Origin of the sequence: Micromonospora radicis (assembly GCF_003583405.1) — a bacterium.
GTDB lineage: Bacteria > Actinomycetota > Actinomycetes > Mycobacteriales > Micromonosporaceae > Micromonospora > Micromonospora radicis.
The window spans coordinates 57672-172144 of record NZ_QXEC01000011.1 but is presented as its reverse complement, the minus strand read 5'-3'; the positions used below and the strand labels follow the sequence as shown (position 1 = coordinate 172144).

Annotated in this window: 97 protein-coding genes, 1 tRNA gene, 1 other RNA gene and 1 riboswitch; of the genes, 47 read left to right on the top strand and 52 right to left on the bottom strand. The window is 72.0% G+C overall.

Features of this window, described 5'->3' with window-relative positions; all coding sequences use genetic code 11:
- Window positions 1-106: 106 nt before the first annotated feature.
- Window positions 107-1012: a hypothetical protein gene (locus D2L64_RS13995; protein WP_233558942.1), complete on the top strand. Its 906-nt coding sequence runs from the start codon at window positions 107-109 to the stop codon at window positions 1010-1012.
- Between the two features lie 400 nt (window positions 1013-1412).
- Here the strand turns inward: D2L64_RS13995 and D2L64_RS13990 are convergent, their stop codons facing one another.
- Together D2L64_RS13990 and D2L64_RS13985 are read right to left on the bottom strand one after the other, a co-directional pair.
- Window positions 1413-2261, bottom strand: coding sequence for an oxidoreductase (locus D2L64_RS13990; protein ID WP_199714525.1), 849 nt, complete (start codon window positions 2259-2261; stop codon window positions 1413-1415).
- A 46-nt stretch (window positions 2262-2307) separates the two neighbouring features.
- Complete coding sequence (locus D2L64_RS13985; RefSeq protein ID WP_119576261.1) at window positions 2308-2676, bottom strand: nuclear transport factor 2 family protein; 369 nt, start codon at window positions 2674-2676, stop codon at window positions 2308-2310.
- A 55-nt stretch (window positions 2677-2731) separates the two neighbouring features.
- Between D2L64_RS13985 and D2L64_RS13980 the strand changes: the two genes are divergently transcribed.
- Together D2L64_RS13980 and D2L64_RS13975 are read left to right on the top strand one after the other, a co-directional pair.
- Window positions 2732-3550, top strand: coding sequence for a MerR family transcriptional regulator (locus D2L64_RS13980; RefSeq protein ID WP_119576258.1), 819 nt, complete (start codon window positions 2732-2734; stop codon window positions 3548-3550).
- 282 nt (window positions 3551-3832) lie between these two features.
- Window positions 3833-5308: a hypothetical protein gene (locus D2L64_RS13975; RefSeq protein WP_147376241.1), complete on the top strand. Its 1476-nt coding sequence runs from the start codon at window positions 3833-3835 to the stop codon at window positions 5306-5308.
- Between the two features lie 105 nt (window positions 5309-5413).
- On the opposite strand, the gene D2L64_RS28270 is transcribed toward D2L64_RS13975, so the two are convergent.
- From D2L64_RS28270 to D2L64_RS27285, 5 genes are all read right to left on the bottom strand, one after another.
- Entirely contained in the window at window positions 5414-7987 is a 2574-nt protein-coding gene (locus D2L64_RS28270; protein WP_147376240.1) for a helix-turn-helix transcriptional regulator, read from the bottom strand.
- Complete coding sequence (locus D2L64_RS13965; RefSeq protein WP_119576249.1) at window positions 7984-8352, bottom strand: hypothetical protein; 369 nt, start codon at window positions 8350-8352, stop codon at window positions 7984-7986. Before D2L64_RS13965 ends, D2L64_RS28270 begins: the two co-directional genes overlap by 4 nt.
- A 156-nt stretch (window positions 8353-8508) precedes the next feature.
- Entirely contained in the window at window positions 8509-9174 is a 666-nt protein-coding gene (locus D2L64_RS13960; RefSeq protein WP_233558941.1) for a response regulator, read from the bottom strand.
- A 16-nt stretch (window positions 9175-9190) separates the two neighbouring features.
- Entirely contained in the window at window positions 9191-10795 is a 1605-nt protein-coding gene (locus tag D2L64_RS13955; RefSeq protein ID WP_119576246.1) for a sensor histidine kinase, read from the bottom strand.
- A gap of 365 nt (window positions 10796-11160) precedes the next feature.
- Window positions 11161-11529: a hypothetical protein gene (locus D2L64_RS27285; RefSeq protein ID WP_158603502.1), complete on the bottom strand. Its 369-nt coding sequence runs from the start codon at window positions 11527-11529 to the stop codon at window positions 11161-11163.
- 168 nt (window positions 11530-11697) lie between these two features.
- Between D2L64_RS27285 and D2L64_RS27280 the strand changes: the two genes are divergently transcribed.
- Window positions 11698-12606 carry a CPBP family intramembrane glutamic endopeptidase gene (locus D2L64_RS27280; RefSeq protein WP_158603501.1) on the top strand — a complete coding sequence of 303 codons (909 nt, stop codon included), beginning with the start codon at window positions 11698-11700 and terminating at the stop codon, window positions 12604-12606.
- A 200-nt stretch (window positions 12607-12806) separates the two neighbouring features.
- Here the strand turns inward: D2L64_RS27280 and D2L64_RS13945 are convergent, their stop codons facing one another.
- Both D2L64_RS13945 and D2L64_RS13940 read right to left on the bottom strand, forming a co-directional pair.
- Window positions 12807-13709 carry an LLM class flavin-dependent oxidoreductase gene (locus D2L64_RS13945; protein WP_119576240.1) on the bottom strand — a complete coding sequence of 301 codons (903 nt, stop codon included), beginning with the start codon at window positions 13707-13709 and terminating at the stop codon, window positions 12807-12809.
- Window positions 13706-15556 (bottom strand): FAD-binding protein, encoded by a 1851-nt coding sequence (locus D2L64_RS13940; protein ID WP_119576237.1) that lies wholly within the window; start codon window positions 15554-15556, stop codon window positions 13706-13708. Before D2L64_RS13940 ends, D2L64_RS13945 begins: the two co-directional genes overlap by 4 nt.
- A gap of 85 nt (window positions 15557-15641) precedes the next feature.
- Here D2L64_RS13940 and D2L64_RS13935 point away from each other — a divergent pair, with 85 nt between their 5' ends.
- Window positions 15642-16121 (top strand): MarR family winged helix-turn-helix transcriptional regulator, encoded by a 480-nt coding sequence (locus tag D2L64_RS13935; RefSeq protein WP_119576235.1) that lies wholly within the window; start codon window positions 15642-15644, stop codon window positions 16119-16121.
- A gap of 119 nt (window positions 16122-16240) precedes the next feature.
- Window positions 16241-17047 carry a hypothetical protein gene (locus D2L64_RS13930; RefSeq protein ID WP_147376239.1) on the top strand — a complete coding sequence of 269 codons (807 nt, stop codon included), beginning with the start codon at window positions 16241-16243 and terminating at the stop codon, window positions 17045-17047.
- A gap of 9 nt (window positions 17048-17056) precedes the next feature.
- On the opposite strand, the gene D2L64_RS13925 is transcribed toward D2L64_RS13930, so the two are convergent.
- From D2L64_RS13925 to D2L64_RS13910, 4 genes are all read right to left on the bottom strand, one after another.
- On the bottom strand, window positions 17057-17638 hold the full coding sequence (locus D2L64_RS13925) for a hypothetical protein (RefSeq protein WP_147376238.1): 582 nt from the start codon (window positions 17636-17638) through the stop codon (window positions 17057-17059).
- Between the two features lie 125 nt (window positions 17639-17763).
- A complete protein-coding gene (locus D2L64_RS28265; RefSeq protein WP_119576226.1) occupies window positions 17764-19938 on the bottom strand; it encodes a DUF4153 domain-containing protein in 2175 nt (724 codons plus the stop codon).
- A 103-nt stretch (window positions 19939-20041) separates the two neighbouring features.
- Entirely contained in the window at window positions 20042-20599 is a 558-nt protein-coding gene (locus D2L64_RS13915; protein ID WP_119576223.1) for an ester cyclase, read from the bottom strand.
- Window positions 20600-20718: 119 nt separating this feature from the next.
- The gene (locus tag D2L64_RS13910) at window positions 20719-21132 is read right to left on the bottom strand and encodes a YciI family protein (RefSeq protein WP_147376237.1); all 414 of its coding nucleotides are present in this window, start codon (window positions 21130-21132) and stop codon (window positions 20719-20721) included.
- 270 nt (window positions 21133-21402) lie between these two features.
- Here D2L64_RS13910 and D2L64_RS13905 point away from each other — a divergent pair, with 270 nt between their 5' ends.
- From D2L64_RS13905 to D2L64_RS13885, 5 genes are all read left to right on the top strand, one after another.
- Entirely contained in the window at window positions 21403-21672 is a 270-nt protein-coding gene (locus D2L64_RS13905) for a hypothetical protein (RefSeq protein ID WP_119576218.1), read from the top strand.
- Window positions 21672-22709 (top strand): hypothetical protein, encoded by a 1038-nt coding sequence (locus D2L64_RS13900; RefSeq protein WP_119576215.1) that lies wholly within the window; start codon window positions 21672-21674, stop codon window positions 22707-22709. The genes D2L64_RS13905 and D2L64_RS13900 overlap by 1 nt, the downstream gene beginning before the upstream one ends.
- Window positions 22710-22836: 127 nt before the next feature.
- The gene (locus D2L64_RS13895; protein ID WP_233558940.1) at window positions 22837-23208 is read left to right on the top strand and encodes a GntR family transcriptional regulator; all 372 of its coding nucleotides are present in this window, start codon (window positions 22837-22839) and stop codon (window positions 23206-23208) included.
- Complete coding sequence (locus D2L64_RS13890) at window positions 23205-24122, top strand: ABC transporter ATP-binding protein (RefSeq protein ID WP_119576212.1); 918 nt, start codon at window positions 23205-23207, stop codon at window positions 24120-24122. Before D2L64_RS13895 ends, D2L64_RS13890 begins: the two co-directional genes overlap by 4 nt.
- Window positions 24119-24811: a hypothetical protein gene (locus tag D2L64_RS13885; protein ID WP_119576209.1), complete on the top strand. Its 693-nt coding sequence runs from the start codon at window positions 24119-24121 to the stop codon at window positions 24809-24811. Before D2L64_RS13890 ends, D2L64_RS13885 begins: the two co-directional genes overlap by 4 nt.
- 53 nt (window positions 24812-24864) lie before the next feature.
- Here the strand turns inward: D2L64_RS13885 and D2L64_RS13880 are convergent, their stop codons facing one another.
- Complete coding sequence (locus D2L64_RS13880) at window positions 24865-27033, bottom strand: carbohydrate-binding module family 20 domain-containing protein (protein ID WP_119576206.1); 2169 nt, start codon at window positions 27031-27033, stop codon at window positions 24865-24867.
- Between the two features lie 339 nt (window positions 27034-27372).
- Between D2L64_RS13880 and D2L64_RS13875 the strand changes: the two genes are divergently transcribed.
- Window positions 27373-28302 (top strand): LLM class F420-dependent oxidoreductase, encoded by a 930-nt coding sequence (locus D2L64_RS13875; protein ID WP_119576203.1) that lies wholly within the window; start codon window positions 27373-27375, stop codon window positions 28300-28302.
- A 45-nt stretch (window positions 28303-28347) separates the two neighbouring features.
- Here D2L64_RS13875 and D2L64_RS13870 read toward each other — a convergent pair whose 3' ends face one another.
- Window positions 28348-28827, bottom strand: coding sequence for a thrombospondin type 3 repeat-containing protein (locus D2L64_RS13870; RefSeq protein ID WP_119576200.1), 480 nt, complete (start codon window positions 28825-28827; stop codon window positions 28348-28350).
- A gap of 60 nt (window positions 28828-28887) precedes the next feature.
- On the opposite strand from D2L64_RS13870, the gene D2L64_RS13865 reads away from it, so the two are divergent.
- Window positions 28888-30123, top strand: coding sequence for an FAD-binding protein (locus tag D2L64_RS13865; protein ID WP_119576197.1), 1236 nt, complete (start codon window positions 28888-28890; stop codon window positions 30121-30123).
- 88 nt (window positions 30124-30211) lie between these two features.
- On the opposite strand, the gene D2L64_RS13860 is transcribed toward D2L64_RS13865, so the two are convergent.
- A complete protein-coding gene (locus D2L64_RS13860; protein WP_119576194.1) occupies window positions 30212-31351 on the bottom strand; it encodes a site-2 protease family protein in 1140 nt (379 codons plus the stop codon).
- A gap of 46 nt (window positions 31352-31397) precedes the next feature.
- Entirely contained in the window at window positions 31398-32420 is a 1023-nt protein-coding gene (locus D2L64_RS13855) for a 7-cyano-7-deazaguanine synthase (RefSeq protein WP_119576191.1), read from the bottom strand.
- Window positions 32421-32739: 319 nt separating this feature from the next.
- Here D2L64_RS13855 and D2L64_RS13850 point away from each other — a divergent pair, with 319 nt between their 5' ends.
- On the top strand, window positions 32740-36009 hold the full coding sequence (locus D2L64_RS13850) for a DEAD/DEAH box helicase (RefSeq protein ID WP_119576188.1): 3270 nt from the start codon (window positions 32740-32742) through the stop codon (window positions 36007-36009).
- 125 nt (window positions 36010-36134) lie between these two features.
- Here D2L64_RS13850 and D2L64_RS13840 read toward each other — a convergent pair whose 3' ends face one another.
- Window positions 36135-37058 (bottom strand): L,D-transpeptidase family protein, encoded by a 924-nt coding sequence (locus D2L64_RS13840; RefSeq protein WP_233558939.1) that lies wholly within the window; start codon window positions 37056-37058, stop codon window positions 36135-36137.
- A 131-nt stretch (window positions 37059-37189) separates the two neighbouring features.
- The gene (locus tag D2L64_RS13835; RefSeq protein ID WP_119576185.1) at window positions 37190-38656 is read right to left on the bottom strand and encodes an alpha-amylase; all 1467 of its coding nucleotides are present in this window, start codon (window positions 38654-38656) and stop codon (window positions 37190-37192) included.
- Window positions 38657-38917: 261 nt separating this feature from the next.
- Between D2L64_RS13835 and D2L64_RS13830 the strand changes: the two genes are divergently transcribed.
- From D2L64_RS13830 to D2L64_RS13815, 4 genes are read left to right on the top strand one after another with little or no spacing between them, the layout of a single operon-like run.
- Window positions 38918-40726 (top strand): hypothetical protein, encoded by a 1809-nt coding sequence (locus D2L64_RS13830; protein WP_233558938.1) that lies wholly within the window; start codon window positions 38918-38920, stop codon window positions 40724-40726.
- A 2-nt stretch (window positions 40727-40728) separates the two neighbouring features.
- Window positions 40729-42189 carry an NADH-quinone oxidoreductase subunit NuoF family protein gene (locus D2L64_RS13825; protein ID WP_119576361.1) on the top strand — a complete coding sequence of 487 codons (1461 nt, stop codon included), beginning with the start codon at window positions 40729-40731 and terminating at the stop codon, window positions 42187-42189.
- Between the two features lie 21 nt (window positions 42190-42210).
- The gene (locus D2L64_RS13820; RefSeq protein WP_119576182.1) at window positions 42211-42807 is read left to right on the top strand and encodes a redoxin domain-containing protein; all 597 of its coding nucleotides are present in this window, start codon (window positions 42211-42213) and stop codon (window positions 42805-42807) included.
- On the top strand, window positions 42807-43841 hold the full coding sequence (locus D2L64_RS13815; protein WP_119576179.1) for a cytochrome c biogenesis CcdA family protein: 1035 nt from the start codon (window positions 42807-42809) through the stop codon (window positions 43839-43841). Before D2L64_RS13820 ends, D2L64_RS13815 begins: the two co-directional genes overlap by 1 nt.
- Here D2L64_RS13815 and serS read toward each other — a convergent pair.
- The 4 genes from serS to D2L64_RS13795 all read right to left on the bottom strand — a co-directional run bounded on the left by serS (window position 43812) and on the right by D2L64_RS13795 (window position 48146).
- Window positions 43812-45092 carry a serine--tRNA ligase gene (gene serS / locus D2L64_RS13810; protein ID WP_119576176.1) on the bottom strand — a complete coding sequence of 427 codons (1281 nt, stop codon included), beginning with the start codon at window positions 45090-45092 and terminating at the stop codon, window positions 43812-43814. The two genes, D2L64_RS13815 and serS, sit on opposite strands and share 30 nt — an antisense overlap.
- Before the next feature lie 79 nt (window positions 45093-45171).
- On the bottom strand, window positions 45172-46344 hold the full coding sequence (locus D2L64_RS13805; RefSeq protein ID WP_407663099.1) for a DNA polymerase III subunit beta family protein: 1173 nt from the start codon (window positions 46342-46344) through the stop codon (window positions 45172-45174).
- 61 nt (window positions 46345-46405) lie between these two features.
- Window positions 46406-47611 carry a saccharopine dehydrogenase family protein gene (locus D2L64_RS13800; RefSeq protein ID WP_119576173.1) on the bottom strand — a complete coding sequence of 402 codons (1206 nt, stop codon included), beginning with the start codon at window positions 47609-47611 and terminating at the stop codon, window positions 46406-46408.
- A 64-nt stretch (window positions 47612-47675) separates the two neighbouring features.
- Window positions 47676-48146 (bottom strand): hypothetical protein, encoded by a 471-nt coding sequence (locus D2L64_RS13795; protein ID WP_199714524.1) that lies wholly within the window; start codon window positions 48144-48146, stop codon window positions 47676-47678.
- Window positions 48147-48290: 144 nt separating this feature from the next.
- Here D2L64_RS13795 and D2L64_RS13790 point away from each other — a divergent pair, with 144 nt between their 5' ends.
- A complete protein-coding gene (locus D2L64_RS13790; RefSeq protein WP_407663098.1) occupies window positions 48291-51359 on the top strand; it encodes a helix-turn-helix transcriptional regulator in 3069 nt (1022 codons plus the stop codon).
- 234 nt (window positions 51360-51593) lie between these two features.
- Here D2L64_RS13790 and D2L64_RS13785 read toward each other — a convergent pair whose 3' ends face one another.
- From D2L64_RS13785 to D2L64_RS27275, 4 genes are all read right to left on the bottom strand, one after another.
- Window positions 51594-52142, bottom strand: a complete 549-nt coding sequence (locus D2L64_RS13785) for a DsbA family protein (protein WP_119576352.1) — start codon at window positions 52140-52142, stop codon at window positions 51594-51596.
- Between the two features lie 343 nt (window positions 52143-52485).
- On the bottom strand, window positions 52486-53175 hold the full coding sequence (locus D2L64_RS13780) for a BON domain-containing protein (protein ID WP_119576170.1): 690 nt from the start codon (window positions 53173-53175) through the stop codon (window positions 52486-52488).
- A 266-nt stretch (window positions 53176-53441) separates the two neighbouring features.
- On the bottom strand, window positions 53442-53846 hold the full coding sequence (locus D2L64_RS13775) for a hypothetical protein (RefSeq protein ID WP_119576167.1): 405 nt from the start codon (window positions 53844-53846) through the stop codon (window positions 53442-53444).
- A 162-nt stretch (window positions 53847-54008) separates the two neighbouring features.
- Complete coding sequence (locus tag D2L64_RS27275) at window positions 54009-54152, bottom strand: hypothetical protein (protein WP_158603500.1); 144 nt, start codon at window positions 54150-54152, stop codon at window positions 54009-54011.
- Window positions 54153-54496: 344 nt separating this feature from the next.
- On the opposite strand from D2L64_RS27275, the gene D2L64_RS13770 reads away from it, so the two are divergent.
- Window positions 54497-54862, top strand: a complete 366-nt coding sequence (locus D2L64_RS13770; RefSeq protein WP_119576164.1) for an STAS domain-containing protein — start codon at window positions 54497-54499, stop codon at window positions 54860-54862.
- A gap of 4 nt (window positions 54863-54866) precedes the next feature.
- On the opposite strand, the gene surE is transcribed toward D2L64_RS13770, so the two are convergent.
- From surE to D2L64_RS13740, 6 genes are all read right to left on the bottom strand, one after another.
- Window positions 54867-55691, bottom strand: a complete 825-nt coding sequence (gene surE, locus D2L64_RS13765) for a 5'/3'-nucleotidase SurE (RefSeq protein ID WP_119576161.1) — start codon at window positions 55689-55691, stop codon at window positions 54867-54869.
- Complete coding sequence (locus D2L64_RS13760) at window positions 55688-56668, bottom strand: 1-phosphofructokinase family hexose kinase (protein WP_199714523.1); 981 nt, start codon at window positions 56666-56668, stop codon at window positions 55688-55690. The genes surE and D2L64_RS13760 overlap by 4 nt, the downstream gene beginning before the upstream one ends.
- A 209-nt stretch (window positions 56669-56877) precedes the next feature.
- Window positions 56878-57987, bottom strand: a complete 1110-nt coding sequence (locus D2L64_RS13755; RefSeq protein WP_119576158.1) for a coiled-coil domain-containing protein — start codon at window positions 57985-57987, stop codon at window positions 56878-56880.
- A 5-nt stretch (window positions 57988-57992) separates the two neighbouring features.
- Window positions 57993-58126: riboswitch (cyclic di-AMP (ydaO/yuaA leader) on the bottom strand.
- 154 nt (window positions 58127-58280) lie between these two features.
- On the bottom strand, window positions 58281-59198 hold the full coding sequence (locus tag D2L64_RS13750; RefSeq protein ID WP_119576155.1) for a cation diffusion facilitator family transporter: 918 nt from the start codon (window positions 59196-59198) through the stop codon (window positions 58281-58283).
- A gap of 91 nt (window positions 59199-59289) precedes the next feature.
- Window positions 59290-61404, bottom strand: coding sequence for a HelD family protein (locus tag D2L64_RS13745; protein ID WP_119576153.1), 2115 nt, complete (start codon window positions 61402-61404; stop codon window positions 59290-59292).
- Window positions 61405-61497: 93 nt separating this feature from the next.
- Window positions 61498-62415 carry an alpha/beta fold hydrolase gene (locus D2L64_RS13740; RefSeq protein WP_119576150.1) on the bottom strand — a complete coding sequence of 306 codons (918 nt, stop codon included), beginning with the start codon at window positions 62413-62415 and terminating at the stop codon, window positions 61498-61500.
- 147 nt (window positions 62416-62562) lie between these two features.
- Between D2L64_RS13740 and D2L64_RS13735 the strand changes: the two genes are divergently transcribed.
- Window positions 62563-63210: a carbonic anhydrase gene (locus D2L64_RS13735; protein WP_119576147.1), complete on the top strand. Its 648-nt coding sequence runs from the start codon at window positions 62563-62565 to the stop codon at window positions 63208-63210.
- Between the two features lie 344 nt (window positions 63211-63554).
- On the opposite strand, the gene D2L64_RS13730 is transcribed toward D2L64_RS13735, so the two are convergent.
- Window positions 63555-63884 (bottom strand): hypothetical protein, encoded by a 330-nt coding sequence (locus D2L64_RS13730; protein WP_119576144.1) that lies wholly within the window; start codon window positions 63882-63884, stop codon window positions 63555-63557.
- 314 nt (window positions 63885-64198) lie between these two features.
- Here D2L64_RS13730 and D2L64_RS13725 point away from each other — a divergent pair, with 314 nt between their 5' ends.
- The gene (locus tag D2L64_RS13725; RefSeq protein ID WP_119576141.1) at window positions 64199-64690 is read left to right on the top strand and encodes a DUF3145 domain-containing protein; all 492 of its coding nucleotides are present in this window, start codon (window positions 64199-64201) and stop codon (window positions 64688-64690) included.
- Window positions 64691-64891: 201 nt separating this feature from the next.
- Window positions 64892-66622: a glycoside hydrolase family 3 N-terminal domain-containing protein gene (locus D2L64_RS13720; RefSeq protein WP_119576138.1), complete on the top strand. Its 1731-nt coding sequence runs from the start codon at window positions 64892-64894 to the stop codon at window positions 66620-66622.
- Between the two features lie 7 nt (window positions 66623-66629).
- Here D2L64_RS13720 and D2L64_RS13715 read toward each other — a convergent pair whose 3' ends face one another.
- From D2L64_RS13715 to D2L64_RS13690, 6 genes are all read right to left on the bottom strand, one after another.
- Complete coding sequence (locus D2L64_RS13715) at window positions 66630-67304, bottom strand: lipoprotein (RefSeq protein WP_233558937.1); 675 nt, start codon at window positions 67302-67304, stop codon at window positions 66630-66632.
- A 167-nt stretch (window positions 67305-67471) separates the two neighbouring features.
- Window positions 67472-68698: a beta-ketoacyl-ACP synthase II gene (gene fabF, locus D2L64_RS13710; protein WP_119576135.1), complete on the bottom strand. Its 1227-nt coding sequence runs from the start codon at window positions 68696-68698 to the stop codon at window positions 67472-67474.
- 2 nt (window positions 68699-68700) lie between these two features.
- Window positions 68701-68940 carry an acyl carrier protein gene (locus D2L64_RS13705; protein ID WP_007072348.1) on the bottom strand — a complete coding sequence of 80 codons (240 nt, stop codon included), beginning with the start codon at window positions 68938-68940 and terminating at the stop codon, window positions 68701-68703.
- An 82-nt stretch (window positions 68941-69022) separates the two neighbouring features.
- Window positions 69023-69967 (bottom strand): beta-ketoacyl-ACP synthase III, encoded by a 945-nt coding sequence (locus tag D2L64_RS13700; RefSeq protein WP_119576132.1) that lies wholly within the window; start codon window positions 69965-69967, stop codon window positions 69023-69025.
- Window positions 69964-70953 (bottom strand): ACP S-malonyltransferase, encoded by a 990-nt coding sequence (locus D2L64_RS13695; RefSeq protein WP_119576129.1) that lies wholly within the window; start codon window positions 70951-70953, stop codon window positions 69964-69966. Before D2L64_RS13695 ends, D2L64_RS13700 begins: the two co-directional genes overlap by 4 nt.
- Before the next feature lie 78 nt (window positions 70954-71031).
- Window positions 71032-72354 (bottom strand): PucR family transcriptional regulator, encoded by a 1323-nt coding sequence (locus tag D2L64_RS13690; protein ID WP_325049906.1) that lies wholly within the window; start codon window positions 72352-72354, stop codon window positions 71032-71034.
- Window positions 72355-72446: 92 nt separating this feature from the next.
- Here D2L64_RS13690 and D2L64_RS13685 point away from each other — a divergent pair, with 92 nt between their 5' ends.
- Complete coding sequence (locus D2L64_RS13685) at window positions 72447-72836, top strand: hypothetical protein (protein WP_119576123.1); 390 nt, start codon at window positions 72447-72449, stop codon at window positions 72834-72836.
- Between the two features lie 87 nt (window positions 72837-72923).
- On the opposite strand, the gene D2L64_RS13680 is transcribed toward D2L64_RS13685, so the two are convergent.
- From D2L64_RS13680 to D2L64_RS13665, 4 genes are all read right to left on the bottom strand, one after another.
- Window positions 72924-73571 (bottom strand): hypothetical protein, encoded by a 648-nt coding sequence (locus tag D2L64_RS13680; RefSeq protein ID WP_119576119.1) that lies wholly within the window; start codon window positions 73569-73571, stop codon window positions 72924-72926.
- 306 nt (window positions 73572-73877) lie between these two features.
- Window positions 73878-75287, bottom strand: a complete 1410-nt coding sequence (gene gltX, locus D2L64_RS13675; protein WP_119576116.1) for a glutamate--tRNA ligase — start codon at window positions 75285-75287, stop codon at window positions 73878-73880.
- 81 nt (window positions 75288-75368) lie between these two features.
- Entirely contained in the window at window positions 75369-76640 is a 1272-nt protein-coding gene (locus D2L64_RS13670; RefSeq protein WP_119576114.1) for an MFS transporter, read from the bottom strand.
- Complete coding sequence (locus D2L64_RS13665; RefSeq protein ID WP_119576111.1) at window positions 76637-77986, bottom strand: GH1 family beta-glucosidase; 1350 nt, start codon at window positions 77984-77986, stop codon at window positions 76637-76639. The genes D2L64_RS13670 and D2L64_RS13665 overlap by 4 nt, the downstream gene beginning before the upstream one ends.
- A 185-nt stretch (window positions 77987-78171) precedes the next feature.
- Between D2L64_RS13665 and D2L64_RS13660 the strand changes: the two genes are divergently transcribed.
- On the top strand, window positions 78172-78618 hold the full coding sequence (locus D2L64_RS13660) for an SRPBCC family protein (protein ID WP_119576108.1): 447 nt from the start codon (window positions 78172-78174) through the stop codon (window positions 78616-78618).
- Between the two features lie 269 nt (window positions 78619-78887).
- Here D2L64_RS13660 and aceE read toward each other — a convergent pair whose 3' ends face one another.
- Entirely contained in the window at window positions 78888-81632 is a 2745-nt protein-coding gene (aceE, locus tag D2L64_RS13655) for a pyruvate dehydrogenase (acetyl-transferring), homodimeric type (RefSeq protein WP_119576105.1), read from the bottom strand.
- A 223-nt stretch (window positions 81633-81855) separates the two neighbouring features.
- Between aceE and D2L64_RS13650 the strand changes: the two genes are divergently transcribed.
- From D2L64_RS13650 to D2L64_RS13630, 5 genes are all read left to right on the top strand, one after another.
- Complete coding sequence (locus D2L64_RS13650) at window positions 81856-82260, top strand: YjbQ family protein (protein WP_199714522.1); 405 nt, start codon at window positions 81856-81858, stop codon at window positions 82258-82260.
- A 61-nt stretch (window positions 82261-82321) separates the two neighbouring features.
- A complete protein-coding gene (locus D2L64_RS28500) occupies window positions 82322-85039 on the top strand; it encodes a thiamine pyrophosphate-dependent enzyme (protein ID WP_119576099.1) in 2718 nt (905 codons plus the stop codon).
- Between the two features lie 113 nt (window positions 85040-85152).
- Window positions 85153-85590 carry a DUF3052 domain-containing protein gene (locus tag D2L64_RS13640; RefSeq protein ID WP_119576096.1) on the top strand — a complete coding sequence of 146 codons (438 nt, stop codon included), beginning with the start codon at window positions 85153-85155 and terminating at the stop codon, window positions 85588-85590.
- A 56-nt stretch (window positions 85591-85646) separates the two neighbouring features.
- The gene (locus D2L64_RS13635; protein WP_119576093.1) at window positions 85647-86111 is read left to right on the top strand and encodes a peroxiredoxin; all 465 of its coding nucleotides are present in this window, start codon (window positions 85647-85649) and stop codon (window positions 86109-86111) included.
- Between the two features lie 87 nt (window positions 86112-86198).
- Window positions 86199-86273: transfer RNA gene (locus tag D2L64_RS13630), tRNA-Val, on the top strand.
- Between the two features lie 59 nt (window positions 86274-86332).
- Here the strand turns inward: D2L64_RS13630 and D2L64_RS13625 are convergent.
- On the bottom strand, window positions 86333-87157 hold the full coding sequence (locus tag D2L64_RS13625) for a pectate lyase (protein ID WP_119576090.1): 825 nt from the start codon (window positions 87155-87157) through the stop codon (window positions 86333-86335).
- A 180-nt stretch (window positions 87158-87337) separates the two neighbouring features.
- Here D2L64_RS13625 and D2L64_RS13620 point away from each other — a divergent pair, with 180 nt between their 5' ends.
- On the top strand, window positions 87338-88135 hold the full coding sequence (locus D2L64_RS13620) for an alpha/beta fold hydrolase (protein WP_119576087.1): 798 nt from the start codon (window positions 87338-87340) through the stop codon (window positions 88133-88135).
- 12 nt (window positions 88136-88147) lie between these two features.
- Here the strand turns inward: D2L64_RS13620 and D2L64_RS13615 are convergent, their stop codons facing one another.
- The gene (locus tag D2L64_RS13615; RefSeq protein ID WP_119576085.1) at window positions 88148-89086 is read right to left on the bottom strand and encodes a phosphotransferase; all 939 of its coding nucleotides are present in this window, start codon (window positions 89084-89086) and stop codon (window positions 88148-88150) included.
- Window positions 89087-89235: 149 nt separating this feature from the next.
- On the opposite strand from D2L64_RS13615, the gene D2L64_RS13610 reads away from it, so the two are divergent.
- Entirely contained in the window at window positions 89236-90381 is a 1146-nt protein-coding gene (locus tag D2L64_RS13610; protein ID WP_119576081.1) for a polysaccharide pyruvyl transferase family protein, read from the top strand.
- A 70-nt stretch (window positions 90382-90451) separates the two neighbouring features.
- Here the strand turns inward: D2L64_RS13610 and D2L64_RS13605 are convergent, their stop codons facing one another.
- Together D2L64_RS13605 and D2L64_RS13600 are read right to left on the bottom strand one after the other, a co-directional pair.
- A complete protein-coding gene (locus tag D2L64_RS13605; protein ID WP_119576078.1) occupies window positions 90452-90658 on the bottom strand; it encodes a hypothetical protein in 207 nt (68 codons plus the stop codon).
- Window positions 90659-90733: 75 nt separating this feature from the next.
- The gene (locus D2L64_RS13600) at window positions 90734-91603 is read right to left on the bottom strand and encodes a carbohydrate kinase family protein (RefSeq protein WP_119576075.1); all 870 of its coding nucleotides are present in this window, start codon (window positions 91601-91603) and stop codon (window positions 90734-90736) included.
- A 92-nt stretch (window positions 91604-91695) separates the two neighbouring features.
- Between D2L64_RS13600 and D2L64_RS13595 the strand changes: the two genes are divergently transcribed.
- Both D2L64_RS13595 and D2L64_RS13590 read left to right on the top strand, forming a co-directional pair.
- On the top strand, window positions 91696-94776 hold the full coding sequence (locus D2L64_RS13595; RefSeq protein ID WP_119576072.1) for a DEAD/DEAH box helicase: 3081 nt from the start codon (window positions 91696-91698) through the stop codon (window positions 94774-94776).
- Window positions 94773-95708, top strand: coding sequence for an SWIM zinc finger family protein (locus D2L64_RS13590; RefSeq protein ID WP_119576069.1), 936 nt, complete (start codon window positions 94773-94775; stop codon window positions 95706-95708). The genes D2L64_RS13595 and D2L64_RS13590 overlap by 4 nt, the downstream gene beginning before the upstream one ends.
- A 26-nt stretch (window positions 95709-95734) precedes the next feature.
- Here D2L64_RS13590 and D2L64_RS13585 read toward each other — a convergent pair whose 3' ends face one another.
- Window positions 95735-95992 (bottom strand): DUF3040 domain-containing protein, encoded by a 258-nt coding sequence (locus tag D2L64_RS13585; protein ID WP_119576066.1) that lies wholly within the window; start codon window positions 95990-95992, stop codon window positions 95735-95737.
- A 456-nt stretch (window positions 95993-96448) separates the two neighbouring features.
- Between D2L64_RS13585 and D2L64_RS13580 the strand changes: the two genes are divergently transcribed.
- From D2L64_RS13580 to D2L64_RS13560, 5 genes are read left to right on the top strand one after another with little or no spacing between them, the layout of a single operon-like run.
- Window positions 96449-98491, top strand: coding sequence for a DUF1800 domain-containing protein (locus tag D2L64_RS13580; RefSeq protein WP_119576063.1), 2043 nt, complete (start codon window positions 96449-96451; stop codon window positions 98489-98491).
- An 8-nt stretch (window positions 98492-98499) separates the two neighbouring features.
- The gene (locus tag D2L64_RS13575; RefSeq protein WP_119576060.1) at window positions 98500-99879 is read left to right on the top strand and encodes a DUF1501 domain-containing protein; all 1380 of its coding nucleotides are present in this window, start codon (window positions 98500-98502) and stop codon (window positions 99877-99879) included.
- Window positions 99876-101294 (top strand): ferredoxin reductase family protein, encoded by a 1419-nt coding sequence (locus tag D2L64_RS13570; RefSeq protein ID WP_119576057.1) that lies wholly within the window; start codon window positions 99876-99878, stop codon window positions 101292-101294. Before D2L64_RS13575 ends, D2L64_RS13570 begins: the two co-directional genes overlap by 4 nt.
- Window positions 101295-101307: 13 nt before the next feature.
- A complete protein-coding gene (locus D2L64_RS13565) occupies window positions 101308-101907 on the top strand; it encodes an FMN-binding protein (protein WP_119576054.1) in 600 nt (199 codons plus the stop codon).
- 47 nt (window positions 101908-101954) lie between these two features.
- Window positions 101955-102677 carry an FAD:protein FMN transferase gene (locus tag D2L64_RS13560; RefSeq protein ID WP_119576343.1) on the top strand — a complete coding sequence of 241 codons (723 nt, stop codon included), beginning with the start codon at window positions 101955-101957 and terminating at the stop codon, window positions 102675-102677.
- A gap of 323 nt (window positions 102678-103000) precedes the next feature.
- On the opposite strand, the gene D2L64_RS13555 is transcribed toward D2L64_RS13560, so the two are convergent.
- Window positions 103001-103672: a bifunctional DNA primase/polymerase gene (locus tag D2L64_RS13555; RefSeq protein WP_119576051.1), complete on the bottom strand. Its 672-nt coding sequence runs from the start codon at window positions 103670-103672 to the stop codon at window positions 103001-103003.
- Between the two features lie 246 nt (window positions 103673-103918).
- On the opposite strand from D2L64_RS13555, the gene D2L64_RS13550 reads away from it, so the two are divergent.
- From D2L64_RS13550 to D2L64_RS13515, 8 genes are all read left to right on the top strand, one after another.
- Window positions 103919-105148 carry a helix-turn-helix domain-containing protein gene (locus D2L64_RS13550; RefSeq protein WP_119576048.1) on the top strand — a complete coding sequence of 410 codons (1230 nt, stop codon included), beginning with the start codon at window positions 103919-103921 and terminating at the stop codon, window positions 105146-105148.
- Window positions 105149-105164: 16 nt separating this feature from the next.
- Window positions 105165-105737 (top strand): flavoprotein, encoded by a 573-nt coding sequence (locus D2L64_RS13545; RefSeq protein WP_119576045.1) that lies wholly within the window; start codon window positions 105165-105167, stop codon window positions 105735-105737.
- A gap of 202 nt (window positions 105738-105939) precedes the next feature.
- Window positions 105940-106800, top strand: a complete 861-nt coding sequence (locus D2L64_RS13540) for a Nif3-like dinuclear metal center hexameric protein (RefSeq protein WP_199714527.1) — start codon at window positions 105940-105942, stop codon at window positions 106798-106800.
- A complete protein-coding gene (locus tag D2L64_RS13535) occupies window positions 106797-107534 on the top strand; it encodes a zinc ribbon domain-containing protein (RefSeq protein ID WP_119576039.1) in 738 nt (245 codons plus the stop codon). The genes D2L64_RS13540 and D2L64_RS13535 overlap by 4 nt, the downstream gene beginning before the upstream one ends.
- 2 nt (window positions 107535-107536) lie before the next feature.
- On the top strand, window positions 107537-108745 hold the full coding sequence (locus D2L64_RS13530) for a bifunctional RNase H/acid phosphatase (protein WP_119576036.1): 1209 nt from the start codon (window positions 107537-107539) through the stop codon (window positions 108743-108745).
- 183 nt (window positions 108746-108928) lie between these two features.
- Window positions 108929-109342, top strand: an RNA gene (gene rnpB / locus D2L64_RS13525) — RNase P RNA component class A.
- Window positions 109343-109979: 637 nt separating this feature from the next.
- Entirely contained in the window at window positions 109980-112991 is a 3012-nt protein-coding gene (locus D2L64_RS13520; protein ID WP_119576033.1) for an N-6 DNA methylase, read from the top strand.
- 226 nt (window positions 112992-113217) lie between these two features.
- Window positions 113218-113745, top strand: coding sequence for a glycosyltransferase family protein (locus D2L64_RS13515; protein ID WP_233558936.1), 528 nt, complete (start codon window positions 113218-113220; stop codon window positions 113743-113745).
- A 39-nt stretch (window positions 113746-113784) separates the two neighbouring features.
- Here the strand turns inward: D2L64_RS13515 and D2L64_RS27270 are convergent, their stop codons facing one another.
- On the bottom strand, window positions 113785-113961 hold the full coding sequence (locus D2L64_RS27270; protein ID WP_158603499.1) for a hypothetical protein: 177 nt from the start codon (window positions 113959-113961) through the stop codon (window positions 113785-113787).
- Between the last annotated feature and the right edge of the window lie 512 nt (window positions 113962-114473).

Sequence of the window (114473 nt, the reverse complement as noted above, 5' to 3'; positions counted from 1 at the left end):
ACGAGTTGACATTAGCCGATAGGCCTGATTTAACGATCTGCGAAGAAGGTCTAATAAGAGCTGTTTGCGGTTTATAGCCGTTGCTGACTTGTTCTATCGTCTCAACGTGGCACTGGACATGGCGTGGAACATTCAGATCGGCGAAGTAGTCGTTCGGCGACAGCTTCATCAGCGCGTGGGCGGCGGTTCCGGGCAGGGCGGCATAACGCGGCCCGCGAAGCGGGCGGACGTACTCCTATTCTCGTCCCCGGCTGGTGCTCGCTACGGGTACGACTTTGATGGCTGGAAGCCTGACGGGGCGTTCCACTACACAGGTGAGGGTCAGGTCGGCGATCAGACCTTTGTGCGTGGCAACGCGGCAGTGAGAGATCATCTGGATCGCGGACTACGGCTTCGATTCTTCGACCAGGTCAAGCGCTCGGTGGTGCGCTATCTCGGCGAGTTCCGGGTTGATCCGGAGCTTCCCTGGTACGCGGAAGAGGCAAGGGACCGACTGGGAGACCTGCGGAAGGTCATCGTGTTCCGGCTCCTACCCGTCGATTTCAAGGCACCCGAAGCCGGTGAGGCGAGCCCAGGCAAGCCGAGGGTGCGGGATGTTCCGATGGAGGCCCACGTTGCCGAGACCTTCCAGATGGAGCCCAAGCGTGAGCCGACAACCGCTGAACGGCGTGAGGCTGACCTCGTGGACCGTTACGTAGCCGCCCTGGTAGCAGAAGGCGGTGCCACGACCCGCAAGGAGATCAAGCTCCCCGACCTTGGCAGGGCTCTCTACACCGACTTGTTCGACAAGGGCCGAGCCGAGTTGGTCGAGGCGAAGAGTTCCGCGGCTCGCCACCACGTACGCCTGGCTCTCGGCCAGTTGCTGGACTACGCGCGCTATGTCGATCACAGGTCCAGGGCGGTTCTGCTTCCGTCCTACCCGGGCCCGGACCTCGTTGAACTGTTACATAGGGTGGATGTCGCGTGCATCTACGAACAGGAGGGTGGCGGCTTCGTCCGCCTGGATCCGTAGCGCATTCGTGGTGCGGGCTGTGGTGCGAAGCCGTGCATCGCCGAGTGGCTGGAGTGACCTGTAGCGGGCGGAACTGACAGTCAGGTGAACCCGTGAGTGCCTGGTCACAGCGTTGAAAGCCACTCATAATCCCTCGGCCGCGGGTTCGAGCCCCGCCCGCCCCACCGCATAACGTGATCTCGCTGTTGACCTGCACTTCCGTGGTTCGGGTGGGCGGAAGGCGCGTCCAGCAGGTGACGGTGCGCGAACCGCAGGGGTGGCGCTGTGCAGGTTGGCCTGTTGCTGGACGTCAGCGGCTGGAAGACGTGGCGTGTCGGGCAATGAAGTGGTTGGACGAGGGCACCGAGCTGCGACCGTCTTGAGCTTGACGACGTTTGTGCCGGACCGGGTCCCCTGTCGGCTACGAGGCAGTGGGGAAGTCGGCTCCCCGGGAGAGCGGTTCGGACGCGCGGATCTCGGCCAGGGTGTTTTCAAGCGTGGCGACGACCACGTCAAACCCGTCGCTGCCGAGGACCAGTCGTTGCGGAGGCACGTCCTGGGCCATGGCGGCGATCACCGTGCGGACTCCTCGTTGCGGGTCGCCGGGCTGCTTGCCGTCCTGGTCGACCATCGCGGCGCGGACCTCCTCCAGCATCGGCCGGTACTCCGCGATGGTCTCATCGATGGGTTCGTCCGCGAAGCCGGCGTAGGCCCGTGTGCGGAAGGCCCCCGGTTCGACCGCCATCACCCGGATGCCCAGCGGCGCCACCTCCTCGCGGAGCACCTCGGTGACGGCCTCGATCGCGCATTTGGTGGCGCTGTAGTAGCCGAATCCGTTCACCCCGCGCAGCCCCGCCACGGAGGACATGTTGATGATCCACCCGCTGCGCCTGGCGCGCATGCCGGGTAGTGCAGCCCGGATGACCGAGAGCGCGGCGAAGAAGTTCAACTCGAACATCCGGCGTACGTCGTCCTCAGTCGTGCCCTCAATCGACCCGTACCAGCCACGGCCCGCGTTGTTGACCAGCACGTCGATGCTGCCGAAGTGTTCCTCGGCCGCGCGTACCGCACTCTGCACCTGCCCCGTGTCGGTGACGTCCAGTGGCAGGACCAGTACGCGGTCGCCGTGCGCCTGCGCCCACGCGTGCAACTCTTCGGGGCGTCGTGCGGTGAGCACCACGCGGTCGCCGATCTCCAACGCGGCCTCGGCGTAGGCCATGCCGAACCCTCCAGGCGTGCCGCCGGTGATGAGCCACGTTCTCGTCAGCATTCTTGCATTCTCCATAGCAAACCAAGCGCAACGTAACAAAACGACGCTACGGTTCGATCGTCAGTCGATTGATCAATGCGCCGTTCAGAGTGAACCGGTAGTGCAGGTCGACCACCCCGCCAGGGAAGTCGCCGACGAGATGCTGGACCACGTCGAAGTGCGCGTCGTCGACCCTGGCGGCGCCGATGAACTCGGTCGTGTACGTGTACTCGCTGCCCGAACGGTCCAGCCAGGTCCGGATCTCGTCCCACCCTCGGTGGGTGCGGCCCTCGTCGGTCACGACGGCGTCGGCGGAGTAGGCCGTGATCGCGGTTTCCACATCACGGGCCTGGTGCGCGGCGAGGTACGCCGTGATCACGGCCGGCAGATCCTCCAGCGAGATCCCGGTGCCCCCACTCCAGTCAACGATGCACATAAGCCCACTGTCGGGTCTCCCCCAGGGAGAGAGTCAAGGGCGCAGACTTGGCCTTATGCGTACGGGCCTGACCATCGGCGAATTCGCCACGCTGACCCATCTGAGCGTGCGGACACTGCGCCGCTACCACGAGGCCGGACTGCTGGAGCCCGCCACGGTCGACCCGCACACGGGCTACCGCTACTACGTGCCCGAGCAGATCCCGACCGCGCAGGTCATCTACCGGCTCCGGCAACTCGACGTGCCCCTGGCCGAGGTCAAGTCCATCCTCGCCACCGACGATCCGCGACAGCGAGCCGACGTGATCATGGGCCACCTGCGGCGGCTCGAAGATGAGCTGGACCGCACCCGGGCCGCCGTCGTGTCGCTGCGCCGACTGGTCCGCCCCGATTCGACCGACCTCCACGTCGAGCTACGATCCGTTCCCGCCCGCACCGTCGCCGCCATCAGCGGCCATGTGAGTCTCGACGGCGTGCTCGCCTGGTACGACTCCGCGATGGCGGAGCTGGACACGGCCTTTCCGGTCGCAGGACGCACGGGACCGCCCGGCGGGCGCTACGCCAATGAGCTGTTCACCGACGGCGCCGGTGCCATGACCGTCTTCCGGCCGGTCCGCGCCCCGCGCGCATCCGGCCGGATCGAGGTCGTCGAACTTCCGGCAGCCGACTTCGCCGTAGCCATCCACGCCGGGCCGCATGACGACATCGACGTCACCTATGGCCGTCTTGGCGCCTGGGTCGTCGCGCACGCCCTGGGCGTCGACGGTCCGATCCACGAGACCTACCAGGTCGGCCCTCGCGACACCGGGGACTCCGATAGGTGGCGTACCGAGATCGGCTGGCCGGTCTTCCGCCTGGCCCCAGCTGACAGATAGACGCCACGGCGGGCGTTGCGAATGTTTCTCGAATCTGCGAGGCGGATATCCTTCCCGCGAATCATGACCGCCGAGTCCGGGTCAGGACACCCGCCGACGTACCGGAGATGCCGCCACGGCTGGCCCTTGAGCTGCTGGAACGCGGTTCGGGTTGTGCCACATCCGGTCCACCACCGTCCGACGACGAGGCGGCTTGAGGCGGTTGACGCGGCTGCGTGGCGCGGGTTTGAGTACGCACCACTCAGGACGTGCAAGCGACGCTTGCCTAGGTTCGCCCTCATGATGTCCTCTCGATCCGTCCCTTCCTCCGGAACCTGGTTCCGGCGCGCACTGACGAGCCTGAGCCTCGGTGCCCTTCTGCTCCCCACGGTCCTCGCCTCGCCGGTCGGCGCCGACGACGGTCGACGCAGCGGTAACCTCGCCGACCTGCGGGTATGCGACCTGTCCGCCTGTTATCTCGCGCTCGGGGTGGTGGACTCCGACGGCGACGGGGTGGCCGACGCCGACGAGATCGCCCTCGGCTACGACCCGCGCGACCCGGCCAGCACCCCGCCGCTGCGCCTGGTCCTGGACGCGACCCTCGACGGGAAGCTGCCGACCTACGAGCTCGGGTACGGCACGTGGGCCGTGTTCCCGGAGGAGTTCGTCATCGGCCTGGAGAAGAAGTGGTACGGCCTCCAGCTCGGGGGTGTCGGGTCGAGTCTTCCGTCGCAGGTCTTCGGGATCCCCACGCGCAGGGAGAGCATCGCGCTCGCCGGGATCGACGACGGGCTGCTCAAGGGCCTCGGCATCGAAGCGCCCTGGAAGTCCGGTCTGACCTTCGGCCTGACCCTCGGCAGCTCCGGCAAGAAGATGGACATCGACCTCGGCCGGTTCAACGGCAGTTGGTACGGCGCGTACGACGGCGCGACCTCGTGGTGGGCAGCCAGCCACGGCGGCGTGACGAGCATGGCGCCCGACAACGGGACGTGGGTGCAGGGGTACGGCGACGGGTCCTCGTCGAGAACCTTTCCCGGCACGCCGGGGTGCGAGGACCTGTGTGCGTCGAGCAGCCGGACCGAGTACTACGACAAGGATCTGGGCACGGAGGGGACGTCGACCGACGAGTCGTACTACGACCTGAGCGGGCGCTACCACACCGAGCGGACGCAGCGCGACCAGAACGGGAACGTCGTCAAGGAGACGCACACCGTCCACGAGAAGAACAAGGACGGCAGTACGACGATCACGAAGGACACCACCGAGTACGAGCGCGACGAGAACGGTAAGACCACCGGGACGAAGAAGACCCACACCGAGCGCACGGTCGACGAGGACGGTAACGAGACCTCCTCGACCACCACGACCCAGAAGTGCGACGCCAAGGGTGAGAACTGCACCGACGGAATGACCACCGGCGAGGATGTCACCGGGCTGGCCCTGCCCGGCACGGCCTGGCTCTCGAACCAGGAGGCGACCGCCGCGCTCGACAAGCTGCTCACGATGAGGGGCGCGACTGTCACCCCGGTGCAGGACGCCCCGTCCGTGATCGGCGTGCTGACCGACGACGACGTCAACGCGGCCCTGAATCGCCGGGATCTGATCTCGTTGTTCTCGGGTGACGACATCGCCACCCACGTCGGGGCGACGGTCCTCGGTACCGGCTGGAACAAGGCCCAGCCCGAGACCCGTCCCGACCTGCCCAGCCCGCTCGACGGGGCGACCGGCATCGGGGGCGGCCCCGGCGGAGGCTGCCAGTCCGGCCCCGGTACCTGCTGAGGCCACTGTCCCACGGCGGTACGGCGGTACGGCGGCCTGGCGCGGCCTGGCGGTACGGCGGTCGTCGCAGCCGTCCGCCGGGGCGCCGTCGGAGAACGAGCGTGACTACCGGTTCGGGATCCCGTACCGGGCGAGGTCGGCCCGCGAGGTGATGCCGAGCTTGGCGTAGGCGCGGGACAGGTGGTTCTCCACCGTCCGCACCGACAGGACCAGCCGTTCGGCGATCTCGGCGTTCGTCGCCCCACCGGCGGCGAGTTCGGCGACGAGGCGCTCGCGGGAGGTCAGCGGGTCGGCGGGCGCGGGGGAGCGGCCCAGCAGGGGGGTGGGCGGGTCGGCGACCTCGTACGCGAGTTCGTCGGCCCGCCGTCGGGCCGCGGCGGCGGCCCGACCGGAAGCACACCGGGAGGCCGCCGCCGCGGCCTCGGCCGCGTACAGGGGTGAACCGACGGCCTCGAAGGCCGTCGCGGCCGCCAGCAGGGTCTCGGGGTGGGCGCGTTCCAGCCCGGTGGCCAGGGCCAGCCGCGCCGCGCCGACCGGGGATCCGACGGCGAGCGCGGTCAGCCGGGCGCGTACCCCGGTGCCGTCGTGCATCCGGAGGCGCTCGTGCAGGATCCAGGACTCGGCGGCCACCGCCCGTTCCTGCGCGGCTCTGGTCTGGCCCTGCCGCAGCAGGTCGTGGGCCTGGGCGTGGTGACCCTCGGCGTACGCGGCCCAGCCCAGTGCGATCGGGACGGTGTGGCGCAGGAACCCCAGGCCTGCCTCCGGCGAGCGCAGGTGCGTCAGCCACGCCGGATCCGGCGTCAGGCCGCGTGAGCCGTAGGCCACGGCCAGCACGGAGAGGCAGACCCGGGTGCAGTCGGTCATTCCGGCGGCTACCGAGGTCACCAGGCTGCGCCGGGCCCAGCGCGCCGCGTCGTCCAGGTGCCCCGCCTGCAGTCGGGCCGCGCCGACGCAGAGGGCGGCCCAGGCACGTTCGAAGACCACGCCGTCGGCCAACGCGCTGTGGTAGGCACGTTCGGCGGTGCGTGCGGCGTCGGCCAGCCGCCCGTGCTCACGCAGCGCGTGGCTCGCGTACACGAGCAGCTTGTCTCGGGTTCCGGTGGCCGTCTCCGGCCCGGCCGCCGGGACCTGGTCGAGCAGTTCCTCGATGACGGCGACGGCCTCGCCGGTCCGTCCGATGTGGGCCAGGGCGTTGCTGCGGCTCGTCGCCAGCATGGTCCGGACCGGCAGCGGCAGCCTGGCGCTGTCGGAGATGACGGACGCGATTGCCAGCGCCTCGTCCGGGAACCCGGCGTACGCCAGGGCGTCGGCTTCGGCGACCGCGAACAGGGCTGCGACCGGCGCCCCGGTGGGATATCGGGCGGACTGCTCCCGCAGCACGTCCCGGGCGCCGGGTAGGTCGTATCGACCCCAGAGGATCACCTTGTGCAGCGTCACGGCGAGCAGCGCGGCGTCCTGGCCGGGCGGGGTGCGGTCCAGCGCGTCACGCAGGACGGTCACCGCCTCGTCGGCACGCCCGGTCTCCCAGCGGGTGACCGCGAAGACGAGGGCGGCACCGACGGCGACCTCCGGGTGGTCGGTCCAGAGGTCGGCCCGGTCGAGGCACGCCCGGGCCAGCCGCGCCGCGACGTCGGTGGCGCCGCCCGCCGCCGCGACCCGCGCCGCGGTCAGCAGGTGTCCCGGCGCCACGGCTTCGCCGGCGTCCAGGCTCAGCACGGTGCACCGTACGTGGTCCTGCGGCGCGAGGGCCCGGGCGACCGCCAGGTGCTCGCGGAGCACCGCGCGCCGCCGGGCGGGCGACAGCCCGTCCCACAGCACCTCGGCGAACAACGGGTGGACGAACCGCAGCGTCTCGGCCGTCCAGACCGCGACCCCGTGGGTGACCAGGTGCTCGGTTCCGACGTGGTGTCCGGCGTGCGCGACCTCCGCGTCGTCGGCCCGGCCGGTGGCGGCGAGGAAGCGGGCGGCGGCGACGGCATCGTCGGGCAGGCCCGCCAGGCGGGTCGGCAGGAGGCTGCGCAGCCCGGTCGGGACCGGCAGCGGTCCGACGGCGTGCCAGCCGACCGCCGAGCGGCGCAACGCGCCGCAGCGGCGTGCGCCGTCGAGCAGTTGGGTGACGAACAGGGCATTCCCGCCGGTACGGCGCCACACGCCGTCGACCACCCCGGCGTCCACCGGGCCGTCGAGCAGCGTGTCGACGAGTTCCTCGGTCGAGGTCCGGTCGAACGGCGCGACCGGCAGGACGACGGTGTTCGACGAGGCCGCCAGCTCGGCCACGGTGGGTGGCACGCGACCGTCGACCGTTCGTACGGTGCCGACCAGCGTGCGTCCGGCGTCGCGGGCGACCCGCACCGCGACGGCCAGGGAGACCTCGTCGCACCCGTCCAGGTCGTCGACCGCGAGCACGGCTCCGGCGGGGACCGCCCGGAGCACCTGGGCGACCATCTCCGCGAGTGACGTCGTCGCCGGGTCGACCAGGTGCGCCAACGCCGCCAACGGGACGTGCGACAACCCTCGCGTGCCCCACGCGCGGACGGCAGGAACAGCCGTGGACACGGCGTCGAGCAGCCGGGTCTTGCCCACCCCGGCCTCGCCGGTGACCAGGACCACGTCCGTTCGTGGATCGCGCACCGCGGCGAGGACGTCGCTGAACTCCCGGGCCCGGCCGACCATCGTCATGCCGGGATCACCTCCCGCCCCCCGGCCGCTTGCCCCCGTGGCCCCGGCAGGTGCCACAACCCGGCCTGTTGCCCCTCGCGCAGCCAGCGGGCCCGAGGTGCCTCGTCGGGTCGAGGCGGCCAGTCACGGTAGGGCAGGAGGGCTACCCGCCAAACGATCACCACGAAGACGTAGCGGCCGAACCCGCCGGCGAGCCACCACGACGCGTCGCGGCGACGGTAGGAGGCGCGCGGCGCGAGCCAGGCCGTGGCCGCCATCGGAACCGCGATCCACCCGAGATCCGCGAGCGGGTCACTGCCCGTCGTACCCTCGATCAGTTCACGGACCAGGATGGAGGGCACCATCACGCCGAACACCAGCAGCACAGTGATCAAGGTACGGGGCGCTCGCCCGGGTGGTGGGCGCGAGCTGAGCGGGTCGTCGGGCACGGTCCGCAGGCTACGAGCCGTCGGCAACACGCGACCCAGGCCGGACGGGACGCGCCCTCGCTGCCGCCTGCCTGGCGGCGGTGTCCCGTCGGGCTACAGCAGGCCGGAGCGTTGGGCGAGCATGGCGGCCTGGACCCGGTTCTCGCAGCCGATCTTGGCGAACACGCGGTACACGTGGGTCTTGACGGTTCCCTCGGAGATGAACAGCTGCTGGCTGATCTCGGCGTTGGACAGTCCCTGGGCCAGCAGGACCAGGACTTCGCGTTCCCGGCTGCTGAGCGTGTCGACCTTGGCCACGTCCTGCTCGGGTCGCGCGGTCGCGGCGGGCAGCCGGTTGAGGACCTGACGGGTCACCTTCGGTGAGAGGTAGGCGTTGCCGGCCGCGGCGGCGCGGATGGCGTACGCGAGTTCGTCGACCGCCGACTCCTTGAGTAGGAAGCCCGCCGCCCCGGTGGCGAGGGCCCGCGTGACGTACTCGTCCTGGCCGAAGGTGGTCAGCATCAGCACGTGGACCGCCGGGGCCAGGTGTCGGATCTCCCGCAGCGCGGCCAGGCCGTCCAGCGCCGGCATCTGGATGTCCAGCAGTACCACGTCCGGTTGGTGTCGCACCGTCAGGTTGACCGCGGCCCGGCCGTCGGTGGCCTGCGCGATCAGGTCGATGTCGGTGACGGGGCGCAGGATCGCGTCGATCGCTGTGCGGATCAGCGAGTCGTCGTCGGCCAGCAGCACCCGCAGGGGCTCGATCATCGGCTCGTCCATCGCTGGCATCGTAGGGTCACGGCCGCTGTTCCTGGAATGCCTGCTTGTCGACGAGCACCCCGTCGCGGAAGCAGAACCGGTAGATGGTCCGCCCGGTGCCGGGGCCGCCCTCGTCCAGCAGCGACGCCTCGTAGTCGACGCAGGTGGCGCCGGGCACCGCCCGGCCGCCGCCGACACCGACGGTCGCGGCATCGGCGTCCGGTAGCAGCGCGCGGACCTCGGGCTCCGGTTGGCCGACCCGGATCGCGTCGTAGGTGTCCCGGTCGACGACGACGAAGGCCATCGCCAACCAGGCCCCGGCCAGGCACAGCACCAGCAGGGCGGCGAGGGAGAGCGTGGTGGCCACGAGGATGAGCCGGCCACGGCGGCGGTCACGATCGACAAGGGCCGTGAAGTCGGCCTCGGGCGCGGTACCCGGCGGTGCACGATGCTCGGCGGCGGGTGCGGCGGGCTGACCGCCCGAGTAGGGCAGCGTGGCCGCCAGCCGGAAGCCACCGTCGGGAGTCGGGCCGTGGTACAGCACGCCGTTGGCCACCCGGACACGTTCGGCCAGCCCCAGCAGCCCCTGCTGGGACGTCGACCGCGAGAACCGTCGCCCGGCGGTGTTGGTCACCCCGGCGACCAGTGCGTCTGGTTCGTAGCGCAGCAGCAGTACGACCCCGCCGCCCTGCGCGTGCCGCAACGCGTTCGTCAGTCCCTCCTGGATCACCCGGTACGCCGCGTGCTCGGTCAGCGGGGTCAGCGGTCGGGGCTCTCCCTCACGTCGGATCTGCACGTCGGCGCCGGCGGCACGCGCCTGCGTGGCCAGTTCGTCCAGTCCGGTCAGCGGCTGCACCAACGGCTGGGTGTCGCCCTGGTCGAGGATGCCGAGGATCTGACGTAGCTCGGTCATCGCCGCCGAGGAGGTCTGTCGTACCAGGTCGGTGGCCTCGTCCCGCCGCTCCCCGTCGGCGGTGCGCAGCATCCCGGCGTACAGGGAGATCAGCGTCAACTTGTGACCCAGCGAGTCGTGCAGGTCCCGCGCGATCCGGGCCCGCTCGCGGGCCTGCGCCTGCCGGGCGACCTCACTCTGCTGGCGGTGCAACTGCACGTTGCGCTGGTGCATCGCCGCCAGGAGCGTCCGCCGCCGCCGGACCAGTCGCGCCACACCGGCCGGTGGGACCGCCAGCAACACGAACATCGCCGAGAACGCGACGGCCAACCTGGCGTCCAGCTCTCCTTCCCACAACCCGATCGAGGCCAGGTAGCAGGCCCACGCCGCGGCCAGGGCGACGGCGACCCGCCACCATCGGGCGACGCGGTAACCGACCGACGCGCTGAGCACCGCCAGCACCAGACTGCTCTGCCCGCCGGTGCCCAGCCCGACGAGCGCCGCGCTGACGTACGCGGCCAGCGGGAACCTCAACCGCAGCAGCATCAGGGTCGGCGTGGAGAACCCGACCAGCCACGGCGCCAGTGGATACCAGTCGGCGGCCACCGCCGCCCACGTCGCCGCGGTCGACACCAGCACCACCAGGCAGGTCTCGTAGACCAGGCGCCATGCCCCGGCTCGGCGTACCCGCTCGCGCCATCGGGCCGCCCACGGCCCGGCCAGCGTCCGGGCCGCCCACGATCCGTTCACCGCCGGGCCGTCCGGCCGCCAGGGCGTGCCGCCGTACCGATGACCGGGCCGGGACTCCGACCGTCGACATCCGTGATCACGGTGTCTCCGCACCTCTCAGTAGCCGTTGCCGGCGGTCCGAGCGACCGCGTCGCGTGCCTGTTGGTAACCCGCCCGGGGTCCGTACCGGCAGGTCGACCCGGTCGGGGTCGGTCGGTGCCGGGCACGTTCGCCGGGCCCGGTCCGTACCGGGCAGGGCCGGTACGGACCGATGTAGACGGCGATTCTCGCTGGCGTGCCCGATGCCGCTTCGCCCGGCCCGCGACCGTCGGGCGCCGGGTCCGCCGGCATGCTCGACGGCCCGGTCGTACGCCCGGACGGCGTCGTCACTGCGGGATGGTGATGGCGCTCTTCTCGGCGAGCTTGCCGTCGACGAAGCAGAGCCGCCACAGGTCCGGCCCGTCAGCCTCGATCGGCTTGATCGTGTAGTAGACACACGAGGCACCGGCCGGCATGCCCTGCCGGCCCGGGTCGTTGCGATAGAGGTCCTTGTCGCTGATGTCGGTCAGCGGATCGGGCAACGCGGCCCGTACGGCCGCCTCCGCGGTGCCTTCCTGCTGCGCGTCGAACTGGTCCCGCGTGACGCCGGCACCGAGCAGCTCCCTGCCGAGGTCGTACATCTGGTAGACCGTCCAGCCGAGACCGCCGCACAGGACGACGAGCACGATGGTGATGATGATTCCGGTCTTACGCATGGCTGTTCCTCCGTCGTGATCGGGATGCGAACAGACTTCCGGAACGCGGCCGGGCGGTCGTCAGTGCTTCGTCGGATCTCGATCTGCTCCCGGTACGACGAAAGTAAGAGCCGGCATTCAACCGGCCGCCAGATGATCCGTCGGCCGCCGGCCGAGAAGCTGTCTCACATGTCGATCACGTCTTCCGCGACGCCGAACACGACGGCGCCGGCCACCCGGATTCCCTACCACCGGCTCGCCCGGACCGGCCGGCACCGCTGGTGGCGGCCCGTCCTCGGCACCTTGCTGATCGTGACCGGTCTGCCGGTACTCCTGGCGGGCGGATTCGGTGCGGTGAGCGCGGTCCGCTGGGCCGTGGGCTGGTCACCCGACCTGACGGGCGTCTCGGCGACCGAGGTCGAGTTGGTGTTGACCCTTGTCGCACTGGGCCTGCTGATTCCGCTCACCCTGCTGGCGGCACGGTGGACGCAGCGCCGTCCCGCCGGCACGGTGTCGTCGGTGACCGGTCGGCTGCGCTGGCGTTGGCTGGCGGACTGCCTGCTGCTCGCCGTGCCGGTACTGGCGCTGAGTGGCACCTTGCTGACCCTGTTGGGCGAGGCGGTCGAGAGTACCTGGGTGGGCTGGGAACGCATCCTGATCGGTCTGGCCGCGGTGCTGGTGCTGGTGCCGTTGCAGGCCGCCGGCGAGGAGTACCTGTTCCGCGGCTGGCTGATGCAGACCTTCGGGGCCTGGATCCGGTCGCCGTGGCCGGGGGTCGTGCTGTCGTCGCTGTTGTTCGGGCTCGCTCACGGTCACGGCAGCGTCGCAGCGATGGTCAGCACGGTCTTCTTCGGCGCGGTGACGGCGGTGGTGACGATCCGGACCGGCGGACTGGAGGCCGCGATCGGACTCCACGTGGTCAACAACGTGGTCGCGTTCGGGCTGGCGGTCGTCACCGGCACGCTGGAGACCCGCCTGGCCTCCGATGACATGTCCACGGTGAGCCTGGCCGTGGACATGGGCGTGGTGCTGCTGTACGGCGAGGCCGTCGTGTGGCTGGCCCGCCGCCGCCGCGTACAGACCCACGCCCGCGGCTAGCCGCCCGAGCGCCGCGTGCGGTGCTGCCGGACCTCCCCGCCGAGCGCACCGAGCATGAGCAGGGTGAGCAGGCACGACAGCACCAGGCATAGACCGAACGACTGCTCGCTCAGGTGGGTGGCGACCCGGTGGCACCCCAGAGCGCGCCCGCCGGGTACACCGGTGTCCGGAGCCAGTGGCGGCGTCCGGCCGAGACAGCCTCACCGGCGGCGTTCACGCGCGACGAGTTCCCGGACGGCCGGCGCGACCTCGGCGGCGTACCGTTCGGCGAGCGTGCGGTCGTCGCCGCCGATGAGGAACGCGGTGACACCGTGGGTGAGGGCGAGGTCGGCGAGCTGCTCGACCCACTGTCCGGGCGGGCCGTCGAGCAGACCTCGGGAGGTGGGGGAGAACCGTACGTTCATGACGTTCAGCAGACGCCGGACCGCGGCGGGCGGCCGTCCCGCCGCGACGGCGGCCTCGTCGATGCGGGCGTTGTGCCCGGGCAGCGACGCCACCCCGTCGGGCAGGTACTCCACGGTGGGCAGCCAGCCGTCGCCGACCGCACCGGTGAGCGCCAGCATCCTGGGTTTGTACGAACCGACCCAGACCTCGATGTCGTGGGCGGGCTTCGGCCCCCGCTTCGCGCCGGTCATCGGGTAGAAGGGGCCCTCGTGGCGTACGGCTCCGTGGGCGTCGACGTCCCAGAGGTCCCGGATGACGGCGATCGCCTCGCGCAGGGCGTCGACGCCCTGGCTCGGGGTGAGTCGTCGGCCGCCCATCGCGGCGATGCCGTCCCAGAAGGCGCCCGCGCCGATGCCGAGTTCGAACCGGCCGCCGCTGAGGACGTCGAGGGACGCCGCCGCGCGGGCGAGTACGCCCGGGGGGCGCAGCGGGAGGCTGAGCACGTTGCCGCTCAACCGCACCCGCTCGGTACGCGCGGCGGCGTACGACAGCAGCGTCCAGGTGTCCAGGAACGTCGGCTGGTACGGGTGGTCCTGGAAGGTGACCAGGTCCAGTCCGGCCCGGTCGGCGGTCGCCGTCAGGTCCAGCGCGTGCCGCGCCTGCGCCACGCCGGGGGTGACGAACAGGCCGAACAGGAGGTCGTGTCCGTAGTCGGTCATCGGGTCTGCTCCTCGGTCGTCTGCGGGTCGATGTTGAAGTTGTCCCGGAACAGGTTGCCCGGGTCGTAGCGCCGTTTGAGCGTGCGCAACCGGGCGAGCACCCGTGGCGGGAACGCGTCGTGCAGTCGCTGCGGGCGTAGGTCGGTGTCGAAGCTGAGGTAGAGGCCGTCGAAGTGACCGGCGAGGCCGTCCCAGGCCGCGTCGAGCCGGCCCTGGTCCGTACCCATGGCGGTGACCTGGAAGGCGGGTGCGCGGTGGGCGAACGCGGTCTCGTCGGCCGGCGTGTCGGTGATCGCCCCGCCCATCGCCCGTAGTTCGAAGAAGTGGACCAGGCCACTGCGCAGCAGCCGGGTGGTGTCGCGGGCGAAGTCGTCGGTGAGGGCCGGGAGGAAGGCGGACCGGGAGACCGGCTCGCCCATGCCGTGGTGGCCGTCCGGCCCGACGTCCGCGGCCAGCGCCATGACCTCCTTGTACGGGGTGAGCACCACCTGTTGCTGCACCAGCGAACCGAGTTCGGTGAACGGGGTGAGCCGTTCGACGATCACGTCGGGGTCCTGCTGGTCGACGATCGCGTACAGCTGGAGCACCGACTGGCCCTGCCGGGGCCGCCCGGTGACCAGGAACACGGTGGTGTCCCGGGGTGCCCCGCTCGCCAGTTCGCCGTAGCGGCGCAGGCTCTTCTCCAGGTCGGTGCTGACCAGGACGAGTTGCGCCCAACCGACCTGGCCGACCTCGCTGACCTCGAACTCGAAGGCGGTGGCCACGCCGAAGTTCGCACCGGCTCCGCGTACCGCCCAGAACAGGTCGGGGTTGTCCGCCTTGGACGCTCGTACCTGGCTGCCGTCGGCCAGCACCAGTTCCACCGCGCGGAGCCGGTCGATCGTCAGGCCGTGTCGGCGGGACAGCAGTCCGATCCCGCCCGCGGTGGCCAGCCCGCCGACGCCGACGCCGCCGTAGTCGCCCGAGCCCAGCGCCCAGCCGTACCGGTCGAGTTCCGCCGCCACCTGCTTCCAGGTGGCGCCGGGACCGATCCGGACCAGCCGCCGTTCGGTGTCGAGAACCTCGATGCCGTTGAGCGCGCCGACGTCGATGACGAGTCCGCCGTCGTTGGTGGAGCGACCGCTGACGCCGTGGCCTCCGCTGCGGATCCCGAGTGGCAGCTGGCGGTGTCGCCGGGCGAACGCCAGCGCGTCGGCCACCTCGGCCGGCGTGCGCGGTCGCAGGACCAGACCGGGTGCGCCACCCCGCAGGTACGTCGAGGTGACCCCGCGGTACGCCGGGTCGCCGGGCTCGACCGCGACGTCGGCCAGCGACGTCGGTACGCCGTCGTAGTCGATGCCCGCTCGACGTCGTGCCCGCACCGCGGCGGAGCGGCCCGTGCCGCGCCCGTCCCCGGCCACCAGCGCGGCGAGCCGGGCGATCTCCGCCGCGGACCGCACGGGCACCACCACCGGCGCGCCCGCCTCCGCGAGGCGGCGGATCTGGTCGATTCCGGCATCCGGTGACGCGAGCGTCCAACCCGCCTGCGCGGCGACCAGCCGGCTACCGGCCAGCACGTCGAGGCTCTGGTGTGCCTTCGCCACGACCGACGGGTACGGCTGTCCGGTCTCGGGCGGGTCGGTGGCGTTCGTCGCCGGAGCCACCGCGATCGGGATGTGCGTGGTCCGGCCGGCCAGCCAGACGGCCGTCGTCCACGGGTCGAGCCCCGGTTGGGGCTGCCGGCCGGAGTCGTCGATCACGACGAGGTCCAGGCCCGCCGACTCCGCCCGCCGGGCCAGGTCGGCCAGCACCGCCGGATCGCCGTCGGCGCCGGACAGGTCCAGCGCGATGCCCAGTTCGATGGTCATACCACCCTCCACTAACCGTCTTCTTGGAAGACCGTATGTCGTACAGACGATCTGCACAACAGCGGATGAGGGTTATGCTGTTCCCATGAGCGAGAGCACATCGGCCATCCCCTCCCCGGACCAGGACCTCGGCTGGGCGCTGGGCGTGCTCCTGCGGGCGTACCGCGACACGCTGCCGCCGACGCTGGGCGACTTCCCACACGGTGCCCGGGGATACCAGACCCTCTGCGAGGTCGTCCGCGCCGACCAACCCAGCCAGCTCGCGCTGGCCAACCGGCTCGGCATCGACCGCACCGTGATGACCTACCTGATCGACGACCTCGTCGCCGCGAACCTGGTCGAACGCCAACCCAACCCGGCCGACCGGCGCCAACGCCGCATCGTGGCCACCCCCGGCGGACGGGCGGCGATAGCCACCCTCTGCGGGCAGGTGGCCGCCGCCGAGGCCACCGTGCTCGGCGCGCTGGACGAGCGGGAACGGGTGGCCTTCCGGCGGCTGCTGATCAAGGCGGCGGGGGGCCTGGCCGACAGCTGCCCGGAGGCCGACGAGACCGCCCCCTCCTGAGCGCCGCCGCCGGCACTGTCCGGCTGGGGACAGAGTCGTTCGGTTCGCCGTACGGCCCGTCATCATCGTCAATGAACGAGTCCACCGCCCGTGAGGCACGCACGCAAGACGGAGGAGCGATGAGGACGCCTGCCCGACCGCGTTCGATCGGCGTGCTGGCCGCCGCGCTGGTCGTCACGATCGCCGCTGCCCTGCTGCCCGCCGCGCCAGCGTCGGCGCTGCCCTCCGGCACCGGCTGGTCGGCCTCGTGGAACTACTACCACCCCGCCGCCTACCAGTACTCCGGCACGCTTCCCGGGGTGCGGCTGACCGGCTACGCCACCGACGAGGCCGGCACCTCGGCCACGCTCGGCACCATCGAGGACACCGCCGCCGACGGGCGCTGCGCCCGGGTGCTGCTCTACGCCAACGGCGTCGGCTACATCGCCGACCGCACCACCTGTGGCAACGGCACCTCCCTGTCGTACACCACGACCAGCTACAGCCAGGGACTACTGGTGATCGTCTACCGGATGATCGACGGCACCAACACCCACGACAAGGGCTTCCACCTGTTCATCCCCGGCTCGGCGACCGACGCCGGACTGCGGACCGTCGGCACCGGAGCGAGCTGGTCGTACTACACCTCCACGGCGTTCCAGTACGCGATCACCCGCTCCGGGGTCAGCCAGATCGGCTACGGCGCCCACCAGTCCGGGGATCTGCGCTCCTCGCTGAACACTGTGCAGAAGACCGCCGCCACGGTCGGGTGCGCCACCGGCAAGGTCACCGGCGGGACCACCGTCACCGGCAGCACCTGCGTCAACGGCGGCACGGCCTCCTTCCACCGACCCGACCACAGCAACAACCTGGAGGCCACCGCCTGCTACCAGCCGGTCCCCGGCACCCAGCGCTGCCTGGCGCTGAACATCCCGGAGCCGTGGTGACCCGACCGGTCACCGGGGCGGAGACGGCTGCGGGCACATGCCCAACCCGTCGCGTTCCCAGTAGCTGGTCGGCAACGCGACGGGATAACTGAACTCCCGAACCTGCCCGTCGCGGGTCTGCACCGACAACCGGACCGGCAGCGGCCCCAGCGGGCCCCACACCGTGCAGTCCAAACCCACCTCGACCAGGAGATGAGCCGTCTCTCCCGGCGACAACAGCCGAGGCTGTTGCCGGGGACTGCGTACCGTGACGTCCGGCCGCTGCGCCTGCACCTCGTGGATGGTGACCGGCGCGGGGCCGGCGTTGACCACGGTCAGCCGTCCGGACAGCTGCACCCGCCTGCCGTCGGACGAACCGCCGTAGTTGGCCGAGTCGGGCAGCGCCACGAGGGCGACCACGGCGTCCTGCGCCCGTTGCGCACGGTAGTCGTGCAGCGCATCGACACCGATACCGCCGAGCAGCGCTCCGACCACGAAGACGGCGGCGAACCGCCACACCGCCTTCCGTGCGCCCCCGGGACCGGTGCCCGCAGGGGACTCCGGCGGGCGACCGGGTTCGTCCAGGTCGATCACTGCGGGCTCGTGCGACATGGGGACAGCGTACGGCCGGCCCCGAGGCGTACGGCACGTCGATGCGGATGCGCCGGAGGTCGTACCGGTGTGCCGACGGCCCTCGTGCGAGTGCTGCCGGTTACCGCGCTCGCCGGGGTGCCGGGTCAGCGTGCCGGGCGGCGCGTCTTCGGCAGGTCGAACTGGTCGGCGCGGCGGCAGTCGCGCTGGTTGCCGATCGCCTCGGGGCCCAACCGGTCAAGCACCGCACGGGCCCGGTCCCGGCCCAGGTTCCAGGCGTACCACGGGTCCGGTTCGGCCAGGTCGTCGGCGATCCAACTGAGCGTGCACCGGCGTACCGGGTCGGGCAACGCGGCCAGGGCGGGGGTGGCGTCGGCGGAGAGCGCCCGCAGATACCAGGCGTCGATCCGGCCGGTCTCCTGGTAGCGGGCCACGTTGCGCTGGGCCGCGTAGTCCTCGGGGTTGAGCGCGGCCAGGCCGAGCAGCAACACCACCGCCAGCGCCGTGGTCAGCCGGGGGATCCAAGCACCGCGCCAACGGACCCCGGCCACCAGGATCATCAGGAAGACCACGCCGAGCAGCAACTCGAAGGCCATCACGAAGATCCGCTCGCCGGTGAAGCTGTACACCTGCTGGTAGGTGTACATCCGCGACAGCGCCGACACCACGATGACCACGCTCAGCGCGCTGAGCAGGCCGAGCAGGACCCGCAGCAGCACCCGGTCGAGGCGTCGGTCCCGGCGGGCCCAGCGGGACACGCCGCCGAGCAGCGCCAGCGTCAGTACGGTCACCACCACCAACTGCCAGAAGCCGCTGCGGGCGTACTCGGCGTAGCTGAGTCCGGTGGTCCGCAGGACGTGCCGCTGCCCACCGAACAGGACGGTGAACTGCACCGCGACGAAGCCGGCGAACAGGGCCGTCAGCACGGCGATCGGCGGTGCCCACTCCACCAGGCCGATCCGCCGGTTGCTCGACCGGTCGATGCCGGACAGCTCCGGTGGCGCGGCGATGGTGTACACGGCGGCCACCGCGATCAGGCCACCCAGGACGGCCAGGAACAGCCAGCGGAACACGCCACCGATGCTGATCTCCGGCACCAGGGCGCCGAGCACCTGGGAGAAGGCGGCGTCGGCGGCGGAGAGCAGGGGACCGAACACCAGCAGGACGGCCACGGTGGCGGCGACCGAGCCGACGACCCGGCGTACCGTGCCCGGGCTGCCGGGTGCCCGCAGGTGGGCGCGTACCCACGGCAGCCCGCGCAGTCCGGCGATGGGCGCGGCCACCAGGCTGAACAGGATCGAGCGCACCCGCATCCCGCCGACGATCGCCAGGGCGGCGCAGCCCAGCGCCGCCAGCACACAGAAGGTCACCAGCCACCAGGCGTTGCGGAAGGCGAGCACCGCGAGCAGCGCCAGGGCGGCGACGGCCCAGCCGGCCCGGATCCGGCGCTCGGCCGGGGCGAGCGCGGCGGTGTGCCGCCACGTCGCCACGATCACCCCGGCGGTGAGCACCAGCCAGCCGAGGAACCAGCCGACGCCGGTGCGGCCCAGCGGCACGAACGCCGCCACCCCCAACGCACCGGCCAGCACGGCCAGCGGGGTGGCCCGGCCACGGGCCGGCGCTGGTCCGGGCCAGACCCGATCGAAGAAGGTCGGCGGCGGTGGCGTCCGGGTGAACGCGTACTGGGGGCCGGGCGGCGGGTACGCGGGAACCCGGTCGGCCGGTCGCGGTGCGGGGCGACCGGGCGGCGTCGGTGGCGTGCTCGCGGCCGGCTCGTCGGCCGGCGGCGTCGGTGGCCCTCCCGGCGGCGGGGTGCCGACCGCTGCCGGTGCGCCGCCCGGTGGCGTCGGGGTGCCGGTCGGTGGCTCGTCGGTGGCGGGGGAGGGCGCGGTGCCCGCCGACGCCGTACCGGAGCCCGCGGTCGTCTGCTCGGCGGTGGAGCTGACCGGTGCGCTCGTCGTCGGACCGCGCTGGGCCGGCGCCGCCGACGTGGCCGGCGCGGCGGTGGACGGCGGACCGGTCGCGGCGGGTGCGGCCGGTGTCGTCTCGGCCGGCGGGGCACCGACGGCCGGCGGACCGGCCTCCGGCAGCATCGGCAGGAAGATCGCGTAGCCCCGGGTGCCGGCCGGCACCGAGACCGGGATGGCCCAGGCGGGTTGCCCGGCCGGGCCCGGCCACACGATCGACGGCAGCCCCTCGGTCTGCGGCGCGACCAGCAGCTGCGGCGCCGCCCCGGGCTCCGCCGGGACGGCGGGCGGGACGGGGGCCGGGCTGGATTCCCCGTTGCCCGGGGACGGCTCGGCCGGTGGCGGCTCGGACACCGCGCCTCCTCGATCGACAAGTGTGTCGCCACACTCTAGGCGCGGGTGTCCGCCCGCGTTGTCCCGCTTCCCCGCCGGCCCCGGGTCGGCCGCGCTCGCGGGTCTACCGCGGCACCCCCGGTGGCGGAGTGAGCAGGCGGGGGTCCGGTTCGCCGCCGGCCATCGCGAGCATGCCGCGTACGACGCGCAGCAGCGTGAGCAGGTCACGTGGCTTCTTCTTGTCGAGGTGGCCGATCACCTGCTTGAGCACGGAGAGCTGGTCGAAGTACACCCGCTCGACGACCAGGTGCTCCTGCTCGTCGAAGATGAAGTAGGCGGTCATCCGGGTGCGGTGACGGCCACCGGTCGGCGGGATCTTGCCCAGCGGGCCGAGATGCGTGCCGATCAGCCAGAACTCGACGATCACGGCGTCCTGGCTGTGCCGCATCGCGATGATCTCGTGGTGCTGGTCGGGGAATGCGGTCCGGGTGTCGTGGTAGTAGCCGCGCACCGCGGCGTCGCCGTCGTGCACCGTCATCGAGGCGATCAGTTCGTAGTGCGGGTGCGGGAAGGTGGTGAGCACGCTGTCCCAGTCCTGGCGGACCTCGTCCTCGAAGTGGTCGAGGACCAGCTTCTCCCGGGCGCGCAGCACGTCCTCGGGCGGAAGGGTGAATGCCGACAAGTGACTCTCCGAAGTGTCGGGTCGGGCAACTGGGTACCGGCCGGTGTCGGCCGGTACCCAGTGATCGACGGTCGCCGGCCCCGCTCCGTTCAGTAGGTCGGTGCTGGTCTGGTCGAGGTTCAGTGGTCGGCCCCGTCGCGGGTCATCAGCGGCCAGACCTCGATGCCGCCACCGGTGCCGGGGCCGAACCGCAGGCCCGGGTAGGAGCGGGCGATCTCCAGCGCCCGCTGCTCGCTGTCGACGTCGACCACGAGGTACGAGCCGACGTACTCCTTCGCCTCCAGGTACGGCCCGTCGGTGACCACCGGGGTGTCGCCGGCCATCCGCACCGCCCGTGCCCGGGTCACCAACCCCTGTACGTCCACCAGCTCGCCGCTGGCGCGCAGCCGCTCGTTGAAGGCGTCGACCGCGCCGATCAGCGTGGCCAGGTCGGCGTCGGGCAGGCTGCCCCAGATCTCCTCGTTGCCGTAGACGAGCATCAGGTACTTCACGTAGAACGCTCCGTTGGGATAGATGTGTCCGGAATGAGACAAGACGCCAGGGTCGGTCCTGATGCACTGTTGTAGCAGGTAGAGAGGCTGCGGATGGCGGGCCACATCCGACTCTCCGGCCGGGCGGGGACAACAGCGTCCCCACCGGTCACCGCGGTGGCCACGGGCTCGACAGCGACGTCGCCGCCGTCACCACGCCGGAGCGCGCTGCAAGCGCCTCACCGCGTCCAGCTCCGGTCGCCGTCGCAGACCTCGCCGCCTTCACCGGTGTAGATCCGCCGGTCGCGGCGAACGAGTCAGGAAGGAGCCGGCATGGCCGCTCCCACCGTTACCGCCTCACTCAACGCGACCACCTACGCCCCCGGTGCCCAGATGCTGCTCACCGTCAACTACGGCGATCCCGACAACAAGGTGCTCACCGTCACCGTGGTGGTCACCGACGCCCAGGGCAACAGCAGCGCACCGGCCAAGGTCAGTGCCGTCATCGACCCGCTCACCATCACCGTGACCGACGACTCGGGCCGCACCTGGTCCCGGGTGTCGGACAACGGGGCGGTGGCCGTGTACCGGGCGGTGGCGTGATGCCCAGGGTCACCGTCAGCGTGCGCGACTCCAGTGGACAGAGCGCCACCGCCCGCGCCGACTACACGGTCGCGGCGCCGGTGCTGGGCGGTTACTACCTCGGCGGCAACGCCGACCCGACGGCCGACATGGCCGGCGGTGCGTTCCGGTCGCTGACCCAGTACCGCAGCTTCGCCGACGGCCACATCTTCCCCGGCTACAACCGACCTTGGCTGACCACTCTCGGCCGGTCCGGTGTGCGGCTCAACATGGTGTTGGAACTCAAGCACTACGGCGTGCCCGACACCGGGCCGCAGACCTTCACCGTGGACGGCGTCAGCTACACCGTGCCGGCCCCGGCGATGACCATCCAGCAGCGCCCGGGCACGGTCTGGCCGAAGGCGTACGGCTACGGCCAGGTGCTCGCCGGGCAGTGCGACGGGCTGTTCGCCCGGGCACTGTCGCAGTACCGGACGATGGGCTTCGGGGTGAACGTCCAACTCGCCTCGGAGTTGGACACCGACCACGAGTTCGGCACCACCGAGGCCGGCAAGAGCTACACCTGGGCCGAGTCGGACGCCCGGGCGGTGCAGGCGGTGACGTACATCGTGAACTGGTTCCGGGCCAAGGCGCTGCCCCAGGGCGCCACCTTCTCGGTCGGCCTCGGCGGCTTCGACCGGCCCGCGTTCCAGCGCACCCATCCGGAGTCGCTGATGTCGCGGCTGGATTTCCTGCAGTGGAACGTGTACGCCACCAGCCCCGGCCACACCGCGCTGGACCGGTTCCGGCGCACCAAGGACTGGGCGGTGGCCGACCTCGGTCCGGTGGCGCTGTCCCGCCCGGTGATCATCGCCGAGTGGGGGGTCCGGGTCGCCGAGATCCCGGACCAGGCGGCCTGGATCGCCACGGTGCCGCCCGCGATCGCCCGGATCAACGCCGAGCGCGGGCCGCTCATCGCCCGGATGAACTACTTCAACTCGGGCTGGGGCACGCTGAGCCCCAAGGCCGCCGGGCTGGCGGCGTTGCGGGCCGCGTACGCCCGGCCGCCGTTCGGCTGACCCGAGCCCGCCCAGGTGGCCGGCCCTCGACGAGGGCCGGCCACGCCGCGTCTTGACAGCGACGCCTTCCTGGTTGCATGGTTAGTTACATGAGTAATGAACCAGCCAACCAGTGTGGTGGGGGAGGGTGGCGGCAGTGATGGAGGACGGCCGGCCGATCTTCCTCCAGATCGCGGAGCTGCTGGAGAACTCGATCCTGGACGGAACCCTCGCCGAGGAGGAACAGGTGCCGTCGACCAACGAGCTGGCGGCCTTCCACCGGATCAATCCCGCGACCGCCGCCAAGGGCGTACACAAGCTGGTCGACGACGGAACCCTGTACAAGAAACGAGGCATCGGGATGTTCGTCTCCTCCGGCGCCCGCGCCAAGCTGCGCGGCCGGCGTCGTGACGAGTTCGCCCGGCAGTACGTCCAACCGCTGCTCACCGAGGCACGCAAGCTCGGCATCGACCCGGCCGAACTGAAGCACATGATCGACACCTGGGAGGAGATCCGATGAGCCCGGTCGTCACCGTCACCGACCTCACCAAGCGGTACCGCGGCGTCACCGCCCTGGACCGGGTGAGCTTCTCGCTCACCGAGAACCGGATCTACGGCCTGCTTGGGCGCAACGGTGCCGGCAAGACCACCCTGATGCAGATCCTCACCGCACAGAACTTCGCCACCTCCGGCGAGGTCACGGTCTTCGGAGAACAGCCGTACGAGAACGAGCGGGTGCTCTCCCGGACCAGCTTCATCAAGGAGAGCCAGACCTACCCGTCCATGGGCGTGCACCACGTGCTGCGCGCCGCCAGCCTGGTCCACCCGGGCTGGGACGACGAGTTCGCGCAGCAACTGACCGACGACTTCCGGCTGCCGCTGCGACGCAACGTGCGCAAGCTGTCCCGGGGCATGCTCTCCTCGCTCGGCATCATCATCGGCCTCGCCTCGCGGGCTCCGCTCACCTTCTTCGACGAGCCGTACCTCGGCCTGGACGCGGTGGCCCGGCAGATCTTCTACGACCGGCTGCTGGCCGACTACACCGAGCACCCCCGCACCGTCGTGCTCTCCACCCACCTCATCGACGAGGTGAGCGAACTGATCGAACACGTCCTGCTCATCGACGCGGGTCGCCTGCTGTTGGACGCCGAGGCGGAGACCCTCCGCGGTCAGGTGCTCACCGTCTCCGGCCCGACCGCGGCGGTCGACGAGTTCACCCGCACCGGCGCGGAGCTGCACCGGACCCGGCTCGGCGGGACGGCGCGGGCCACCGTACGCGGTGACTTCGGCCCGGCCGACCACGACCGGGCCCGGACCCTCGGCCTGATGCTGGAAGCGTCCTCACTCCAGGACACCGTCGTCCGCCTGACCACCGCGAGAACCGGATCCGCGCCGGCCGGCGCGGAAGCGACCAGCAAGGAGAAGTTCCGATGAACCGCGTCCTGACGGTCGCCCGGCTCCAGTTCGTCGCCTGGCCCCTGGTGTTCGGCTGGCCCTGGGGAATCCTCGCCCTCAGCTTCCTCGTCAACCTGGCGCTCTTCGGCTCGATCGGTGACGTCGACCCGGCCCCCGTCACCGGTGGCCTCTCCAGCATCTACATCGTGATGCTCGTCGCCTGCGTCACCACGATCACCCAGGACTTCCCGTTCATCATCGGACTGGGCGTCTCCCGCCGCAGCTTCTACCTGGGCAACCTGCTCCAGTTCGGCGCACAGGCGGTCGCCTACGCGGCGGTGCTCTACCTGCTGGCCGTGGTCGAGGAGGCCACCGGCGGCTGGGGGATCGAGCTGACCTTCTTCGGCCTGCCGTTGCTGCTGGTCGACAACCCGGTGCTGCGGTACCTCGCCTTCGCCATCCCGTTCCTGCTGCTCGGGCTCCTCGGTATCGCCATCGCGCTGGTCTTCAAGCGCTGGGGCGTCAACGGCATGCTCACCCTCAGCGCCGCGGCGATCGTCGGGTTCGGTGGGCTGGGTGTCCTCGCCACCTGGCGGGGCTGGTGGCCGGCGATCGGCGGCTGGTTCGCCGACCAGTCCGGCGGGGCACTGCTGGTCGGCTATCCGGCGCTGCTCGCCGTCCCGCTCGCCGCCGTCAGCTACCTCATCATCCGCCGCGCGGCCCCATGAGAGGGGCGGCCCCTCCCGATCGGGTATCGGGAGGGGCCGCGCCAGCGAGGGGGTCAGCGCCAGGTGTCGGTCAGCGTCAGCGATCCGCCGACGGTGGCCGTACGGTTCGCGCCGGACTCCCAGACCACCTGGCCGGAGTCGGTGCGCTTGACGTACTTGTAGGCGAAGGTGGTGCCGGCCGGCACGCTCAGCTCGCCGGTCCAGACCGGGTACGCCGTCGGCGACAGCCGTACGCCCCGGGCCGGATCCCAGCCGCCCAGGGCGGGCAGGTCACCGACGACGTAGACGTGTTGGCCGGGGACCGTGCTGGCGGTGGCCCGGAAGGAGACGGTGGTCGCGCCGGACGGGTCACCGGCCGGCTGGTTCCAGGCCACGGTGAACGCGGTGCCGCCGGTGCCGGAGCGGTTGGGGTCGTTCTCCCACTGCGTCGCGCCGTTGCCGACCTTGACCAGCTTCCACTCGAACGCGGTGCCGGCCGGGACGTCGACCGACCCGGTCCAGGTCGGGTAGCTGCCCGACGTGGTGGACAGCTTCACCCCGTTCGCCGGGTTCCACGAGCCGAGCTGCGGGATCGAGCCGACCACGTACACCTCCTGACCGGGGTTGGTGGTCACGGTCGCGGTGAACCGGGTCGACCCGGCCGGGTGCGACGGGCTCGCGGTCGGCGACGGTGACCCGGTGGGGCTCGCCGTCGGGGTGGGGGCCGGACCGTCCAGCCGGGCCCCGACGTGCAGGGCGAGCGCCTGGTCCGGTGCGATGGCGGCGGCGAAGCCACCACCGGAGACGGTCACCACGCCGCCTGGGCAGGCCTCGGTGTCCGGGTCGTAGGCGCCCCGGCCCACGTTGCAGTACCGGCCGTCCGGCAGCGAGGTGCTGAAGCTGCGGCTCCACGTGCTGCCGGTGGCGTTGAAGGCGGCGTAGCCCCGGTCACCGCGGGCGAAGGCCAACCGGCCGTTGCCGTCGGTGACGACCGAGCCGACGCCGGTGCCGGCGACCGCGTTGCGGAAGCCGGGCATACCGGCCACCCCCGCGTCCCGGTGCTCGCAGATCCATGCGCTGCTCGCGCAGTCGGTGGCCAGGGTGGTGCCGTCGGCGGTGCTCGGCGGGCCCTGCCCGTGCGTCGAGCCGAACGCGTAGCTCGACATCAGCTGGGGCCGACCGTACGGGTGGGCCATCATGAACGTGTCCGCCAGGTAGTAGCGGGCGCCGTTCTTGTAGGTCAGCGTCGGGTTCTCCCGCTGGGTGTCGTGGTTGTCGACGAAGACCACCGCCTGCTGCCCGGTCAGGCCGCCGTAGTTGGGCAGGTTGCCCAGCTGGGCGATGTTGCCGTCGCGGAACGCCGACGAGACGGCCCGCTGGTAGTCGAAGTTGGTCACCCCGCCGTAGGGGGCGTACGCGGTGTAGGGGATGGTGCCGTCGCCGTACACCTCGTGGAACAGGTCCGGCCGGCCCCCGAAGCCCGGCACGTCCCGCAACCGGCTGATGATGTCGGCCAGGTGTGCCTCCTGTACGTGCTTGGCCGCGTCCACCCGGAAGCCGGCCACGCCCAGGTCGATCACCGCGTTCATGTACTTGGCGATCTTCCGGCGTACCTCGGGGTCGGCGGTGTTGAGGTCGGCCAGGTCGAGCAGCTCGCAGTCCTGCACCTCCTGTTTGTTGCCCCAGTTGCTGATCCGCCGGTAGCAGGGCGCGAAGTCGCCGTGGCCGTAGCTGTCGCCCGAGCCGTCGTCGAACAGGTTCGGGTAGCTGTACTTGCTGTAGACGGTGCCGGCGCTGCCCGGGCCGCTGCCGGCCGAGCCGGTGCCGCTCATGTGGTTGAGCACCATGTCCACGTAGATCTTCACGCCCTGCGCCCGGCAGCGCTCGACCATGTCGACGAACTCGGTCTTGGTGCCCCGCCGAGTCTGGTCGAGCCGGTACGACACCGGCTGGTAGTCCTGCCACCACGGGTAGGTGGCACCCTCGGCGTTGGGCAGCACCACGTGTTCCTGCGGCGGGGAGACCTGCACCCCGCCCCAGCCGTTCGGGCCGAGGTTGGACTCGCACTCGTCGGCGACGGAGTCCCACCGCCACTGGAACAGGTGGACGATGGCGTCGCCGTTGGCGCGTACCTCGGCCGCGCTGGCGGGGGTGGTACCGGTGGCGACGGCGGTGAGGGTGGCCGCGACCAGCGTCGCGGCCAGGGCCGCGGGGATCGCGGCACGGGGACGGGGGATGCGCACGGAAGCCCTCCTCAGGGGACGGTCAGGTGCAGTAACGGTGATGGCAAGGTTTCCTGCAAGTTGTGCAAGAACTTGCGGTGATTGCGCGACCGTAACAGCGCCGTCGATGCCTGTGAACCTCTGTTTCACAAGTCGGTACGATGGCGAACAAGCCCTTGCGGATGACTGAAAACACTGCAAGGATTTGCGTCCACTTCGGCCGAAACGGTCGACGGCTCCACCCGAGGGCGGGCTGTGGCCGGCGCGGTCGGCGCATCCCGACCGCCCGGCACACCGGCGGTGCGCATCGCGCGGCCGAGTCGCCGGGCGCCCGGGCGGTGAGCTTTCTATGCTCGACCCATGGAACTGCGGATCTTCACCGAACCCCAGCAGGGCGCGACCTACGACGACCTGCTCGCCGTGGCCCGGCGCGCCGAGGAGACCGGCTTCGGGGCCTTCTTCCGCTCCGACCACTACCTCAAGATGGGGGCGGTCAGCGGCGAACCCGGCCCCACCGACGCCTGGACCACCCTCGCCGGACTGGCCCGGGACACCCGCTCGATCCGGCTCGGCACGCTGATGACCGCCGCGACGTTCCGGCTGCCCGGCCCGCTGGCCATCACCGTCGCGCAGGTCGACCAGATGAGCGGCGGACGGGTCGAACTCGGCATCGGCACCGCCTGGTACGACACCGAGCACAGCGCGTACGGGATCCCGTTCCCGGCGTTGAAGGAGCGCTTCGACCGGCTCGACGAGCAGCTCGCCGTGATCACCGGCCTGTGGCGTACCCCGGCGGGGGAGACGTTCGACTTCACCGGCCGCCACTACCAGGTCAGCGACTCACCGGCGCTGCCCAAGCCGGTGCAGCGGCCGCACCCGCCGATCCTGCTCGGCGGCATGGGTGCGAAGCGGACCCCGCAGCTCGCCGCCCGGTACGCCGACGAGTTCAACCTGCCGTTCGTCTCGATCGACGACACGGTCACCCAGTTCGCCCGGGTCCGGACCGCCTGCCAGGAGATCGGCCGGAACCCGGACGAGCTGACCTGGTCCAACGCGCTGGTGCTCTGCTGCGGCAAGGACGACGCCGAGGTGGCCCGGCGGGCCGCCGCGATCGGCTGGGACGCGGACGAACTGCGCGAGAACGGGCTCGCCGGCACTCCCGCCGAGGTGGTCGACAAGATCGGCCGGTACCGCGCGGTGGGCAGCCAGCGGGCCTACCTCCAGGTGCTCGACCTCGCCGACCTGGACCACCTGGACCTGGTCGCCGGCGAGGTACTGCCGCAGCTCTGAACCGGCAGCCGCGCGGAACCCCGTGGCGGCGTCGACCCGGCCCGGTCAGTGGGCCGGGGTGCGCAGCACGGTGTCCAGCTGGCCGTCCCGATCACTGTCGATGTAGGTCACGTCCGGGATCCCGTCACCGTCCAGGTCGAACTGGACCACGTCGGCCACCCCGTCGCCGTCGAAGTCGGTGACCACCTGCACCGAACCGTCCAGGTGCCGGCTGACGATCGACCGGGCGCCGCCCGTCACCCGTGGCGGCGGCCCGGGGGTCGGCACCGGCGTCGGCGCCGGTCCGGGCGTCGGGTTCGGCTGCGGTCCGGGCTGGCCCGCCGGCATCCCGGCGTACGCCCGACCCGCCGGCATCCCGGCGTACGCCCGACCCGCCGGCATCCCGGCGTACGCCCGACCCGCCGGCATCCCGGCGTACGCCCCGGCCAGGCCGCTGGCCGGCTCCACGCCGCTGCCGCCCGGATCGATCTCCTCCTCGGAGGGGTACACGTCGCCCCGTGGGGCGGGATCACGGTAGCTGCTCATCGGCGTAGGGTTCCCCGACGGAGCCGACGGTAACCGTCGGCGCGGAAGAGGGAGGGTCGCGTGTCGACGCAGCGCAACTGGGCGGGCAACATCCGGTACTCCGCCCGGGCGTACCACCGACCGTCATCCGTCGACGAGCTGCGGGCCCTGGTCGCCGGCAGCGACCGGATCCGGGCGGTGGGCAGCGGCCACTCCTTCAACCGGCTCGGCGACACCACCGGCGACCTGGTCACCCTGGCCGGGCTGCCGGCCACCGCGCACCTCGACGAGCAACGCCGCACCGTCGACGTGCCGGCCGCGACGCGCTACGGCGACCTCGCCGCCTGGCTGCACGAACGCGGGTACGCCCTGGCCAACCTCGCCTCGCTGCCGCACATCTCGGTGGCCGGCGCGGTCGCCACCGGCACCCACGGCTCCGGCGTCACCGTCGGCAACCTGGCCACCGCCGTCGCCGGCCTGGAACTGGTCACCGGCACCGGGGATCTGCGCACCGTGGACCGGAGCAGCCCCGACTTTCCCGGCCTGGTGGTCTCGCTCGGCGCGCTCGGCATCGTCACCCGGCTCACCCTCGACGTGCTGCCCACCTTCGACATCCGCCAGTACGTCCGCCTCGACCTGCCCCGCGCTGCCCTGGACGAGGCGCTCGGTTCCGCGTACAGCGTCAGTGTCTTCACCGACTGGCGCTCCACCCGCGGCACCCAGGTCTGGCGCAAGCAGCTCGCGGACCAGCCGCCACCCCCGGCGGACTGGCTCGGTACGACGGCCGCCGACCGGCCCTGGCATCCGGTGCCCGGCATGCCGACGGCCAACTGCACCGAACAGCTCGGCGTGGCCGGCCCCTGGCACGAGCGGCTGCCGCACTTCCGGCTCGGCTTCACCCCGAGCAGCGGCGACGAACTCCAGTCCGAGTACCACCTGCCCCGCGCCGTCGCCGCCGACGCGCTGGCCGCCCTCGACGAGGTGGCACACCTGATCGCCCCGGTGTCGCAGACCAGCGAGCTGCGCACCATCGCCGCCGACCAGCTCTGGCTCAGTCCGCAGTACGACCGGGACACCCTGGCAGTGCACTTCACCTGGATCGCCGACCCGGACCGGGTGCTGCCGGTGGTGGCCGAGGTGGAACGGGCGCTGGCCCCGTTCGCCCCCCGCCCGCACTGGGGCAAGGTCTTCACCCTCGCGCCGGACCGGATCGCCGCCACCTACCCCCGCTGGACCGACTTCGCGGCCCTCCTGCACCACCACGACCCCACCGGCAAGTTCCACACCAACGACCTCACCAACCTCTTCCCCCGCTGACACCCCCCTTCCCCTTCCCCCGCCGCGCCCCGCGTTCCCCGTCCGCGCGGGGGGCGGGGTGGGGTGTGGGGCGCGGTGGGGGGTGGGTTTAGCGGGCTGCGGTGACCTGGTCGCGGAGGTGGCCGCGCTGGACGGCGCGGCTGATGTCGCTGGGGGAGACGATGCCGACCAGGCGGCCCTCGACGACCACCAGCGCCCTCCCGTCGGCGCACTCGTTGAGCCGGGGCAGCAGGTCGGTGAGTTGCTCGTCGGGGGAGGCGAGGACCAGGTCGTCGGCCCGGCAGGCCACCGCCTCCAGCGTGGTGCTGCCGCGTTGGTCGCTCGGTACGCCACGGACCCGGTCGAGGGTGACCAGGCCGACCGGCCGCCCGTCCTCGGTCAACGGCAGCGCCGTGTGCCGGTACGCGAAGAGGTAGTTGTCCACGAAGTCGGCGACGGTCAGCTCACCCGAGGCGGTCTGCGGCTGCGGGGTCATCACGTCGGCCACCCGTACCCCGCGCAGCGCGCTGCCCACCCGGGCCTGCCGCTCCTCCATCGTCGCCGCGCCGATCAGGAACCAGCCGATCAGCGCCAGCCAGAGCCCACCCACGCCGGCGCCGGTGAGGAACCGCCACAGGCCCAACCCGATCAGCACCACGCCGAGGATCCAGCCGGCACGGGCGGCGACCACCGAGGCGCGGGTCCGGTCGCCGGTGGCCTTCCACACCGCCGCGCGCAGCAGTCGCCCGCCGTCCAGCGGTGCCGCCGGCAGGATGTTGAAGAGCGCCAGCAGCAGGTTGATGCCGCCGAGCCAGGCCATCGCACCCAGCCACAGCCCGTGCACCCCGGCCAGGCTGAGCACCATCGCGACCACCCCGAAGAACGCCCCGATGATCAGGCTGACCAGCGGCCCGACCCCGGCGATGCGCAGCTCCGCGCCGGGCGTACGGGCCTCCCCGCGCAGCTCGGCGACGCCGCCGAAGAGCCACAGGGTGATGCCCTCCACGCCCAACCCGTTGCGTTTGGCCACCACCGCGTGTGACACCTCGTGGGCGAGCAGGCCCAGGAAGAAGACCACGGCCGCCGCCAGACCCGCGAGGAAGTACGCGACCACCGACCGGCCGGGGTACGACGCCGGGAACAGGTTCGCCGACAGCCCCCACCAGATCAGCGCGAAGATGACCAGGACGCTCCAGTTGACCCCGACGGGTACGCCCACGATCCGGCCGAGCCGGAAACTCGCCCTCATGTGTCGCTCATACCCCCGCAGGCCGTTTCCATGCCAGGCCAGCGTGTCACCCCCGCTCCCTGCCAGTTTCCCGGTGACTGTCGAACATGGCGGACAGCTCCGCCCGCCCCCGATTCACCACGGCGACGAGCGGGGCCAGGTCGATGCCGGCCGGCACCGGCATGTCGGTGACGAGGTCGCGAACCTGGAACCGGCGCTCCAACCAGCGATGCAACGCGCGGCGGTCTTCGGTCTTCCGGTCGTGGTCCGGCAGGTCCCACACCCGCTGTGAGTACGGCGTGTCGTCGTCGCCGAGCGCCGCGAGGAGCCCGGAATGGCGCATCAGGCACGGATAGCAGTGGCCGCAGTGCAGCTTCGGGCGGCTGCTGGAGGCGTGACCACAACTCACCGTTTGCTGGGTCAACGTCGTCGGCGTCAGACCCGCGCCCAGGGCGCGACGGCACACCTCACCCTTCGTGAGGTACAGGTACGGATTGACCACCTCGACCGCGCCACCGACCTCCCGGATCACCTCGTTGAGAAGTCCCAGCGTGAAGGGGTGCACCGATCGGGTGGAACAGGCCGCGACCCGGGCCGGCGTCAGTGCCGGATTCAGCGCCAACTGGCCGTTCTCCGGCACGGCGACCCGTGCCACGCGGTGCACGGCGGCGAAGAAGACGGCGGTCGCCGCGTAGAGAAGTCCTCGGGTGCGCGCGGACTTCTCCAGCCCGGGACGCCCGGCGCGTACCTGCTGGGTCGCCGTGAACCGCGGCAGCCCTCGGCGCCGTGAACGATCGATCGCGCCGAACACGTCATCCTGCGGTGCCTTCCACTTGGGCTCGAAGTAGGAGACGAGGAGCAGGTCACCTGCGGGCACCAGGGACCGCTCCGCCACGTACGCGGTGGAGTCGAGACCACCGGAGAAGAGCGCGACCTCCCCGATCGGGATGTCGTAGTGGCTTCTGCTCTGATGTGGCAGCGGTTGGGCACCGGACCGGACGCTGATCTCCCAGCGGTCCGCAGTCAGTGTCTCGACCAGCGACGCGAGCAACTCGATCGCCCGTCCGCTCCAGGTTCCCGCGCTCGTCACCTGGACCTGGAGATCGATCTGTCGTCTATGAGAACTGAAAGTGCTTGTTCAAGTGCTGAGCGTGTTGACGGGGTGGTTCGGCACGGCTCTGCATCGGCCGGGCCGCCGACGGGTAGGGTCCTCCTCACGCCCAGCGGCATCGACGTGCTGGACTTCAAGCTGCCGCTGACTTCCTGTCCCGCCAGACGCTCTATCTGGCCGAGGACTGGATCGACACGTCCCCGGCCGGCGGTGGCCGGCGCTCTGACTGAGGACAGACCGGACGCGGCGGTTTACTGTGGGCGGCGCAGTCGGCGTCGGCCCGTCGAGAGGAACGGACGTGGCGAAACTCGAACTGACCGTGGCCGAGGCGGCGCTGTACGACCTGGTCGGTTCCCGGACCTTCGTCCGGGCTCGGCAGCACCTCGATCGCGGCGACCTGGTGGACGTGCGGTGGGATCCGACGATCGGCCGGGCGTCCGGTCAGCTCACCGGCGCACGCTCCGGTCCGGTGACAGCCCACGTGGCGACTGTCGATGACCGCATCACCGCGTTCCAGGGCGAATGCGCGTGCGGGCAGGACGATTGTGCCCATCTCGCGGCGTTGACTCTCGCCACGCTACCCACAGCCGGGCCGCCGCGGAGCCGCCCGGCGCAGAAGAAGGGGAGCTGGGAGTCGGCCGTCGCCACGTTGGTCCGCGACATCGCACCACCTGAGGTCGTCAGCGAACCCGAGCAGGCCGGCATCGGGCTGCAGTTCGAGATCGTGTCGCTCGCACCGGACACCGGCGGCTTCCGGGTCGGACTCCGCCCGGTTCTGCCCGGTCGTACCGGCTGGGTCCGGGCCGGGATCAGCTGGTCGTCGTTGAGTTACGCCCACACCGGCAGGTCCAGGCAGGCCGAGCGGCATCGCCGGCTGCTCGGTGAGATCGTGCGGCTGGCCGCTTCCGGCCGCGACCCGTACGGCTACTACTACGGCGGTCACCGGCAGACCGTCTTCCTCGACGAGTTCGAGACCCGACGGATCTGGGACCTGCTGGCCGAAGCCGACGACGCCGGTGTGCCCCTCGTACAGGTCGGTAAGCAGGCGGGGCCGGTGGTGGTCGACCGCCGACCGGCGCGACTGTCGGTGCGGGTCGACCGGGCCGAGGGTGAACTCGTGCTCGGCGCCGCGTTGTCGGCCGACAACGCGCCGATCCACGCCACCGAGCTGGTCCTGCTCGGTAACCCGGCGCACGGCATCGCCTGGCGGGGCGAGCCGGACCCGGGACAGCGCCGCCCCGGAAAGCCGACGCTGCGGCTGGCGCCGCTGGCCACGGCGATGTCACCGCGCACGCTCCGGGCGCTCTCCGGACCCCCGATCCGGATTCCGGCCGCCGAGGAAGCGCAGTTCTTCGATCGCTTCTATCCGGATCTGCTCCGTCAGGTGGAGGTGATCGCCGCTGGTCCGACGGTCCGTCTTCCGGCGGTCGGGCCGGACCGGCTGGTGATGACCCTGACGCCGGAGCCCGGCCATCGTCTCCGCGTCACCTGGGAATGGCACCGCATGGTGGGTGCCCGGCGTTATCCGGAGCCACTGCGGGCCGGTGTGCCCGGCACGGCCGACGCCCACCGCGAGCGGGTGTTCGGTCAGGTCGTCGAGATGGTTGGCAAGCCGGTGCCCGAGCTCGTCGAACCGTCCCCTGCCGGGCCACAGCTCACTGCCTCGACCGTCATCGCCGGTGACGCCCTGATTCGTCTCCTGAACGACGTCGTGCCCCAGCTCGCCGACCTGGACCACGTCGAGGTGATCGCGGCGCCCGAGGGGACACTGCCCGACTACCACGAGACCTTCGACGCGCCGTCGATCACCTTCGCCGACGGCGGCGATGCCGGCGACCACGACTGGTTCGACCTGTCGGTACGGGTCAGCGTCGGCGGTGAACCGGTGGGTTTCGCCGAACTGTTCGCCGCGCTCGCCCAGGACCACCAGTACCTCATCCTGCCCAGCGGGACGTACTTCGCCCTGGACCGGGTGGAGTTCCGCCAGTTGCGGGACCTGATCGTCGAGTCGCGGGCCCTGTCCGACGCCCCGCCCGGGACGGTACGGGTCGGGCGGTTCCAGGCCGGGCTCTGGGACGAGCTGGCCGAGCTCGGTGAGGTCACCGGCCAGGCCGCGGCCTGGCAACAGTCGGTGCGGGCGCTGAGCGAAGCAGACCTGGCCGTCCCACATCCGGTTCCAACGGAGGTACGAGCCGAGCTGCGGCCGTACCAGCAGGAGGGGTTCCGGTGGCTCGCCACTCTGCATGACCACGGGCTCGGCGGGGTTCTCGCTGACGACATGGGGCTCGGCAAGACCCTCCAGGCGTTGGCGCTGATCTGTCACGCCCGGCGGGAGCGGCCGTTCCTGGTGGTCTGCCCGGCCAGCGTGGTCGACAACTGGGCCCGCGAGGCGGCCCGGTTCACGCCGGATCTCACCGTCCGGGCGATCACGCAGACCGTGGCGCGACGCGGCGTGGAACTCGCCGAGGCGGTGGACGGTGCGCAGGTCGTCGTCACCTCGTACACCCTGTTCCGGCTGGAGTACGACGACTACCGGACGCTCGACTGGGCGGGCCTGATCCTCGACGAGGCGCAGTTCGTCAAGAACTCCCAGTCCCAGGCGCACCGCTGCGCGAAACTGCTGCCGGCGCCGTTCAAACTGGCGATCACTGGCACGCCGATGGAGAACAACCTCGGCGAGCTGTGGGCGCTGTGTTCGATCGCCGCCCCCGGGCTGTTGCCGCGCGCCGACCGGTTCACCGAGTACTACCGCCATCCGATCGAGAAGGAGCGCGACGCGGACCGGCTCGCCCAACTCCGCCGCCGGATCAGGCCACTGATGCTGCGTCGGCGCAAGGGGGACGTGGCCGCCGACCTGCCACCCAAGCAGGAACAGGTGCTGGAGATCGAATTGGACCGCAAGCACCGCCGCGTCTATCAGGCATACCTGCAACGGGAACGACAGAAGGTCCTCGGCCTGCTCGGCGACCTGGAGAAGAACCGGTTCGAGATCTTCCGGTCGCTGACCCTGCTGCGGCAGGCCAGCCTCGATGTCGGGCTCGTCGACCCGACGCAGCGCGCGCCGGCGACGAAGCTCGACGTCCTCACCGAGCGGGTCGCAGACCTGGTCGCCGAGGGGCACCGCACCCTGGTGTTCAGCCAGTTCACCCGTTTCCTCGACCGGGCCCGGCAGCGGCTCGAACAGGATGGCATCGCGTGCAGCTATCTGGACGGCAGCACCCGGGACCGGGCGGCGGTGATCGACGAGTTCAAGACCGGCACCAATCCGGTCTTCCTGATCAGCCTCAAGGCCGGCGGGTTCGGCCTCAACCTCACCGAGGCCGACTACTGCCTGCTGCTCGACCCGTGGTGGAACCCGGCCGCCGAGAACCAGGCGGTGGATCGGGTGCACCGCATCGGACAGTCACGCAACGTGATGGTGTATCGGCTGGTCGCCAAGGACACCATTGAGGAGAAGGTGATGGCGCTGAAGGCGCGCAAGGCCGAACTCTTCGACAGCGTCCTCGACGGCGGCGAGTTCGCCTCCGCGCAGCTCACCGTCGATGATATCCGCAGCCTGCTGGAGTAGCCGAGGGGTCGGGCGGTCAGTCAGCCACGCCGGCCGGAACCACCCAGGTGGTGGGTTGGCCAGTAATCGCGGTGATCATGTCGTAGTCGCCGTCGTAGTGCAGCACTGTGGGGTGCCGGTAGGGCTCAGGCGGTGGGGGGTGGAGTGGGCAGCGCGTCGACGACCACCACCGGGCTACCCGGCGGCACCTCCGCCAGCAGCAGGCGCTGGCCGGAGCGGGTCAACCGGATGCAGCCGTTGGTGGTCTGCTGGCCCAGTTCGCCGTCATGGTGCCAGCTGTGGATGCCGATGTGCGCGCCGCGCAGGCTGGCCGGTACCGAATCCGGGTCGTCGGGTACCGAGCCGAGGGCGTAGATGTCGACGCCGCCGTACACCGACTCGGGCGGCGGCGTGCGACCCAACACGAAGGTGCGGCCGAGCGGGGTCTCCTGGCCGCGCTGGCCCAGGCTGACCTGCCAGCTGTGCTTCGCGGCGCCGTCGCGGTACCAGGTGAGCCGGTACGGCACCCGCTCCACCACGATCTGGTCGCGCAGCGCGATCTTGCGGAATCCGCCGGGTGGCAGCCAGGCCAGCTTGCGGTTGGCCGAGGGCAGCAGTACGGCCGTCCAGCCGGCCTCGCGGCGTGCGACCGGGACGGTCAGCTCCACCCCGCTGATGGTCGGCATGAGGAAGGCCAGCGGCCGACCGCCGGGCGCGTCGTAGACGGCGAGCCGGCGCTGCGGGCGTACGCCCTCGGTCAGTGGCGCGGTGTCCAAGGTGTCCGGATCGTCGGGGAAGCCGATCGGTGCCGGGCCGTAGTCGATCTCCGGTAGCCCGTCCGGTGCCGGCGCGGCCGGTGCGACGCTCTCGGCCGACGGCGACGCCGGCACGCTCGGCGCGCCCGCGCTCGGCGCTCCCGTCCCGCCGACGGGTGCGGTGACCGTTGCGGGCCCGGCTGCCGGAGTCAGCGCCCACCCGGTGTACGCGGCCCCGCCCATCAGTACGGCCACGCCCACACCGACGGCCACCCCACGCCGCCCGCGCCTGACCAAACCCCACAAGACCCCCATCCATTCACTCTATCTTCAAACCGCTCGAACCATCTGAAACCTCACCTCACCGCCCACCCCACCCTCGGACCGGAGCGGACCCGAACCGGAGCGGAGTGGGGTGGGGTGGGGCGGATCGGGGTGGGGGACTGTCAGGGGAGGCGGGCGGATAGGTGGATGGCGATGGCGTCGTGGGCGGGGACGTTGGCGGCGAACCAGCCGTTGGCGTCGACGGTGATGACCGGGCCGCTGCAACTGCCACCCGAGAAGGTGCCGTGGATGACGTCGCAGTAGCGCCCGGCCGGTAAGCCGGTGTAGTACGAGCGGCCGTTGACGGCGAAGTCCTCGTCGTTGATGGTGATGAAGCCCCGGCCGGTACGACTGAAGGCGATGTGCTGGTAGCCGTTGTCGTACCAGTTGCTGACCCCGGTGCCCTCGGTGGCGTTGCGGAAGCCGACCATGTTCGCGATGACCGGCCAGCGGTGTTCGCACTCCCAGCCGGAGTAGCAGGTGGTGTTGAGGGTCTTGTTGTTGCCGTCCGAGGGCGGTCCGGCGTCGCGGCTGCTGTAGGTGTAGCTCGACATCACCGTCGGGGAGCCGTACGGCCAGGCCAGCATGAAGGCGTTGGCGAGGGCGTAGCTGCCCCGGTCGCGGTAGGTGAGCACGCCGGGCTCGTCGCGCTGGGTGTCGTGGTTGTCGACGAAGACCGACGAGACGCCGCTGGGCAGGTGGCCCCAGCCCTCGCCGAAGTTACGCAGGTAGGCCAGCCGCTCCGAACGGAAGACCCGGGCCAGGTCCTTGCCGTAGCGGAACTCGTGCACGTCGCCGTTGCCGGTGTACTCCTCGGGCCGGATCGGCTCGCCCGCGCCGTAGATGACCTCCTGGACGATGTACGCGGACCGGTTCAGCCGGCTGAGGATGGCCGCGATGTCCGCCGCCGGCATGTGCTTGCTGGCGTCCAGCCGGAAGCCGTCCACACCGAGCGACAGCAGGTCGTTGAGGTACGCGGCCAGCCGGGAACGGACGTAGTCGGACCCGGTCTTCAGGTCGGCGAGGTTGACCAGCTCGCAGTTCTGCACCTCGTACCGGTCGTTGTAGTTGACGATGTCGTTGTTGCCGTTGCGCCCGCAGTAGTTGAAGTCCTGCGCCTGGTAGATGCCGGGGTAGACGTGGTGCTGGTACGACGACCCGGCCCAGCCGGTGCCGCCGTTCGACTGCCCGGACATGTGGTTGACGACGGCGTCGACGATCACCTTGACACCGGCCGCCTGGCAGGTGGCGACCATGGAGCGGAACTGCTCGCGGGTGCCCTTGCGGGACTCGATGCGGTAGCTGACCGGCTGGTACGCCACCCACCACTGGTTGCCGCGGACGTGTTCCTGTGGCGGCGAGACCTGGACGTAGCCGTAGCCCTTCGGGCCGAGGGTGCTGGTGCACTCGCCGGCCACCGAGGGCCAGTTCCATTCGAACAGGTTGGCGATGACCTTCTTGCCGCCCGCCGGGGCGGCGACGGCGGCCGGGGTGTCGAGGGCGGTCGGTGCCAGTACGGCGGCGGGGGCGAGTAGGCCGACGATCGCGCCGAGGGCGACGATCGTGGTGCGGAGTCGACGTCGGGGCATCGGGGTCTCCTGGGGGCGGAGGGCTGGGGGTGGCGGTACGCCTGCCCGGATCTTGCAAGTGAGGGTGAAAGTTTCGGCAAGGTTACAAGCTGGTTTCATGGGCTGTCAACGCATGGACATGGGTGACTGTCCGATGAGTCCGGAATCGGTGGCTACACGCGCCGCGCGGGGGCGTGGTTCGACAACTCGTCAGAATTTTTCTGTCCGGGCTAATCCGTACGGCGCCCGTGGCCGTACTGGTGTGGGGAACAGGGTCGGCCGGTGGTACGCCGCCGCGAGACGATCGAGGAGCACATGGCCCGGGCTACGCAGAACGAGAAGCCGCCTGCCGTCCGTACCAGCAGCAGCAGTAGAGGAGTGCGGGTTGCCTCCCGCGGCCAGGTCCTGGCGCTGACCGCGTCCGGACTCGCCGCGGTGTGGGCGCTGGTGATGCTCACCGGCGCGGGCCAGCGGGCCTACGCGATGGGGTTCTTCTTCACCGAGTTCTTCGCCGGCGTGATCGCCCTGGTCGCGCTGAGCCTGACGGTGATGATGGGACTACTCTCCACCGACCGGCTGGTGCTGCTCATCCGGCACCGGGTCCTGTTGCAGTCCGCCCACCGGGCGACCGGCATCCTCGGTGTGGCCGGCCTGGTCTTCCACGTGATCACCAAGATCGCCAGTGGTCGCGCCGGGGTGACCGACGCCGCCGTGCCGTTCGTCGGCGGGCGGGGCCTCTACGTCGGACTCGGCACCATCGCCGCGCTGCTCATGGTCGGTGTCCTCTGGACCGGGATCATCCGCGCCCGGTTCGCCGACATCGGGCCGAAGTGGGTCTGGCGGGCGCTGCACTCGATGGCGTACCTGTCCTGGCCGTTCGGCATCTTCCACGGCCTCGGCGCCGGCCGCGCCCCGGCCACCTGGGTCAGCCTGAGCTACTGGCTCTGCGTGGTGCTGGTGGTGGTGGCCCTGATGGTCCGGCTCTCGGTCACCCTGCAACGGCGCAGTCGCGAACGGCACCAGGCCGCCGCCCTCAACGAGGCGATGACCGGCAAGGGCAGCGACGAGACCCGGACGAAGACCCTGCTCGGCAACCTGACCAAGCGGGGCGGCGAGAACGAGCGCAGCCGTCGCGACATCAGCTGGGCCGAGAGCACCTCCGGCACCTGGGCCAGCCCCACCATCCGGCGCAACAACCCCGAGCGGTTCACCGTGCCGGTGGTGCCCGAGCCCGGCACGCTGCGGGAACCGACCCGCCCGGCCCGCGACGAGGAACTGGCGCCGGTCGTCCGGCGCGGGTCGCGGCGCGACGAGGAAGAGCTGGAGCGGGTCGTACGCCGCGAGACCGAGCTGCTCGAACCGGTGGCGCGCCGCCGCCGCGACGACGAGCCGACCGGGCGGCGTTCCGTCCGGGTCGACGAGGACGTGGAGCCCGCGCCCCGGCGTTCGGCCCGGTTCGACGACGACCTGGAGCCGGCGCCGCGCCGGACCCGCCGCGACGAGGAACCGACCCGTCGCCCGGCCGCCCGTCGCGACGAGGACGAGCGGGTGGGCCGCCGGGCAGCCCGCCGCCGCGACGAGGAACGCGACGAGGAGTACGCGCCGCAGGCCGAGCCGGCGGGCCGGCGCCGCCGCGACGACGAGGAGTACGGCCGGTCCCGGCGGTCCCGGTCGGACGCCGAGAGCAGCCGCTACTCGTCTCCACCGCTGCGCACCGACGACGAACCGGAGGAGCCCTGGGACAGCCCGCGCCGTTGGGAGTCCACCGCACCCATCTCCAGTTCACCGATTTCCGGCTCGCCCATCTCCGGCTCGCCGATCTCCGGTTCGCCCATCTCCGCCGCACCGCGCAGCGGTAGCGGTCGGCACAGCGTCGAGGACGACCTGCCGGAGGCCGAGACCGACTACTGGCGTCCTCCGGCCCGGTACGCCCCGGACGACGTCGCCGCCGACGACGACACCCCGACCCTGGTCGACCTCGCTTCCCGGCGGGCCCGCCGGGCCGCCGGAGACAACCGGCGTCGTCGCCGCGCCGACCCGGACTCCGTCGACGGTGCCTACTGGGCCGGCCTGCGGGGTGAGGCGAAGTGACGATGCGTACCACGGTCCCCCCGGTGGCCGCCGTCGGTGAACCGCGACTCACCGCCGGGTTCGCCGAGTTCGGTCGCCTCGACCTGCGGGCACACGAGATGGTGCACGGTCCGATCAGTCCGATGGAACCGTCCAACCTGCTGCGTCTGGCCGAGGGCATCCAGCTCAAGGGCAAGGGCGGCGCCGGGTTCCCGTTCGCCAAGAAGCTGCGGGCGGTGCTGGAGTCCTGTGAACGCCAGGACCTGCCGCCGGTGGTGGTGGTCAACGCCACCGAGGGTGAGCCGGCCAGCTGGAAGGACAAGGTCATCCTGACCCGGGCGCCGCACCTGATCCTCGACGGCGCCGCGCTGGCCGCGTTCGCGCTCGACGCCGAGGAGATCGTGCTCTGCGTGGCCGACGACCTGGTCGGCCGGGACTCCCTGATGGAGGCGCTGGAGGAGCGCCGGATGCCGGTACCGACCAGCCTCGTGACGGTCCCGCACCGGTTCATCAGCGGCGAGGGCGGCGCACTGGTCAACGGGATCAACGGGCTGCCGCACATCCCGCCCGGCACCAAGAAGCGGTCCAGCGACTCCGGCGTCAACAACCTGCCCACCCTGCTGTCCAACGCCGAGACGTACTCCCAGCTGGCGATCGCCGCCCGACTCGGCCCGTACGAGTACGCCGCGCTCGGCACCGACGACGAACCCGGCACCGTCCTGCTGAGCGTGACCGGCGCGGCCAAACGCCACGCGGTGGTCGAGTGCGCGGCCGGCACCCCGCTGCGGGAGATCCTCGAACTCTGCGAGGTCCCCGAGGGGCCGGGCATCCTGATGGGCGGCTACCACGGCAAGTGGATCACCTGGGAGGCGGCGAACAAGGCCGAGGTCTCCCGCAAGGGGCTCGCCGCCGTCGGCGGCACCCTCGGCGCCGGCATCATCGTCCCGCTGGCCAACGACACCTGCCCCCTCGGCGAGGCCGCGCAGGTGGTGCGCTACCTGGCCGGCGAGTCCGCCGGCCAGTGCGGCCCGTGCAAGCGGGGACTGCCCGACCTGGCCCGCGCCGTCGACCTGGCGGTCTCCGGCAGCGCGCCGGTGGAGGTCGTCCGGGCCGCCGCCGGTGACGTCAAGGGCCGGGGTGCCTGCAGCCACCCCGACGGTACGTCCCGATTCGCCCTCTCGGCGATGGAGGTCTTCGCCGACGACCTGAAGAAGCACACCACCGGCGAGGGCTGCGGCCGGCGGGTCAAGGGCGTGATGGGGCTGCCCGGTGCCCCCGACCCGGACCCGCAGAAGCTGGTGCTGGACTGGTCCCGGTGCGACGGGCACGGACTCTGCGCCCACGTGGTGCCGGACTTCATCCGCCTCGACCAGAACGGTTACCCCGCCTTCCCGCCGACCCCGGTGCCGACCTGGCTGCGGGAGGGCGCGGTGAAGGCGATCAAGGTCTGCCCGGAGTTGGCGCTACGACTGACCAAGGCCTGAGCGAAGCCGAAGGAGACACGGATGGGTACGGCACGAACGAGGGGACGGTTCGTCGCCGTACTCACCGCCCTGCTCGCCGTCGCGCTGGCCGGTTGCGCCGCCGAGGCGGTACCGCCGGCACCCGAGCCACCGGCCGCGCCCCCGGCGGTCGACGGCGCCGCGTCCCCCTCGGCCGGCGCCGCCGCGTCCCCGTCGGCGGCACCGGTCGGCCCGGTGCCGGACACCCTGCGGTTCACCGGCAAGACCCTGGACGGCGCCGCGTTCGACGCCGCCGACCTGGCCGGCCGCCCGGTGGTGCTGTGGTTCTGGGCGCCCTGGTGCGCCGCCTGCGCCAGTCAGGCGTGGACAGTGGCCGAGATCGCGCCCGGCTTCCGGGACACCGTGCCGATCATCGGCGTCGCCGGGCTGGGCGAGCAGAAGGCGATGGCCGAGTTCGTCACCGAGTTCGAGCTGGGTCCGGTCCCGCAGCTCGACGACCGTGCGGGCGTGCTCTGGCGGCGCTTCGGCGTCGTCGAGCAGAGCACCTTCGTGATCATCGACCGGGACGGGAAGGTGATCCACCAGGGCTGGCTGGACGGTGAGGACCTCACCCGACGGGTCACCGCCCTGGCCGCCTGATGGAGGCGCCGCTACTGCTGGCGCTGACCGCCGGGATGCTCGGCGCGGTCAACCCGTGCGGCTTCGCGATGCTGCCGGCGTACCTGTCGCTGCTGGTCGCCGGTGCCACCGACACCCGCGGCGCGGTACGGCGGGCGCTCACCGCCGCCGCCGCGCTCACCCTCGGGTACGTCGTGGTGTTCGGCGCCTTCGGTCTGGCGCTGGCCCCGGTCGCCGGCTGGCTGCGCCCCCGGCTGCCGTGGTTCACCATCGGGCTGGGGCTGTTGCTGGTGCTGCTCGGCGGTTGGCTGCTCGTCGGCCGTCGGCTGCCTACCCTGCGCCCACTGGCCCGGGCACCCCGGCTGACCCGCTCGCTGCCGTCGATGGTGCTGTTCGGCATGGCGTACGCGGTCGCCTCGCTGGGCTGCGCCATCGCACCGTTCCTGGCGATCGTGGTGACCAGCTTGCAGGCCGGTTCGACGGCGCGGGGGTTGGCGCTGTTCGGCGCGTACGCCCTCGGGATGGGGCTGGTGGTGACGGTGGCCGCGCTCGGCGTGGCGCTGCTGCGCGGCGGGGTGGTGGCCCGGCTGCGCGGCGCCGGTGCCTGGGCGTCCCGGCTCAGCGGCCTGGTGCTGCTGCTCTCCGGCGGCTACGTCGCCTGGTACGGCTGGTACGAGGTGCGCCTGTTCGCCGGCCGCCGGGATGCGCTCACCGATCCGGTGGTCACCACCGCCGCCGGGATCCAGCGCTGGCTCGCCGGCACCGTGGAATCCATCGGCCCCACCGCCCTGGCCCTCACCCTGACCACCCTCCTAGCCCTAACCCTCCTAACCCGCACCCACCCCGCCCACCCCCACCCCACGCGCCCCGCCCACCCCGCCCGGCCCGGCGATCGTGCACTTTCTGCCCCGACAAGAGCGGCGGATGCGGACGTTTCAGTGACCACAAGTGCAAGATCGACGGCGGGGGCGGCGAGGGCAGGGGCGGAGAGGGCGGCGGGAGAGGGAGAGAAGGAGGGGGATGGGTCAGCGGGGGGTCAGGCGGTCGGTGCCTAGGCGGGGGCGGAGCACCTCGGGGACCAGGACCGAGCCGTCGGGCTGCTGGAACTGCTCCAGGATGGCCGGGAAGAGCCGGCTGGTGGCCAGCGCCGAGCCGTTGAGGGTGTGGACGAAGCGGGTCTGCTTGCCGCCCGGCTCGCGGTACCGGATCGCCGCCCGGCGGGCCTGGTAGTCACCGCTCCAGGAGACCGACGAGACCTCCTTGTACTTGCCGGTGCTCGGCATCCACACCTCGATGTCGAGGGTCTTGCGCATCGCGGCGCTGGCGTCGCCGGCCGCCAGCAGGCTGCGCTGGTAGTGCAGGCCGAGCCCCTCGACCAGGCTCTCCGCGTGGGTGACCATCTGCTCCAGCGCGGCGTCGGCGTGCTCGGGCAGGGTGAACTGGAAGATCTCCACCTTGTTGAACTGGTGGCCGCGTACCGTGCCGCGTTCGTCCGAGTGCGACCCGGCCGCCTCGCGGCGGTAGCAGGGGGTGTACGCGAACACCCGCAGCGGCAGCTTCGCGGTCTCCAGGATCTCGTCCTGGTACGCGCCGAGGATCGCCGTCTCCGCCGTCGGCAGCAGGAACTGCCCGCGTGGGGCGGACTGCCGGTCCAGGTGGTAGACGTCGTCGTAGAACTTGGGGAACTGGCCGGCGGCGAAGCCGGCGGTGTCCAGCAGCAGGTGCGGCGGGAGCAGGAACTCGTACCCGGCCTCGATGTTCCGCTCGATCAGCCAGTTGAGCAGCGCCCACTCGAAGCGGGCGCCCAGGCCGGTGTACATCCAGAAGCCCGAGCCGCCCAGCTTGACGCCGCGCTCGTGGTCGACCAGGCCCAGCATCCGGCTCAACTCGACGTGGTCGCGGACCTTCTCGATGGCCGGCGGCGCGCCGAAGGTCTTCACCACCCGGTTGGCCTCCTTGCCACCCGGGACCACGTCCTCGGCGGGCAGGTTCGGCAGCTCGCTCATCACGGCACGCAGCCGCGACTGCACGTCGTCGAGCTCGGCCTCCAGCTCGGCGACCTGCTTACGACCGTCGTCGGAGGTCACCTCCGGCTCGACACCGGACCGCTTCGCCTGCGCGTACGCCCGGGCCTCGGCCTTGCGGCGCTGGCGTTCCCCGTCGATCTCGGTGATCAGCCGGCGGCGTTCCCGGTCGAGGTCCTGGATCTCATCCAGCGCCCGGTCGACCTCGGCGGCGTCGAGCCGCTTCGCCAGCGCGGCCGCCACCGCGTCGCGATCCTTTCGGATCAACTCCATGTCGAGCATGCTGCTCCGTACGCCTCCGTCTGGGAGTCGGGTGGACCACCAGATGTTACCGCCGGGCCCGAATCGCCCCGCCGTGCGGTCAGAGTCGGATCGGCATCAGGATGGAGAAGACCCTGTCGTCGGGGCGGCGGATCGCCAGCGGCGCGAGCGGACTGTCCAGCTCCAACGTCAGATGCCCGCCACCGGCGGCGTCCAGCGCGTCGAGCAGGTACTCGCCGTTCACCCCGACCCGCAGCTCGGCCGGTACCCGGTCGGCGCGGGCGGCAGCACCGTCGGTGGTGAGGTCGTCGGCGCCGAGCAGGCGGAGCCGGTCCGGCCGGCCCAGGCCGAGGACGGTCACCGGCAACGGCCGGCCGGCGTACTGACGGACGACGGTCGGCGTGCCCGCGCGCAGCGCGGCGACCAGCCACTCGGCGTCGACCGGGATCCGGTGCGTCGAGCCGGCACGGTGGCTCGGCAGCAGCGCCTGGTAGTCCGGGAACTCGTCCGGCAACGCCACGGCGTACCACTCGCGCCCGGCCACCTCCGCGAGCAGCCGGGAGCCGGTCAGGACCAGCCGCACGTCACCCAGGCCGCCGTCCTCCACACCGTCGACGGCGACGGTGGCTTCGGCGGTGGCGACGCCGACGGCCTCGGCGGTGGTGGTGGCGGTGTGGAGCAGGGCGCGCAGGCGGTCCACGGCGTCCAACGGCAGCAGGGCCCGTACCGCCGGGCCGTGCACCACGGCGTCGGCCGTCGCCATCGCCAGCCGGTGCCGGTCGGTCGCCACCAGCCGGAGACCCGCGGCCGACACGTCGAACAGGACACCGGTCAACGCCGGCAACGCGGGATCGGTGCCGACGGCGAACCGGACGGCGTCCACGGCGGCGGCCAGGTCGGCGGCGGTCACGGTGAGCCGGGTGACCGCGGCCGACCGGTCGGCCGGGAGCAGTGACCGGATCCGGGACACCTCGCGGCGGGCGTCCGCCAGCCCGTCCGCCAGCCGGCGCAGCTGCGTGTCGAGCAACTCGTGGACCACGGCGGGCTCGGCGCGCACCGCCCGGGCGATCTCGGCAACCGGCATACCCACCCGGCGCAGCCCCGCCACCAGCCGGGCCGACGCCACCTGGTCGTCGGCGTAGCGGCGGTACCCGGTCACCGGGTCGACCCAGGCCGGCACCAGCACCCCGGCGGCGTCGTAGAACCGCAGGGCACTCACCGTCAGCCCGCTGGCCCGGGCCAGCTCACCGATGCTGCGCAGGTCGCTCTCCACCCCGCAGATCCTGCCCCCTCCACCTGGTCGAGGGTCAAGCCGCGCCCGTGTGCCGACGCGGTCAGCTGTCTCCGGTGGCGGTGGCGGTGACGCCGTCGTCGAGCACCCGGAAGGTGAGGCCCGCGGCGGTGAGCCGGTGCAGCAGCGCGTCGCCCATCGCGGTGACCGGGGTGACCTGGCCCGAGGTGGCGGGCAGGTCGTCCAGGGCCAGGCAGAGGGCCGACTCGGCGAGCATCTTGGCGGTCTCGTCGTAGCCGGGATCGCCACCGGACACCTCGGTGACCACCCGGCGTCCGCCCCCGGAGCCGACGAACCGGACCCGGAACCAAGACTCGGCCCGCTGCTGCGCGCTCGGCCCCTGCCCGGCGGCGAGCCGGCCGAGCAGCCAACGCCGGGTGGGTGGCAGCTTCACCAGGCCGGCGAGGGCGCCCAGACCGGCACCGGCGGCCAGCACCGTGGCGAGCCGCCGCACCGCCGCGAAGTGCCGGTAGCGGAAGTCCGGTCCGTACTCGGGGCGGGCCGCCGCCGAGCGGCGTACCACAAGTGGATCGATGGTCGGCAGCGGCACCGCCCAGCCGGGCAGGTCGCGCGACCGGGCCAGCCTGCCGGGCACGGCGCTGACCCGGCGGTCCGCCGGGCGCGGCTCGACCGCCCGGCGTTCGCGGGCGGCCCGCGCCGTCTGCGCCGTACGCGAGAAGGCGGTCAACGCCGAGTGGTAGGTGCCGGCGGAGACCCGTCCACCCGCCCGTACGTACCCGTCCACCGCGATCGGCACTCCGGGGGGCAACTGCTTGAGCGTGAACCAGACGCCCAGGTCGTGCGGGATCGAGTCGAAGCCGCAGGTGTGCACCAGCCGGGCGCCGGTGCGTACCGCCTCGGCGTGGTGGCGGAGGTACATCAGGTCGACGAACTCCGGCTCACCGGTGATGTCCAGGTAGTCGGTGCCGGCGGCGGCGCAGGCGGCCACCAACGGCTCCCCGTACCGGATGAAGGGGCCCACCGTGCTGGCCACCACCCGGGCGGTGGCGGCCACCGCGCGCAGCGCCGCCGGGTCGGCGGCGTCGGCGGTGAGCAGCGGCAGGTCGGCCAGCGCCGGATCGACCGCGGCCAGTTGTCCGCGTACGTCGGCCAGCTTGTCGGGGTTGCGGCCGGCGATCGCCCAGCGCAGCCCGGGCGGCGCGTGCCGGGCGAGGTACCGCGCGGTGAGCCCGCCGGTGAAGCCGGTCGCCCCGAACAACATGATGTCGTACGCCCGATCCGCAGCCATCCCGCGATGATGCCAGTCCGCCCGGGGGGTGCGCTGGTCGGCGACGTCGCGGTCGGTCCGCCGCTCAGTCCGCGTGGTTGCCGGTCGAACTGTCGGCCGGCGGCGCCCGGCCGGTCTCGACGAGCTGCTTGACCTGCCACAACGCATGGCGTACGGCGAGCACCGGGTCGTCGGCGACCAGGTGCGCGGCCAGGCCGGGTGGTACCGGACCGGATTGCGGCCGGGCGGCCAGTTCGGTGGCCCGACCGGGCAGTTCGCGCAGCTCGACCTGGACGGCGTCGTCGAGCCGGCGCAACGGCTCCGGCCAGTCACCTCCGGCCAGCACATCCTCGGGCGGACGGTGGATCGTGACCACCTCCCACCGGCCCCGGGCGGGGCGGTCCGCCCGGCGCCGCTCGGGTCGCCCGGTCGGGTCGGGTCGCCCGTCGGTGACCCGGTGCCTCGCCCACCAGCGGGAGACGGCGCTCCGCGCCGCCCGCAGGGTCGCCACGCCGAGGACTCCGGCCACCGCGAACGCCGTTCCCACCCGTCCCACCGGCACCTCCCGCACTCGGCGCGACCTCCACCCTCACCCCGGTCCGGGTGAACCGGGCTCCCCCACCAGGGGTGAACCGCTTCGGGCGGGGTAACCGCCGACCGCAGGACCGGGGAGGAAAACGCGTCCGTGGGGGTGGGCCGGATGCCGGATGACCGCAGCGATGCCCGAGCCACCTCGATGGCCGGTACGACCTTGACGGCCGGTACGCCGGCGGGCCCGCCCCTGCTGGCGTCGCGGCTGGCACCGGCCGCGCTGCCCGAGCCGGTGGTCCTGCGGCCCCGGCTGGCCCGGCTGCTGGACGACGCGGTCACCCACCCGATCACGCTGCTTCGCGCGCCGGCCGGGTGGGGAAAGACGACACTGCTCGCCTCGTGGCGGAACGCGGTCGCCGAGCGCGACTCGCACGCCCCGGCGTGGATCTCCGTCGAGGTGGGTGACGACGCGGACCGGCTGTGGGCGTACCTCGCGGCGGCGCTGCGGTCGATCGCCGACCCGGCGGCGACACCGGTACCGGACCGGGCGCCGCGGCCCGACGAACTCGAGCTGCTCGCCGCCGCCCTGGCCGCCCGGGAACAGCCGGCGGTGCTGGTCCTGGACGACCTGCATCGGATCACCGACCCGGCCGCCCTGGCCGGGCTGGAGTTCCTGCTGCGCCACACCGAGCAGCGGCTTCGCCTGGTGGTGGCCGGCCGGACCGCACCACCCCTGGCGGTGCAGCGGCTGCGGTTGGCCGGCGAACTGGTCGAGATCGGCCCGAGCGAGCTGGCCTTCACCGGCGACGAGATCGCCGACCTGCTCACCGCCCATGGGGTGGTGCTGCCGGTCGCCGCGGTACGACGGCTGCGGGAGCGCACCGAGGGCTGGGCGGCTGCCCTGCGGATCACCGCGCTCGCCCTGCACCAGCAGCCGGATCCGGAGCGCTGGATCGACCAGCTCGGCGCGGACCAGCCGGAGGTCGCCGGCTACCTGCGGGAGGAGATCCTCGCCGGGCTGGCGCCGCCGGACCGCGAGCTGCTGCGTCGGGCCGCGATCGCGGACACCATCTGCGCCGGACTCGCCGCCGCCCTGACCGGCGACCCCGCCGCCGACCGGCGGTTGAGTGGCCTGGCGGAGGAGACCGGTCTGCTCCACCACGACGGTGGCCGCCCGGCCTGGTACCGGTGCCACCCGCTGCTGGCCGACCTGTTGCAGCGCGAGCTGAGCCGGCTGCCCGCCGACGAGCTGCGTGACCTGCACCTGCGCGCGGCCGACTGGTACGCCGGTAACGGTCGCCCCGCCGACGCGCTGCGGCACTCCCTCGCCACCGGTGACTGGGGGAGCGCGGCCGAACTGTTCGTGACCCGATGGCCGGAACTCGTGCCGTACGACCGCGGCCGCCGCAGCGGTCCGCCGCCCGCCTCGCCCCCACCGGAGGCGGTGGCGCGGGATCCGGAACTCGCGCTGGCCGGCGCCGCCGACCGGGCCCTCGACGGCGACGCCGACGCGGCCGGCGGCCAGCTGCGACTGGCCCTGGAGCACGCCCGGGCGCTGCCCGAACCACGCCGGTCGCGGTTCGGCCGGCTGGCCGCCGCGGTCGAACTCACCCTGGCCCGGCTGGCCGGCGACCCGGCGACGGTACGCGCCGCCGCCGCCCGGCTGCTCGCCACCGGGGCCGGGCCGGGCGCCGACGGTACCCGGCTGCCGCCCACCGGACCCGGACCCGGCGTCGCTGACGGTACTCGGCTGCCGCCCACCGGACCCGGGCTGGACGGTGTCTCCGCCGTCGAGACCACCAACGCCGCCGGTGCGCCGCGGGCGGACGTGAGCGGTGCCGACGACGTACGGGCGGCCGCCGGGGTCGCGCTGGCCCTGCTGGCGTTCGACGACGGTGACCTCACCGGCGCGCTGGCCGGGTTCGGGGCGGCACTGTCGGCGGCCCGGGCTGCTGGACGGCCCCGTACCGAACTCGTCTGCGCCAGCCGGTGGGCGCTGCTCGCCGCCTTCCACGGCGAGCTGCGGGCGGCCGAGCAGACGGCCCGGGAAGCGCTGGCGCTACCCCCCTGCCAGGGCTGGTCGGCGCCGCTGGACTGCGCGTACGCCTATCTTGCGCTGGGGTTGGTGGCGCTGCACCGGGACCAGCCGGCGGAGGCCGCGGCGAACCTGGCGCTGGCTGCCCCGGCCGCCGCCGAACCGCCGGGCGCCGCGCTGATGGCCTGGTGCCAGGCGTACCTGCACGCCGACGAGGGTGACGTCGCCGCCGGCCATCGGCTGCTGGTGCCCGCCCGCGAGAACTGGTCGGGGCGCACCGGCGAACTGGCGGTCTGGCTGCTCGCCGCCGACGTGGACCTACACAGTGCCCGTGGTGACCTGCCCACCGCCCGCAAGCTGGCCGCCACCGGCCCGCCGCAGCCACCCGTCGGCCCGCCGGATCGCCCTGCTGCCAGAGTGGTGTCTGTCGTCGGGGCGTTGCCCGGTGCGGGGGAGTCTTATGTGGCGCCGGGGTTGCCCGGTGCGGGGGAGTCTTATGTGGCGCCGGGGTTGCCCGGTGCGGGGGAGTCTTATGTGGCGCCGGGGTTGCCCGGTGCCGGGGGGTCGTTTGCGGTGCCGGGTTTGCCTGGTGCGGCCGGGGCGTCGGAGGCGTCGGCGTCGGCGGCGGTGCTGGCCGTCGCGGCGGCACGGGTCGAACTGCGGGCCGGCGACCTGGGCGCCGCCGCGCGCCTTCTACCGGACCCGACGGCCACGTCGGCGGCCGACTGGCCGCTACCGGTACGCCTCGACGCCGTGCTGCTCGACGCGGTGCTCGCGGCCCGCGGCGGCGACGAGCGCCGCGCCGGACGCACCCTGGAGCAGGCGCTCGACCTCGCCGCGACGGACGGCTACCGACGGCCGTTCACCCGAGCCGAACCTGGCCTGCGGGATCTGCTCACCGCCCACCTCGACGCGGGGACCGCCCACTGGCCGACGGTCAGCGACCTGGTCCGCGCGGTGGACGTACCCGCCGAGTCGGCCCCGGCCGGCGCGACGGTGGTACCGCTGGACGAGCCGTTGACCGAGCGCGAGTTGACCATCCTGCGGTACCTGCAGAGCATCCTGTCCAACGTCGAGATCGCCGCCGAGCTGTCTGTCTCGGTGAACACCGTGAAGACGCACGTACGCAACATCTACCGCAAGCTCGACACCACCCGCCGCCGCGACGCCGTCCGCCGAGCCCGCGAACTCCACCTCATCTGACCCACCCCACCCACCCCACCCACCCCACCCACCCCACCCACCCCACCCACCCCACCCACCCACCCACCTCGCGCGCCTCGCGCGCCTCGCGCGCCCCACCCACCCCATCCACCTCGCGGCCTCGCGCGTTGATCATGAGGTTGACGGCGGATTGAAGATCGAGAACCGCCGTCAACCTCATGATCAACGCGCGAGGCAGGCGGGGTGGGGCGGGGTGGGTGGGTGGGTGGGTGGTTAGGGGGTGGCGGCGGTGTCGGTGGTGGTGAGGAGGGTGGGTAGGTCGAAAGGACCGTCGTGGCGGATGCCGTTGACGAAGAGGGTCGGGGTGGCGTCGACGCCGCTGCGGATGGCGCCGACGAAGTCCTGCCGGATCCGGTCGCCGCCCGCGTGCCGCCCGATCTCCTCGCCCACCTCCTCGGCGGGCAGTCCGAGCTGCTCGATGCCGAGGGTCAGGTGCACCGGATCCAGTTGCTCCTGGTGGTCGTAGAGCCAGTCGTGCATCTCCCAGAACCGGCCCCGCCGCCCGGCGGCCTCCGCGGCCTCGGCGGCGGCCTCCGCGTACGGATGCATGTTCGCGATCGGGAAGTGCCGGTACACCAGCCGGACCGTGTCGGCCCGCTGCCGGAGCAACTCGCACAGATTGGCGTGGGCCAGCGCGCAGAACGGGCACTGGAAGTCGCCGTACTCGACGAGCGTCACCGGCGCGTCCACCGGGCCCCGGATGTGGTCGCGTTCCGTGACGGGTGTGCGGAGCCGCGCAGTGACCTGCAGTGGCGTGGTCAGCCTTTCGGTCATACCTGCCAGCCTGCTGCCCGCCCGGGTGACCCCGGCTCACCCGGGCCGGGTGGTCCCTGCGGCAAGGCCGCCGCCCCGCGCCCCTACGCTGCCGCCCCGCGCCGCTGCCCCTGCGCTGCGGCCCCGCGCCGCTGCCCCTGCGCCGCCGCCCGGCGCCCCGCGCCCCTGCCCCTGCGCTGCGGCCCTGCGCCGCCGCCCTGCGCCCCGCCTCGTCGCCCCGCGCGGACGTCGACCCGGACGGCCGCCGCCCGGCGTCCCGCGCCGCCGCCCGGCGTCCCGCGCCGCCGCCTGGCTTGCAACGCCGTTGACGGCGGGCCGGTGACCGCGACTGTCAGCGCAGCACCGGCGCCACCGCGATGTGGTTCTGTACCTCGCGGATGCCGGGTGCGGACCAGACGACCCGCTCCACCTCGGCACGTTCGGGCATCGAGTGCACCAGGCCGCCCAGCAGCACCGTGTCACCGTGTACGCGGACCGTGACCTGCTCGGCGTCGGTCGCCCGGTTGCGGGCCAGCGCGTCGACGATGCGTCGGGCCAGGTCGTGACCGTCCGGGTGGACGGCCGGGCGGACGGTGATGCCGTTGCTGAGCCCGCGTACGCCGCTGAGCCGGTTCACCGACTCCTCGGCCGCCCGGCGCTGGTACTCCCACTCGACCTCGCCGTGCAGGGTGACCCAGCCCTGGGAGACCGTCACGTCGAGTTCCTCGACGGGTACGAAGGCATGCCATTCCAGCGCGTGCTCGACCGCTGCGGCGAGTTCCGGGTCGGTGCGCTCCGCGCCGGTTACCATCCGTACGGCGAGGTCGTTCGCCACCGCGCGGACCTGGGTGACCCGGTGCGCGGCGCGTTCCGCCGCCCACTTCTTGGCGTAACTGTCCACCCGGCCGGTCAGCGTCACCACACCCTCGGCGACGGTCACCCCGATCTCGTGTGGCTGTACCCGAGGTTCCCAGTCCAGTTCGTCGAGTACCGCCGACCGGATCTCCTGGTCGCTATGGTTGATCGTCGAGATGCTGGCCATCGGCCGCTCCCTCCTCGCCTCCGGATTCACCTCTGCCGGGCGCAAGCCTGCTGGTGGTGGGGGTGAATCCGCCTCATCCGGATCGGGCGAGCGGGCTTCGTCGCCAGAGCGCCACGGGCCCGGTCACACGCCCGGGCACGCCGACTTCGGCGGTGAGGTCGAAGGCCGTGCGGTCCTCGCGCAGGGTGCCCGACCTTGGTCGGGTCGGGCGGACCCGTGGCGCAAGAGGTCATGTGCCGGGCCGGCCGGTCACGGTGGAGTCGTGGTCAGCGGTCGCTCTCCGCGGGGGAGTCGGGGCGTTGCACGTCGACGAACTCGATGTCGTCGACGGCCCGGTCGCGGCTGCCGGCGGCCCGTGCGGCGGTGCCGGCGGCCCAGCCGATCGCGGCACCGACCAGGGCCGCGCCGATCAGCAGGGTCCAGGGCAGCGCGGGGCGCCGCCCGGCCAGCGCGTCGAATGCCCGGCTGGCCCGGTGGCGGGCCTCGTCGGCGGCCGACCCCACCAGCTCACCGGCGTCGCCGGCCAGACCGGTGGAGGTGTGCCGGGCCGAGCGGGCGGTGTCCCGGATGTTGTCGCCGGCGGTGTTGACGGCGGATACGAGCTGTTGCCATGCCTGGTCCGCGATCCGCTCCGGCTTGCTGCGGCGCTCCAGCAGGTTGCTTCCGAACATGGTGGTTCCCTCCTCGGCGGCTTGCCCGGCGTGCGGCGGGGGTTCGCCATCGGGGCAGTGCCCCGCCTGGTGCCGCCGCAAACCATCGGGGTGCGGCGGCGGTGCGCCAGGGCCGGGCGGGAGAGCGATGGGTTCAGCGGGTCAGCAGGACGGCGGGTGGGTTCAGTGGGTCAGCAGGACGGCGGCGGTTCCCCGGGTGAAGTCGTCGTCATCGTCGTCGTCCTCGTCCCCGCCGCCGAATCCGCAGGCCAGTGTGAGGGCGAGCAGGGCACTGACGCCAGCCAGGGCGGCAAGTCTGCGGAGCATGGGTTGGCCCCTCTCGTGGTACCGGTCGTTCCCGTGATGCTAGGCACACCTGTCCAGCTGGATCCGCTGGCCACCGGCGGGGTCGGGGCGGCAGGTCGGCGCGCCGACGCCGCCGGCTGGCGCGCGGGGTGGCGTCGGCCCGCTACGCTGGCTCGTCGGCGCGGCCTGGCGGCCGAGTCGACGAGTGATAGGAATAAAAAGTCCGGATATGGGCGGCTTGGCGGGCCCCTGTCCGCGAATTGCTCATCCCGAGGGGTGGCGACCGAGGCCGTCGGAGGAATACGCTCGGTCGCGGCCCGCGTACTGATGAGGCGCCCGTCGTACGGGCGAGTGGAGGTGCTCGCGTGAGCCTGTCGATCCTGCAAACGGTTCGACCCGGTGGTGCCATCGAGATCGCCCCGCGGGGCGAGATCGACGTCGACACCGCGTACGAGGTGAAAGAGGCCATCGCCGAGGTGCTGGCCAAGGGGCGGCCGGCCCGGATCGAACTCAACATGCGGCTGGTCACCTTCATCGACTCGGTCGGCATCAGCGCGATGGTCGCCGGCTTCCAGACCGCTGAGGTCAGCGGCGTGAAGTTGGTCGTCACCGAACCCAGCCGGTTCGTGCACCGGCAGCTCTGGGTGACCGGCCTGCTCGGCCTCTTCGGCGCTCCCGAGCCCTACTACGCCGGTGCCGCCGCGACACCGGAAGTCCTCCCGGGGGCCTGACCGGTCAGCCGGCGTCGAGCCCGGACAGGTCGAGGTCGGCCGCCTCGGTGACGGCCCGGATCGCGGTCGCCGACGCGTAACCGTCGGCGAGCAGCGCCAGGTCGGTGCCGGGCTGGACCGCCTGACCCGGTTCCGCCAACGAGGTACGCACGAAACCGTGTCCGGATTCGGCGACGGTCATCTGCACCTGGCCGAACGTGGCCAGGCTGCCGCGCCGCACGCCACGCAGCTGCTCGAACGGCAGGTCCGGCGCGTTGACGTTGAGCACGCTCTCCACCGGGCCGGCGGTCAGTCGGGGCAGCAGGTCCAGGGCGACCCGGGCGGCGGTCGCCCAGTGCCGGTCGGCGTCGCGTACCCGGGCCGCCGCCGCCACCGCGGCGCCACCGCTGGCGGCGGTCGCCTCGCCGACGGAGAGCACATCCAGCGACACGGCCATCGCCCGGCAGCCGTTGGCGGCGGCGGTGAACGCGGCCCCGACGGTGCCCGAGTGCAGCACCGCACGCCCGGCGTTGGCGCCCCGGTTGATCCCGGACAGCAGTACCGTCGGCGGCGGGCCGAACGCGCCGTGTACGGCGATCAGCGCGATGAAGCCGGGGGAGCCGCCGACGCCGTACGCCGGCACTCCGTCCAGCTCCGGCAGCGGGTGTTCCTCGACCACCACCCGCCCGTCCTGCTCCATCGCACTCATCGCGGCGCTGGTGCCGCTGGCCTCCTCCAGCGGCGCCGCCACCACCACGTCCAGCCCCCGGTCGACGGCGGCACGGGCCAGCGCCTGGATGCCGGGGGCCGCGATGCCGTCGTCGTTGGTGATCAATACCCGTAGCGTCATCGCCCGGCCGCCCGCTGGGCCAGCTCGTCCGGGGTGGTGCGTTGCTGGGGGCGGTTGCCGGCCGGCTCCAGGTGGACCCGGTCCACCAGCCCCGCGATGGAGTCGAGTCGCCCGGTGCCCAGACCGTGCCGGGTGACGTTCAACGCCCCGGCCGCCGCGCCGGTGCGGATCGCCGTGCGTACGTCGCCACCCCGGGCCACCACGGCGGCGACCCCGGCGGTCATCGAATCGCCCGCCCCCCGTGGATCGGCCGCCTCCAGCCGCGGCATCCGGACCTCGAACACCTCGCCGTCGACCAGCGCCAGGGCCGGCTGTTCGGCCCGACTCACCACCACGTTCGTCGCACCGGCGGCGTGCAGGTCGTAGATGGCGCGGGTCAGCTCCTCCTCGCTGTCGTCGGCCGCCCGGCCGTCCGCGATCAGTTCCTCGTGGCTGACCTTGAGGAAGAAGACACCACTGTCCAGGACCGCCGTCAGGTGCTCGCCGCAGAGGTCCACCACCACGCGGCTGCCGTTGGCGCCGAGGTCGGCGGCGAACCGCCGGTACAGGTCGGCCGGGACCAGCGACGGGTCGTTCGGGCCACTGAGCACGCTGACCGAGGCGCGGAGCCCTTCGCCGAGCGCCAGGTTGTACAGCTCGTCCAGCTCGTGCCGGCTCAGTGGCTGGCCGGCTACGTCGACGACCTCCTGCCGAGTGCCCTCGCGGCGGTCGTGCACGTACGCGCCGCTGCCGCCGGAGTCCCGGGTCACCACCTTGAGGTCGACTCCCTCGCTCACCAGCAGCGGCTCCAGTACCTGTCCGATCTCGCCGCCGAGCGCGGCGCAGAGCACCACGTCGACACCGAGCGACAGCACCATCCGGGCCTGCCAGACGCCCTGCCCGCCGGGGTGCAGGTGCAGTTCCGGCGTCTCGCTCGGCTGATCCACCGTGACGGTCAGCAGCGGCGTGGGCGCGAAGACCATGACGTGCCCGGTCATCGGGGACACCCGCGCGTACCGGTGTCGAGCCCGGTGCTGGGTAGCAGGCTCATGCTCGTTCCTCCCCCTCGCGACGATATGTCCGCTTCCCTGTCGACCGTAACCAAGGTCGCGCATCCGCGCGCGTCGACAGCGGGGGCGCCGAAACGAATCCTGGTCCGGGAGTGCCCGCCGACGGGCGCTCCCGGACCAGGATCAGTGGAGGAGGGTCAGTAGACCGAGAGGTGAACGTGGTTGGTGTGGTCGCTGGAGGGGTCGCCGCGACCGCCGCTGTACGCCCGCCAGCCGCTGCTGGGCAGCCAGATCTGCTTGTACCAGATCACGTAGAGCACGGCGAGCCGGTCGGCGTTGTTGACGTAGTAGGCCGCCAGGTTGTTGCCGTACGTCCGGTCGCCGCCGGTGGCGACGCCGCCGAAGCCGTTCTTCTGTGCCGCGAAGTCGCAGGCCCGACCCTTCGGGTGCTCACCCGAGCCACCCGAGCGGTAGCAGGACACGTACCGGGTGAAGCCTGCCGCCTTGGCCTGGTTCAGGGCGTGCAGCGTACGCGGGGTGATGCAGCCGTTGGCCGGGGTGGGGTCGTTGACGCTGCACGACTCCGCCGGCCACGAACCGTCCGAGTTGCGCGGCGCGGCCTTGGCCGTGGGGCTGGAACCGCCGCCGCTGCGCGAGGGTGCCCGGGCGGCCCGTTCGGCGGCCCTGGCCCGCTCGGCCGCCTCCTCCCGCTCGTTGGCCACGGTCAGTGCCCGTTCGGCCTGGTCCTTGCGCTTGGCCATCACGGCCACCTGCTTGCGCTGCTCCTGGACCTCGGCGTCCAGCGCCTGCTTGGTCTTGGCGACCTCGTCCCGGGTGGCCCGGAGTTCACCCAGCGCCCGTTCCTCGTTGGCCGCCACCACGTCCAGCGCCGCCGCCCGGTCCATGAAGCCGGCGGGCGAGCCGCTGTTGAGCAGCGCCGACGCGGCGCCGAGCCGTCCCGTGCGGTACGCCTGTGCGGCGATCTCGCCGACCTTGGTGCCCCGCTCGACGAGTTGACCCTCGGTGGTGGTGAGCTGCTCGGCCAGTTGCTTCTGCCGCTTGACCGAACGGTCCAGCGCGGTCTTGGCGTCGAGGTAGCCCTTGCTGGCGGCCTCCAACTGGGCGCGCAGCGCCGGCGTGCCACCTTCGTCGCCGACGTCACCGGGAGCGGCGGCGGGCAGCCGCTGCGGCGCTGCGGCGCTGGCGGGGCCGAAGGGGGCGAGCGCGGCACTCAGGCTGAGGGTGAGTGTCGCGGCGATCAGGGCCGCCATTCGGGCGGCCGGTCTCACGGTTGCCACTGCTGGCATGCAACATGTCCTTCCGTCAGCCGCCGACCGGGTTAGCTGACGGGTTCGGGACGGAAGATCCCTACCGCGCGTACGCGGATGCACCCCAGGAACCTGGTTCCCCGGTTCGCCCTGGCGGGCGATTAGGCGGCGGCCGCCGCCGGCACCGGTGGGTGCCGCCTGGCGGAGGCCGGATCCGAGCCTACCGGTGCCGTTGTGGCCCGTGCAGCTGGTGTGACTCATGGTGTTCGCCTGGCCACTAGCAGATCAGACAAACGTGCATAATGCTGGGCAAACTGTAAAGAATGGCCTCATTACCACTCGACCGCCCCACAGGCGCCAGGCTCCGCCCCCGGTTCGATCTGCAGGGTGGCGTGTTCGATGTGGAAGTCCTCCCGCAGTGCCGTGCGGGCCGCCGTCAGTACGTCGCCGGCGTCGGCGCCGGGTGTCATGCTCAGGTGGGCCGAGGCCACCTCCATGCCGGAGGTGAGCGTCCAGACGTGCAGGTCGTGGACCTCGGCCACACCGGGCACCGCGGCCAGCCGGTCGTGCACCGCGGTGACCTGGAGGTGTTCCGGAGCCGCCTGGACGAGGATGCGGAGCGCGGCCCGGCCGAGGCGCCAGGTGCGGGGCAGGATGAACGTGCCGATCGCGACCGCCACCAGCGGGTCGGCCCACCACCAGCCGGTCAGCGCGATCAACGCCGCGGCGGCGATCACGCCCAACGAGCCGAGCAGGTCCGCCAGCACCTCCAGGTACGCCCCGCGCAGGTTGATGCTCTCCCGCGCGCCGGGTCGCAGCAGCGCGAACGCGACCACGTTGGCGAGCAGGCCGAGCGTCGCCACCACCAGCACCGGTCCGGCGAGCACCTCGGGCGGATCGCCGAACCGGCGTACCGCCTCGACCAGCACGTAGACCGCGACGCCGGAGAGCAGTACCGCGTTGGCCAGCGCGGCGAGCACCTCCAGGCGGTAGAGCCCGAAGGTGCGCTGCGGGTCGGTGCCGGCCTTCCGGGTGGCGGTGATGGCCGCCAGGGCCATCCCGATGCCCAGCACGTCGGTGAACATGTGCCCGGCGTCGGAGAGCAGGGCCAGCGACCCGGTCCGCAGGGCGGTGCCGGCCTCGACCAGCATCAGGACGCTGAGCAGTACGAACGCCGCCCACAGCCGACCGGAGTGGCGGTGCGCGGCGTTCGACACCGCGGTCTGGTGGTGGTCATGGCCCGCGTCCACGCAGCCACCTTCCGCCGTGGACCGGGCCACGGTCAGACCTATGCCAACATCGCTATGTGTGGAACCTTCGGCGGTTCCCCTCGCCCCCCGCTCAGGTGGTCAGGTCGACCGTGGTCAGTCGCTGGGTGGCCCGGGACAACGCGACGTAGAGCGTCCGTACGCCGGAACCCGGATCCGCCCGGATCTCACCCGGCGCGACCAGCACCACCCCGTCGTACTCCATGCCCTTGGCCTCCAGGCTCGTCACCACCTGGAGCCGGTCCCCGCCGAGCCCGGCCAGCCAGTCCGCGACCTCGTCCCGGCGCGGCACCGGCGTGATCACGCCGACGGTGCCCTCGACCTCGCCGAGCAGCGTCGTCGCGGCGGCCACCACGCTCGCCGCCAGCTCGGCCGCCGGCACCCGTAGCCGGACCGGGTCGACGCCGGTGCTGCGTACCGCGGTGGGCAGCGCGAGATCCGGATACACCCGCCGGATCTCGGCGGCCGCCACCGCGAAGATCTCCGCCGAGTTGCGGTAGTTGGTGGTCAGCGTGAACCGGTGCCGCCGTCGCCGGCCCAGTGCCTGGTCCCGGGCCCGGGTCAACTCCTGTGGATCGCCGGTCCACGCGGTCTGGGCCGGGTCACCGACCACCGTCCAGGAGGCCAGCCGGCCACGCCGGCCGATCATCCGCCACTGCATCGGCGACACGTCCTGCGACTCGTCGACCACCACGTGGGCGTAGTCGCGGTAGTCCTCGGGGCGTTCCCGGGCCGCCTGCCGGGCCGCCCGCTGCCGGTCGGCGAAGGTGCTCAGCTCACGAACCCCGCCGGCCAGCTGGAACGGGTCGCGCTTCGGGCGGGCCGGGCGCATCGGCTTGCCGAGCAGCGCGTCCAACTCGTCCAACAGCGCGACGTCGGCCACCGTGGGCCCGGCATCCGCCGACTGCCGGAACGCCGCACCGAGCAGCCGGGTCTCGGCGCCGGAGAGGACACCGGCGGCGTACCGGCCCAGCCGCTGCGGATCGGCGAACCAACCGAGCACGTGCCGCGGATGCAGCCGCGGCCACCAGGCCTTCAGGAAGTCCCGGAAGTCCGTGCGGTCGACCAGCTCGTCCTCGAAGGCACGCTGCTCGGGCAGCCCGCCGATGCCGAGCCGCCGAGCCTGGGCCCAGAGTGCGGCCAGTACGCCGTCGAAGCCGGCCCGGCGGACCTCGTTGCGGCGGGCACCCCGGGGCAAGGCCCGATCCCGGATGGTGTCGAGTTCGCCCCGCGTCAGCCGCAGCAACTGCCCCCGGTAGAGCAGGCGCAGTTCGGCGGGGGAGTCCGGGACCGCGTCGCGGACCGCCCGCTCCAGCACCCGGCGCATCCGCAGCGAGCCCTTCACCGCCGCCACCTCCGGCGGGTCGGTGCGGGTCGCGGTCAGGCCGGGGAAGAGGCTACCCAGCGAGTGCAGGGTCGCGGTGTTCTCACCGAGCGACGGCAGCACCGAGGCGATGTACTCCACGAACACCGTGGACGGGCCGACGACCAGGATGCCGCCACCGGCGTAGCGGCTGCGGTCGGCATAGAGCAGGTACGCGGCACGGTGCAGCGCCACCGCGGTCTTGCCGGTGCCCGGGCCGCCGGAGACGATGGTCACCCCGGAGCCGGGGGAGCGGATCGCCTCGTCCTGCTCCCGTTGGATGGTGGCGACGATGTCGCGCATGCCCCGACCGGTGGTACGCGACAGCGTGGCCAGCAGGGCGCCGTCGCCGACCACCGGCATCTCCGGCGGTGCCGCCTCGGGGTCGAGCAGGTCGTCCTCGATCCGGGTGACCCGCTCCCTGCTGGACTGGATCGTCCGGCGCCGCACCACACCCCGCGGCTCGGCGGGCGTGGCCTGGTAGAACGCGGCGGCGGCGGGGGCCCGCCAGTCCACCACCAGCGTGCTGGCGTCCTCGTCGCGGATGCCGAGCCGCCCGACGTGCAGTACCTGCCCGTCGCGCAGGTCGAGCCGGCCGAAGACCAGCCCCTCGTACTCGGCGTCGAGCAGGTGGCGGCGCTGGGCGGCGTGGAAGACCATCGCGTCGCGCTCGACCAACGCGCCGAAGTTGCCGACCCGGGCCAGCCGGTAGCCGTCCCGTTCCGCGCGGACCGCCGACTGCCGGAGTTCGGCCAGTCGCGCGTACACCCGGTCGAGATGCCGTTGTTCGACGGCGATCTCCTGATCCAGGGTGCTCTGGTCCACCGTTCGCTTCTCCTCGTGACGCCGCCCGGCCAACCGCACGAGATTACGCCCCGGGCGGCAGTCGCCCCCAGGGGCACCTGGCAGGAGGGATCCTTATCGCCGACCGGGTGCCGGTACGGCGTCGAGGACCCGGCGCAGTACGCCGGAGAGGGCGGCGTTGACCTCGTCGGGGCGCTCCATCATCAGCATGTGCCCGGCGCCCGGACAGACGGTCAGCTCGGTGGCCGGCAGCGCGGCGGCGATCGACTCGGCGCACGGTGGCGGGGTGAGCCGGTCCCGGTCGCCGACCAGGGCCGCCGCCGGCAGGTGGGCCAGCGCGGTGAGGGTCGCCAGCCGGTGCTGGGTGCCGATCGAGGCCCGGAACCCGCCGATCGAACGCAGCGTGGCGCGCGCCACCGCCGAGGTGACCAGACGGATGTCGACCGGGTCGCAGCGTTCGCCGAAGAGCATCCAACGGATGCTGGGCCGCAGCGCCCGTAGCAGGGCCTGGGGTGGGCGCCAGGCGCCGCAGCGGGCCAGCACCCCGGCCCCGGTGGTCTCGGCCAGCCGGATGATCCGGGCGATCCGGGGTGACAGGCCGTAGACGGTGTGGGTGTGCCCCTCGGCGGTGGTGGAGACGAAGACCAGCCCGGCGACCCGGCGGGCGAAGTGCTCGGGATGGCGGTGCGCGTACTCCATGATCGTCATGCCGCCCATCGAGTGCCCGACCAGCACCACCCGGCCGGTCGGCGCGACCGCGTCGAGTACCGCCGCCAGGTCGTCACCGAGTTGGGCCAGGGTGGCCGTGGGTAGGTCCATGCAGCTGGAGCGGCCGTGTCCTCGTGCATCGTAGGTGACCACCCGCACCGCGCGGTGCGCCTGCCGCAGGGCGGTCAGCTGCCGGTGCCAGCTGCGTCCGTCCAGCGTCCAGCCGTGCAGCAGCACCGCGGTGACCTCGGCGTCGGCCGGCCCGTCGGTCTCCACGTGCAGGCGTACGTCGTCGGGTAGCCGTACCTCGACCGGCTCTGGCATCGCCACCTCCCCACCGCCGCGCGGATGCGTAACGCCGGAGATACCCGGTGGTAACACCGGCTATCCGTCATGACATCACGCGAACCGGGGTGCTGAGAAGATTCGCAACCGCCTCCGCGTTCGCGGCGGCCCGGTCAAGCTGGTGGCATGGCAGTGTCGCGGACGGCGTCCACCGGGTCGGTGCCGTCGGGGCGACCGCGCGGTGGCAGCCCACGCGCCGCGCTGGCCGAGCTGCTCGCCGGCAACCGGCGGTTCGTCAGCGGGCAACCGGTGCACGGGCACGACGTGACCGCGGCGGCCGCGAGCGCCTCCGGCGACCAGCAGCCGTACGCCGTCCTGCTGGGCTGCATCGACTCGCGGGTGCCGCTGGAGGCGATCTTCGACCAGACCTTCGGTTCGATCTGCGTCATCCGCACCGGGGGGCACGTGCTGGACCGGGCGGTGCTCGGCTCGATCGAGTACGTGGTCGACGTGCTGGGCGTACCGCTGGTGATGGTGCTCGGGCACGAGCGGTGCGGGGCGGTGCAGGCCACGGTCGAGGCGCTGCGCGCCGGCCACCGGCCGTCCGGCGCCCTGGCCCACCTCGTCGACCGGATCACGCCCGCGGTGACCGACGTCGGGCTGGACGACCCGCAGGTGCAACCCCTGGCGATCCGCCGCCATGTCAGCCGTACCGTGCACACCCTGCGCGCCGACCCGCTGCTGGCCGAACCGCTGCACGCCGGCCGGGTCGCCGTCACCGGCGCTCTCTACGACCTGGCCACCGGCGAGGTCACCCTCCTCGACCCACCCTGACCCCCGCCCCGCTCTCCCGCTCCCGCTCCCGCTCCCCGCACCCGCGCTCCCGCCTGTCCCGCCCGCCCAGCACCCTGCGCCCTGCCCTGCGCCCACCGATCTTGCACCTTTGGTCGCTGATATGCGGCTTATGTCAGCACTTGCCCCGACCACAACTGCAAGATCGCGGGGCGCGGGCGGGTGCGGGCGGGGCCGGGGCCGGGGCGGGGCGCGGGCGGGGCCGGGGCGCGGGCGGGGTGCGGGGCCGGGGCGGGGTGCGGGCGGGGGTGTGCGTTTGAGGGCTGGAGATGGCGAACGCCCCGCCGGGGAGGCCCGGCGGGGCGTTCGTGATGGTGTTCTGGGGGTCAGCCCTCGAAGATGCCGGCCTCGACCAGGCGCTTCTCGGTGGCGTCCCAGCCGTCGCCCGGGTGGGTGGCGTTCAGGCTGTTGATCTCCGCCCGGATCTTGGCGGCGTGCCCGGCGGCGGCCAGCACCCGGATCTCCTCGACGAAGGCCTCGGAGTCGGTACGCAGGTGCGCGGTCTTGCCGTTGGTCAGGTTCCGCACGTAGGCGTGCTTGCCGCCGTTGAGCGGGATCAGGTACTTGAACTCGCCCAGCACGCTGAGGGCGCCACCCTGGCCAGCCTGGCCGGCCCGGACTGACGCGCGCGCGGTCTTAGAGGTGTTGCTCGCCACGGAGGTACTCCTTGCAAGACGTACGGAGGACGAAACGTCCGGGGGCTGTGCGGAGAGACACCCGATGGATGCTCCCGCGAGAGGCTTACGCGGCACAGGCCGCCGATGGAACTGTACACGACCCACGATCCCGGCTGGTCATCGCGGCGTCACGAGGTGGAACCGCAGTCACCTGTCCGGGTATTCCGGGCAGCGGATTCTCCGATTCCCTGGCGCACCATCCGTCACACCAGTCATCATGTGTTGCAGCAACGCAGCCCGGAGCCCGGGCGAGGTCGTAGGGGAAGACGCACCTCGCTCTCCGGGAGGTCACCGTGCCAACGCGTGGCGTCGTATACGTCCACTCGACCCCGCTCGCCGTGTGCTCACACGTCGAGTGGGCGATCGCGCGCGTCCTTGCCGCGCCGGTCAACCTGCAGTGGACGGCTCAACCCGTCGATCCCGGCGCCCGCCGGGCCGAGTGCGGGTGGACCGGTCGCCCGGGGACGGGCGCCGAGCTGGCTGCTGCCCTCCGGCAGTGGCCCATGATCCGTTTCGAGGTCACCGAGGAACCCAGTCCGGGTGCCGACGGCGAGCGCTTCATGTACGTCCCGGGCCGGGGACTGTTCCGGGCCACCGTCGGTGCCGCCGGGGACATCCAGCTCGGCGAGGACCGGTTGCGCGGCATCATGGCCGCCGCGCGGGGGCCCGAGGCGCTCGCGCACGCCCTCGACAAGGCGCTCGGCAGTGCGTGGGACGCCGAACTGGAGCCGTACCGCTACGCCGGTGACGGCGCACCGGTGACGCTGCTCACCCGGGTCGGCTGAGCCGGTCCTGTCGGGCCTGAGCGTCACCGGTACGGGCAGCCGGTCGGCGCGCGATGCCGTGCGTCCGCGACCCGGCGCCGCTGCGCGTCCAGGGCTCCGCGCCGCCGCGCGTCCGCGACCTGGCGCCGCCGTGCGGTGACGAACGGTCCGTCGCCGCACGCCGCACGGCCGAGTTGCCCCGATACGCGATGAGCTGGTGGGATGGGCGGCGTGTCGACTACCCCTCGGCGCGTCGCCGCCGTGCTCGTCGCCCTGACCATGCTGTTCGCCGCGGGCTGCTCCGGTGCCGGCCAACGGCCGGAAGCGACACCCCCGTCGACCCCCGCCGACCCGACCCCGTCGTCGAGCGTCCCGCCGGACGACCCGGCCACCCGGGCTGCCGCCCTGGTCGCCGAACTCGCCGACGAGGATCTGGTCGGCCAGGTGCTGATGCCCTACGCGTACGGCGACCGGGCCACCGAGGTCTCGGCCGGCTCGGCGGCCGGCAACCGTGCCCTCGGCGGGGTGGACACCCCCGCCGAGATGATCGAGAAGTACCGGCTCGGCGGACTGATCCTGGTCGGCTTCAGCGCGGACGACCCCACCGGGGGCAACCAGCCCACCACCAACGTCGACAACCCGAAGCAGGTCCGGGACCTCACCACCGGGCTGCGGGCGGCCGCCGGCCGGCTGGCGGCGGGTCCGGCACCCTTCCTGATCGGCACCGACCAGGAGTACGGGGTGGTCACCCGGGTCACCGAGGGGGTGACCATGCTGCCCAGCGCGCTCGCCGCCGGTGCCGCCGGTGACCCCGCGCTGACCGAGGCCGCCTGGCGGGTCGCCGGCACCGAACTGGCCGCGATGGGGATCAACCTCGACTTCGCGCCGGTCGCCGACGTGCTGGTCACCCACAGCACGGTGATCGGATCCCGCTCCTTCGGTGCGCACCCGCAGCGCGCGGCGGAGCAGGTCGGCGGCGCCGTACGCGGGCTGCAGGCGTCCGGCGTGGCGGCCACCGTCAAGCACTTCCCGGGGCACGGGCACAGCGCCGACGACTCACACGAGGACCTGCCGGTGCTCGGCCAGTCTCGCCAGAAGCTCGCCGCCGAGGCGTGGCCGCCGTTCACCGCCGGCATCGAGGCCGGTGCGCTGGCGGTGATGTCCGCCCACCTCGACGTCCGCGCGGTCGACCCCGGTGTACCGGCGACCTTCTCGTACAAGCTGCTCACCGAGGTGCTGCGCGGCCAGCTCGGCTTCGAGGGCGTGGTGATCACCGACGGGATGAACATGCCGCCGGCCCGCCGCTGGGGGCCGGGGGAGGCCGCGGTACGCGCCCTGAAGGCCGGCAACGACCTGATCCTCATGCCACCGAACGTCGGCCAGGCGTACGACGGGCTGCTGGCCGCGCTGCGCGACGGCTCGTTGCCCCGCGCCCGCCTGACCGACGCGGTCACCCGGGTACTGACGATGAAGTTCACCCTGGCCGGCAATGCCGCACCGGAGCTGTCGACGCTGAACACCCCGGCGCACCGCGAGGCGGCCCAGGCGTTGGCCGCCGCCGCCGTCACCGTACTGCGCGGCCGGTGCGACTCCGGCGGGGTGCGCGGACCGGTGACCGTCACCTCCTCCGACGGACGGGCACACACCCGGGCGGCGCTGACCGAGGCGCTGACCAAGGCCGGGGTACGGGTGGTACCCAGCGGCGGCACGATCGTCCATCTGGTCGGCTACGGCGACGGCAACGGTGACCTGCGCGCCGACGCGGCCGTCACGGTTGCCATGGACACCCCGTACGTGCTGGCCCGGGCGGCGTCACCGACCCTGCTGGCGACCTACTCGTCGAGCCGGGCGGCGATGTCGGCGCTGGCCGACGTACTGGCGGGCCGGGCCGTTCCCCGCGGCCGTTCCCCGGTCAAGGTCTCCGGGCTGCCCGCCACCACCTGCGCCGACTGACCCCGGCTCAGGAGGTGGCGGCCAGGGTCTCGCGGGCCAGCCGGTAGGCGGGCAGCACCTCGACCGGGTCGCCGAAACTGGTGCTGCTCGCCCCGATCAGCACGGTCTGACCGCCCACCTGGACGGCCAACGCCCACTCCCGCATGTTCTCGTCGAGCAACTCCCGGTGGCTCAGCCAGCTCGCCTCCAGCACGTCGAGGTCACCGCTGCGGCGCTGCCGGTACTGCGGCTCGGTCACCTGGCGACCGGCGTCGACGAACGCCTCCAGCGCGGGCCGGGGCGCGCCCTCGGTGGTGTACACCCGCAGGAAGCCGGGGGTGACCGACCGGCCGTCCACCTCGCAGCGCACGGTGGCGCCACCGCGCCGGATCAGCGCCTCGGCCAGGGCCGCGGCCAGTTCAGGGTCGTCGGCGTCGTCGGGAATCTCCACCGGGGCGGCGCGCCACCCGTCGGCCAACTGGAAGGTCACCGGCAGCGGGCAGGGCGTACCGGCGCCGACCGGGCCGCTGCCGGTGGCGGCGGCGACCTCGTCGTGCCACGGGCTCCCCGTCGCGGTGCCGGCGGTCGGCTCCGCATCGCCACTCGACCCGTCGGCACCGCAACCGGTGAGCACCCCGGCCACCAGCACCGCCGCCGCGATCATGCCTCGTCGCACGATGTCCACTCCCCGTCGTCGATCCATCGAGGTGATCATCAAAGCGGTGTGGTGACCCGCCGTCAAGTCAGCCGCTGCCCCGTCCGTTCCCGCCGGCCGGAGGCCGACGGCGCTGGGTGCCGGCCGGCGGAACGGGTGCGGCCCCCGTCGACGCGCGGCGGCGTCGACGGGGGCCGGCGGAACCGCCCGTAGCCTCAGGGGCGGGTGAAGACGAGAGCCACGTTGTGCCCGCCGAAGCCGAACGAGTTGTTCAACGCGGCGGGAACGGACATCGGGCGGGCCTTGTTGGCGGCCACGTCGAGGTCGAGGCTGTCGTCCGGGTCGTCCAGGTTGATCGTCGGCGGCAGCACGCTGTCCCGGATCGCCAGGATGGTCGCGATCGACTCCAGCGCGCCGGCCGCGCCGAGCAGGTGCCCGGACATCGACTTGGTGGCGGTCAGCACCGGATGGTCGCCCAGCGCCTGGTGCAGTGCCTTGATCTCGGCCAGGTCGCCCACCGGCGTGGAGGTGGCGTGCGCGTTGACGTGGACGATGTCGGTCTTCGCCACGTCCGCGTCGGCGATTGCCTTGGCGATGGCCCGGATCGCACCGGCGCCCTCCGGGTGCGGCTGCACGATGTCGTAGCCGTCGGAGGTGATGCCGGCACCGGCGAGCCGCGCGTACACCCGGGCACCCCGGGCGGCGGCGTGCTCGGCGCGCTCCAGCACCACGATGCCGGCACCCTCACCGAGGACGAACCCGTCGCGGCCCTTGTCCCACGGCCGGGACGCCCGCTCCGGCTCCTCGTTGCGGGTCGACATGGCCCGCATCGAGGCGAACCCGGCGATCGGCAGCGGGTGGATGACCGCCTCGGTGCCGCCGGCCACCACCACGTCGGCACGGCCGGACCGGATCATGTCCAGCCCCAGCGCAATCGCCTCCGCGCCGGTGGCGCAGGCGCTGGCCACCGAGTGCACACCGGCCTGCGCGCCGAGTTCCAGGCCGACCCAGGCCGCCGGGCCGTTGGGCATCAGCATGGGCACGGTGTGCGGGGACACCCGCCGGGGGCCGGAGGCCTCCAGGATGTCGTCCTGGGCCAGCAGGGTGACCGCCCCACCGATGCCGGAGCCGATGCTGACGCCCAGCCGCTCCGGGTCCAGGCCGGCGTCGGTGAGACCGGCGTCGGCCCAGGCCTGGTGGGCGGCGATCAGGGCGATCGCCTCGGAACGGTCCAGCCGGCGCAGCTTCACCCGGTCCAGCACGGTCGACGGGTCGACCGCCAGTTGGGCGGCGATGCGGACCGGCAGCTGCTCGGCCCACTCCTGGGTGAGCGCACTCACCCCGGAGCGGCCGTTGAGCATGGCGTCCCAGGTCGACGCGACGTCCCCGCCCAGCGGGGTGGTCGCGCCGAGCCCGGTGACGACGACGTCGGAGCGACTCATGATCAGGACTGCGCCTCGATGTAGCTCACGGCGTCCCCGACCGTCTTGAGGTTCTGCACCTCGTTGTCCGGGATCTTGACGCCGAACTTCTCCTCGGCCGCGACCACGACCTCCACCATCGAGAGCGAGTCGACGTCCAGGTCGTCGGTGAAGGACTTCCCCTCGGCCACGTCGTCCGGGTTCACCCCGGCAACCTCTTCGAGGATCTCGGCGAGGCCGGCGGTGATCTCGTCACGGGTCATTGCGGTGGGTTCCTCTCATCGGGTTTTCTCGACGGCGGCGACGCCGCCGGTCGTTCCTCGGCGTCGACGCGCCGAGGGGGTATCAGGGGCAGCGCACGACCTGACCGGCGTAGGTCAGGCCGCCGCCGAAGCCGAACAGCAGCACCGGTGCGCCCGAGGGCACCTCGCGGCGCTCGACCAGCTTGGACAGGGCGAGCGGGATGCTGGCCGCGGAGGTGTTGCCGGACTCGACGAGATCCTTGGCGACGATCGCCTGTGGGATGTTCAGCCGCTTGACGATCCCGTCGATGATCCGGGTGTTGGCCTGGTGCGGCACGAACGCCGCCAGTTCCGAGGGGTCGACCCCGGCCCGCTCGCAGGCCTGCCGGGCCAGCGGCGCCAGCGCGGTGGTGGCCCACCGGAACACCGTCTGGCCCTCCTGGGCGACGTACGGGCGCCAACCCTCGATCCGCACCGCGTCACCGCGCTCGGGCACCGAACCCCAGACCACCGGGCCGATGCCCGGCGCCTCGTCCTCGGCGGTGGCGGTGACCACCGCGGCGCCCGCGCCGTCGCCGAAGATGATGCAGGTCGAGCGGTCGGTCCAGTCGGTGAACTCGGAGAGCTTCTCGGCGCCGATCACGATGGCGTTGCGGGAGGCACCGGCGCGGATCGCGTGGTCGACCGTGCCGAGCGCGTACGCGAAGCCGGAGCAGGCGGTGTTGAGGTCGAACGCGCCGGGGGCGTTGATGCCCAGCTTGGCGGCGACCCGGCAGGCCACGTTCGGGCTCCGGTCGACCGACGTGCAGGTGGCGACCACCACCAGGTCGATGTCGGCGGCGGTCAGCCCGGCGTTGGCGAGTGCCTTGTCGGCGGCGGCGGCGGCCATGTCGGCGACGGTCTCGTCACCGGCGATCCGCCGGCTGGCGATCCCGACCCGGTCGCGGATCCACTCGTCGCTGGTCTCCACGAACTGCGCGATGTCGTCGTTGGTCACCACCCGGGAGGGCTGATAGTGCCCCAGCGAGATGATCCGGCTGCCGCTCATGACGAGCCCTCCCTACGGTCGGTCTCGTCCCGAGACCCGTTCGTGACGGCCGGCGCCCGACCGGTTGCCGCGCTGTGCCGGGCGATCAGGTCGCGGGCGGCGGGCAGGTCGTCCGGCGTGTTCAGGGTGACGATCTCGGGGGCGCCGTTGCCCTTGAGTTCGCGCTTGACCAGACCGGCGAGCGTGCCGGCGGGCGGCAGCTCCAGCACCCCGGTCACCCCGAGGTCGGCCAGGGTCGCCATGCACAGATCCCAGCGGACCGGGGCGGTGACCTGACGGACCAGCCGGTGCAGGACCTCCCTGCCGTCGCCGACCGCCGTACCGTCGAGGTTGGACAGCAGGATCCGGGTCGGGTCGCTCGGGGTGATCCCGGCCGCGACCGAGGCCAGTGCCGCCTCCGCCGAGGCCATGTACGGGGTGTGGAACGCGCCGGCCACCTGTAGCCGGATGATCCGGGCCCGGGCCGGTGGCTCGGCGACCAGCTTCTCCAGCCCGGCGACCGCACCGGCGGCGACGATCTGACCACTGCCGTTGCGGTTCGCCGCGTGCAACCCGTGCCCGCTGATCACGGCGAGCACCTCGTCCCGGTCGCCGCCGAGTACGGCGGCCATGCCGGTCGGCTCCACCGCACAGGCGGCGGCCATCTCCCGGCCGCGTACGCCGGCGAGGGTGATCGCCGCCTCGGCCGACAGGGTGCCGGCCAGCGCGGCCGCGCCGAGTTCACCGACGCTGTGCCCGGCGGTGACCGCCACCTCGTGCATCGGCAGCTGCTCGGCGGCGAGCAGCGCCGCGGCGACCAGCAGCGGCTGGGTGCGGGCGGTGTCGCGGATCTCGTCGGCGTCGGCGGCGGTGCCCAGGTGCACCAGGTCGACGCCGGACAGCGCGGACCACTCACGCAACCGTGCCTCGGCGCCGGTCAGGTCGAGCCAGGGAGTCAGGAAGCCGGGTTTCTGGGAACCCTGGCCGGGGGAGAGTACGGCGAGCACGTCTATGACTCTCCCGGATACCAGCGGGTTGCGCTGTGCCGAGTGACACCAAACCGCACTAGGACCATTGGAGGGATCCTACAAAGATTGGCGTTGATCGTCGCCAGTCTGTGATCTTTTACCGGCCGGTGGGGGCAATGTCTGGGTCGGCGCCACCGGATCCAGCCGGCCGACCGTCAACGCGACCCGCAGCGCGAAGGCGTCCCGAGGGGCCAGCGGACTGAAACCGGTCACATCGGAGATCCGTCGCAGCCGGTAACGCACCGTGTTCGGATGCACGTACAACGCCCGCGCGGCACTCTCCAACGTACCGCCGGCGGCGAAGAAGGCGTCCAGGGTCTCCAGCAGCTCACCACCGGCCCGCACCAGGGACGCGTACACGTCGTGGCGCAACCGGCGGCGGGCCTCCGCGTCGCCGGCCAGGGCCCGCTCCGGCAGCAGGTCACCGGCGTGTACCGGCCGTGGCGCGGCCGGCCAGGCCGGCGCCGCCCGGTAACCGGCCAGCGCCGCCCGGGCCGACTCGGTGGCCTCGTCCAGGCTCGGCACCGCCGGCCCGACCACCACCGGGCCGGCACCGAAGGCGCTCAACAGCTTCCCGGTGGCGGCCACCGGGTCGGCCGCCCCGCCGAGCACGATCACCAGCCGGTCGCCGTGCACGCCGCCGATCACCTCGACCCCGATCCGCCGGGCCAGCCGGTAGACGGTGTGCAGCACGACGGAGACCTCCCCGCCGGGTGAGGTGCCCACCGCCACCGCGACCGGCGGCGCGTCCGTCCAGCCGAGCGCGGCGGCGCGGCTGGCCAGCACGTCCGGGGAGTCGCCGCGCAGCAGCGCGTCCACCAGCAGCGCCTGCAGGCGGGCATCCCAGGAACCGCGCGACTCGGCGGCCCGGGCGTAGACCCGGGCGGCGGCGAAGGCGATCTCCCGGGAGAAGCGCAGCACCGCCTCGCGCAGCTGCGGTTCCTCACCCGGTGCGGCCAGTTGGCCCACCTGCGCCTCGACCACGTCGATGGTGACCTTGATCAGGGCGACGGTCTGCTGGAGGCTGATGGACCGGGCCAGCGCCTGCGGCGCCGTGGCGAACACCTCGTCGGAGACCTCCTGGGTGCCCTCGGCGGCCCCACCGCCGGACTGCAACCACTGCACCAGGGAACGGGCGCCGGCCTGGGCCACGAGCATCACCCACGAACGCTGGTCGGCCGGCAGCTCCCGGAACCAGGGCAGGGTCTCGTCCATCCGGGCCACGCTGGCGGTGGCCAACGCCCCGGCCGCCCGTTCGATCCGGCGCAGGGTGGCCGACAACTCCGTCCCGCCCGATTCGCTCACCCGACTAGCCTGACATGCCCTGAGCAGGACCGGCACGGCAGCCGGCGACGCGGAGACCGGCGCCGATACGGGCACGCGCCGTCCGGCGCGTCGGGGCCGGCCAGTACGGTGTCAGGGCACGTCGGGTGGGCACCGGCGGGTGTGGGCGAGAGCGTGAGGAGAGGCCGATGGCGCACGGCGAGGCCGAGCACGGTTGCGCCCAGGGGGAGCCGTCTCGATCGGGCCCGCACGACCAGCCGGCCGGTGGCAAGCACCATCGCCGCCCCACCGGTCTCAGTCACCCCGTCGAACCGGCCGCGACCCGGATGCCCGAGCGCCAGGAGGACGACCCGGCGCAGCGGCCCCGCCCCGTCGAACCGGCGCCGCCCCGCCAGTGCGGCACCGTACCCGCACTGCCGCGCCAGCGTGGCCCGGAGCCGGCTGACGAGCAGCCGGAGCCGGCCCACTCGGGTTGTCGTAGCGACCTGCCCGGCTGGGCCGGCGCGCACCGGCACGGTCCGGTCCGGCCGGCGCACCGCAACACCCGGCGGGAACGTCCACCACGTCGCTGGTGCTGATCACGCCGCACCGGCGCCGGGCCGGCGCGTGCCGGGAGGCGGCCGGAGCGACGGAGCGACGGTAGTGCTCCGGCGACCAGCCGGTGGTCAGCGGGTCCGGCGGCGAATCAGCAGCGCGATTCCGGCCAGGCCGATGGTGATCACCAGCACCACCGCCACGTTGAGCAGCAGCAGGCGCCGCAGCTCGCCGAACGCCTCGTTGATGTCCTGCGCGGGGTTGAGCGCCTCCTCGGGGATGATCCGTTCACCCCCGCCGATGCCGCCGCTGACCGCCTCGAACGTCCGCTCCAGCGGTACGCCGGCGGTGCGCAGCGTCTCGGACATGCTGACCCGGCCGAGGAACCAGGCCGCGGTGGACTTACGGTCCGGCTGCTTGGCCGGCCGGAACACCCGGGGCCCGCCGGCCGCCTTCGGGTAGAGGTCGTACGTCTGCTTGGGAACGTCACCGGCGAACACCACGACCGTGTACTTCGGACCGAGTTCGGCCTTCTTCGGGCTGCTCGCCTGCCGTACCAGCCCACGGGCGCTGACCTGGTCGACAATGGCCTTGACGTGCTCTGGATGGGTCTCGGCGCGCAGCCGCAGCGGTTCGGTCAGCCCGTGCCCGGTGATGTCCACCCCGGGTGGCGGGGTCTTCGGCGCCGCCCTGACCGGCTCGGCGAACGCGGCCGACAGCAACACCGCCGCCACTCCACCCAGGGCCACCGCGGCCAGTCGCCTCATCCGTCGGACCATGCCGCCTCCTCGCCCCGTTCGATGGGTGGCTGTGCTGCAGGAGTCACGCGTCGGAAGGTTGACGGCGGCGACCGTGCCCACAGGACGGGTACCCACCTCAAAGACTCCGCAGAACGTCGATCGGTTGCAGCTGGTGGAACAGTAATTGGAACTATCTGCGATCTCGACTCGACAAGGTAGCGGCCGTTGACCAGCGGGCGGATTTTACCTTTGCGGAGGGCGCGATGGGTACCCGAACGCCCAGCCGACCCGGACCACGCGGGATGCGACGAAGGTCACATCCGGCGGTCCGGGTGGGCGGGCCGATCAGAACAGGCGGACCCGGGCGGCGCGCAGCCGGGCCAGGGTGCGCTCTGAGCCGAGCACCTCCAACGACTCGAACAGCGGCAGGCCGACGGTCCGGCCGGTCACCGCCACCCGTACCGGTGCCTGCGCCTTGCCGAGCTTGAGGCCACGCTCCGCGCCGACCGCCTCCAGGGTGGCCTTGAGTGTGTCGGCGTCCCAGGAGGTGACCGCCTCGAAGGCCGCGATGGTGGCGTCCAGCAGCTCCGCCGAGCCCTCCTTCATGGCCTTGGCCCAGGCCGCCTCGTCGATCAGCGGCGAGGCGACGAAGAGGAAGTCGACGTTCGGCACGATCTCGCTGAGTACCGCGATCCGGGTCTGGGCCAGCGGCGCGACCGCGGCGAACACCGCCGGGTCGAACTCTGTGGGCTGCCACGGCGGCGGCGCGATCGTGCCGGTACCGGTCAGCCACGGCTGGCAGGCCGCCACGAACTCCTCGACCGGCAGCGCCCGGATGTACTCGCCGTTGAACGCGCGCAGCTTCTTCTCGTCGAAGAACGCCGGTGACGGGTTGACCTCGTCCAGCCGGAACTCGTCCTCGATCACCGACCAGGGCACGATCTCCCGGTCACCCGAGGGCGCCCAGCCGAGCAGCATCAGGTAGTTGCGCATCGCGTCGGCGAGGTAGCCCTCGTCCCGGTACGCCTCCAGCGCGACCTTGTCGCGCCGCTTGGACAGCTTCTGCCGCTTCTCGTTGACCACCACCGGCACGTGTGCCCAGATCGGCGGCTTCACCCCGAGGGCGTCCCAGAGCAGTTGCTGCTTCGGGGTGTTGGGCAGGTGTTCCTCGGCCCGGATCACGTGGGTGATCCCCATCGTCATGTCGTCCACGACGTTGGCCAGCAGGAAGACCGGCGAGCCGTCGCCGCGGGCGATGACGAAGTCCTCGATGAGTTTGTTCTCGAAGGTCGGCTCGCCCCGGATCAGGTCGACCACCACCGTCGAACCCTCGTCCGGCGTACGGAAGCGCAGCGCGCGGCCCTCGCCCGGCGGCAGTCCCCGGTCACGGCAGTACCCGTCGTAACCGGTGTACTGGTTGCCGGTGCGGGCCTGTACCGCCTCGCGGGTGCAGTCGCAGTAGTACGCCCGGCCCGAGTCGTGCAGCCGGCGGGCGGCGGCGCGGTGCTCGTCGGCGTACGAGGACTGGAAGTGCGGGCCCTCGTAGCTGCCCCGCTCGATGCCGATCCAGTCCAGCGCCGACAGGATGCCCTCGGTCCACTCCGGCTTGTTGCGGGCCGCGTCGGTGTCCTCGATGCGCAGCACGAACACTCCGCCCTGCTGCTTGGCGAAGATCCAGTTCTGCAGCGCCGAGCGGGCACCGCCGACGTGGAACATACCGGTCGGGGAGGGGGCGAAACGCACACGTACCGTCACGACCTCCAGCCTACAGAGGTGCGGCGGGGCCCATTGTCATCGCCTGGCGTTGTGCCGGGGCCCATCCTCACGTCACGGGCGTCAGGGCACGGAGCGGATCTTCAACACCAGCACGCTGCCGAGGACGGTCACGGCGGCCGTGGTCGCGTACAGGGCCGGGTAGCCGCCCAGGTAGACCACGATCGGAGCGGAGATGGCCGGGCCGAGCACCTGTGGCGCGGAGTTCGCGATGTTGATCACGCCGAGGTCCTTGGCCCGGTCGGTGGCCCGGGGCAGCACCTGGGTGATCAGGGCGGCGTCCACCGACAGGTAGACGCCGTAGCCGCCGCCGAGCAGCAGCGCGGCGACGATCGCCATCGGCCAGGTGGGCGCGACGGCCAGCAGCAGCGCGGCGACCGCGATCACCATCCCGGCGACGATCACGAAGATCTTGCGTTTGCCCGAGCGGTCCGACAGCCGCCCGGCGACCACCGTGGTCGCCATCAGCCCGGCGGTGTACAGCAGGATCAGCACCAGCAGGCCGCCCTCGGGGTCGGCCACCCGTACCTCGTCGGTGAGGAAGTACAGCAGGTAGAGGGTGCCGAAGGCGTTGCCGAGCTGCACCAGGAACCGGGTGATCCAGGCCCAGCCGAAGTCCGGGTATCGGCGCGGCGACACCCACATGCCGGCCAGCAGTCCACGCAGCGGGGGTCGGTGCGTACGCGGCAGCGGGTCGTCGGTGGTGCGCAGCGCGAACGGCAGGGCGAACAGCAGCACCGCGGCGGCGATCGCCAGGTAGCCGGCGGCGGTGCCGGTGACCACGGCGGTGACCAGGACGACGCCGAGCACCAGCCCGAGCGCCTGCGGGATGCCGACCCAGCCCGAGACGCCGCCGCGCTGGGCGACCGGGACCCGGTCCGGCACGGCGGCGGTCAGGCTGGCCAGCATCGCGTTGAAGCAGGTCTGCGCGGCGATCCAGCCGACGACCACGCCGAGCACGGTCTGCGCCTGGGCGAGCAGTACCAGCGACAGCGCGCCGAGCACCGCGCCGCCGAGGGTCCAGACGTGCCGGCGGCCGAACTCCCGACCGCCGATCCGCAGGCAGGTCCGGTCCGACAGCGCCCCGACCAGCGGGTTGACGATCACCGCGGCCAGCGCGCCGAACCCGGTGACCACCGCCAGCATGGTCTCCTTGTTCGTCGGCGCGATCTGTCCGAGCTGCTGCGGCAGCAGCACCTGGATCGGGGTGAAGAACGCCATCCAGACGCCGAGGTTGGCGGCGAACAGCAGCGCGATCCAGCCGCGCCGCACCGACACGGTCGGCTCCGCCAGCGCCGCCGGCAGCGAGGCCGGCGTCGGGTCGACGGTGGTCACCGCGGAGGTTCCCGACGGGCCGCCGCGATGGCCTCGCGCAGCCAGGAGTACGACGACTTGGGCGTACGCGCTCCGGTGGCGAAGTCGACGTGCACCAGGCCGAAGCGCTTGGTGAAGCCCTCGGCCCACTCCCAGTTGTCCAGCAGGGACCAGACGAAGTACCCGGTCACGTCGACCCCGTCGGCCATCGCCGCGTGCACCGCGCGCAGGTGGCCGTCCAGGTAGGCGATCCGGTCCGGGTCCGGCACCCGGCCCTCGGCGTCCGGCGTGTCGTCGTACGCGCAGCCGCTCTCGGTGATCTGGATCGGCGGCAGGTCCGGCCCGTACCGCCGGTGCAACCAGTCGAGCAGTTCGCGCAGCCCGTCCGGGGCCACCGGCCAGTCGAAGGCGGTACGCGGGTAACCGTCCAGCGGCACCAGCTCGAACGGCAGCGGCGAGCCCTCCTCGGGGGCGCGTACGCCGGTCGGGTTGTAGTAGTTGACCCCGAGCACGTCCAGCGGGGCGGCGATCACGTCGAGGTCGCCGTCGCGCACCACGGACTCGTCGAAGCCCAGCTCGGTCGGGTAGCCGCGACCGAGCAGCGGGTCGGTGAACAGCCGGTTGTGCAGCGCCTCGTACCCGGCCGCGGCGGCGAGGTCGGCCGGGTCGGTGCCGACGGGTCGCACCGGCGAGTAGTTGTTGGCGATGGCGACCGGGGCGCCGCAGCGGGCGCGCAGCGCGGCGACGGCCAGGCCGTGCCCGAGCAGCTGGTGGTGGGCCACCGGGAAGGCGTCGAAGAGCAGCGCCGCCCCGGGGGCGTGTTCGCCGGTGCCGTGGCCGAGGCTCATGTGGATGAACGGCTCGTTCAGCGTGATCCAGAGCTTCACCCGGTCGCCGAGGCGGGCCGCCACCAGGTCGGCGTACTCGGCGAACCGGTGTGCGGTGTCCCGGTTCAACCAGCCGCCGGCGTCCTGCACCGGCTGCGGCAGGTCCCAGTGGAACAGCGTGGCCACCGGGTCGATGCCCTGTTCGAGCAGCCCGTCGACGAGCCGTTCGTAGAAGTCCAGCCCCGGCGGGTTGACCGCGCCGGTCCCGGTCGGCAGCACCCGGGGCCAGGCCACCGAGAACCGGTACGCGGTCACGCCCAGCCCGGCCATCAGCGCGATGTCCTCGGCGTAGCGGTGGTAGTGGTCGCAGGCCACGTCGCCGTTGCTGCCGTCGACGACGCGACCGGGGGAGTGGGCGAAGGTGTCCCAGATGGACGGTCCCCGGCCGTCGGCGCGGGCGGCGCCCTCGATCTGGTACGCGGACGTGGAGACGCCCCAACGGAATCCGGCGGGGAAATCGGGCAGTGGTGCGGTCTGCATGCGCCCTCCCAGGAAACGCGAAACGTGTTCGGAACTCTAGGGGGCGTCGAGGCTTCGGTCCATAGGCCGATCCAGGGCGGTAATCAATACCTTTCGGCGTGTCTTTTACGAACCCGTCCAGATACGTCCGTTTTTGCGCATACAGTGCCGATATCGTGGGATGTCCTCACTGGAGGAAGACGGAAATGATCCTCGTGGAACGCAGCGCGCACGTGGCGGCGCCGGTGGAAGCGGTCTGGGATGTGGTGCAGCGGGCCGAGCAGTTGCCCGCCTGGTTGGCCGGGGTCCGGGCGGCCGAGGTCCTCTCGGGGGAGGGCTTCGGGAGACGGCAACTGGTCCAGGCCGGACGCGGTGCCGCGCATGAGGCCGAGGTGATCGCCTACCAGGAACCGACCCTGATCGGCTGGCGTGAACGCGCCAAGGGCGCCGGTGCCCGTGCGGAGGCGCGCACCGAGATATACGTCCAGCTCACCCCCGACGAGGAGGCGGGCGGAACGGTCGTCCGGCTGATCGTCGTACGTTGGCCGGCCGGTCCGGTCAAGGCTGCCCTGCTCCGCCTCGGCCTGCGTCGGGTCGGCGCCGATCTGGAGGACTCGCTGGCCCGGCTGACCGACCTGGCCGCCGTCGGCTGAGCGGCCGCGTCCTGGCGTCCACCCGCGACGGTGGCGGCCCCGGTGTCCCTACCAGGTGCACCCGGGCCGCCACCGCTTTCGGCATACCCGGCCCGCGAACCCGGTGGGCTCCAGTGGCCCGGCTGGCTCGGGTTGCTCTCGATGTACGGCGCCCGTCGAACGAGCCACTCCGGATGCCACGGGACGGTGGCGACCGTCCGGCGATCGGGCGCCGCCCTCGATGACGAAGGGGTCCGGCGCACGCGCCGGACCCCTTCGTGACCCTGCTGTCAGCTGTCGCCGCCGGTCTCGCCGACCGGGGCGGCGTTCACGTCGTCGATGGCGTACTTCTTGGCCGCCTCGGCCGGTACGTGCGCCGGTACGACGCCGCGCAGCGCGAGCTGCCGCAGCGTCGCGACCGCGATCGACTCGGCGTCGACGTGGAAGTGCCGCCGCAGCGCGTGCCGGGTGTCGGACAGGCCGAACCCGTCGGTGCCCAGGGAGGTCCAGTCACCGGGCACCCAGCGGGAGATCAGGTCCGGCACCGCGCGCATCCAGTCGCTGACCGCGACCTTCGGCCCCTCGGCGTCGGCCAGCTTCCGCTGGATGTACGGCACCCGCTGCTCGGCGCCCGGGTGCAGGAGGTTGTACGCCTCGCACTCGACCGCGTCGCGGCGCAGTTCGGTCCAGGAGGTCACCGACCAGACGTCGGCGGCCACCCCCCAGTCCTGGGCGAGCAGTTGCTGCGCCTTGAGCGCCCACTGCATGCCGGTGCCGGAGGCGAGCACGTTCGCCCGGGGGGCGTCGCCCTCCACCGCCGGGGCCGCCGCGTAGCGGTAGATGCCCTTGACGATGCCCTCGGCGTCCACGCCCTCGGGCTCGGCCGGCTGGTGGATCGGCTCGTTGTAGATGGTGAGGTAGTAGAAGACGTTCTCCTGCTCCGCGCCGTACATCCGGTGCAGGCCGTTCTCCACGATGTGCGCGATCTCGAACGCGAACGCCGGGTCGTACGAGACGACCGCCGGGTTGGTGGCCGCGAGCAGCAGCGAGTGGCCGTCCTCGTGCTGGAGGCCCTCACCGTTGAGCGTGGTGCGACCGGCGGTGGCGCCGAGCACGAAGCCGCGGGCCATCTGGTCGGCCGCCGCCCAGAAGCCGTCACCGGTGCGCTGGAACCCGAACATCGAGTAGAAGATGTACATCGGGATCATCGGCTCGTCGTGCGTGGCGTACGACGAACCGGCGGCGGTGAACGACGCGACCGAACCGGCCTCGTTGATCCCCTCGTGCAGGATCTGCCCGGCCGTCGACTCCTTGTACGACAGGAACAGCTCCCGGTCGACCGAGGTGTACCGCTGGCCGTGCGGCGAGTAGATCTTGGCGGTCGGGAAGATCGAGTCCAGGCCGAAGGTACGCGCCTCGTCGGGGATGATCGGCACCCAGCGCTTGCCGAACTGCTTGTCCTTCATCAGGTCCTTGAGCAGGCGGACGAAGGCCATCGTGGTGGCCACCTTCTGCTTGCCCGAACCCCGCTTGATGTCGGCGAAACGCTCGCTGCCCGGGATGGCCAGCGACTTGGCGGCGGTGCGCCGGCTCGGCAGGTAACCGCCGAGCTGCTGACGCCGCTCGTGCAGGTACTGCATCTCGTCGGACTTCTCGCCCGGCTGGTGGTACGGCGGCAGGTACGGGTTCTCCTCCAGCGCCGAGTCCGGGATGTCCAGGTAGAGCCGGTCGCGGAAGGTCTTCAGGTCCTCCAGCGTCAGCTTCTTCATCTGGTGCGTGGCGTTGCGGCCCTCGAAGTGCGAGCCCAGCGTCCAGCCCTTGATGGTCTTGGCGAGGATCACCGTCGGCTGCCCGGTGTGCTCGGTCGCCGCCTTGTAGGCCGCGTAGAGCTTGCGGTAGTCGTGTCCGCCCCGCTTGAGGTTCCAGATCTCGTCGTCGGTCAGGCCCTCGACCATCTTGCGGGTCCGCGGGTCCCGACCGAAGAAGTGCTCCCGAACGTACGCCCCGGACTCCGCCTTGTAGGTCTGGTAGTCGCCGTCGGGCGTGGTGTTCATCAGGTTGACCAGCGCGCCGTCGGTGTCGGCGGCGAGCAGCGGGTCCCACTCCCGGCCCCAGACCACCTTGATGACGTTCCAGCCGGCACCCCGGAAGAACGCCTCCAGCTCCTGCATCACCTTGCCGTTGCCGCGCACCGGCCCGTCCAGCCGTTGCAGGTTGCAGTTGATCACGAAGGTGAGGTTGTCCAGCTCCTCGCGGGCGGCCACCCCGATGGCGCCGAGGGTCTCCGGTTCGTCCATCTCACCGTCGCCGAGGAACGCCCAGACGTTCTGGTCGGAGGTGTCCTTGATGCCCCGGTGGTGCAGGTACCGGTTGAACCGGGCTTGGTAGATGGCGTTCAGTCCGCCCAGCCCCATGGAGACCGTGGGGAACTCCCAGAAGTCCGACATCAGCCGCGGGTGCGGGTACGACGGCAGGCCGCCGCCGGGGTGCGACAGCTCCTGCCGGAAGCCGTCGAGCTGGTTCTCGCTGAGCCGGCCCTCGAGGAACGCCCGGGCGTACATGCCGGGGGAGGCGTGACCCTGGTAGAAGATCTGGTCGCCGCCGCCGGGGTGGTTCTTGCCCCGGAAGAAGTGGTTGAAGCCGACCTCGTACAACGACGCGGAGCTGGCGAAGGTGGAGATGTGACCGCCGACACCGATCTCCGGGCGCTGGGCACGATGCACCAGCATCGCCGCGTTCCACCGCACGTACGCCCGGATCCGGCGCTCCACGTGCTCGTCGCCGGGGAACCACGGTTCGCGCTCCGGCGGGATGGTGTTGATGTAGTCGGTGGTGGTCAGCGACGGCACCCCGACCTGGCGCTCACGGGCGCGCTCCAGCAGACGCAGCATCACGTAGCGGGCCCGCTTGGTGCCACGCTCGTCGATGACACCGTCGAGCGACTCGACCCACTCGCTGGTTTCTTCGGGGTCGATGTCCGGAAGCTGGCTCGGCAGGCCGGCCGTGATCACCGGGCGCTTGCGTTCCGTAGCCACAGGCGTTCCCTCGGTTGTGTGTGGGATAGGTCTCTAGCGCCATCCTGCCCCGTCGTGGCACCTGGCGTCACGTCCACCCGCCCGAAGGGCGACCCTCACCACAGGTACTCGTCGGTAACTCGCCGACCTTCCTCCGCGGATCTCGGTAGGAAAGTGCCCGCCGGGAGGCGCTTTCGTACCAAGATCTCGAAAGGTCGGTGACCGATGGGGAAGGATGGGAGGTATGCGAAGCGAGGTGATCACGGTTCGGACGGGTTCCCGGCCGACGGTTCGGGACATCACCACCGAGGCCGAACAGTTCGTCGCCGGCCAGGGCGACGGTCTGCTGCACGTCTTCGTACCGCACGCCACCGCCGGGCTGGCCATCATCGAGACCGGCGCCGGCTCGGACGACGACCTGCTCACCGCGCTGGACGACGTACTGCCGACCGACGACCGGTGGCGGCACCGGCACGGCTCGCCGGGGCACGGGCGCGACCACGTACTGCCCGCCTTCGTCGCACCGTACGCCACCCTGCCGGTGCTCGGCGGGCGGCTCGCACTGGGCACCTGGCAGTCGATCTGCCTGGTCGACACCAACGGTGACAACACGACCCGACAGGTCCGCCTCTCCTTCCTACCCGGCTGACCAGACCAGCTCGGACGAAGACGAGCCCGGTTCGAGTGGGCGTCGCGTGCTCCGGTCGGTAATGCTGTCGGACGTGACCACCCCGCATGATCTCGACGACCGGTTCCGGGAGTCCCTGGCCGCGTTGGGCGCGCCGCAGCACCGCGCCGACCCCACGCAGCCGGTGGCCGAGGGCGCGGCACTGACCGGCGCCCAACTGTTGGATCTATTCGACGCCCAGGTCACCAGCCGGCAACTGGATCTCGCCGGCCGTTGGCTGCATAGCTTCGGCGAGGGCTACCACACCATCGGCTCGGCGGGTCACGAGGCCAACGCCGCGGTGGCCGCCGCGCTGCGCCCGACCGATCCGGCCCTGCTGCACTACCGCTCCGGCGCCTTCTACTGCGTCCGGGTCGCCCAGGCCGCCGGGGACGCCGCCCCGGCCGACTCCACCGGGCTGGCCGCCCCGGCCGACTCCACCGGGCTGGCCGGCCCGCTTGGCGACGGGACGACCGGGGCGGTGGTCGACGGAGCACCCGCGGACGGTGCTGCCGCGACGCGGGAGGTGGCGACCGGTGCCTCGGCGGACCGGGCCGAGGCGGTAGCGCTGGCGCGGCCTTCGCGGATGTCCGTGACCGCATCGGTGGACGGCGCCGAGGACGAGGCCGCACCCGACGCGCGGCCGGCCGCGGTACGACCGGTTGCCGCGGCGTACGCCGCGGCGGCCCGTGACGTGCTGCGCGGGATGGTGGCTTCCGGCCAGGAACCGATCGCCGGTGGCCGACACAAGGTCTTCGGCCGGGCCGACCTGGCTGTGGTGCCGACCACCTCCACCGTCGCCTCGCACCTGCCCCGGGCGGTCGGCATGGGTCTCGCGGTGGAGCGGCTGCGCCGTACCGATCCCCGGCGGGCGGCGCCCGGCAGCGCCCCCGCGTCCGAGGGCACCAGCACCCCCGCGCCCGCGACCGCCGACCCTGCCCCCGACCCCACGGCCACCGCCCCCGCGTCCGGCACCGCCAGCGCCCCCGCGTCCGCCGACGCCACCACGTCGGGCGCCGGTGCCGCCGTCACCGCCCTGGCGCCCTGGCCGCCGGACGCGATCGTGGTCTGCTCGTTCGGCGACGCCTCGGTCAACCACGCGAGCGCCACCGCGGCCTTCAACACCGCCGGCTGGTACGACCACACCGGCCTGCGTATCCCGGTGCTCTTCGTCTGCGAGGACAACGGCCTGGGCATCAGCGTGCGATCGCCGCAGGGCTGGGTGGCGACCACCCTGCGCGCGAAGCCGGGCATCCGGTACTTCGCCGTTGACGGTGCCGACCTGGTCGGTGTGTACCGGGCGGCGACCGAGGCGGCGGCGTGGGTCCGTCGGCACCGGCGGCCGGCGGTGCTGCACCTGAGCACGGTCCGGTTGATGGGCCACACCGGCGCGGACGCCGAGAGCGCGTACCGCAGCGCCGACGAGATCGCCGCCGACCTGGCCGCCGATCCGGTGGTGGCCACCGCGCGCCGGCTGGTCGAGGCGGGCCTGGCCGGCGGCGCGGAGCTGCTGGAGCGGTACGACGAGATCGGCTGGCGGGTCCGCCGGATCGCCGAGGAGGTGCTCGACGAGCCGAAGCTGACCAGCCCGGCCGAGGTGCTCGCCCCGCTGGCCCCGCGTCGGCCGCTGCGGGTCGCCCGGGCGGTGGCGGACGCGGGGGCCCGGGCCGCCGGTGCGGGTGCCGGCGCCCGAGCGGAGACCTTCGGCGGCAAACCGCCCGAGTTGTCCGGCCCGCTCACCCTGGCGCAGAGCATCAACGCCGCGCTCACCGACGGCCTGCTGGAGTACCCGCAGATGGCGGTCTTCGGCGAGGACGTGGCCGCCAAGGGCGGGGTGTACGGGGTCACCGAGGGACTGCGCGACCGCTTCGGTGCGGCCCGGGTGTTCGACACGCTGCTCGACGAGACCTCGATCCTCGGCCTCGGCCTCGGCGCGGGGCTGGCCGGGATGCTTCCGGTACCGGAGATCCAGTACCTCGCGTACCTGCACAACGCCGAGGACCAGTTGCGCGGCGAGGCGGCGACCATGGGGTTCTTCTCCCAGGGCGCGCTGCGTAACCCGATGGTGGTGCGGGTCGCCGGGCTGGCGTACCAGGAGGGCTTCGGCGGGCACTTCCACAACGACAACTCGGTGGCCGTACTGCGGGACGTGCCCGGCCTGGTGGTGGCCGTACCGGCCCGGCCGGACGACGCGGCGGCGATGCTGCGGACCTGCCTGGCCAGTGCGGCGGTGGACGGCAGTGTCTGCGTGTTCCTGGAGCCGATCGCGCTGTACCACACCCGCGATCTCTACACCGACGGTGACGGGGAGTGGCTGGCCGGCTATGCCGAGCCGGGTGCCTGGGCGGGCGGCCACGTGCCGGTCGGCCGGGCCCGGGTGTACGGCGTCGGATCGGCCGAGGACGTCACCATCATCACCTTCGGCAACGGCGTACGGATGTCGCTGCGGGCGGCGTCGGCGCTGGCCGACGAGGGGGTCGGCTGTCGGGTGGTGGACCTGCGGTGGCTCGCGCCGCTGCCGGTGGCCGACCTCATCCGGGAGGCCGCGGCGACCGGCCGGGTGCTGGTCGTGGACGAGACCCGGCGCTCCGGCGGGGTCGGCGAGGGGGTGCTCGCCGCGCTGGTCGACGCCGGGTATGTCGGTGCCGCGCGCCGGGTGGCGGCGGTTGACTCCTTTGTCCCGCTGGGTCCGGCTGCCCGGCAGGTGCTGGTGTCCGAGGAAGCCATCACCCAGGGTGCCCGTACGCTGCTGGCACGGTAAATTTCGTACCCACCCGGTGCGCCACTTGCGCAGGACGGCGCAACTGTGTGGACTTTGCCTGGCGGCACCGAACGGGCACCGCCAGCTCGGACGAGATGAGGAGGCACGCGACAGTGAGCGCGACCGCTGGTCAGGCTGCCGACGGGGTACGCAGCCTGGCGGACCGGTTCGGTATCGAGCCGGGCATGGTCGTCATGGAGATGGGCTACGACGACGACGTCGACTCCGATCTCCGAGACGCCCTGACCGACCGTTGTGGAGACCTGGTCGACGAGGACACCGACGAGGTGGTCGACGCCGTCCTGGTCTGGTACCGCGACGGCGACGGTGATCTCTTCGAGCTGCTCGTCGACGCCCTCGGGCCGCTGGCCGACAACGGGGTCGTGTGGCTGCTGACGCCCAAGGCCGGCCGGGACGGCCACGTCGAGGCGAGCGAGATCGCCGAGTCCGCGTCCACCGCCGGCCTCCAGCCGACCTCGACGATCAACGCCGGCAAGGACTGGAGCGGCGCCCGCCTCGTGCTGCGTCGTGGCGCAAAGGGCAAGAAGTAGCCCGGCCGCCGATGTGACACGCTGAGCGGATCCCCCACTCGACCCTAGGAGTTCGCATGCCGATCGAGGTTGGCGCCGAGGCGCCGGACTTCGTGTTGAAGGACCAGAACAACCAGGAGCTCCGGCTCTCCGACTTCCGCGGCCGGCGTACTGTCCTGCTGGTCTTCTACCCGCTGGCCTTCACCGGTGTGTGCCAGGGCGAACTGTGCGAGGTGCGGGACAACCTCGACGAGTACGTCAACGACGACGTCCAGGTGCTGACCGTGAGCGTCGACTCGGTCTACAGCCACAAGATCTGGGCGGACCGGGAGGGCTACCAGTTCCCGATGCTTGCCGACTTCTGGCCGCACGGTGCCGTCGCCCAGGCGTACGGGGTCTTCAACGAGGTCGCCGGCATCGCCAACCGGGGCACCTTCGTCATCGACAAGGCCGGCGTCGTCCGCTTCGCCGAGATGAACATGCCGGGCGAACCGCGCGACCAGCAGGGCTGGCGCAAGGCCCTGGCGGATGCCACCGCCTGACCCCCATCCCAACGGGTGCGACCGTCCGGCCGGGCCGGTGGACGGCAGGGTAAGCTGCCAACCGCCGGTCCGCCGTACGGCGTTTCCGGGCGCGTAGCTCAGTGGGAGAGCACTCGCCTTACAAGCGAGGGGTCGCAGGTTCGAAACCTGCCGCGCCCACCACGTATCACGACCAGCGTCGGCCACGACCCGGAGAGCAGCTCTCCGGGCCGTGGCGTCGGTCAGCGGACGATGCAGGCACGGCCGTCCGGCCCGGCGCCGATCTTGCGGGGCTCGGCGCCGCTGTCGTTGCCCTCGAAGAGGTCACAGAGATCGGCCCGGCCACCGCCGGTGAACGTCACGCCCTCGATGACGGCCCGGTCGCCGAGGTTGGCGTTGATCCCGGCCAGTACGTCACCGGTGCCGGTGACGGTGATGTTCCGCAGGGTGACGGTGCGCGGCGCCTGGGTCCGGCAGTTGCCGCAGGAGCGGTAGAGCTTGCCGAAGTCGTCGTCGACCTGGAAGTCGGTGATGGTGACGGATCCACCGGCGCCCCGGTTGTCCTGGAAGATCTTGTCCGCGGCCTTCGCCGCGCTGCCGCCCTGGATCAGTACGACGGCGCCGGTGCCGCGGAAGGTGGCGGCGTCCTCGCCGACGTCCTCCCAGTGCACGTTGCGCAGGGTGCAGCTGCCCGCACAGTGCACCCCGTCGGCGGCCGGCGCGCCGAGGATCACGTTCTCCAACACCGCACCGTCGGCCAGCCGGAACAGCGGATCCTGCCCCTCGTCCTGGCCGCCGTCGCCCAGGTCGCCGCCGCCGACGAAGCGCCGGTTCGCCCCGTCGAAACTGCCAGTGACCCGGATCGTCTCGGTGACCGTCTGCTGCCCGGTCGCCGGCGGTGGCCCGGCCAGCGGTCGCGCCGTGGTGTCGGCCTGCGACGCGCCGGAGGCCGCCGGTGGCGGGCCGGGTGGGGTTTCGGCGGCGGCCAGGTTGGTGACTGCCACGGTGGCGGCCAGCCCGGCGGTCAGAATGCCGGCGGCCAGCCACCTGCGGTGAGATCCTGGCATCGGTGCTCCCCTTCTGTGTTCGCGCCGCGGCGCGGACTACGACACCGGGGAGTACGTTCGGGCACCGGGTCGCGGACGGGGGCCGGCGGATTCCTCGCCGAGAAACTACGCTCCGGGGTCGCCGCACCGCCGACGGTGTGACGATGTGGGCCGGTGGCGGCGGGAACAGGCGGGGGTGGCGTGGGCTACGCGGAGGTCAACGGCGTCCGGTTCTGGTACGAGACGCACGGCTCCGGCCGCCCGCTGGTGCTGCTGCACGGTGGCTTCGGCGCGGTGGAGATGTTCGCCGCGATCCGACCGGTGCTGGCCGAGCGGCGCCGGGTGGTCAGCGTCGACCTACCGGGCCACGGCCGGACCGCCGACGTCGACCGGCCGCTGCGGTACGAGTCGATGGCCGATGACGTCGCCGCACTGATCGTCCATCTCGGTCTGGCCCCCGCCGACGTGCTGGGTTTCTCCCTGGGCGGCGGGGTGGCCCTGCGGCTGGCGATCCAGCACCGGGAACTGCTGCGCCGGCTGGTCGTGGTCTCCGCGCCCTGCCGACGCCAGGGCTGGTTCCCGGAGGTGCTGGCCGGCATGCCCGAGCCCGACGAGGCGGCCGGCGAGCGGATGCGCGGCACCCCGCCCGAGCAGCTGTACCAGGCCGTCGCGCCGCGCCCGCAGGACTGGCCCCGGCTCTGGGCCAAGACCGGCGAGTTGCTGCGCCGCGAGTACGACTGGTCGTCGGAGGTGGCCACCCTGAGCACGCCGACGTTGCTGGTCTTCGCCGACGCCGACTCGGTCCGCCTCGCCCACGTGGTGGAGTTCTTCGGCCTGCTCGGCGGCGGTCACCGGGACGGGGGTTGGGACGGCACGGGCCGCCCGGACGCCCGGCTGGCCGTGCTGCCCGGCCTGACCCACTACGACATCGTCGACTCGCCGGCCCTGCCCGCCGTGGTCCTGCCGTTCCTCACCCACACCCTCAACACCCCGGCCTGAGCACGCCGCGGGTCAGGCGGTGAGCTGATTGGCCAGCCAGGGCAGCAGGACGTCGGCCTGAGCCTGCTGGAAGGGGCGCAGGGTCGGGATGCCGGGCGGTGCCGGGAGCCGGGCCCGGTCGGTGAAGAAGCCGGCCAGGCCGGCGTAGAGGCCGAGTAGCGCCGCGGGATCGGCGTCGGCGGCGAGCGGGAGCCGCCGCAGCAGGGTGTCGAGGTCGTACCCGCCGTGCAGGCACACGTCGAGCAGCAGCAGCGCGCTGTCCAACCAGGCCGGGCCGTGCGCCGCCCAGGGCCAGTCGACCACGGTGACCCGCCCGTCGCCGTCGATCAGCAGGTTGTCGCCGCGCAGGTCGGTGTGGCACAGCGTGTCGCCGGCCAGCGTGGCGAGACCCCGTTGCGTGGCGGCGCGGAGTTCGTCGAGGTGGGCGCGGGCCCAGGGGTGCAGGTCCGGCGGCGGATCGGCGGCCACGTTCGCCCAACCGGTGAAGTCCCCGGCCAGGCGCTCGGCGATCGGCGGTACCCGCGGCAGGGCGACGGGGGTGAGCGCGGCGGCCATTCGCGCCAGGGCCGCCAGCACCGCGTCGAGTTCGTCGGGGCGCCACGGGGTGCTCGGCGCCCGCCCGTCGACGTCGGTGAGGACCAGGGCCACCCAGTAGCCGTCGTCGTGACAGCCGAGCAGCCGGGGCGTCGGGGCGTACGCGGGCAGCGCGGCGGTGATCCGTGCCTCGGCGCGGTGCGCGTCCGGCGTGTCCGGGTTCTGCGCCGGGCTGGCCGCCTTGACGAAGGCCCGCCGGCCGCCGGCGGTCCGCACCCGGTCGGCGGTGCCGGGCGAGTAGCCACCGGGCTGGGAGACCGCCGCCACCACCCGGTCACCGAGGATCTCCTGCACCGCGGACCGCACCTCCGGCGGCAACTCGGCCCACCGGAGTCGATTGTTCGGGTGTCCCTCCATACCGCCCAACGCTGGGCAACCGGACGACGACCGGCAAGCCATATCCCACCCCCGGAGCGGCTCGGGACAGTTCGGGGCGGCCGGATCGAGGAGTGTTCGGCGCCGCAGCGGGGAAACCGTCGGACGGACGCACCTGGGGAGGAGCGACGATGACGCGTGGCGGACTGACCATCGGCGTGCTCGGCTCATACGGTGGGCGCAACCTCGGCGACGAGGCCATCCTCACCGGCCTGTTGACCGACCTGCGGCAGCAGGAACCGAACGCGCGGATCATCGTCTTCTCGCGGAATCCGGCGCATACCGCGCAGGCGCATCCGGACGTGGAGGCGGTGCCTTGGGAGGGGGTCAGCCGGACCGACTCGGCCCTCGTGCTGTCCCAGCTCGACCTGCTCATCCTCGGCGGTGGCGGCATCCTCTACGACAAGGAGGCCCGCCGCTACCTGCGGGTGGTGCGGGTCGCGCAGGAACGTGGCCTGCCGTTGCTGACCTACGCGGTCGGTGTCGGGCCGCTCAGCGAGATGGTGGACACCGGCATGGTGCGCGAGACGCTGGCCGGCGCGACCCAGGTGACCGTACGCGACCAGGAGTCGCGGATGGTGCTGGAGGAGGCCGGGCTGCTCAACCCGATCACCGTCACCGGTGATCCCGCCTTCCTGCTGGAGCCGGCGGACTTCCCGGCGAGCCTGCTGCGCGAGGAGGGCGTACCCGACGGCAAGCGGCTGGTCGGGATGAGCGTACGCGAGCCGGGGCGGGCCGCCGAACGGCTCGACGTGGACGGCTACCACCGGCTGCTCGCCCAGATCGGTGACTTCCTGGTGCACCGCATCGATGCCCACGTGCTGTTCGTGCCGATGGAACGCGACGACATCCGGCACTCGCACGGCGTGCTGTCGCACATGATCGCCGCCGAGCGGGGTCGGATCCTGCACGGCACCTACAGCCCCCAGCAGGTGCTCGGGCTGATGCGCCACTTCGACCTGGCGGTCGGCATGCGGCTGCACTTCCTGATCTTCGCCGCGATGATGGGTACCCCGTTCCTGCCGCTGCCGTACGCCGGCAAGGTCTTCGACCTGGCCCAGCGGCTCGGGGTGCCGGCGTTGCGCGGCGTGGAGCGGGAGGTGGAGGGCCCGTTGCTGGCCGAGGTGGACCAGCTGTGGGACGAGCGCGAACAGCGGGCCGAGACCACCGCCCGTCGGGTGGCGCAGGTCTGCGAGGAGGCCCGGGGCACCTCGCAGGTCACCCGGGCGGTGCTGGAGAGCCTGCGCAGCCGCTCGCTGGTCGAGGTCGGCGCCTGAGCGCCGTGACGGGTCGTCCGGCGTACGTCGCCGGACCCGCCGGGCGGTCGGCGCGCCGACACGCGCGCGGTCAGACCGCCGGGCCGCGCCAGCGGTAGCACCACGTCCGGGCGTCGGCATCAACCGATTCGAGTTCGTAGATGTCCGCCTCGGCCAGCCCGCCCGGCCCCACGTGATGGTGGGTCAGCGGCGGCCGGTCGTTCGGGTCCAACTCGACGGTGACGTGCTGGCCGTCTGCCGAACCACCCACCAGCGCAATCTCAACCGATGCTGCCATGCACCCATCCTGCCCCGCACGCCGCGCCCGCGCAGCGGATCGCCCCGGCGCGCCCGGCCTCCGCGCGGCGGGACGTCAGGCGCGGGGGAGCAGTCCCGGCGGGTACTCCATGCCGTCGTGGGTGCAGGCCGCCGCGGCGACCCGGGCGGCGTACCCGGCGGCCTCGGCCCAGGTGGCGCCGCGGAGACGGGCCGCGACGAGCCCGGCGGCGAAGGCGTCCCCGGCACCGTTGGTGTCGACCACCGGACCGGGCGGGGTGGCGGCCGGTATCCGGGTCACGGTGCCACCGAGGTGCAGGTCCGCGCCGTCGGCGCCGCGGGTCACCAGCACCGGGCGGGGGGCCGCCGCGGCCGCCACCGCCGCCGCCCGGTCACCCAACGCCACGCCGCTGACCAGCACCAGCTCGGCGACCTCGGCGAACGGGCGGTGGTACGGGTGGTGCCCGTCCCAGTCGTGCAGGTCGGTGGAGCTGCCCACGCCCTCGGCCAGCATCCCACCCAGCTCCGGCAGCAGCTCCCGGACCCAGTTCATGATCGACAGGTGGACGTGGGTGGCCTGCCGGACCAGCGGTGCCAGGTGCGCCGCCGAGAACGGCGCGGGGCCGGCGCCGGGGCGGGGGTCGTACAGCGACATCCGCCGTCCGGTGGGATCGACCAGGTTCACCGAGCGGCGGGTACCGGCGGGCTCGTCGGCCAGCACGGCGTGCACCCCGGTGCGGCTCAGCGCGGCCCGGACCACGTCACCGGCCGGGTCCGCGCCGACGGTGTCGACCACCGCCACCCGCAACCCGAGCGCGTGCGCGGCGAGCACCGTGCCGGCGCCGGTGTTGCCGACCCGCAGCTCGATGGGGTCGACGGTGACCGAGTCGACCACCGGCAGCGGTAGCGCCGGCACCCGGACCCGGACATCCACCCCGAGCCCGCCGATCACCAACAGGTCGTACATGGCGCCGACGGTAGTCCGCCGGCTGCGCCTATCCTGACCCCGGGTGCCGACCGGGCTCGACCGTGGGCGCCTGCCGGAGAGGGGAGGGGTGGGTGCTGGTCGTCCACGGGATGTGGCTGCCCGGCCGGGGACTTGCCGTCTGGGGCGAGGACACCACCCTGCCGCCGCAGGCCCCGCGCCGTCCCGGCCGCCCGCCCCGGGAGCGCCCGCATCCGTTCGCCGCCACCCATGCCACCCTGGCCGCCGTCCTGGCCGAGGCCGCCGAACCGGCGGCGGCCGACACCGCGCTGCTCACCCTGCCCACCCGCGCCGGATCACCGGTCGACTCGCCGGAACTGGTCCGGACCACCGTCGAGGCACCGGCCCGTGGCCCGGTCACCCTGGCCGGCTGGCGGGTGCCCGTCCTCGCGTACGCCCCGGACGCGGCGCTGGCACTGCTGCGTACCCTCGACGGGCTGACCGCCGCGCCCGGCGCGACGCTGCGGCACCTGGCCGAACTGGCCGGCTTCGCCGCCGACCTGGCCGGTCGAGGCCGGGTCCTGCCCGGGCTGGCCGACCCCGCTGGTGGCCGCGGTCGTCCGGACCAGCGGGCGTACGCCCGCGCCGTGTGGCGGCCGTTGCTCACCGGCACCGACGCGGCCTGGGCCCGGGCGCTCGCCCTGGCCCTGCCGCCGGCCGCCCGGGCGGCGGTCGCCGCGGACGTGCCGGGGCTGCTGGTCGGCGACGCGCTCGACGCGCTCACCGACGCGGCGGTACGGGCGTCGCTGCCCGACGCCACCCTGGCGCGCGGGGTACGGCGCGACGGCGCGGTGGCGGCCTGGCTCGGCGCGCTGACCGGGCCGCAGCGGGAGTTCAGCGCGGAGCCGGCGGCGCTGGAACTGCTCCGCGGCGAACTGGACGCCTGGCAGCGCGACGCCGCGGGCGGGGCGGTCCGGGCCGGCTTCCGGCTGGTCGAACCGCCGGCCGAGGAGATCGACGAGGCGCCGACCGGGGTTCCCGCCGGGCCCGCGGCGGCGGTGCCGGTCGAGGGCACCTGGCGGCTGGAGTTCGGGCTGCACGCGGCCGACGAGCCGGGCCTGCACGTCGACGCCGGCCAGGTGTGGCGCGGCGCGGGCCTGCCGACGGTCGACAGCCCGCAGGAGACCCTGCTGGCCGAGCTGGGCCGGGCCAGCCGGCTCTGGCCCGAACTGGACACGGCGCTGCGTACCGCGACGCCCGAGGCGTTGGAGTTGGACGTCGAGGGTGCCCACCGTTTCCTGCGCGAGGGCGCCCCGATGCTGCACGCGGCCGGGTTCACCGTGCTGCTGCCGTCGTGGTGGCGGCGGCCCTCGGCACGGCTCGGCGCGCGGCTGCGAGCCGGCTCCCGCACCGCGCCCGGCACGGTCACCGGCTCCGGCGACCGGGTCGGACTCGACGCCCTGGTCGACTACCGCTGGGAGCTGGCCCTGGGCGACCAGCCGCTGACCGAAGACGAGTTGGCCCGGCTGGCCGAGTTGAAGACGCCGCTGGTGCGGTTGCGTGGTCGCTGGGTCGAGCTGGACCCGAAACGGCTGGCGGCGGGCCTGCGCCTGCTGCGCTCCAGCGGCGAACTGACCGTGGCCGACCTGCTCCGGCTGGGCCTGGCCGACGCCGAGCAGCCGGACGCCCTGCCGGTGCTGGAGGTCAGCGCCGACGGCGCGCTGGGCGACCTGCTCGCCGGGTCGGTGGAGCGGCGACTCACGCCGCTGGACCCGCCGCCGTCGTTCCACGGCACGCTGCGGCCGTACCAGCGACGGGGGCTGGCCTGGTTGACGTTCCTCCAGTCGCTCGGACTGGGCGGCGTACTCGCCGACGACATGGGACTGGGCAAGACGGTGCAGCTGCTGGCGCTGCTCGCCGCGGACCCACCGGCGGCGGGGCCGACCCTGCTGGTCTGCCCGATGTCGCTGGTCGGCAACTGGCAGCGGGAGGCGGACCGGTTCACCCCGAAGCTGCGGGTGCACGTGCACCACGGCGCGCAGCGGGCCCGGGGCGACGACGTCGGTGCCGTCGCGCAGGACGCGGACCTGGTGCTCACCACGTACTCGGTGGCGGCGCGGGACGCGGTGGACCTGGCCGGGGTGGACTGGCACCGGGTGGTGCTGGACGAGGCGCAGGCGATCAAGAACGCCGCCACCCGGCAGGCCGAGGCGGTCCGTACGCTGCCCGCCCGGCACCGCATCGCGGTGACCGGTACGCCGGTGGAGAACCGCCTGGCCGACCTCTGGTCCATCATGCAGTTCGCCAACCCGGGGCTGCTCGGCCCGGCGGCGACGTTCCGCAAGCGGTTCGCCGAGCCGATCGAGCGGCACGGCGACACCGAGACCGCCGAACGGCTGCGCCGGATCACCGGTCCGTTCGTGCTGCGTCGACTCAAGACCGACTCGTCGATCATCTCCGACCTGCCGGAGAAGTTGGAGATGGAGGTGGTCTGCAACCTCACCGCCGAGCAGGCCGCGCTCTACCGGGTGGTGGTCGACGACATGCTGGCCCGCATCGAGTCCAGCGACGGCATCGAACGGCGCGGCCTGGTGCTGGCCACCATGACCCGGCTCAAGCAGGTCTGCAACCATCCCGCGCAGTTGCTGCGTGACGGATCCCCGTTGGACGGCCGCTCCGGCAAGCTGGCCCGGCTGACGGAGATCCTCGACGAGGTCCTCGCGGCGGGCGAGAAGGCCCTGCTGTTCACCCAGTACGCGGAGTTCGGCGGGATGCTGCGCGGCCACCTGTCGGCCCGGTTCGGCCGCGAGGTGCTGTTCCTGCACGGCGGGGTCGGCAAGGCCGACCGGGACGAGATGGTGTCCCGGTTCCAGTCGGACGACGGCCCGGCGTTGTTCGTGCTCTCCCTCAAGGCCGGTGGCACCGGGCTGACCCTGACCGCCGCCAACCACGTGGTGCACGTCGACCGGTGGTGGAACCCGGCGGTGGAGGACCAGGCCACCGACCGGGCGTTCCGCATCGGCCAGCGTCGCCGGGTGCAGGTACGCAAGTTCGTCTGCGCGGGCACGGTGGAGGAGAAGGTCGCCGCCCTGATCGCCGAGAAGCGGGGCCTGGCCGCCTCGGTGGTCGGCACCGGCGAGCAGTGGATCACGGAACTGTCCACCACCCAGCTGCGCGAGTTGTTCACCCTCGAAGCCGGGGCGGTGGCCGAATGACCAGCCCGACCAGCGGTGGCGGGCGGGGTCGGTTCGCCGACTACGGCCCGCCGCGTCGGGTCGACGGCGGGCTGCGCGCCCGCAGCACCCGGGGCGCCATCGGGGTGTCCTGGTGGTCCCGCCGATTCCTGGAGGTGCTGGAGTCGTTCGCGCTCGGCACCCGGCTGACCCGTGGCCGGTCGTACGCCCGCGCGGGTCAGGTGGTACGCCTCGACGTCGCACCGGGCGTGGTGAGCGCGGCGGTGCAGGGCTCCCGGCCCCGTCCGTACCAGGTCCACATCGAACTGCCCCGGTTCCCGCCGCAGCTGTGGCAACGGATCGAGGCGGACCTGGCCGCGCAGGCGTTCTTCAGCGCCCGGCTGCTCGCCGGTGACCTGCCGGCGGAGCTGGAGGAGCTGTTCGTCGCCGCCGGTGCGCCCCTGTTCCCGGCCACCGTGACGGAGCTGGAACAGCGTTGCTCGTGCCCGGACGCCGCGGTGCCGTGCAAACACCTCGCGGCCACCTTCTACCTGCTCGCCGAGGCGTTCGACGCGGACCCGTTCGCCCTGCTGCACTGGCGCGGGCGCAGCCGCGCGGAGCTGCTCGACCGGCTACGCGAACTGCGTACCGGCCAGCCGGCCGCCGTCGCGCCACCCGTACCCCGGGTCGCCGACGCACCGACCGGACCGACCGACCAGCCACCCGGCGGGCGGCCCGCCGAGGGCAGTCCCGCCGCCGGTGCGGCGGGTGTCCTCGCCGACCTGCCCGTGGCGCCACTGGCCGAGGCGGTGGACCGGTTCTGGTTGCCGCCGGTGCCGCTCCCGGACCGCCCACCCAGCCTGGCCAGTCGTCCGGACCTGCTGCTGCGACAGCTCGGCGCACCCGCACCGGCGATCGGCGGGCCAGGTCTGGTGGAACGGCTGCGCCAGGCGTACCGGCAACTCGGACGGTGACCCGGTGGCCCAGTGGCCGGCGCCGGTCACAACCAGCGTTGCCGGAACCGCCACATCAGTGCCGCGTTGGCCAGCAGCACCGCGGCGAAGATCGCCCCGGTCAGCCGTCCGAACGCCACGGTGGCCGCCGGCAGTGCCGCCCACAGCACGATGGTCAAGAGCAGCAGCCACCGGCCGTGTCGGCCCCGGGCCCGGTTGTCGAGCCGGGCGAAGAACGCCGGATCGCTCTCCCGTAGGTTCCGGGTGATCTGCTCGAATCTGCGCTGATCCTCTTTGCTGAGCATGTGCCTTCCCCTCACAACGTTCAGCAACGGTGCGGCGGAATACCCACTGCGGTCCCGGCTAACGCGCTCCCGCTGCTGCTACTTTGGCCGGCGGGTGGGCGAGTCGGCGCACCGGCGTCTTCGGCGGTTGAGCGGCGCCTTATCCGGGCCTTAAGTTTCCCTGTGTGGCCGAACCCCGGCCGTGGTGGCCGCGCGGGTGGGAATGTCGTCAGCGTGCGGCGGCGGCGGTGGAACTGCCTGGTCGCGCAGTACGTACCCGAACCGGCCGGTAGCTCCGCGAGTCCCATTCGTGTTGAGCGGCGTCTTAAGTGCCCCCAGCGGCGCCCGCCGACCCGCCTTGTAGCGGTAGGGGCGGCTGGCTACCTTCCCGTGCAACCCCCTCAGGCAACAGTCGTCGCACCTCACGGGCCCCGCACGGTCGTGAGTTCGGCGCTCGGTAGAAAACGGGACCGCTGTATGGCCGACCAGCATGTGCCACCACGTCGCACCGGGGACGACCGCGGTTGGGACGGAAGCCGGCACGCCGGCACCGCCCCACACCAACCGCAGCCGTACCCCGGCCCGCACCCGCACCAGCCCGACCCCGCCGGCCACCCCGGCCAGCCGGTACCGGCCGGCGCCCGCCCGCAGTGGATCGGCCCGGACGGCTACGGTGCCCCGTCAGCCGCACCGGTCGGCGGTGTACTGCCCGATCTGGACGGTGACGACGAGGGTCGGGGCCGGCGGACCGGCCGTCGCGGTGCCCTCGCCGCCGTCGGCGGCGCCGCCGCGGTGTTCGCCGGAGGCGCCGCGCTGGCGATGAGCCCGCAACTGCGCGGCCTCCTGCCCGGCCAGGCGACGCAGGCCGGTGACGCCACCGGCGTGACCACCACCGACGGTACGCCGGCCCGCCCGAGCGGGCAGCGGCCCAGCACGGTACGCACCTACACCGAGCAGAACGAGAGCTACATGGGCTCCCGGGCCGGTGCGGCCCTGAAGCGCAACGCCCCCAAGGGCGGCAGGGTCCACTCCGGTCCGGCCGCCGCCGCGGCCGACACCAAGGTCACCGTGAAGACGGTGCTGGCCAAGGATCCGGCGCTGCACCTGGCCCGCCGGCTGACCTTCGGCCCGACCTCCGCCGTGCTCGCCCAGATCAAGGAACGGGGCATCGACGGCTGGGTACGCTGGCAGCTGGAGCCGGAGAAGATCGCCCCCAGCAAGGCGGAGCTGAAGCTCGCCGAACTGCCCACCCTCAGCCTCAGCACCCAGCAGCTACGCGAGCAGCGCGACCAGCTCAACGAGCGCGGCGCCCAGCCGGAACGCGAGATGGTGGACGCCACTATCGCCCGGCAGATCTGGTCGGACCGGCAGCTGTTCGAGGTGATGGTCGACTTCTGGAACGACTTCCTGCACGTCGCCGCCGAGTTCGACGGCGGCGAGGTCTACCGCAACTCGTTCGACCAGGACGTGATCCGCAAGCACGCGCTGGGCAGCTACCCGGAGATGCTGCTCGCCGCCAACAAGCACCCGGCGCTGCTGCTCTACCTCAACCAGGTCGACTCCCGCGCCGACGCGGTCAACGAGAACCTGGCCCGGGAGAACCTGGAGCTGTACTCGGTCGGTGTCGACGGCGGCTACACCGAGGCCGACGTACGGCAGGCCGCCCTGTTGCAGACCGGCCGGGGAGTCCAGGACGGCAGGTACGTCTTCCGCCCCGAGCGGCACTACGTCGGCAAGGTGAAGATCCTCGACTTCACCCACGCCAACAACTCGGCCGACCCGAAGAAGGCCGAGGCGGCCATCGACGCGTACCTCGCGCACATCGCGTTGCACCCGTCCACCGCCAAGTACGTGGCGCAGAACCTGGCCGTCCGGTTCGTCTCGGACACCCCGCCGAAGTCCCTGGTGGACCGGCTGGCCAAGACGTACTCCGCGAACAAGGGCCGGATCAAGCCGGTGCTGCTGACGCTGTTCAGCTCCTCCGAGTTCTGGGCCGGGGTCGGCCAGAAGGTACGCCGCCCGCTGGAGTACCTGGTCGCCACCTACCGCACGCTCGGCGTCTCGCCGGAGGCCGCCGCGAACCACGACAACGGCGACAACCAGCGCACCCCGTTCGCCCGCGGGCTCCGCCAGATCCACGACAAGCTGCGCGAACTCGGTCACTACCCGATGGGCCAGCCGACCCCCGACGGCTACCCGGACGTCTACGTCGCCTGGACCTCGGCCGGCACGATGGTCAACGGCTGGAACGAGGCCCACGAGCTGCTCGCCGCGTACCGCACCGCGTTCACCTTCACCCGGGCCGAGAAGCTGGTGGCCGACCCGCCGGCCACCGCCGGGGCGTACGTGGACGCGCTGGCCCGGCGGCTGGTGCGGCAGAAGCTCACGGACAAGGAGCGGGCGTTGGTCCTCGGCGTGGTCGGCGTCTCCGCCGGTACCCGGGTCGACGCGACGTTCAACGGGGCCGTCACCGCCGTCGCGCGGGCGATCCTCGCATCCCCCCAGCACCACCTCCGGTGAGGCAGCCGATGGAGAAGACTGTGTACTCGTACCCCCTGCACCCCGAATGCCCCGACGTGCGGCGGCTGGCCGACAACCCGGCCGAGGCGCTGCTGCGGGCCGAGGCGGACATCGTGGCCGCCGAGAACGCCGCCGAGACCGACCGCTACCGGCGACTGGAGGAGCTGGAGGAGGCCCAGCAGGACGGCCGGGGGGTGACCCGGCGGACCTTCGTCGCCGGTGCCGCCGCCACCGCCACCGCCCTGGCCACCGCCCAGTTCGTGACCACCTCGGCGTCGTTCGCGGCGACCAAGACCGGCACCCTGATCCACGTCTTCCTCTACGGCGGACTGGACGGCCTGAGCCTGATCGCCCCGAACGACGACCCGGTGCTCGACCGGGCCCGGCCGGACCTGCTGCTGCCCGACGACTCGCTGGCCGTGGGGCGTGGCTTCAAACTCACCAGCGCCTTCCAACCGCTGGAACCGTGGCTGCGCGCCGGCCAACTCGGCTTCGTCCCCGGCGTCTCCGACCAGCGGCTGTCCCGCAGCCACTTCCAGGCCGCCGACGCCTGCAACCTGGGCGGCCTGCCCGGTGAGACCGGCGGACGCGGCTGGCTGGACAGCCTGGTCGACGTCCTCGGCAAGGGCACCGCCTTCCGTAGCGTCGGCATCGGCAGCACCCTGCCCCGGTCGCTGGTCGGCAACAACGGCGCGATCTCCCTGAACAGCGTCGGCTCGCTGCGGCTGGCCGGCGACGACCGGTACCGGGAGGCCACCGAGAAGGCCATCCGGGGTCTGTTCACCGGGATCAACCACCCGGTCGAGGAGTCGGTGCACGCGGGACTCGGCGCGCTCGCCACCGCCCGCAAGATCTCCGCCGAGCCGTACCGGGCCGCCGAGGGGGTCGAGTACCGGGGCGTCGGTTTCGCCTTCCAACAGCTCGCGCAACTGATCAAGGGCGGGGCGAACGTCCGGGTCGCCACCGTCGGGATGGGCGGCTACGACACCCACGAGAACCAGGGCACCCGTGACGGCGGCCAGTTGTACCGGCGGCTCAACGAGCTGGCCGCGGCGATGGCGGCGTTCTTCACCGACCTCGGTGACCGCGCCGCCGATGTCACGATCATGGTCTCCAGCGAGTTCGGCCGGCGGGTCGCCTCCAACAGCGGCGGCACCGACCACGGGCACGGCGGGGTGGTCACCGTCCTGTCCGGACGCAAGCTCGCCGGCTCCCTGCTCGGCACCTGGAACGGGCTGAACACCCTGGACTCCGGCGACGTACCCGAGTACAACAACATGTTCAACGTCTACGGATCCGTCGCGCAGGGCCGCTTCGGGCTGACCAACGCGGAGGTGGACAAGATCTTCCCCCGGATGAAGTACGCCCCGATGAAGCTGTACGCGTGACGTACCCCGGCACGTACTCCGAGCGCCGGCCCGGGCACCCGCAGCCCCGGGCCGGCGCTCGGCCACCGGCGCCGCCGCCGCTACCGGTGGCACCGCGCCGCGGACCCGGCGTCCGGCGCACCCTGACCACCCTCTTCCTGACCGGCTTGGTCGCCAGCGTGCTGCCCTGGTGGCTGGACACCCCGGCCGGCTCGCTGACCGGCACCACCGCGATGACCACCGCCGCCGGGCAGATCACCGGTCTGCTCGCCGGCTACCTGCTGCTGGTGCAGGTGCTGATGATGAGCCGGCTGCCGGTCCTGGAACGCGCCGTCGGCGGTGAGCGGATCGCCCGCTGGCACCGCGACCTCGGGGCCACCCTGCTGGTCGCGGTGCTCGCGCACACCGCCCTGATCCTGGTCGGCTACGCCGGCCTGGAGGGTCGTTCACCGCTGGGCCAGGCCGGGGTGATGCTGCGCGAGTACCAGGACATGGTCTCCGCGTTCGCCGCCGCCGGCCTGCTGGTGCTGGTCGGGCTGACAAGTGTCCGGACCATCCGGCGGGCCCTGCCGTACGAGCTGTGGCACGCCACCCACCTGGCCGGGTACGCGGTGCTGCTGCTGGGCTTCGCCCACCAGTTCAGCAACGGCTCGCAGCTGTTCCGCCCCGGCCCGGTGCGGACCGGATGGATCGCCGGCTACCTGCTGGTGATCGCCGCCCTGGCCTGGGGCCGGCTGATCGCCCCGCTGGTGTTCAACCTGCGGCACCGGCTGCGGGTCGCCGACGTGGTCGCGGAGAGCCCGGACACCGTCTCGATCTACCTGACCGGCCGGCGACTGGACCGACTTGAGATGCTCGGCGGGCAGTTCTTCCGCTGGCGCTTCCTCGCCCGGGGCTGCTGGTGGCAGTCCCACCCGTTCTCGGTCTCCGCCGCCGCCAACGGCCGCTGGCTGCGGCTGACCGTCAAGATGGTCGGTGCGTACACCCGCGACCTGCGCGACCTCGACCCGGGCGTCCGGGTCTGGGCGGTCGGGCCGTCGGGCACCTTCACCGCCGCCCACCGCACCCGCGAGCGGGCCCTGCTGATCGCCGGGGGCAGCGGCATCACCCCGCTGCGGGCGATGCTCGAGGAACTGCCGCCCGGCGCCGCGCTGATCTACCGTGCCCGGACCCCGGTCGACGTGCTGCTGCACCGGGAACTGGACTGGCTGGCCCAGGCCCGCGGCGTGCGGGTCTGGTACGTCGTCGGCTCCCGCCGCGACCCCGGCCCGCGCCAGGTGATGACCCCGGACGGGCTGCGCCGGCTGGTGCCGGACCTCACCCGCCGCGACGTCTACCTGTGCGGCCCACCCGGGTTGGTCGAGCAGTGCCGGCAGCTGCTGCGGCACAGCGGCGTACCCCGCCGTCAGATCCACCTCGCCACCTTCGAACTGTGAGAGGGACCGTCACATGCGCCGCGCGCTCGTCGCGATCACCGGACTGGCCGCCAGCACCACCGCATTGGTCGTGCTCAAGGCCGCGCCGGGCACCAGCCAGGTCGCCCAGGACGTGCCCGCCGGGCAGCCGCCGGCCGCCACCGGGGCCGCCGAGGACGAGGAGACCTCGCCGGACGCTACGGCTGCGCCCGCCACCGGCAAACCGAAGGCCACCAAGTCGGCCCGTCCGCAAGGCAGCGCCAGCGCCACGCCGAGCCGGACCGCTTCGGGCGGCGCCACCCGGACACCGTCGGCGCCCCGGACCACCACGGCCGCACCGCAGCCCACCGCCCGCACCGTGACCGGCCCGGTGGTGTCCAACGAGTTCGGCAACGTGCAGGTGCAGATCACCGTCTCCGGCAGCCGGATCGTCAACGCGGTGGCGTTGGAACTGCCGGAGAAGACCGCCCAGTCCGTCCAGCGCAGCGGCGAGGTGGACAGCCGCTACAGCGGCACCGGGGGCATGGTGGTGGCCCGGCAGGGCGCCGACCTGGACACCGTGTCGGGGGCGACCGCGACCAGCCGGTCGTACCAGCAGTCGTTGCAGGCCGCGATCGACCGGGCCCGCGGATGAGCACGTCGACCGTACTGCGACCCGGGCTACGCCGGGTCGAACAGATCATGGGTACGCCGATCAGCCTGGACATCGCCGACGACCTGCCGGCGGGCCAGCTGGACACGCTGGCCGACGAGACGTTCGCCTGGCTGCGCGAGGTGGACGCCCGGTTCAGCACCTACCGGCCGGACAGCGAGGTGTGCCGCTTCGACCGGGGCGAACTGCTGCTCTCCGAGGCGTCGACGGACCTGCGCCGGGTGTTGGCCCGCTGCGCCGACCTGTGGGACGCCACTGACGGCTTCTTCGACGCGTACGCCACCGGCGGGCTCGACCCGTCCGGCTACGTCAAGGGCTGGGCCGCGCAGGTGGCCTCGGACCGGCTGCTCGCCGCGGGTTCGGCCAACCACTGCCTCAACGCCGGTGGCGACGTGCGGCTGCGGGGCCGTTCGTCGTCCGGCCAGCCGTGGCGGGTCGGCGTACGCCATCCGTGGGATCCGTCGGCGGTCTGCCTGGTGCTGGCCGGCACCGACCTGGCGGTCGCCACCTCCGGCGTCTACGAGCGCGGCCACCACGTCCGCGACCCCCGCCGCGGAACGCCCGCCCGCGGTCTGCGGTCGGTGACCGTGGTCGGGCCCGACCTCGGGCTGGCCGACGCGTACGCGACCGCCGCCCTGGCCATGGGCGTGGCCGGCATCGGCTGGCTGGACCGGCTGCCGGGGCACCGGCACGCGGTGGTCACCGACGCCGCGCACTGCCTGCACTCCACCGACCTGCCGCTGGCCGACTGAGCCGATGCCGACCGCCGCCGGTGTTCGAACCCGGTCAGGGCCAGCGCGTCGGCCGGTGGTTGATCGCCGGCCGCGAACCGAGCGGTCGGGGTCGGCCGGGCCGGGCGCCCGGCGGCCGGGTGGCGGCCCACCGGCGGCCGGGCCGCTGGCGCCGCGGCGGCTCGGCGCCGTTCGGATGGTAGGTGGTGTCGTCGGTGGACATCGGACCCCCGCTCCCGGCGCGGACGCGCCGTCATGGTGTGCAACGAGCGCCTGCCGTCCGGCGTCGCTGTCCGATCCCCATCAGGCGTCGCGCCGGGCACCGTCGGCGGGCACCGGCGGGCTCATCTGCCCCGACGGGGCAGCGGCAGGTGGCCGGGCACCAGGGCGGGGGTCAGCGTGATCCCGGTGGCGCGCAGCGCGTCGATAAGCGTGTTCTGCACGAGGTACGCGTCCGGAAGCTGCCAGCGGGCCTGCTCCGGCGCGACCGCCCAGCGGACCGGCCCCTCGGGCAGGCGGGTGGGCGGCGCCGGGATCCACGAACCGGGGCCGTGCCGGACCACCTGGAAACAGTGTTCCAGCTCGGGACGCAGCGGGTCGCCGGGCCGGACCAGGAACATCCAGCGCCCGGTCGGGGTGACCAGCACCGGGCCGCGTACGCCCGGACCGGCGGGATGGGCCCCGACCGCGTCGAGCACCCGGCGGCCCAGGTCGGCGGGGACCTCCAGCACGTCGAAGGAGCGCCCGGTGGGCAGCAGTACGCCGTGTGGCCGGGACCGCCACCAGGTCGCCACCCGGGCCGGGTCGGCGCTGGCGGCGTGCTCCCAGTCCTCCAGGGCGGGGTGGCAGCCGATGGTCGGGCAACCGGCTCGGCCGCAGACGAAGCGGCTACGCGCCAGGCAGGCGCCGGGGGTCACCTCCCAGCCGTGCATCGCGTACCGCACCGCGACCCGGCGCAGCCGTACCCGTTCCAACGGCGACAGTTGTGCCACGCGCGGTCCGACGTTCCCCCACATTGGTGCCATCTCCCCTCGCCGGACCGACCGGTACGGCTTTCATGTCGAACACCGTCACTGTGCTGGCCCGCGATCGTTCTTCTGACAAAGTGGCTGATGCAAGTTGCACGAAAGCTATGAGGACTGGCCGTACGGCTGACGCACAACCAGTGCGACCAGCGGAAACCTGAGATACGGACGGACCGTCGCGCCCGCGGAACGGCCCCCGGCCCCCGGCCAGGGCTCCAGCAAGGGGAGGACTGGGGAATGGACGAACTACCCATCGGGCGGCGGGTGGCGTACTGGCGCGGGCGACGCAAGATGTCGCAGCAGGTCTTCGCCGACCGGTTGGGCAAGTCCAAGAGCTGGGTCGACAAGGTCGAGCGCGGCGTGCGCCGACTGGACAAGTTCTCCGTGCTCTACGAGATCGCCGACATCCTCCAGATGGACGTGCAACTGCTGCTCGGCAAGGATCCGGAGCGGCGCACCGACACCCTCAACTGCATCGACCAGTTCGAGGTCGAGGAGATCCGAGCCGCCCTGGAGCGGTACGACTCGATCAGCGCGTACTTCGACGCGGCACCGTGCCCACCGCCGCTGGCGGACATGAGCAAGGCCGTCACCCACGCCTGGCTGACCTACCAGTACGGCCGCTACGGCATGCTCACCCGCGCCCTGCCCAAGTTGCTGCGCGACGCCCAGGCCGCCGACGCCGCGTACGACGGCGACCAGGCCGAACGCGCCGCCCATCTGCTCGGGCAGGTCTACCAGATCGCCTCCTCGGTGCTGCGCAAGCTGGGCGAGTGCGAACTGGCCTGGCTGGCCGCCGACCGCTCCATCGCGGTCGCCCAACGCGCCAACGACCCGCTGCTCGCCGGCGTCGCCACCACCCGGGTCTGCAACGCCCTGGTCGCGATGGGCCGGGCCCGCCCGGCGCTGGAACTGAACGTCACCATCGCCAACCGGCTCGCCCCCGGCGGCCGCAACGACACCCGCCCCGAGCGGATCTCGGTCTACGGCATGCTGCTGTTGCAGGGTGCCATGGCCGCCTCCCGGATCGGCGACACCGCCACGGTCGAGGACCTGCTCAACGGCGCCCAGGCGGCGGCGGACGAACTCGGCGCCGACCTGAACCACTACTGGACCTCGTTCGGGCCCACCAACGTCCAGCTGCACCGGGCCGCCGCGGCCGTCGAGCTGGGCGACGGCGGGCGTGCCGTCGAGGTGCACCAGCAGAAACTCCAGAACGGGCACTTCGACGCGCTGCTGCCCGAGCGCCGGGCACACCACCTGCTCGACCTGGCCCGGGGATACACCCAGATCGGCGACGTGGCCAACGCCGGTGAGATGCTGCTGCGCGGCGACCGGCTCGCCCCGTCCGAGATCCGCTGCCGGCCGATCGCCCACGTGGTGATGTCGGACGTCCTACGTCGCACACGTGGTGCGCCGCCTTCGCTGATCGCAGAGTTGGCTGAGCACATGGGAGTAGGAGTATGACTTCGGGGCCGGTCTGATGACCGGTTCGCACCGCCAGGACGGGCACCGTGAGGTGCTGTACATCATCGCCTGCGGTTCGCCGCTGGCCCGAGACGTCGGCCGGCTCGTGGAGCTGGCCCAACAGGACGGCTGGGACGTCTGCGTGATCACCACGCCGGACGGCGCCAAGTTCGTCGACCGCACCAAGTTGGCCCGGCAGACCGGGTACCCGGTGCGTACGCACTACAAGAACCCGGGTGACCCGGACGTGCTGCCGTCCGCCGACGCCATCGTCGTCTGCCCGGCAACCGTCAACACGGTCAACAAGTGGGCGGCCGGGATCACCGACACCCTCGCCCTCGGGCTGTTGATCGAGGCGCAGGGCAGGGGCGTACCACTGGTCGCCGTGCCGTACACAAACGCCGCGATGGCCGCCCACCCCGCCTTCCGGGCGGGCATCGCCAGGTTGGCCGAGTGGGGAGTACACGTGCTCTTCGGTGACGACGTCTTCCCACTGCATCCGCCCGGCACCGGGGAGCGACACCAGCACGCCTTCCCCTGGGCGCTGCCGCTGACCGCGCTGCGCGACCAGCTCTGCCGGACGGGGTGAGGCAGCTCTGCCGGACCGGGGTGAAGGCAGCGTCGCCGGAACCTCTCGCCCCGGGCCGTGGCGGTCGCCGCGGCCCGGGCACCGTTCCCACCGACGCCCAGCTGACGCCGCCCTGTCGGCCGGGTGACGTCCCGCGACGCGGCCGACGCCGGTAAGCTGGCCCGCCGTGAGCACAACTGCAGCCGTGCCGACCGTCGCCGACGTGGTGGCCGAGCTGGAGCGGCACTACCCACCGACGTGGGCCGAGGAGTGGGACCGGGTCGGCCTGGTGCTCGGTGAGCCGTGCGTCCCCGTACGCCGGGTTCTCTGCGTCGTCGACGTGGTCCCCGAAACGGTCGCCGAGGCGCTGACCGCCGACGTCGACATGATCATTGCTCACCATCCGTTGCTGCTGCGGGGCGTCTCCTCGGTGGCGCCCACCACGTACAAAGGGCGGATCATCCATCAGCTGATCAAGGCCGACATCGCCCTGTACGTCGCGCACACCAACGCCGACGTGGCCAGCCCGGGCGTCTCCGACGCCCTCGCCGGCCGCCTCGGGCTCACCGACCTGCGCCCCCTGCAACCCTCCCGACCGGGCACCCCCGCCGCCGGTGCCGGCCGGGGCGCGGGCCGCGTCGGCCGGCTGCCGCAGCCGATGACCCTCACCGAACTGGCCCGGCACGCCGCCGCCGCGCTTCCGGCCACCACGATCGGGGTACGCGCTGCCGGTGACCCGCAGCGCACCGTGCGTACCCTCGCCGTCTGCGGCGGGGCGGGGGACAGTTTCCTGGCCGACGCCACCGCCGCCGGAGTCGACGCGTACCTCACCTCCGACCTGCGCCACCACGCGGCCGGCGAACACCTCGCCACCGGCGGCCCGGCGCTGCTCGACGCCACCCACTGGGCCACCGAGCGACCCTGGCTGGACGACCTGGCCGAGCTGCTGCGGTCCGCGCCCGGCGTCGAGGCACTGGTGTCCGACCTGGACACCGATCCGTGGACCGTGCACGCCGCCTCACCCGCAGCGGGCGATCCCGCCGTGGACGAACCCGTAGCGGACGACAAGGAGCCCCGACCGTGAAGGCTGACCCCAAGGTCCAGCGCCGCCTGCTCGACCTCCAGGCGATCGACACCGCCCTCGCCCAGCTGGCCCACCGCCGCCGGTCCCTGCCGGAGCGCGCCGAGCTGGAATCCCTCGCCCGGGAACTGTCCGCCCTCGAGGACGAGCGGGTCCGGGCCCAGGTGGCCGTCGACGACCTGGACCGGGACATCGCCCGGCTGGAGAAGGACGTCGACCAGGTCCGGGCACGCAAGACCAAGAACGAGGACCGGTTGGCCGCCGGCACCGGCCCGGCCCGCGAACTGGAGGCACTGCAACACGAACTGGTCTCGCTCAACCGCCGGCAGAGCGACCTGGAGGACGCCGAGCTGGAGTTGATGGAACAGCGGGAGACCGCCCAGTCGGTGCTGGACGGGGTGGAACAGCGGCTCGCCGAGGCCCGCGAGCGGCGGGCCGTCACCGAGCAGCGCCGCGACGACAGCCTCGCCGAGATCGGCCGCGAGGAGGAGTTCAAGCGGTCGGCACGCCAGCCGCTCGCCAACGACCTCCCCGCCGACCTGGTGCAGCTCTACGACCGGATCCGCACCGACACCGGGCTCGGCGCGGCCCTGCTCACCGCCGGCCGCTGCGGCGGCTGCCGGCTGGAACTCTCCGGCGCCGACCTGGCCCGGATCCGTAAGGCCGACGCCGACGAGGTGGTCCGCTGCGAGGACTGCCGCCGCATCATGGTCCGCACCAACGAGTCCGGGCTGTAGCCGTGGCACCGCGTACCGTCCTGATCGAGGCCGACGGGGGCTCCCGGGGCAACCCGGGCCCCGCCGGGTACGGCGCGGTGGTCCGCGACCCGGAGACCGGTGCGGTACTGGCCGAACGCAGCGCGGCAATCGGCACCGCGACCAACAACGTGGCCGAGTACCAGGGCCTGATCGCCGGCCTGTCCGCCGCCGCCGAACTGGGTGCCACCGAGGTCGAGGTCCGGATGGACTCCAAGCTGGTGGTCGAGCAGATGAGCGGCCGTTGGCAGATCAAGCACCCGGGCCTGCGCCCGCTCGCCGCCCAGGCGGCCCAACTGGTCGGTCGGTTCGGCGTCGTCCGGTTCAACTGGATCCCCCGCGAGCGCAACACCCACGCCGACGCCCTCGCCAACGCCGCGATGGACGCCGCCGCGGCCGCCGGCGTCGCCACCCCCACCGTCGAGCCGCCGCGGATGGTCGAGCCCCCGCGCGAACTGGGTGGCCCGCAAGCCGCCGGTGGCGGCGCGAAGCAGGTCGTTGCCCGTACTGAGACCCCCGGCGCCGACCTGAGCAGCGCCCCGGTCTCCTGGGAGCCCCGGCCCACCTTCACCGCCACCCGGCTGATCCTCGTCCGGCACGGCGAGACCGAGTACACCGAGCAGGGCCGCTACTCCGGCCGCGGCGACATCGCCCTGTCGGCGAAGGGGCAGGCCCAGGTCCGGGCCACCGCCGCCCGGGTCGCCGCGCTCGCCCCCGAGGCCGCCGCCGTCGTCAGCTCACCGTTGTCCCGCTGTACGGCGACCGCCGAGGCCATCGCCGCCGCCATCGGTGACCTGCCGGTACGCCGCGACGACGACCTGATCGAGTGCGACTTCGGCGCCTGGGAGGGCCGTACCTTCGCCGAGGTACGCGAACAATGGGCCGGTGAACTCGACGCCTGGCTCGCCTCCACCCGGGTCGCCCCACCCGACGGCGAGTCGTTCACCGAGGTCGCCGACCGCTGTACGCGGGTGGTCGAGCGGCTACTGGAGGCGTACCCCGGCCAGACCGTCGTGCTCGTCTCGCACGTCTCACCGATCAAGCTGATGCTGCGTGACGCCCTCGCCGCCCCCGACACCTTCCTGCACCGCCTCTACCTCGACGCGGCCGGCATCTCACTGCTCGACCGCTGGCCCGACGGTGGCATAGCCGTCCGCTCCATCAACGAAACCGCCCACCTGACCCACCTCTAGCCACCCTTCCCCGCCGCCCTGCCCACGCCTGCTCCGCCGCCGTGCCGTCGATCATGGAGTTCTGGTCGCCGTTATGCGCCCTTCATCCCTCTTTGTGGCGACCGGAAGTCCATGATCGATGAAGTCCGCGTGGGCATGGCAATAGAGGCAGAAGCCGTGTCGTTAGGATGAGTGCGCGACGGACGAGTCGACCGGGCGGTCGCGTCGACGGGCAGCAGCCCGCCGCCGAGGAACGTCCGGACTCCACAGGGCAGGGTGGTTGCTAACGGCAACCCGGGGCGACCCGCGGGACAGTGCCACAGAAAACAGACCGCCGGCCCCACCGGGGACGGTAAGGGTGAAACGGTGGAGTAAGAGCCCACCAGCACCCCGGGTGACCGGGGTGGCTCGGTAAACCCCACCCGGAGCAAGGCCAAGTAGGGCCGTCACCGCATGATGACGGCCTGCGCAGACGCTTGAGGGTGGCCCGCCCGATGTCTGCGGGTAGGCCGCAGGAGCCTGCCGGCGACGGTAGGCCGAGATGGATGGCCGCCGCCGGTGCGAACCTCCCGAGGTACGCACCGCGCACAGAATCCGGCGTACAGGTCGACTCGTCCGTCGCCCACCAGCTCAGGGCCACGATCAAGGCTCTGAGCTGACTCTATGTTGGGGTGTCGATGGTCGTTCATGGTCAACATTGGGCGGCGTTTGACGGCCCGTCGACGGCCCAGGAGCGCATCAGTTGATCTCGTGCGGCGGCGGTCTGGTGGACTCGGTGACGGCCTGGTCCTCGTCGACGTGGGCGACGGTGGGGAGTTGGTCGGGCGCCTCCTGGCGTTGGATCTGATGCCGAGAGCCGGTGACACGGCGGCAAGCCAGTCCCGGGGTTGGACTGGCGCGGCAGCCGGAAGCCCCGACCACGCGACCGGGTCGAGCTGTCGGCTTCCGCCACGGCCTCGCTGGGCTGGCTCCTGATGTGCTGGGGGGCGGTGTCCCGGCGGTTCTCGGTGGCTGACCGCCGGCCGGGCTTCCCGTCCCGCACCGCGCGGAGCGCGGTGCCTTGATCCAGAACAGAGCAAATCGGCAGTGACTTCGAGATTCCGACATGGACAAGTGACGTGAACACCAACCAACGGGGCGTCAGACTCCCGATGTCTGTCGGCCAGCGTAGGCTGCATCCGGATACACAAGGGGAGGGCATAGCGTGCCGTCAGTCGCCGTCAATGATGCTGTCGCTCGGTTGGCTTCGAGGACCATGATCCGCACCGAGGCGGACTTGCAAGCGGACATCTACCTTCTTTTAACGTCAGGAGAGCTGGCGCTAGATCCTAGCCAAGTCGCCCGTCTAGAGGTCCCGACTGGAGACGGCACCCGTCGACGACTTGACGTTGAAGTAGGACATTGTGTAATCGAGGTAAAAAAGGATTTAAGAAATCCTAACCTGCGTCATGATGCTGAGATTCAGCTTGCGGGCTACGTTGAGGCCCAGATGCGGCGTCTGGGAACACGGTATGTTGGAATCCTGACTGATGGCACGACCTGGCACCTCTATCGCCTCGTGTCGAGCGGCTTGGCGCAGGTGGCAGATCTTCAGATATCTAGCGCCGCTGACGCAGAACGTTTGCTCACGTGGCTCGAAGCAGTGCTAGCGACTCACGAAGCTGTCAAGCCTACTCCGGAAGCTATTCAGCGCAAACTGGGGTCCTCTTCTCCCGCCTATCTACTGGACCATGCCTCCCTCGCTGCCCTGTATGAGCAAGCTGCCTCTATTCCTGAGGTTGAACTCAAGCGCCAACTTTGGTCCAAGCTGCTGCGCACTGCGTTCGGTAAATCGTTTAGTAACGATCAGAATCTTTTTGTCGACCATACGCTTCTAGTTTTGACTGCTGAGATTATTGCTCACGCTGTCGTCGGATTTGATGTCTCGGCAGCAGGGGACCTTACCCCAGCCTCTCTGGCGCAAGGGGTGGAGTTTTCCGGTTCTCAGATTTATGGGGCAGTTGAAGCAGACTTCTTTGATTGGGTGCTGCATGTTGAGGGCGGTACTGAGTTCGTCCAACAGCTGGCGGACCGTATTGCCAGGTTCGACTGGAATCACGTAGAACACGATGTGCTGAAGGTCCTTTACGAGGAGATCATCCCCCAGCAGGAGCGCGCAAGCCTGGGCGAATACTACACGCCAGACTGGTTGGCGGAAAGAGTTGTCTCAGCGGCGGTCACTGACCCGTTAAACCAGCGAGTTCTGGATCCGTCCTGTGGCTCTGGCACATTCCTCTTTCACGCGGTCAGAGCCTACCTGGCTGCATGCGAAAATGCCGGGGTGGGGAATGCGGAGGCTGTTTCTGGTTTAGTGCAACGAGTCTACGGCATCGATGTTCATCCTGTGGCTGTCACTCTTGCGCGCGTTACCTATCTTCTGGCAATCGGTCGAGAGCGCCTTGCTGATCCGAATCGTCGGGCGATTTCGATTCCTGTCTACTTGGGTGACTCCCTTCAGTGGGAGCAAAGGCGGGATTTGCTGAACAGTATCGATGAGGTGCGCATTTCTACTACTGGCGACGAGTTGGTCGAAGGGGGAGGAGGGCTGCTCTATAGTGATGATCTCGTCTTTCCTCGTAGAGTGCTTCAAGACGCAGGGAACTTCGACCGGCTAGTTGACGCCATGTCGGAAAAAGTTCTTGCCAAGTCGAACAGGAAGAATGCTGAACTGATTGCTCCTGTTCTCCGACAGTTCGGTGTGCATCCTGATGATGCCAAGGTGCTGACGAGTACCTTCGATACAATGCGTCAGCTTCATTCCGTCGGCAAAAACCATATTTGGGGATACTACGCCCGGAACCTAATTCGTCCTCTATGGTTGTCGGAATTGGATAACCAAGTCGACGTGTTGCTGGGAAATCCTCCCTGGCTGCGTTACTCGAAGATGACCCCTGGAATGCAAGAGCGGTACAAGAGTATGTCTGGGGAGAGAGGCCTGCTGACCGGAGGGCTTGGCGCGTCAAGCCGGGATTTATCCACGCTGTTTGTAGCTAGAGCGGTAGAGCTGTACCTGAAACCATCAGGGCGTCTCGCCTTTGTTATGCCCCACGGCGTTCTTACCCGCAAACCACATGATGGCTTTAGGTCTGGCCGGTGGGGAGGCGATGTGGCCGTCCAGTTCGCAGAGCCTTGGGATCTGTCGAAGGCCCCTACGGGATTCCCCATGGTTTCCTGCGTCATTCAGGGTGAATACCGACCCGCAGCACCTCGCCGTATGCCCGCGAAGGCTTTGGCTTGGTCTTCGCGAAGCCGTAACCCTAATATGACTTGGTCCGTCGCCAAGGGTGGATTCACCACGTACGACGTGGCCCTATCTGTTCTCGGAAGTGATCAGCTTCCTCCTGTATCACCATACAAGCGTCGCTTCCGGCAAGGCGCGGTCCTAGCGCCACGCGCTCTACTTTTCGTTGAAGAGCGCCCCTCCAAGCCAATTGGATTCGGGGCCGGCCGCATTGCTGTTCAAGCTCGTCGGACTTCCGGCGAGAAAGAGCCATGGAAGTATGTGCGAACTCTGCGGCAGACGATCGAGCGATCGTTCGTTAGGAGAGTGCATCTCGGAGAAACGATGCTTCCATTCCGGATGCTTGAATCTCTCAAAGCTGTTCTGCCGCTGGGCAGTAAGGGGATTCTCGATGCGGAGAAGGTAGAGGACTATCCGGGTCTAAACTCGTGGTGGCTCGAAGCTGAGGAACTGTGGCAGGAGAACAAAGTTAGGAGCGATAGTTCGACTTTGCTTCAACGAATTGACTTTCATGGCCAGCTCAGCGCCCAGATTCCCGCAAGCACTCATCGTGTCGTTTATAGCAAGGCTGCCAATAAGACTGCGGCTGCGCGGCTAGACGATCCCCATGCCGTTATCGATCATAAGCTGTATTGGGCGGCCGTGAGTGGGATTTCCGAGGCTCGTTACGTTGCGGCGATTCTAAACTCAGAGACCACCCGCGAAAGGGTTGAGCCCTATCAAGCTTTAGGTCTTTTCGGTGGCAGGGATATCGACAAAAACATCTTTGCGATCCCAATTCCGACCTTTGATGAATCGGAGGAATCTCATTTGGAGTTGGTAGCTCTGGCGAGGCAGGCTGAAGAACTTGCGGCGGCGGTCGACTTGAGCTCTGTGTCTGACTTCAAGCGGGCCCGCAAGGTTGTTAGGGATGAGCTGACACGGTCGGGGGTTTCCCGGGAGATTGATGCTGTGGTTGCCAGGGTAATTCCAGTGCTGGAACTATAGGTTAGTTGGTGAAGCACTCGCCTGGATGCTTGTAGGTAAGCCGACACCGTTTCCCGTGGAGGAGTTTCATTCCGCACTTGACGCGATGGTTCTTGTTCTGTTCGTCCTCATGGCTTACGGTCGCTTCGCTCTCGTCGATGGCGGGTGCGAACGATAGAATCTCGCTGACGAGGTCCGCGAACTTGATTGCCTCGTCGAAGGTTGACGCGCTGAACGGGTTTCCCGGGTGACTGGTGAATACGTCAAGGTGCTCGACGCGGACGACCAACTCACGGCCGGTGCCCTCGCCCGGGACAACGCCGCCTTCGAGGCGCATCCGCACATCGGCTGGACGACTTCCCGCGTCCTGGACCTGATGCCCGACGGGTCAACCATCGGATGGGACAAAGACCCAGACGGCGGCCCTATCAGCCGCGGCGCCGTCCTGGCCTTCTGGCAAGCCAACGGCTACCGCGCCCAGGTCCACCCCGCGACACTGTGCATCCGCCGGGATCTGCTCCTGGCGCTCGGCGGCTGGATGGCCCTGCCGGCCTCCGAGGACACCGGCCTACTCCTGGCGGCCAGCGCAGTCAGCGCGGGCTACTTCGCGCGCGAACACGGCCTGCTCTACCGCAAATGGCCCGGCCAAGTCACCAGCCAAGCCGCCCGCCGCGCACCGGTCGAGTACGAAGGCCGCATGAGAATCATCGAGGCCAGAGCCGAAGCCTTGGCCTCGATGCTCCCGAATGGGCTGCCGGTCACTCCTGCGATTTAGCCTCATGCTTCGGTACTCCATGAGTACGCTGGCGCTCCTTCATTTCTGCGAAGTAAGCGTGTCGCCAAATATCGCCGCTGTGACAGTTAGCTGCAACGACAGAATCTGGTGTTGAGTTTGAATTCTCGCCAGGATTTCTTCCCGTAGTGCCGAAAACTCTGCCAGCGGTCCATCCAATCCAGATTCGATGCCTCTGCCCTGTGCTCTCGCGTCCATGGCGCAATCGTAGGCATCGGTGGCAAAGAAGATCTTCAGGTTGGATCCTGATGGGATGAAGCTAGATATACAGGTTTCTACGGAATGTCCGACAAGGCAGGACTGGCGACCCGTGGCCCTGCGGTCAGGCAGGGGTGGAACTGCTCGCCGACTACGCGGGGGTGTCGTCGTGAGCTGGCCGTCGACCTGGCCGACCTGACTCGGATCTGCCCGGACCCCCCGACCCGGTGGCTGCGTACGGCAGGTTTCTGGGATGGCTGCGCCGCGTGCCGCGCGTGTAACCAGCCGTGCCGGATAGGTTGCCGCAACGCTAAGTCAGCAGCGCTGGTCGTAACTCGCCGCCCGCTTGATTGTGCCCACCTGGGGACTGGCAGGGTCGTAGACGTCGATGCTGTTGTTGCGGCGCATCAGGTCCCGGAGCGGCGGCGGGAGTCGGGGCGGGTCGCTCGACGTCGCGGAATTTGCTGGTCAGGCGGGCTACCGTCAAAATCCGTCGTTGTGGCGAACTGCGC

What these genes read in the sequence shown, in the direction of transcription:
- D2L64_RS13990 (WP_199714525.1), bottom strand. Translation starts at nt 2,261, where the DNA reads ATGCTGACGAGAACGTGGCTCATCACCGGCGGCACGCCTGGAGGGTTC.
- D2L64_RS13975 (WP_147376241.1), top strand. Translation starts at nt 3,833, where the DNA reads ATGTCCTCTCGATCCGTCCCTTCCTCCGGAACCTGGTTCCGGCGCGCA.
- D2L64_RS13900 (WP_119576215.1), top strand. Translation starts at nt 21,672, where the DNA reads ATGCCCAGGGTCACCGTCAGCGTGCGCGACTCCAGTGGACAGAGCGCC.
- D2L64_RS13775 (WP_119576167.1), bottom strand. Translation starts at nt 53,846, where the DNA reads ATGTTCGGAAGCAACCTGCTGGAGCGCCGCAGCAAGCCGGAGCGGATC.
- D2L64_RS13820 (WP_119576182.1), top strand. Translation starts at nt 42,211, where the DNA reads ATGGGTACGGCACGAACGAGGGGACGGTTCGTCGCCGTACTCACCGCC.
- D2L64_RS13580 (WP_119576063.1), top strand. Translation starts at nt 96,449, where the DNA reads ATGGCCGACCAGCATGTGCCACCACGTCGCACCGGGGACGACCGCGGT.
- D2L64_RS13885 (WP_119576209.1), top strand. Translation starts at nt 24,119, where the DNA reads ATGAACCGCGTCCTGACGGTCGCCCGGCTCCAGTTCGTCGCCTGGCCC.
- D2L64_RS13605 (WP_119576078.1), bottom strand. Translation starts at nt 90,658, where the DNA reads ATGGCAGCATCGGTTGAGATTGCGCTGGTGGGTGGTTCGGCAGACGGC.
- D2L64_RS28270 (WP_147376240.1), bottom strand. Translation starts at nt 7,987, where the DNA reads ATGACGATGGTCGGCCGGGCCCGGGAGTTCAGCGACGTCCTCGCCGCG.
- D2L64_RS13740 (WP_119576150.1), bottom strand. Translation starts at nt 62,415, where the DNA reads ATGCCAGAGCCGGTCGAGGTACGGCTACCCGACGACGTACGCCTGCAC.
- D2L64_RS13560 (WP_119576343.1), top strand. Translation starts at nt 101,955, where the DNA reads ATGGGTACGCCGATCAGCCTGGACATCGCCGACGACCTGCCGGCGGGC.
- D2L64_RS13615 (WP_119576085.1), bottom strand. Translation starts at nt 89,086, where the DNA reads ATGGAGGGACACCCGAACAATCGACTCCGGTGGGCCGAGTTGCCGCCG.
- D2L64_RS13685 (WP_119576123.1), top strand. Translation starts at nt 72,447, where the DNA reads ATGGCGCACGGCGAGGCCGAGCACGGTTGCGCCCAGGGGGAGCCGTCT.
- D2L64_RS13870 (WP_119576200.1), bottom strand. Translation starts at nt 28,827, where the DNA reads ATGAGCAGCTACCGTGATCCCGCCCCACGGGGCGACGTGTACCCCTCC.
- fabF (WP_119576135.1), bottom strand. Translation starts at nt 68,698, where the DNA reads ATGAGTCGCTCCGACGTCGTCGTCACCGGGCTCGGCGCGACCACCCCG.
- D2L64_RS13700 (WP_119576132.1), bottom strand. Translation starts at nt 69,967, where the DNA reads ATGAGCGGCAGCCGGATCATCTCGCTGGGGCACTATCAGCCCTCCCGG.
- D2L64_RS13985 (WP_119576261.1), bottom strand. Translation starts at nt 2,676, where the DNA reads ATGTGCATCGTTGACTGGAGTGGGGGCACCGGGATCTCGCTGGAGGAT.
- D2L64_RS13665 (WP_119576111.1), bottom strand. Translation starts at nt 77,986, where the DNA reads ATGCAGACCGCACCACTGCCCGATTTCCCCGCCGGATTCCGTTGGGGC.
- D2L64_RS28500 (WP_119576099.1), top strand. Translation starts at nt 82,322, where the DNA reads ATGCTGTCGGACGTGACCACCCCGCATGATCTCGACGACCGGTTCCGG.
- D2L64_RS13945 (WP_119576240.1), bottom strand. Translation starts at nt 13,709, where the DNA reads ATGACCGACTACGGACACGACCTCCTGTTCGGCCTGTTCGTCACCCCC.
- D2L64_RS13940 (WP_119576237.1), bottom strand. Translation starts at nt 15,556, where the DNA reads ATGACCATCGAACTGGGCATCGCGCTGGACCTGTCCGGCGCCGACGGC.
- D2L64_RS13760 (WP_199714523.1), bottom strand. Translation starts at nt 56,668, where the DNA reads ATGACCGGGCACGTCATGGTCTTCGCGCCCACGCCGCTGCTGACCGTC.
- D2L64_RS13625 (WP_119576090.1), bottom strand. Translation starts at nt 87,157, where the DNA reads ATGCCAGGATCTCACCGCAGGTGGCTGGCCGCCGGCATTCTGACCGCC.
- D2L64_RS13720 (WP_119576138.1), top strand. Translation starts at nt 64,892, where the DNA reads ATGGGCGGCGTGTCGACTACCCCTCGGCGCGTCGCCGCCGTGCTCGTC.
- D2L64_RS13555 (WP_119576051.1), bottom strand. Translation starts at nt 103,672, where the DNA reads ATGTGGGGGAACGTCGGACCGCGCGTGGCACAACTGTCGCCGTTGGAA.
- serS (WP_119576176.1), bottom strand. Translation starts at nt 45,092, where the DNA reads ATGCTCGACATGGAGTTGATCCGAAAGGATCGCGACGCGGTGGCGGCC.
- D2L64_RS13660 (WP_119576108.1), top strand. Translation starts at nt 78,172, where the DNA reads ATGATCCTCGTGGAACGCAGCGCGCACGTGGCGGCGCCGGTGGAAGCG.
- D2L64_RS13635 (WP_119576093.1), top strand. Translation starts at nt 85,647, where the DNA reads ATGCCGATCGAGGTTGGCGCCGAGGCGCCGGACTTCGTGTTGAAGGAC.
- D2L64_RS13980 (WP_119576258.1), top strand. Translation starts at nt 2,732, where the DNA reads ATGCGTACGGGCCTGACCATCGGCGAATTCGCCACGCTGACCCATCTG.
- D2L64_RS13705 (WP_007072348.1), bottom strand. Translation starts at nt 68,940, where the DNA reads ATGACCCGTGACGAGATCACCGCCGGCCTCGCCGAGATCCTCGAAGAG.
- D2L64_RS27280 (WP_158603501.1), top strand. Translation starts at nt 11,698, where the DNA reads ATGTCGATCACGTCTTCCGCGACGCCGAACACGACGGCGCCGGCCACC.
- D2L64_RS13815 (WP_119576179.1), top strand. Translation starts at nt 42,807, where the DNA reads ATGGAGGCGCCGCTACTGCTGGCGCTGACCGCCGGGATGCTCGGCGCG.
- D2L64_RS13960 (WP_233558941.1), bottom strand. Translation starts at nt 9,174, where the DNA reads ATGGACGAGCCGATGATCGAGCCCCTGCGGGTGCTGCTGGCCGACGAC.
- D2L64_RS13825 (WP_119576361.1), top strand. Translation starts at nt 40,729, where the DNA reads ATGCGTACCACGGTCCCCCCGGTGGCCGCCGTCGGTGAACCGCGACTC.
- D2L64_RS13875 (WP_119576203.1), top strand. Translation starts at nt 27,373, where the DNA reads ATGGAACTGCGGATCTTCACCGAACCCCAGCAGGGCGCGACCTACGAC.
- D2L64_RS13890 (WP_119576212.1), top strand. Translation starts at nt 23,205, where the DNA reads ATGAGCCCGGTCGTCACCGTCACCGACCTCACCAAGCGGTACCGCGGC.
- D2L64_RS13715 (WP_233558937.1), bottom strand. Translation starts at nt 67,304, where the DNA reads ATGGATCGACGACGGGGAGTGGACATCGTGCGACGAGGCATGATCGCG.
- D2L64_RS13735 (WP_119576147.1), top strand. Translation starts at nt 62,563, where the DNA reads ATGGCAGTGTCGCGGACGGCGTCCACCGGGTCGGTGCCGTCGGGGCGA.
- D2L64_RS13575 (WP_119576060.1), top strand. Translation starts at nt 98,500, where the DNA reads ATGGAGAAGACTGTGTACTCGTACCCCCTGCACCCCGAATGCCCCGAC.
- D2L64_RS27275 (WP_158603500.1), bottom strand. Translation starts at nt 54,152, where the DNA reads ATGCTCCGCAGACTTGCCGCCCTGGCTGGCGTCAGTGCCCTGCTCGCC.
- D2L64_RS13680 (WP_119576119.1), bottom strand. Translation starts at nt 73,571, where the DNA reads ATGGTCCGACGGATGAGGCGACTGGCCGCGGTGGCCCTGGGTGGAGTG.
- D2L64_RS13650 (WP_199714522.1), top strand. Translation starts at nt 81,856, where the DNA reads ATGCGAAGCGAGGTGATCACGGTTCGGACGGGTTCCCGGCCGACGGTT.
- D2L64_RS13755 (WP_119576158.1), bottom strand. Translation starts at nt 57,987, where the DNA reads ATGCCAGCAGTGGCAACCGTGAGACCGGCCGCCCGAATGGCGGCCCTG.
- D2L64_RS13780 (WP_119576170.1), bottom strand. Translation starts at nt 53,175, where the DNA reads ATGGCCAGCATCTCGACGATCAACCATAGCGACCAGGAGATCCGGTCG.
- surE (WP_119576161.1), bottom strand. Translation starts at nt 55,691, where the DNA reads ATGACGCTACGGGTATTGATCACCAACGACGACGGCATCGCGGCCCCC.
- D2L64_RS13585 (WP_119576066.1), bottom strand. Translation starts at nt 95,992, where the DNA reads ATGCTCAGCAAAGAGGATCAGCGCAGATTCGAGCAGATCACCCGGAAC.
- D2L64_RS13600 (WP_119576075.1), bottom strand. Translation starts at nt 91,603, where the DNA reads ATGTACGACCTGTTGGTGATCGGCGGGCTCGGGGTGGATGTCCGGGTC.
- D2L64_RS13925 (WP_147376238.1), bottom strand. Translation starts at nt 17,638, where the DNA reads ATGTCGCACGAGCCCGCAGTGATCGACCTGGACGAACCCGGTCGCCCG.
- D2L64_RS13800 (WP_119576173.1), bottom strand. Translation starts at nt 47,611, where the DNA reads ATGGCTGCGGATCGGGCGTACGACATCATGTTGTTCGGGGCGACCGGC.
- D2L64_RS27270 (WP_158603499.1), bottom strand. Translation starts at nt 113,961, where the DNA reads ATGGACGCGAGAGCACAGGGCAGAGGCATCGAATCTGGATTGGATGGA.
- D2L64_RS13545 (WP_119576045.1), top strand. Translation starts at nt 105,165, where the DNA reads ATGACCGGTTCGCACCGCCAGGACGGGCACCGTGAGGTGCTGTACATC.
- D2L64_RS13840 (WP_233558939.1), bottom strand. Translation starts at nt 37,058, where the DNA reads ATGGGGGTCTTGTGGGGTTTGGTCAGGCGCGGGCGGCGTGGGGTGGCC.
- D2L64_RS13930 (WP_147376239.1), top strand. Translation starts at nt 16,241, where the DNA reads ATGAGGACGCCTGCCCGACCGCGTTCGATCGGCGTGCTGGCCGCCGCG.
- D2L64_RS13860 (WP_119576194.1), bottom strand. Translation starts at nt 31,351, where the DNA reads ATGAGGGCGAGTTTCCGGCTCGGCCGGATCGTGGGCGTACCCGTCGGG.
- D2L64_RS13590 (WP_119576069.1), top strand. Translation starts at nt 94,773, where the DNA reads ATGACCAGCCCGACCAGCGGTGGCGGGCGGGGTCGGTTCGCCGACTAC.
- D2L64_RS13565 (WP_119576054.1), top strand. Translation starts at nt 101,308, where the DNA reads ATGCGCCGCGCGCTCGTCGCGATCACCGGACTGGCCGCCAGCACCACC.
- D2L64_RS13905 (WP_119576218.1), top strand. Translation starts at nt 21,403, where the DNA reads ATGGCCGCTCCCACCGTTACCGCCTCACTCAACGCGACCACCTACGCC.
- D2L64_RS13790 (WP_407663098.1), top strand. Translation starts at nt 48,291, where the DNA reads ATGCCGGATGACCGCAGCGATGCCCGAGCCACCTCGATGGCCGGTACG.
- D2L64_RS13610 (WP_119576081.1), top strand. Translation starts at nt 89,236, where the DNA reads ATGACGCGTGGCGGACTGACCATCGGCGTGCTCGGCTCATACGGTGGG.
- D2L64_RS13520 (WP_119576033.1), top strand. Translation starts at nt 109,980, where the DNA reads ATGATCCGCACCGAGGCGGACTTGCAAGCGGACATCTACCTTCTTTTA.
- D2L64_RS13835 (WP_119576185.1), bottom strand. Translation starts at nt 38,656, where the DNA reads ATGCCCCGACGTCGACTCCGCACCACGATCGTCGCCCTCGGCGCGATC.
- D2L64_RS27285 (WP_158603502.1), bottom strand. Translation starts at nt 11,529, where the DNA reads ATGCGTAAGACCGGAATCATCATCACCATCGTGCTCGTCGTCCTGTGC.
- D2L64_RS13550 (WP_119576048.1), top strand. Translation starts at nt 103,919, where the DNA reads ATGGACGAACTACCCATCGGGCGGCGGGTGGCGTACTGGCGCGGGCGA.
- D2L64_RS13935 (WP_119576235.1), top strand. Translation starts at nt 15,642, where the DNA reads ATGAGCGAGAGCACATCGGCCATCCCCTCCCCGGACCAGGACCTCGGC.